Below are 115,343 nucleotides of genomic sequence, written 5' to 3' on the forward strand. Positions count from 1 at the left end.
TCCCGCGCGGTGTGCTTCCCCTTCTGGTGCTGCTGTTCTATCCGCGCTTCCCCGCCGCCAAGGCGGACCTGCTCCCGGATCGTCTTCATATGCTGGATCGCTTCTCGGTTTCCCACTGTCTTCACTCCTTGCCTATCTTCACGGATCTTACATACCTTACTCTTCACGGGAACAGAACTACCGCAAGACCGTTTGCCCGGTTGCCGATAGCCCGGCAGCTCCATCGTTACTGTACTGCTTGATATAAACTGCCACGGTACGCCCTGACTGCGCTCCTGTCAAGCTATGATAGTTCCTGCGATGCTTCCTGTATAATGTATCCTTGGGCCGGCTCCGATTCAACGGCAACGGCCTTTTCCCGATGACTTTTTCCAGTCTTCCGGTATAATACTCCAAAGGTGGGAAAAATGCTCTATCCCGTGCCTCCAGAGGAGGCTCCCCGGGCGGTGCCGGGAGCGCTCGTGCCCGATCATTTTTCCGGCACCATCCGGGGGCGCCATCGGGGCGTGGCGAACATTGAACTCCGGGACCACTGGGGGCCCTATTTCATCTCCCTCGTTGCAGATCCCCGGGATCGAACCGCCTTCGCGGTGCTCCTCCCCGGCGAAGCAACATCCCTGCTGGAGCAACTTCGGCCCGGCGAAGTCCTCTCGGGGTCTCCCCGGGGGCTGACCCCGGAAGGATCCACCTCCACGGCCCTGATTCTGCGCTATCCCTCGATCCAGGACGATTCGCCCCGGTACCAGGGATTTCTGGACCTCTCCGCTGAAGACCGGGCCACCATCACCAGCAGAACAACCCGGGAAAAGCTCCTTGACATTCTCCTGAAGGAACCCCGCTTGCATCGGGGATTCCTGCCGCTTCTCTTTTCTCCCGCTCTCATCCCCCGGGACGATCCATTCCTTCGGCAGGCAGAGCGAACTCTGGCACCCCTTCGCCTCCCGGAACTGCACGGTCTGCCCCGTCTGGTGGGGCTTGGTCCGGGCTTTACTCCAGCGGGTGACGATTTTCTGGCAGGAACACTGATGGCACTGGATATCATTCCCCGGGCGGTCCCGGAACCCCGGGCGGTCCCGGAACCCCGGGCGGTCCCGGAAGCAGATCTCCGGGAGGGTCTCCTTCACGAGATCCGGCAGGCTCTCTCCAGAACCACCACCGGCGGTGCCACCCTGCTCCGGCTCTCTTTGGAAAGCCGCCCCCCCGCCTTTGCCCATGATATCTGCCACAGCCTGGCCGATGACCACAAAGGGCCCCACGAACGGGCCAAAGAGGCTATAGATATCGCTGATAGCCACGGAAATAGCTCGGGATTGGATTTTCTTGCGGGTTTTGTATGGCTCCTTCAAAGGCATCAGGGATTTGACAGGGAGCAGAACTGGGTGTAGCGTTTACATCTTCGAACGGAGGGTATGATACGGAACCAGCAGGGACCCCAATCACACCATACAGATTGAAAGAGAGGCCTGACGTGAAGCGAATCATCCTGCGGAAGGATTCGTACTACGATTCGGTATTTCTGATGCTGATCAGTACGGACGTAAAAAAACTGGACGGAATCACCGATGCGGTGGTCGCCATGGGAACGGAGATGAACCTGGGACTCCTCCAGGACATGGGCATGAGCGGGCCCGAGCTGGCCAAGGCTGGCCCCAACGACTTGATTATATCCCTGGAGGGAAGCTCCGAGGAAGCCGTAGCAGCCGCCGAAAAAGCGGTGGACGGACTCCTTACCAAAAAAGCTTCCTCCGGGGTGGACGCCACCTACCGGCACGCCAGCAGCGACGCTGCCTACGAAGCCGACCCCGACTCGAACCTGGTGATCATCTCCGTGCCCGGAGCCCACGCTCCACGGGAGGTCAGAAAAGCCCTCAAGGCGGGCAAGCACGTAATGCTCTTCTCGGACAACGTCTCCCTGGAGGAGGAGGTCAAACTGAAGACCCTGGCCCGCGAGAAGGGGCTCCTTCTGATGGGTCCTGACTGCGGCACGGCCATCATCAACGGAAAACCCCTCTGCTTTGCCAACGTGGTCGCTCCCGGTCCAATCGGGGTGGTCTCCGCCGCCGGAACGGGCCTTCAGGAGGTAACGACCCTGATCTCCCGCGCCGGAGGAGGCATATCCCAGGCGATCGGTACGGGCGGACGAGATCTGAAAAGCGAAAAGGTGAACGGCTCCACGACGCTCATGGCCATTGAGGCGCTGGCGGAAGACCCCAAAACCAGGGTCATTGTGGTCATCTCCAAGCCCCCGGCCCCAAAGGTAGCCGATCGGGTAATCCAGGCGCTGAAAAAAACGGGAAAACCCGCCGTGATCCATCTGATCGGGCTGCCCGGGGAATCGTCCCAGGACAATCTCCACTACGCGGCAAACCTTGAGGAAACAGCCCGCAAGGCCGTGGCGATCTCCCGGGGAGAATCCTGGTCCCCCTCGGTCTTTGACGAGGACGAGAAGGAGATCGATGCCCTGGTGGAGAGGGAAACCTCGGCCGTTTCCAGCAGTCAACGCTATCTCAGGGGATATTTCACGGGAGGCACCCTCACCGATGAGGCGGTTTTCGGTCTCAACGACACCCTGGGCGGCATCTATTCTTTCGATCCCAGCGATACAGCCTTTGCACTCAAAGATCCCCAGCGTTCGGAGAAACACACCATCGTGGATCTGGGCGAGGATGTCTTCACCGTGGGGCGGCCCCATCCCATGATCGATCCATCCACACGGACCGACCGGATGCTCCGCGAGGCCGAGGACGAGGAGATCGCCCTGGTGCTGGTGGACTGTGTTATCGGTTACGGCAGTCATCCCGATCCGGCAGGGGCTCTGGCCCCGGCGATCGCTGCGATGCGCCAGGCTGCGGCAAAACGGGGCGGCTATCTTCCCGTTATCGCCAGCATCACGGGCACCGAGGAAGATTTCCAGAACATCGAATCCCAAAAGCGGGCCCTTACCGCAGCCGGTGCAGTGGTGATGCCCTCGAACTACCAGGCCGTCGAGCTTGCCCGGCGCATGATGGCCCTTCTGAAGACACGATAGGAGCAGAGGATCATGAGCAAAAACGCTATCACCGCCCTCTTTGGGCAGGACCTGCAGGTGGTAAACCTGGGACTTGAGAGCTTTGGCGATACCCTCTCGCAATTGGGAACGCCCGTTACCTCGGTGGAATGGAAACCGCCCGCCGGAGGCGATCCCGAACTGGCAGTCCTCCTGGACCGGCTGGAAGAGGCCGAAGCGTCGGGAAAACTCAACCGGGCTGCGGCAAATCAGGAGGCGGTCACCCGAATCCTCAAGGGGAAACCCACCCTGGTGGGAATAGGCATCGCCAAAGACACCGTTCCGGGAATGCACAAAAAGCTTATCATGCACGCCGGACCACCCGTGGAATGGGAGGACATGGCAGGCCCCTTGCGGGGCGCCATCATCGGCGGGCTGATCTACGAGGGGCTGGCAAAAACCCCCGAAGAGGCAGAAAAACTGGCCGCCTCGGGAGAGATCACCTTCGATCCCTGCCACCACCACAACGCCGTGGGGCCCATGGCGGGGGTGACCACAGCCAGCATGCCTGTGTGGGTCATGGAGAACAGCACCTTCGGCAACCGCGCCTACTGCACCCTCAACGAGGGACTCGGCAAGGTCCTCCGCTACGGCGCCAACTCCAAGGAAGTAATCGACCGGTTGCGCTGGATGGAACAGGAACTGGCGCCGATCCTCAAAAAAGCCCTGGAACTCCACGGCCCCCTGGACATGAAGAACCTCATTGCCCAGGTTCTTCAGATGGGTGACGAGGGCCACAACCGCAACCGCGCGGGCACAAGCCTCTTCATCCGCGAGATGGCTCCCTACCTGGTGATGCTCGACGAGGAAAAAGAGAAACTGGCCAAGGTCTTCCGGTTCATGCACGAGAACGACCACTTTTTCCTGAACCTCACCATGCCCGCTTCGAAGTGCACCGTCGACGCCGCTGCGGGGATCGAGGGAAGCTCCCTGGTCTACACCATGGCCCGAAACGGGACAGAGTTCGGCATTCGCCTGGCGGGCCTGCCCGACCGCTGGTTCACAGGCCCCGCGTCTGTGGTGGACGGACTCTATCTGCCGGGCTTCTCAGCCGACGATGCCGCCCGGGACGTGGGTGATTCGGTGATCACCGAGACCTGTGGTATCGGAGGGTTCGCCATGGCGGCAGCTCCGGCGATCGTCAAGTTTGTGGGTGGTTCGCCCGCCGATGCGGTGAACTTCACCCGCAAGATGTACGAGATCACCCTGGCCGAGAACGATACCTACCAGATTCCCGCCATGGACTTTCGGGGAACCCCCACAGGAATCGATGTGGTGAAAGTGGTAGAGCACGGTGTCCTGCCGGCGATCAATACCGGTATCGCCCATAAGGACCCGGGCGTGGGAATGGTTGGCGCAGGGCTGGTAAAGCCTCCCGAGAAGGCCTTTCGGGACGCTTTTGCCGCTTTTGCAGAAAAATACACCTGAAAATGTTCCTGAAGGCCCGGGGTGCCCCGGAGCCCGGGCTTCAGGAAAGAGACCGCAGGAACACCAAGACGGAAGGAGAACGGTATGAAGGACATGAAGGTAATTGATCTGAGCATCCCCCTGGGGATTGGAACTCCTCCCTGGCCCACCTATGAGCCCCTGGAGGTGAAATACTTCAAACGCCTTGCCCCCAATGGAGCAAACGGCCAGCTGGTGACCCACTCGAACCACATTGGAACTCACCTGGATGGGGAGATCCACTTCTACACCCCCGGGAAGGATATCGCCAGTCTGGACATGGACTTTCTCGTCCATGAAGGCGTCATCGTGGATCTCTCGGACGTTGCCGGTGAATACGACGTGTATACATCCCAGATGATCGAGGATCGTGTTGAGGTAAAAGAGGGAGACATCCTGATCATCTCCACCGGATACCACCAGTACAGCTGGGATCAGCCCACGGCCGACGAGGTAACCTATATGGTGAAGCACCCCGGGCCGGACCGGGAGTTTGCCGAGTGGGCCAAGAAGAAAAAGCTCCGCTGGATCGGCGTGGACTGCGGAAGCGCCGACCACCCCATGAACACCAAGATCCGCGACTGGATGCCCCGGAACGCCGCCGAGTGCGACGCTCACTTCAAGAAAAAATACGGCAAGGGCCTGACCGAGGTCTTCACCGACGACAAGTATCAGCTGATGCACCTGGAGATGTTCCCCCACGGGATCGTTCACGCCGAGTGCATAGGCGGGGATATCGACCTGCTTCTGAACCAGCGGGTGACGATCGGATGTTTCCCCTGGCGTTTCGTGGACGGCGAGTCCAGCATCGCCCGGATCGTGGCCTTTGTGGACGAAGCGCAGTATGAGGAGCTGATGGAGAAAAAATCACGCTGCGAGCTCACCAAGTTCGGCGATGTGGCGCGTGCAAAAAATCAGTGGCTCCTTGACGAAGCCCGACAGCGGGCCCGCAAAAGCTGATCAGCAGGTTGGCCCGGGGCCAGCCGCAGTACCGGGGGAGCGATCCCCCGGTTTTTTTTTGCCCCCACACAGAAACGGGTGTACACTTGCTCCAGGAGGACCCAACCATGAAAAGCAGCAAACCCTTGGAAGGCCTGAAGGTTCTGGATATGACCAGGGTATTGGCCGGCCCCTACGCCACGATGATCCTCTCCGATCTTGGAGCGGAGGTGCTGAAGGTGGAAATGCCCGGCACAGGCGATGATTCCCGCCATTTCGGGCCTTTCAAAAACGGGAGAAGCCTCTACTTTCTCAGCATCAACCGGGGCAAGCACTCCATGACCCTCAACCTGAAGACCGACGAGGGAAAGGACATCCTGCGCAAACTGGTTGCCCGCTACGACATGGTGGTAGAAAACTTCCGCCCCGGCGTCATGGAAAAACTCGGGTTGGGCTACGAGGAACTGAAAAAGATAAATCCCGGACTGATCTACGCGGCTGCCTCGGGCTACGGCCACTCCGGCCCGGAGAGCAAAAAACCTGCCTACGATATCCTGGCCCAGGCCGAGGGCGGCCTCATGGGGATCACGGGCTGGCCGGGAGAAGCTCCGGTTCGGGTGGGGTGCTCCATCGGCGATATCACGGCGGGTCTCTTTGCCTCGATCGGCATTCTGGCAGCGCTCCACCAGCGGAACGCCACCGGGCTGGGGCAAAAGATCGACGTGGCCATGCTGGATTGCCAGGTGGCGATCCTGGAAAACGCCCTGGCCCGGTATCAGGCCACTGGAGAAAACCCGGAACCCCTGGGAAATCGCCATCCCACAATCACCCCTTTCCAGGCCTACCAGGCAAAAGACGACTGGTTCGTAGTGGCCATGGGGAACGACAACCTCTGGAAGACCTTCTGTACCGCCACAGAACGACCGGACCTGGCCGAAGATCCCCGGTTCGCCACCAATCCGGCCCGAACCGAGAACCTGGAGGCACTGAATGCTCTCATGGACCCCCTCATGGCAGAGCGGACCGTTCAGGAGTGGTCGGAACTCTTCTCCGAGGTGGGCATTCCCCACGCCCGGATCAACAAGGTAGAGCAGATCATGAAGAGCCCCCAGGTGATCGCCCGGAACATGCTCGCCTCCGTGGAGGATTCCCTGGCGGGGACAGTCCAGGTGGCGGGAAACCCCGTCAAAATGAGCGGTTTCGAGGACTCCACCGAGCGGCCGCCCCTCCCCGAACTGGGAGAGCACACCCGGGACGTTCTCACCGGATTGGGCTACAGCCAGGAGGCAATCCAGGCCCTCCAGGACCAGGGGGTTATCTGAATGAAATACGTTGCCCCCCGGGACCCTGCGCGGCTTCTTTCGGTACTCCGCCGGGGCGAACGGCCCCTTTCGGTGGAAATAGAGACAATCCTGGACCGCCTGGACCGCTATGAGGAGACCTTGCAGACCCTCCTGCCCGATGAAAGCCCCCAGCAGCGACGGGATCGCCTTCTGGCCGAGGCCCGGGCACTGGAAGAGCGCTGGCCCCGGGCCGAAGAACGGCCGCCCCTCTTTGGTCTGGTGGTGGGCGTGAAAGATCTCTTCCACGCCCGAGGGTTTCCCACCCGGGCAGGCTCCCGGCTCCCGGCGGATACCTTCCGGGACGAGGAAACCCCCGATGCGGCGAGTCTGCAGCGGCTCCTGGACGCGGGCGCGCTGGTTCTGGGGAAAACGGTCACCACGGAGTTCGCTTATTTCGGGCCCGGACCGACCCGAAACCCCTGGAACCCGGACCACACGCCGGGAGGATCATCAAGCGGTTCTGCCGCTGCCGTGGCAGCCGGATTCTGCCACCTGGCCCTGGGAACTCAAACGATCGGCTCAATCTCTCGCCCTGCGAGTTTCTGCGGGATAGCAGGATACAAGCCAAGCTACGATCGGATCAGCCCCGCCGGGGTGATTCCCTTCTCGCCCAGCGCTGATCACGTGGGTGTCCTGGCTCCCTCGGCACAGGCTTTGCGCCTGATCGCACCGGTTCTTACCCGCCACTGGAACGATCCGGAAGCACAAGCGCCCACAGCCCCTCCAAAGGATACCCTGCGCCACCGGCTGGGAACGGTTCTGGTCCCCGACGACGCCTACCTGGAACAGGCAGCTCCCGAGAGCCTGAAAGCCCTGGAAAGCCTCTGCGAGCGTCTTCAGGGAATCGGCGTTACCCTTCTTCGGGTGAAGGCCTTTCCCGATATCGAGGAGATCAACCGGGCCCACCAGGAAATGATCGCCGCCGAGTTTGCCCAGGTCCATGCCTCGTGGTTTGCCGAGCACCATCAGCTCTACCACCCCCGAAGCAAGGAGCTGGTAGAGCGGGGAATGGCCATACCCCAGGACACCTATGCCCGGGCCTGTGGCGGGCGACAGCAGATACGCGACCGGATACAGGAGACCCTGGACCGTCACGGGGCAACGCTCTGGCTCTCGCCAGCCGCTCCGGGAGAAGCCCCCCGGGGGATCGACTCCACGGGAAGCCCCCTGATGAACCTGCCCTGGACCTATGCGGGAGTTCCCACAGTGGCAATCCCCCTGACCACCCTGCCCCACGGAACGGGGCCGGAGGGACTTCCCCTGGGAGTACAAGCCGCAGGACACTTCGGTGCCGACGAAGTACTCCTGAACCGGGCCGTTCAACTCGAAGAAGCGCTCCAGTAGGAGCGCTTTTTTCTCTGCCGGGGGTCTTCAAGGGTTAATGCGGACCCCCTCCCTGTGGTACCCTCTGGGCGTTTATGAAACCCTTCACACTCCGCCCCCGAAACGTTCTGGTTTTCTTCCTGATCTTTCTCGGCACGGTGGCCCTTGTCGTCACCGCAGGAACCCTGGTGCACCGCACGGCCCGTCTCCAGCAGAAACTCGAGAGCCTGAGCAGCAACCTGAGCGCCGAAGTAGAACGTCAGAACCAGCGGGGGCACCTCCTGGAAAACAACCAGCGCGTGGCCACAACCCATCTCCAGGAAGTTCGCGCCCTGATGAACCTTCCCACAGCGGAATTCCGGTTCTCCCTGGATGATACGGAGCTGGACCCGGGGACGGAAGACGACGAGGACCTTCTCCTGCGCGCCCTCGACAGGATCGCCGTCCACCATGAACGCGAAGCCCTTCAGAAAGAGCTGAACGAGCTCTTCTCGCCGGGAAGCTCCCTGGCAGAAGATCTTCGCCAGAAGAATCTGACCATCGAGCCCGGTGCCCGACGCGGCCTCTGGACCCTCGAAGCCCCCCTCACGGACGATACAGACGATACAGACGATACAGACAACACACACCAGACAGACTCCCTTTCCCCCCTGGCAACAATCAGCATCTCGGGAACCACTCCGCCGGCGCAAGCCGTGATTGAAACTGCCGATGGCGCATCGCGAAGGATCTCCTACACTGGCACCCTGCGGGAACGGCACCAGCAGATATCAACCGCCCTGGAAGAACTCCTGCCCCGGGCCCGGGAACACCAGGCAGCCCTGGCTGCCAAAGAAACCGGGAAAACCGGTCAGGATACCGCCCCGGACGAAGCCCCGGCCAGGGCAGACCTCGCCCCGGACGAAGCCGCCAGGGAATATCTTCAAACCCGGGCCGCCACGCCCCGCGTCCAGGAGCGTCTTGCGGAACATCGCCTCCACCTTGCCCGGGAACCCCGGGAAACTCTGGATTTCTACGTCTTCGATATCACCTCCCTGGAGGGGGATACCCCTGAAGGCTCTTCCCTGGGGTCCCTGGCGGTGCTGAAACACACCGGCGAAATCTACCTGCTGGACCAGGAAGACATAATGATCACCGGTCTCAAAACCCTGGGAAAGGAGATCGAAGCACTCAGCAACCCCCAGGTGAGCTCTCCCGAGGATGCCCAAACCCTGCCGGAGAGTTTCCCCCCGGGCTTTCGGGGCGGCTCTCACCGGGATGGAACAAACATCCTCCTGGTCGGCACCCACGAAACAAAGGCCGACTCGATCATGCTCCTCCACCTCTCGCCAGAGAAGACAATCTCCATCGTGAGCATCCCCCGGGACCTCTACTACCAGGGACGCAAGCTCAGCGATCACTACGAAATCTACGGAGCCCGGACTTTCCTGGCCCGGATATCCGAGATTATCGGCCGCGAGATCGACGCCTACGTCTCCATAGATATGTACGCCTTTATCGAGGTAGTGGATATCCTCGGGGGGATCACTCTCACCCTGGAGGAGCCCCTGCGGGACCCCACCTACCGCGTCCGGGACAACGGAACCTGGAGCACCCTCTCCTTCCCTGCCGGCACTCACACCCTCTCCGGCGTGGAAGCGCTCCGCATCGCCCGATCCCGGGCAACCACCACCGATTTTGGACGCTCCAGCCGCCAGCACGACATCCTCGAGGCTCTGCGGCGGAGGATCAACACCCTCCACGCGGGCAACCTCTCCCAGGTCTACCGGCTGATACAAACCCTGGCCACCTACGTGGAGACCGATCTCACCCCCTGGGAGATTACCCAGTTTTTCCTGGCCTACCGCAATGCCCCCATCACCAACCGCTCGGGCATGACCTATTACAACATTCTCTATTCCACCTACAGCAACGTCCACTACCAGGGGATCACCCTGGCCGAGGCTGAAGCCAGGGAAAACTTCTTTATGGGGCTCTGGATTCTCCTTCCCCGGGGAGGGAACTGGGACGTGATCCGCTGGTTTGTGGACGAGAACACCGGACCTTGAAGAATCCCCGGGATTGCACATCGGAAGCAGTCCTGAAAGCAGCCCCGGGAGCAGCCCCGGGAGCAGCCCCCAAAAAAAGTCGGTCATTTCACTGGCAAAACGGCTTTCCGTCCATCATAATCTGATGAGGAGGACGTTCCTCCCGGCTACCTCACGTCACGTTGTTTGTATCCGGGCAAAGGCAACTACTCCTGCACTAGTAAGGGGGAATCGAATGAAGAATATCAAACTGGGGATCAAACTGGTGGGAGGCTTCTCGCTGGTTGCCGCAATCGTTCTGGTGGTGGGGTTCTTCGGCTGGATGGGGGCCAACCAGATGAATCGCCATGTCGATGAGATCGCGCGGGTACGTCTCCCCAGCGTGGACGCTCTCCTCTCGCTCCGGGGCGAGTCCAACGCCCTGCGTATCGCCTTCCGCTCGCTTTTGAACCCCCGCATGTCCATGGAGGACCGGGAGCGGCAGTACGAGAACATCGAGACCGCGCGCCGGCGAACCTACGAGGACGCGATTGGTATCTACGAACCCCTGCCCCAGACGCCCGAGGAGGCCCGGCTCTGGCAACAGTTTCTCCCGGCCCTGGAGACCTGGGCAGAATACAACAACAACTTCATCACCGAAACCCGCCGCATCGAGGAATCGGAGATCCTGAACCCCGAGGAATACCAGGTAGTCATTCAGGGATTCATCGGCGATCACCAGGAGCTGATCCGGAACGTGGCGGTACTCCTGATCACGGGGAATGATTTCGCCGGCGGTGACGACCACCGGCGATGCGGCTTCGGCCAGTGGCTTGCAGAATACCGCACCCAGAACCCGGTAATTCTCCAGGCGATCCGCGAGATCGGCCCCTACCACGAGGCGTTCCACCGGACGGTCACCGAGATCCGCACCGCCCTGCGTCAGGGGAACCAGGCCCGGGCGGAGGATCTTTTCTCCCAAACCCTCCTGCCCAGCGCCGACCGCACCATCGAGCTCTTTGGCACGATGCTCGCCGAGGCGGACCGGATAGACAATATCTACGACGAGCTGAGCCACCAGGCCCTCACCGAAGGGGTCCGCCATCAGCAGGCAGCCATGGCAATCCTCGATCAAATCATTGACATCAACCGGGCCGTGGCAGCCGAGGCAACAGAGCAAGCCGTCCGCGACGGCGCACGGGTACAGCGGATCGCCCTGACAGGAATCATTCTGGGAGTAACCCTGGCGCTGGTCCTGGGCATGCTCCTTACGCGGGCAATCACCGGGCCCGTCTACAAGGGAGTATCCTTTGCCCAAGAGCTGGCAAAAGGAGACCTCACCACAACCCTCGATATCGACCAAAAGGACGAGATTGGCATCCTGGCCAAGGCCCTCCAGGAGATGAGGGATCAGCTCCTGAGCGTTGTCGCCGATATCCAGTCCGCCTCGGCAAACGTCTCGGCAGGGAGCGAAGAGATGAGCGGCACCGCCCAGCAGCTTTCCCAGGGAGCAACGGAACAGGCCGCCAGCGCCGAGGAAGTCTCCTCTTCCATGGAAGAGATGGGCGCCAACATCCGCCAGAACTCCGACAACGCCATGCAAACCGAGAAGATCTCCCAGAAGGCAGCCCGCAATGCCACAGAAGGAGGCGAAGCGGTTTCGCAAACCGTAACTGCCATGAAAGAGATCTCCGAAAAGATCAATATCATCGACGAGATCGCCCGCAATACCAACCTTCTGGCGCTGAATGCCGCCATTGAGGCCGCCCGGGCCGGAGAACACGGCAAGGGCTTTGCCGTGGTGGCCAGCGAGGTGCGAAAACTGGCCGAACGAAGCCAGAAAGCCGCCGCCGAGATCGCGAATCTCTCCCGCAGCAGCGTGGCCGTAGCCGAACAGGCAGGAACGATGATCAGCGAGATCATACCCGACATCCAGAAGACGGCCGAACTGGTCCAGGAAATCACTGCGGCCAGCCGGGAGCAAAACAGCGGGGCCGATCAGATCAACCAGGCCCTGATGCAGCTCGACCAGGTGGTACAGCAGAATGCCTCGGCATCGGAGGAAATGGCCTCCATGGCCGAAGAACTCAGCAGCCAGGCCGAGCAGCTCCAGAGCACCATGGAATTCTTCCGGGTAAACAATTCCGGTCGGAGCGGGGAGGCGCCACGGGGGGCCGCCCTGTCTCATCAGAAAGGTGCGGCCTCGGGAGGCCGAAGCTCTGGGGCTTCCGGATCCGGCGCGTCCGGAGCCAGAGGAGCCTCATCCAAAGGAACGGGAGGGCCGGGGAAGAGCACTCGGCGACTGGAGCAGCACCAGTCGGGCGCATCGGGATCATCCGAGAGGGGGATCACTCTGGCCGAGAAGGGATCCCAGACAAACTCCCGGATATCGCTGGACCTGAACGAGAACGGCCCCGACGATATCGACGGCGAGTTCGAGAGCTTCTAGCTCCCGACCGGTCAGCCCGGTCATGCAAGAACCCTACACCTTTACCAGCGCGCCCTCCTCGGGGGGCGCGCTGGTCGTTTCGCCCCCCGGGCGTGCTCTGCAAAATCTGTGGTCTTTCAGGAGATGAAGGAGTGGATTTGCAGAAGATCTTGCCCTATCATGGTGTCCATGAAGAGTTGCTACGCCTCGGACATTCTCCCCACGGCAACCCGCTGGCTCCAGGAAGGGCGAAGCGTTGTGGTGGGCACCATTATCCATCAGCAGGGATCTTCCAGCGCCCCCCTGGCGGCCCGCATGATCTGCAACGAACAGGAAGAGGTTGCCGGCGCCGTCAGTGGCGGTTGCGTTGAATCCGATCTCGCCCGCCAGGCCCAGGAGGTGATCAGGACGGGAACACCGCGTCTGGTTCACTACGGCCCCCGGGAGACCACCTCCGAACCGGAGCCGATCCTGGAGGTGGGGCTTGCCTGTGGAGGGGCGATCACGGTCCTCCTTGAACCTCTGGACTCGACCTGGCTCGCTGGGCATCAAGACTCCTTTTGCGGAGTGGTAACGGTCCAGGTGGCAGAAACCCCTCCCTTCAGGGTAACCAGAACCTGGTACCCCCGGGAGATGCCCTTTGGGGCGGGCCTGGTGCGTGACGCCTGGGAGTCGGGTGCAGCCAGAAGCAAACGGGCCGGCAAAATGATCCTTCTGGCGGAACCGGTTATCCCGGCACCAACGGTACTTGTCTTCGGCGCAACCCCCGTAGCAGACGCCCTGGTCCGGCTGGCCCGGGTCATGGGGTACTCCTCGGTGATCAGCGATCCCCGGGAGGCCCGCTTTTCGGGGCCTCGTCCCGTAGCCGACGAGGAACTTCAGGACTGGCCGGACCAGACCCTTCAGGAACTTCTCCGCAGGGGATCCCTGGCCCCGCCCCAAGAGCTCTTTGTGGTCTCCCTGGACCACGAACCCCGCTTTGAAGACGCTCTATGGGAAGCCCTTCTGGAAGAGATGGAAAGAGGCACTATCGCGAAACCCGCCTATACGGGGGCAATCGGGCAAAAAGACCGCGCCCTGGAACGGCAGACGCGCGCCCGGCAAAGGGGCCTGGACCTCTCACCCCTGGAGCCGATTTACACGCCCGTTGGCATGAATCTGGGAGGCAAGGCCCCGGCCGAGGTAGCCCTGAGCATCATCGCCCAGATTGTTGCCTCTCGCCATGGACGACCCGGGGGACACCTGGCCTGAGCCCCTCCAGCCACATCGAGGCTAGCGGAGCAAACTGCGCAGGAAAGCCGGACGTTCGGCATCTCCCCCTTCCCCGACGCCAATCGTCACGGGAGAACACCCCTTCCTCTCCCGGCGAATATAGTTGCACAGAGTTGCCACCAGGGAGGGGCGCACCACCACCACCAGCGGCAGAAGCGGAAGCTCCGCCCCCCTGAGCAGATCGCGCAGAAGAGCCGAGAAGCCTTCTCCCCGATTCAACTCAAGAGGTCCTATCTCGTCCAGAACCGCCAGGCGATGATCTCCCTGAAGAAGTTCCTGCCGCAGGGCATCCCCGGCTGCACCCAGAGCCTGTCGGGAGAAACGATACGGCCCCAGGATCACTCCCTCCGGGGGAACCTCCTCCGGAGGAGCCTCCTCCTGAGGAGCCTCCGCCAACGTGTGGCGAAGACCATCTTCCTCGGACGCCCTCTGGGGCCGATAGTCAGGATCAACCACACGAGCCAGGGCAAAGCGCGCGCCACCGGGCAGAACCACCGAATCTATGCCGAAACGTCTCCCCTCGCCATCCTCACAGGCAGGGGAGATCAAGGCAGCCACCCCGCTGTGACGCGCCGCCAGAACGGAGCAGAATCTGGTTTTTCCCGAGCCCCTCGGCCCCGTCAAAACGGTTACCAGGGGCTCTCTCCCTCTTTGCATGGATCCTCCCGGGGTTCAAGATTACCCTGCTCAATATACTTCCCGAAGCACCTCCAGGGCAAAACCTGGCCGTCCGCGCAGTATACAAACCCTACTAATCCGTGGTACAAGTCCGGGCATCCAACACAAAGGGAGCTCATAGCACAACCATGCACAACACAATGGAAACCTTTTTTGAACTCAAGAAGAACAAAACCGATGTCCGCACAGAGGTAATCGCAGGAATTACCACCTTCCTGACCATGGCCTACATCCTTGTTGTCCAGCCCCTGACCCTGGCCGAGGCTGGAATGGACTTCGGCGCAGTCTTCACCGCTACAGCGATCGCCTCCTTCATAGGGACCATGGTGATGGCCCTGGTAGCAAAGTTGCCCTTCGCGCTGGCTCCCGGTATGGGGCTCAACGCCTTTTTTGCCTTCTCGGTTGTCGTGGGAATGGGCCGAAGCTGGCAGTTTGCCCTGACAGCGGTCTTTCTGGAGGGAATCATCTTCATCATTCTCACGATGCTCAACGTTCGGGAAGCTATCGTGGACAGCATCCCCGAGAACATCAAGAAAGCAATCTCCGTGGGTATCGGCCTCTTTATCGCCTTCGTGGGATTCAAGAACGCCGGGATCATCGTGGCCCACGAACAAACGCTGGTCCAGCTGGGGAGCATGGCTGAACCGGGAGTACTGGTGGCGCTGATCGGCCTGATCGGGACCGGAGCCTTCGTGGCGCTCAAAATGAAAGGCGCCCTCCTGGTGGGAATCCTGGCGGCCACGGTGATCGGTATCCCCTTCGGCATTACCACCGTTCGTGAAGGATTTCAGCTCATCAGCGCTCCCCCTTCAATCGCTCCGGTGTTCATGCAGTTTGAGTGGGGCCAGATTTTCACCTTCGACATGCTCCTGGTGGTCTTCACCTTTCTCTTTGTCGATATGTTCGACACCGTGGGAACCCTGGTGGGGGTCTCCACCAAGGCGGGCCTCATGACAAAAGACGGGAAGATTCCCCGCGTAAAGGGCGCCCTCATGGCCGACGCCATAGGCACAACGGCGGGAGCGATGCTCGGAACCAGCACCGTCACCACCTACATCGAAAGCGCCGCCGGAGTAGAAGAGGGGGGCCGCACGGGTCTCACTGCCCTGGTCACGGCTTGTTTCTTCCTGGTCGCCCTCTTTTTCAGCCAGGTCTTTCTCCTGATACCCGCAGCCGCCACGGCTCCGGCCCTGATCCTGGTAGGTGTCTTCATGGCAAGCCCCGTGAAGGACATCGACTTCACCGACTACACCGAGGCGATTCCGGCCTTTTTGACCCTTATCGTCATGCCCTTGACCTTCAGCATCTCCGAGGGGATCGTCTTCGGCGTTCTCTCCTACGTATTCCTGAAGCTCCTCACGGGGCGACACAAGGAAATAACCCTCCTGACCTACCTGGTGGGAGTCTTCTTCCTGATCAGCCTGGTGGTATAGAAGGATTTCCGGGGACAGGGTCGATACCCTGCCCCCGGGACCACGCCCCTGTCCCTCGGGAGGTCAGAAAGAGGTCCACCGAGGGAGACCCCTCCAAAGAGCTCCATTCGTAGCCTGTTTCACGAAGCCGCGCCTCCAGAGCACCCCGGTCATCAGCCTGAAAGCCAATAAGCACGTTCCCCCTGTCGCTGGCCCGGTTTCGATAGTGAAAGGCGCTGATGTTCCAGCGAGTCCCCAAAGTCCCAAGAAAATCACCCAGCGCGCCGGGACGCTCCGGAAAATGAATCTGATAGAGGTGCTCCGCCTGATCGCCCGGCACGGCACCACCGATCATGTGACGGACGTGTTCCTTGGCGATCTCGTCATCGGAAAGATCTGTGTGGTCGTAGCCCAGGGCCTCCATCCGTGCAAGAAACGTCCCCCGGTCGGCAGAGCTGGAAACGCTGACACCCACCAGCACATGGGCCGTCTCGCCCGGGCGAAAGCGGTAATGAAACTGGGTGATCGCGTGATCACCCACCAGGGCTGCGCAGAACTGCCGGAGAGCACCAGCCCGTTCCGGCATGGCCGTTGCCACCAGCACCTCCCGACCGGAGCCGATCAGGGTGCGCTCGGCCACCTGCTGGAGGCGTTCAAAGGTCATGTTTGCGCCCGAGCAGACCGCCACCGCGTGAGCATCCCGAGGCAGATCGGTCTTCATGATCCCTGCGGCAGCCAGGGCTCCTGCGGGTTCCACAATACTGCGGGTGTCCTCAAAGACCGCCTTGATGGCGGCGCAGATCTCGTCGGTGCTCACGGTGATCACCCTGTCCACGTAGCGGCGTACCGCCTCAAACGTGTGGGCTCCCACTTGTTTGACCGCCACACCGTCGGCAAAAATTCCCACGTGGTCCAGCCGAACCCGCTCTCCCGCCTTCAGGGAGCGCTCCATGGCGTTGCTGTCGGCGGGCTCCACGCCAATAATTTCCACCTGGGGGAGTAGCTGCTTCACATAAAGGGAAATCCCCGCCAGAAGCCCCCCTCCCCCTACAGGAACAAAGATATGAGTGACATCGGGGAGCTGTTCCAGGATCTCCCGGCCAATCGTACCCTGGCCGGCGATAACCAGCGGGTCATCGAAGGGGTGAATGAAGGTGGCCCCGCTCTGGCGGAGCAACTCCCGGGCGCAGGCGTAGGCCTCCTGAAAGGAGTCCCCCTCCAGAACGACCCGGGCCCCATGGCCTCGCACAGCATCAACCTTGATGAGAGGCGTTGTTTTGGGCATCACGATCGTGGCGGGAATGCCCAGCATGGAGGCGCTGAGGGCAACCCCCTGGGCGTGGTTACCCGCGCTTGCCGCGATCACACCACGCTGACGTTCTTCCCCGGTGAGTGCCACGATCCGGTTGTAGGCTCCGCGTATTTTGAAGGAGTGCACGGGCTGGAGATCTTCCCGCTTTAAATACACCCTCGCCCCCCGGAGCGCCGAAAGCTTCGGGGCCGGAGAGAGAGGCGTCTCCTCCGCCGCCTGGTAGACCCGGGCGAGGAGGACCTGTTTGAAGGCATCAGTCATGAGGCCATGGTATCGTCCAGGGGCAGAAGATATCCACCCCCTCCAGCCCCCTCCGTCAGAGAGACCTCTGGAACTAACTGCTCACGCTGCGCAGGGGATACTCTTCGCTGATATAGGCTTCCTCAAATCCCTCAATGGCACGAACCCATTGCAAAAACTGCTCAGCCTCGGCCTTTGACTTGTAAGGACCAACCCGGAGACGATAGAAGATCTGACCGTCCACGTTTCGTGTTGTCACCCGCCCCCCCAGATCACGGCTGGCCAGGGTCTGTTCCGCCTGGGCAACCCTGTCTCGACTGGGCGATGCGATCAACTGTATCCAGTACTCCGTTACGCGGACCTGCCGGGGTTCCGGTGATTCTGCCGGAGCAGGTCTTGCCGGAGCTGGCCGGGGCTCTGCCCTTGGGGCAGGCTCTGCCGGTGCAGACGCTCTTGGGGCAGAGGCTGTTGGGGCAGGCCGGGGATCCGCCGCCGGGGCAGGCGCTGCCGGGGCTGGAGCGGGAGGATCTTCCTCGAGGTGGAGCTCTCCATCTACTGCCGGGGCTTGGGAGAGAGGATCGTGGTCTTCCCTCTCCCCGTACACAATAATCAGGGAGTCCTCTTTTTCCGGAGGCTCCAGGGGAGCCCGCTCCTGACGCCGCACGTACTCAATGGGGTCGAACTCCCTCACCGCGCTGTGTCTCGTGCCCTCCGATTCAGCGCCCCCTCCGGGGTATAACAGAGCTACCCCAACTCCAAAGACCGCGACAAAGAAGATCGCTGCCGAAGCGATGATCATCAGAACTTTGTTCTGCTCCATAGTGCGTTTATTCTCCTGGTTCCTGCCGTAACTGAAGAGCCTCCTCCAGCTGCCGGTACAGCAGCTCCGGCGCGCTCCGGTTATCTACTCTTATTATGTCGGCACATGATCGCCGTGCTTGAATATGGAGCCTGCGTTGTGCCCAGAGGCGGCGAAAAATTGCTCTCCATCCCAGAGCATCGCGCCGCCTGGCCCGGGCAATCCGCACCCCCAGGGGCGCCTCCACAAGAAAAACCGCATCGCAGAGGGTGTGCAACCCCAGCGGCACCAGCAAAGCGGCGTTGATCACCACCGTCGTTACCGGGGAAGAACCCAGAATCGATCGGGTGCGTTCGCTCACCTCCTGCCGTATCCAGGGATGGACCAGCTCCTCCAGCCGGGCCAGAGCCGAAGAGCTGGAAAAGACCAGCCGCCCCAGGCGTGCCCGGTCAATCCGATCACCCCGATCGTTCAGGATGGTCCTTCCAAAACGATGAAGGATCTCTTCCTGCAACTCCTCCAGGGCCTGATGCCCCACGTGATCCACGTTGATCTCCTGCCACCCCCGGTCGGAAAACCACTTCACCACCAAGTCTTTCCCGGCGCAGCATTTTCCTGCCACCCCCACCACTCTCACTGATGCATCGCCCCCCAGCGGTCACCACTCTCCACACTTACCCGGAGAGGAACCGAAAGGGCAACAGCGCCGGACATCTCTTCCAGGAGAATGGTTTTCAATGTCTCCTCCTCATGAGGCGGACATTCAAGAATCAGCTCGTCATGAACCTGAAGAATCATCTGCGCCTGCAGCCCCTCCCGGCCAAGGCGGTGCGAAACAGCCAACATGGCCTTCTTTACGATGTCAGCAGCAGTTCCCTGAATCGGGGTGTTTACCACCACCCGTTCTACCGCCGATTTTACCGTCCTGTTCCGGCTGAGAATATCCGGTACGGGACGGGGGCGACCCAGAAGGGTTCTGACCTCTCCATCCTTCTCGGCCCGGGCCACCGTTTCATCGATAAACGTTCCGATACCCTGGTAGGTACCAAAATAGGTTTTGATGAACTCCTCGGCCTCTTTCCGGGGCAGCCCCAGTTCGTTCGAAAGACGAAAGGCACTCATGCCGTACATCACACCGAAGTTGATCGTCTTGGCGATTCGCCGCTGTTCCGCCGAAACCGCCTCGGGAGAAACCCCGAAAATAAGACCCGCTGTGCGACTGTGAACGTCCTCCCCCGTACGAAACGCCTCCATCAGGGCTTCATCCCGGGAGAGATGGGCCAGGACCACCAGCTCGATCTGGGAATAGTCGGCGCTGACGAAGATCCACCCCTGACGGGGCACAAAGGCATCGCGAATGCGTCGTCCCTGGGTGTCGCGGATGGGGATGTTCTGGAGATTCGGTTCCGCGCTGGAGAGACGGCCCGTGGCAGTTCCCGTCTGGTTCAGGCTGGTGTGGATGCGCCCCGTCCGGGGGTTCACCATTTTCGGCAAGGCATCCACGTAGGTACTGCGCAATTTGGTGAACATCCGGTATTCAAGAACCCGTTCCGGCAAGGGATCTTCCCGCGCCAGCTCCTGAAGCACCGCCGTATCGGTGCTGAACCCCGTTTTTGTCTTCTTGACAGGCTGAAGCTTTCGCTCCTGAAAGAGAACCTCCTGGAGCTGCTTGGTGCTGGCTATATTGAAGGCGTGGCCTGCCAGCTCGTGGATTTCCCGCTCCACCTTCTCGATGATGCTGGAGAGCTCCCCGGAATACTGCTCCAGAGCGAAGACGTCGAGGCCAATTCCGACAGTTTCCATATCTGCCAGAATTGGCACCAGAGGCATCTCCAGGGACTCGAATATGTCCCGGACACCCCGCCTGTCCAGAAGACGGTCCAGCACTGTATAGAGGCGGTACGTCACGTAGGCGTCCTCTCCGGCGTAGCGTGCCGCCTGGTCCAGAGGAACGTCCCCAAAGTTCCTGCCCGCTTTCGAGTTTCCTGACTTCGAGGTATTCCGCCGGCCCTTCCCGCCCGATTCGTTCTCGTCCGACCCGGGGGCACTGGAAAAGAGATCATCGAAGGAAATCGTCTGGTACCCCAGATAATCCAGGGCCAGACGATCCATGCCGTATCCTCCGGCGGAGGTATCCACAAGCCAGGCAGCGATCATGGTATCAAAATAGACCGGACCGGGCCGTATCCCCCAACGGGAAAGGATCTTGTAATCAAACTTGAAGTTTTGCCCCACAATCCGGCAAGCGGGGTCCGTCAGGAGCGACGAAAGCTCCTGCTTCAGGTGAGGTTCGTCAAAAACAGCGCCTTCAGGCCCTCGCAACGGTATGTAGCAGGCTTCGTCGGCACTGCAGGCCAGGGAGAATCCCAGGGGGTTCGCCGTTAGCGCGTCCAGGCTATCGGTTTCCACATCGAAGGCGAAGATCTTTGCCTCCCGGGCCCGGGAGATCCACCGGGCCAGCTGCTCCCGGGTGCGAACCAGTTCGCACGCCCCCTGCTTTGCGAAGGCCTCCCGTTCCTCCCGGGAGAGCACCAGATCGGCCCGCTCCCGGGGAGACCAGGATGGAGAGAGTTCGTCTCCCCTTCGGGTCTCCTCTGGTCCGGCTTCGGTCGGGAGGGCCCTCCCGGGTGCACCCGGAGAACCGCCGGTCTGTTCCACCAGTTTTTTCATTCCCTGGGCGATCATCAGCGGAGCAGCGGCTTCGTAATCGAGATCCTTCAGTTCATAGCGATCCTCTCCCGGAGGAAGGGGCGCGTCGGAGGCCAGAGAGATAAGATCCCTGCTCAGGAACGCCGCCGCCCGCCCTTCCTCGAGCTTGCTGCGCCTGTTGGGGGAAAGCTCCTCCAGATGCCCGTAGAGATTGTCCAGGGTGCCGTAGCGCCCGAGAAGATCGGCGGCAGTCTTTTTCCCAATTCCCTTCACCCCGGGAATGTTGTCCGAAGCATCGCCGATAAGGGCCAGAAAGTCCCGAATCTGCTCGGGCCAGACCTGCCAGTCCCGGTACACCGCATCCCGGTCCATCTCGTCGATACCATCCTTGCCGGGCCGCAAAATCCGCACGGGATCACCCACAAGCTGGAGCAGGTCCTTGTCTCCCGAAATAACCCGGCAGGCCCGGCCCTTTTTCCGGCATCGCTCAGCCAGGGTTGCCATCACATCGTCGGCCTCGTAGCGGTCAACTCTCACGGAGGAGACCCCCAGAGCCTGGAGAATCTCCTCGATCACCGGAATCTGGGCGTGGAGATCATCGGGGGTCTCCTGGCGGTTCGCCTTGTATTCCTCGTATTGTTCATGCCTGAAGGTGGGCACCCGGGAGTCCATGATCACAGCGAAGTTTTGGGGCTGGTAATCCCGAAAGAGCGCGAAGAGGGTGCGAAAAAACCCGAAGACCGCCGAGGAGTTCTCCCCCTGGGGATTTCGGAGAGGATTTCTGAAAAAGGCAAAGTAGGATCGGTAGATAACGCTGTAACCATCCAGCAAATAGAGGGTATCGTCCATATATGCCTTATACCACGGACATTTTCGATTGAACAGGAGCACCCTCACTGTGCTATAGTATAGCCATGGGAAAAAGAGGAAACCGTTCAAAGAACCGGGGCCAGAACAACCCGAATCGCCCCCGGACGCCAAAAAAAAAGAGACCCATTCCCTTTGATCCGGAGAAACACCTTCTTCCCCCGGAGCCGCCGGAGCGGAACTACAGCTCCTGTCCCCTTTCGGGAGAAGAAATAGACGATATCGTGAACGCCATTGCCCACCCCCAGACGGGTGCGCCGGTACGCTTCGACAGCGTCATAAAATCTCTCCGGGAACAGGAGTCGGAGGAGCTCGCCGAGGACGAGCGCCTGGCGTATCTGGGCCGGGGGAACTTTGGCATTGTCAAGATAGAAAAGAAGGGGAAAAACAGACCGGAACTGGTGGTACGAAAATACTTCCACTACGAGGACACCCACGACAAGCAAACCTGGCGGAAGGAACTGTCCCCGGGAATATCCCGCGACTACATCCCCAACCCCCAGCCCCTGGCTGATCTCTACACGTCAGAAGAGCTGGCTGCCTTTCCCCGGTTCGACGCGAGCAGTTCGGCCGTAACACTCCGCTGAAACGCCAGCACCGGCCATGCCAAAACCCTGCTCACACGCCCCCTGGCGGGGGGGCCTCTAGAAGATCTTCCAGCAGGTCTTCTAGCGGGTAAGGTCTATTGACCGCCCGCCATGGGCGGGCGGGGCAAAGACCGACCGCGCCCGGCGCGGGATCCGCAACTCCGTAATCCGCCGACCCAGGTCGTCCCGGCGCTCCCGCAGACATTCTTCGTTTTTCTTCTGTTGCTCCCGAGCCCGGGCCACAAGGGATTCCATCTCTGCTCTCTCGCCAGAGGCGGGCTCCCTCTCCCGGGCCGCAAGAACGCGCTGGACCGATTCAAGCCCGGCCAGGGCGTCACCGCTCTCCAGGACCAGCGCCTCCAGACGATCCGTATCACCCTCGGTGATTGCCTGGTGCTGCCGCTCCAGCAGATCAAGATAGCGCAGGAGATGCTCCTTCGCCTGGCCGCGATAGTCCTCAAGGCGGTCTTTGGTCATCCCGCAGAATTACCCCGCAATGTTCACCCCGCCACCGGAAGGAACACTCCGGGCATCGGGTGACTGGCTCTCTATTTGCTTCCAGGCATCGCGGAGGTTCACGATGAGGCCCCGCACTTCCTGAAGCGGCTCCTGCTCTTTCTTGACGTTCGCCTCCATAAGCCGATCGTTAAAGAAGAGGTAGAGCCTGAGCAGGTTCTGGGCGATCTCGCCCCCCTGCTCCAAATCCAGAGAGACCATTAACTCTGTAATGATGTCCTGAGCCTTCACCAGGGCGTTATTGATCTTGTCGAGCTCCCGGGACCTCCCTGCCAGAAGAGCTTCGGCCACATCGATCTGCCGTAGCGCTTCATCGTAGAGCATCACGATGATGCGCCCCTGCGACGCGGTCTTCACGCTTGTTTGCCGATAGGCACTCACGGAACTCTGTTGGTACGCCATGCTTCCTCCCTGTTACATCGTCATGTGCCGCATAGAACACACTTCACCGCGCATTATCTCGCAAGGTCGACACCGGAACGACCTGGTATCCCCGCTCGATGAGCCCATTCAGGAGCACATCGAGATGGTGGAAAAGATAATCCTCCCGACCTCCATCGGGCCGGTCATCACCAGGACGCCCCACGGTCATGGCGATAATGGACCCGGGCTTCTTCTGCCGCAATACATCCTCAATAATCTGTGCCGAAGGGCTGTAGCGCCGGGATACTCCGCCGGCACCGCGCAGAGACACCCAGTCCAAACTGTCCACATCCCGACCAATGTAAGTGTAATTCATCATACGCGCGGCAGAAAGGATCGTCGAGTCCACGAAATAGTACGGCGCGTGCCAGAGCAAGGTCAACTCCTGTCCGGTGGCGTTGTAGAAAAGATCTTCGTTTCGGGCCAGCCCCTGACGAATAAACTCGGGCGTTATCTGAAAACGGCCGCTCGAAAAATCGAAGTGGGTATAGAAAAGATTTCCTACCTCGTGACCGCTTTCGGCGATTTCCCGGACCGCTCCGGGATGGCGCTGAATGAAATCGCCGTTTACAAAGAAGGTTGCCCGCACCCTGTACTCGGCCAGGGTATTCAGAATCTCGGGAAGACCCGTGACAGAATCGATGGCGTTAAAAACCAGGGATACCTCCCGGCGCCTGATTCTGGAACCGTGCGTAAAATGCCCAAAATCAACGGGATCATCCTCCCGAGGAAACGGTTCGTAGGCCTGGAGGGGTTCCGGAAAGAGCGGTTCCGTGCCGAAACTGGCGATATTCCGGACCATCACCATATTGCGGTAGCTGCCCCTGGAGAGATCCTCCATGTAAACCCTGTTCCGGCCACTCGCCACACGGCGCTCCCTCAGATCCAGGGAACTCACCGAGCTCCATCCCCGGGAATCAAGCTGAAACGCCAGCCCTCCTCCCTGGACCTCCACCCGGCCGTTGCTCCGGTTGAAGCCGTAATCCTGGGGCTGACTAATGGCAAAAACAGTCCTGAACGGCCCGTTCCCGCTGCGCTCCAGATCCACATGCTCGATAAGCTCCCGCCCTGCCAGGAGCAATTCCTTCCGGGAAATCCACCGTGCCTGGAGCAACCCGGGCTGATCAATTCTGACCCGGACCTCACCGGAACGGTGGTCACGGACCTCGGCTCCCTCGTCATCCCAGACCAGAAGGTCCCGACCGTCAGGAGAAAGATCGATTCCCCGGATTCCCTGGTCCCCCGTGTCACGGAACCTGGTTCGCTTCTCCTGGTCCTGGAGATCCAGCCGGTAGAGAGCCGATACAGATTCCCCGGCGCGGATACTTCCCGTCCTGAGGGTGATCAGATCGTCGGAAGACCACATCACCTGACGAACCCGGGTATTCCGGGGAAGATGGAGGAACGGCAACGAGAGGGTCTCGCCGGTGGAGAGAAAATCATCAGCCTCAAGATAAAAGAGGTGGATATTCCGGCCGTCCCTGGAAAGGAGAATTTTCTCCCCGTCGGGAGAAATCCAGTATCGGTCAAAGATGGGGTCGAACCGGTGGGGAAGCTTCCCCACAATCCGGCCGATCTTGAGAAGCTCCTGATAGAGGGATCGGGTAAAGAACTCGACCCCCGGTATGCGGTAGACCACCGAACCCGAGACAAAATTCAGGGTATTCTCACCGGTCCAGACCACACTGTTTATTGTTCCCGGACCGATCCTGCGAAGGCGTTCCGAGAGAACCCGATCTTCCAGATACTGGCGGACAGAAAAATAATAGACGTAACCACCCTTGCTGTAGGCCAGGAAGCGGGAATCCCGGGACCAGCTGTGGGGAAGATTCCTCAAAGCCAGCTCCACCTGGGCCGCCACGGTGATCTCCTGATCCTGTCTGGTATCGTAGAGACGGATCTCTCCATAACCGGGCGATGTGGGAACAAGATAGGAGAGGAAACGACCGTCGGGGCTGGACACCACGCTCAGGACCTTGCCGGTCTGAATCGCATCACCCTGCACGAAGGAGGGAAAGGCTTCCAGAGGAGAAAACCCGCTAAAGCCATCGCTCAGGGTTCCCCGAAAGAGACCAAAGCGGTTCTGGACTTGAAGGATAGACCCCTCGCCCAACACAGAGACCCGTTCCGGGAAGATGGTAAGCTGGGTGCGGGTCCCTCCAGGAATATCCGCAAAAAGAAGGGTATCGTAGGAGCCGAACTCCGGCACCTCCGTTGTAGCCGCAAAGAGAAGTTCTTCCGAGGCGTTGAGATCAAGCCCGCTAAAGCGAACCTGTCCGGCGAGGGAGAGCACGGACACCGCCCCGAGTATGAAAACCAGCGTCAATCGTTTCAAGTTCCTACCTCCCGGCTTCCCCTTCCATAATCGGCACGTCCCGAAAAAAAATGAGCCCGGGAGAGAAAATTACTGCCTGTGAACGTGAGCCTCCAGCATAAAGGACTCGAGTTCGCCGTCCATCTCTTCAAGACGCTGAACCATGCGATCCAGTCGCTCCAGCAGAAACTGTCGTTGCTGTGTTTCGATCCGATCAAAGGGAGCCTCCAGGAACTCCTCAAGCGAGGCAGGCTCCCAGGGCGTCCCCTGGTGATCACCCATCACAGAAGCTCCGCCGCCAGCTCAGCCAGGGGACTGCGCTCGGTTCGCGTCATGAGAACGTGGCCAAAGAGCGACTGACCCTTGAAAGCCTCCACCAGGTAGGTGAGACCGTTGGAGTTCGCATCCAGGTAGGGGCTGTCGATCTGGAAGGGGTCTCCCGTGAGGACCACCTTGGCGTCTGTTCCCGCCCGGGAAACGATGGTTTTCACCTCGTGGGGCGAGAGGTTCTGGGCCTCGTCAATCACGATAAACTGCCCCGGCAGGGAACGCCCCCGGATATAACTGAGGGCCTCCAGCTCTACCAGGCTGCTGCTGATAAGCTGTTCCGGTGTCTTCACGTTGGGCTTGTGGTACACCCCGAGAATGTACTCGAGATTGTCAAAGAGCGGCTGCATCCAGTGGGAGAGCTTCTCGTTTTTTGCCCCCGGTAAATACCCGATGTCTTTCCCCATGGGTATCACGGGACGGCTCACCAGGACCCGCTTGTAGATCTTATCCTCGATGGTCTGCTTGAGTCCCGCCGCGATCGCCAGGAGGGTCTTCCCCGTTCCGGCTTTCCCCACCAGAGTGACCAGTTGCACCTCGGGATCCAGCAGGAGCTCCAGAGCGATCCGCTGCTCCGTGTTCAAGGGCCGTACCCCCGCCACAGCGGGCATCTTGTGATCCACCAGCTCCAGCCGTGGCGATTCGCCCGGGCGGTACCGGCCCAGGAGCTCCTCGGGATGCTCTTTATCACGGAGCACAAAGAACTGGTTGGGCACGGCCTGGTCGTTCCACTCCACGGACCTCTCCTCCTCCAGCTCGCGATATGTTTCGGGACGGGTATCCAGGGAGGTAAAGCCGCTGTAGAGATGGGTTATATCGACCTTCTGCTTTTCGTAATCCACGGCCTTCAGCCCCAGGGAGGCAGCCTTCACCCGGGCATTGATATCCTTGCTCACAAAAAAAACGGTGTTTCCCGCCTCCTGGAGTTGCCAGGCCGTGAGGATAATCTTGTTATCGGCCTTGTCCTGGAGGAAATCGTTGGGTATGTGCCTTGGCTGGGTGGAGACGACCCTCAGGATGGCCCCGTTCTCGATTTTTACCCCCGAAGAGAGGTTTCCCGGGCGGCCCCGCTCATCAAGGAAACGGATCGCTTTCCGGGCGTTCCGGCCCCGTTCGTCGGAGAAGGTCTTGAGCCGGTCCAGCTCCTCCAGAACCCACATGGGAACCACCACCTCCTGATCGCGGAAACTGAGAATCGCGTCGGGACGGTGGATCAGCACGTTGGTATCGATGACAAAGATCTTTTTGGGGATATCACTTTTTTTGGAATCAATTTTTTTGCCAGCGTCACTGTTCTTGCCGGAATCACTGTTTGCCATAACACGCTCCTTGTTGGTCCTGCCGGTTGCAAGCCCGATACCAGACTCCCTAAGTCTAGGATACTGTTATTGTACTGTCGAATCTTTTGCAGGAATAGTGTAAAACAGGAAGAATGCCGCAGCCCCTCATTGTCCAAGGCGATAACTCGATTCTTCTGGATGTTCACGACGACGAGGCTTCTGAAGCCCGCAACAGCATCGCCCCCTTCGCGGAACTGGAAAAGTCGCCAGAACACTTTCATACCTACCGCATATCTCCCCTCTCTCTGTGGAACGCCGCTGCGGCAGGCCTCACCCGGGAGGAGGTTCTGGAACGGCTCCGGCGTTACAGCCGGTTTCCCCTGCCGGGAAACGTCCAGCACTCTATCGGGGAACTGATCGGCCGCTACGGCCGGCTCCGCCTGGAGCCCACCGACGAGGACTATACCCTGCGACTGGTTGTTCCTGATGAGGACATCCGTCAGGAACTGAGGTCCCGCAAAAACCTTGCCCGCTATCTCCGGGAGGAAGAGGACTTTCAAAGCCACCCCGATTCGTTTCTTCTCCCCCTTCTGGACCGGGGAACGGTGAAGCAGGAGCTGATCCGTCTGGGGTATCCCGTGGATGACCGCGTACCCCTGGCACCGGGAGACCCTCTCGAGTTCTCTCTTCAGGAGAAGACCCGCGCCGGAGCACCCTTCCTGCTCAGGGACTACCAGAAGGAGGCGGCCCGGACCTTCCACGGAGGGGGGGATCCGGGCACAGGCTATGGTGTGGTGGTCCTGCCCTGCGGGGCGGGGAAAACCGTGGTGGGGATCGAGACAATGCATCTGCTGCAGACCAACACACTCATCCTCACCACAAACGTGGCAGCCGTCCACCAGTGGATCGATGAACTCCTGGACAAGACGACTCTCGGGGAGGATCAGATCGGCGAATACAGCGGTACCCGCAAGGATGTTCTGCCCGTGACGGTGGCGACCTACCAGATTCTGGTGTGGCGCCGCGACCGGGAGTCTCCCTTTCCTCACTTTGATATTTTTCGCCGCCGCCGGTGGGGGCTCATCATCTACGACGAAGTCCACCTGCTGCCGGCACCAATCTTCCGGGTTACCGCCGAGATCCAGGCCGTCCGGAGGCTGGGCCTGACAGCAACACTCATCAGGGAAGATCAGTGCGAGACCGATGTGTTCTCCCTGGTGGGGCCGAAACGCTACGACGTACCCTGGAAAGAGCTGGAACAGAAGGGCTGGATCGCCGAGGCTACCTGCTACGAGATACGCCTGGACCTTCCCCGGGAACTCAGGACCGAATACGCCGTGGCTGACAAACGGCGAAAATACCGTCTTGCGGCAGAGAATCACCGCAAGATCGAAGCGGCCCGGCAAATCATCGAGAATCACCCGGGTGAGGCAATCCTGGTGATCGGCCAGTACCTGGAGCAGCTGAAAAAACTGGCCCACCACCTGGAAGCCCCACTCATTACCGGCAGCGTTCCCAACCACCGCCGGGAAGAGATCTACCAAGACTTTCGCCAGGGCTCGCTGCCGGTCATCGTGGTGAGCAAGGTGGCCAACTTTGCGATCGATCTTCCCAACGCATCGGTGGCGATCCAGGTCTCGGGGAGCTTCGGTTCCCGCCAGGAGGAGGCCCAGCGCCTGGGCCGCATCCTCCGGCCCTCTCCGGGGGAACACCACAACTCGACCTTCTATACGCTCGTTTCAAACCACACCGTGGAGGAAGAGTTCGCCGCGAACCGTCAGAAATTTCTTGCAGAACAGGGGTATACCTATCATATCGAACACTGGACAGACTGAATCAGCCTTCAGCCGGTATCTGCTCAGCCTTGAGGATGAGTCATTCTTCGCCCTGATCAGAAACTATCTGGGTCCCGTGCGGACGCCCTATAACAAACATGACCTCATAGCAAAACTCGTGGAGTTCCTCTCCCGCGAAGAGACCCGGCGTGCGATCAGGGCACGGATCGACGGAGATGACGAGATCCTCCTGGCAGCCACAGCCCTGCTGGGCCAGCCCGGGGAGGATCAACTCTATCACTTCCTGGAGGACCAGCTTGATTACGGCCGCTTCCGGTGGCTGCTCCTGAACCACCGGGACCGCCTCCTTTTGATCGACGGCTTCCAGGCGGGAACGGTACAGATCAACCCTCTTCTGGCGCAGACAACGCTCCAGGAAGCGATCGACCCGCAAAGACTTATCGAGGGGGAACCCCTGGCCCCCTCCGATGAAGCTGCTTCGGGAGAGTTTCCCTGGCTCTCGGCGGCCTTTGCAACAGCTCTCTACGCCTTCCTGAGGGAAGATCCCGATCTCTATACCCAGGCAGGAAAGCTGCGAAAGCGGTCCATCGCCCGTCTGAACGATCGCTTTGGCACACTCCTGACCGGTGAGGAGGGAGAACAGCGTCTGGCGACAGCCCTGCAGGCCCTGACGACGCTGCAGCTCCTGGTGCACCGCCAGGAGGAGGGGCTCGTCCTCTTCCCCGACGCCTGGGATGAGCTGGCAGATCTCCCGGAAGAATGGATACAGGCCCTGCTTTGGGGGGCTCCGCTGACGCATTCCGTCGAGGAAGCCTTCGATATCGCGGCGCTTCTGATTTCCTTCTCCGCAACGGTCCCCTGCAACAGAAGCTTTACACCTGTCGAGATTCTCCGGATCTTTCGTCTCACCGGGGCCGGAAGCGGCCTGCCCCTTCCCGGCACCGGCGAAACCCCTTCCCTTCTGGCTGCAATGGGGCTGCTTCTGCCCCTGGACGCAGAGGAGCCTTCCCCCGACAACGAAACCGGCACCGGCACCGACCGTCCGGCACGGTTTCGCCTGAACCCTACAGCGGCATCGCTCCTGAAACCCCCGGAAACCTCCCCGGGGGGCGTATCGCTCCAGGCGACAATGGAGATGAACGTCCCTCCGGGAACTCCCTTCCGGGATCGCCTGGATCTTGCCCGGATTGCGGCACTTCGACGCTTCGACGTGATGGTGGTGCTGGAATTATCCCGGGAGAGCCTTTCCTCGGCGCTTCGGGAGGACCAGATCGCCGCCCGCGAGACGATTCTGCGCATCTGCGGAGCCTCCTTGCCCCAGAACGTCGATTTTCTGCTCCGCCGGTGGCAAGACCGCCTTCAGGCAGTGCGGCTTATCCGTGGGGTGGTTCTGGTGGTGGACCAGGAAGCAGAAGAACTTCTGGGAGCCTCGGAGCAGCTCGATCCGTTTATTCAGGAACGGCTTGCTCCGGGGGTGATGATCATCTCCCCCGATGCGGTTCCCCAGGTTGAACAGCACCTTCGAGCCCTGGGATTTCATGGCTCGGTCCGGCTGGAATCGGTATCGGCCGGGGGTGCGCCGCCACCGGAATACCGGCGTTTTCTCCAGCGGCACCGCGGCCCCGCGCTGGCGCCTCCGGTTCCCCGCCACGCCCGCCGGGATGACCTGCCCCGAACCACCGGGTCTGCTCTGCCGGACGGGATGCAAGAGCTCCACGCGACAGAAGAATCCTTGAAGGCGACCCTGGACGCGCAAAACCTGCCCCAGGAAGCTGCCCGGGAGCTGGCTCTCCGTATCGAGGGGAAACTGATCCTCTTTCCGGAGCAAATAAACCCCGACGTGGTCCCCCGCCACGGGATCGAGGCAAAGGGGCTGGACTATCTGGGCAAAGTCCGCCTGGTGGAGCAGGCGATTCAGGAAGGGGAACTGCTGGAAGTCATTATGCGCACCGCCGAGGGAGCCCCCCGGCGGCTCCTTCTTCGGCCCCGGGAGATCGTCCAGAGCGGAGAAGACCTGATGCTGCGGGCCCTGGAACTCCCCCAGGAGAAGCCCCTGCGAGTCAGGATTCGCCGGGCTTCCCTGGTCCGCCGTTTGAGCGGGGCGCTCCTCCGATCAAAGAAAGCTCACCCAGGCGGGCGCTAAACAGGCGAAACTGGGCGGCCGCCTGGCGCTGAAACATCTCCTGGCCGTTTATGACCTTGCAACCGGCAGCCCGGGCCCGCTTGAGCAGGGGCGTTTCGGGCGGGGTATAGATGATATCGTAGACGATTTCCTCGCCCGTAAAGGTATACTGGGGGATCGGATCCAGCGGATCATCCCCCATACCGACCGAGGTGGTCTGCACCAGAATATCAAAGGGCCGTTCTGTCTGGGCCAGATCCTGCAAACCGTGGGCGTGCTCCCCGGCGATACCGCAATCCCGCACCAGCTCCTGGGCCCGGGAGCGGGTGCGGTTAAAGACGTGGACCTCCACCCCCGCAGCAAAAAGCCCGGCCGCTACGGCACGAGCCGCACCACCGGCCCCGATCACCGCCGTCCGAAGCCCCGCCAGATCACCGCGAAGTTCCTGCAGAGGTTCCAGAAACCCCGCCTCGTCGGTGTTATCGGCGTACCACCCGCCGCACTCATCACGGGTGGAACGCACCAGTGTATTGGCCGCCCCGGCCCGAAGCGCCGCCGTTCCACAGGTTCTGGCTCCCACGGCCACAGCCACGGCAAAGGAAAGGGCCGACACCTTGTGGGGCACCGTTACCGACGCACCCTCCAGGGGGATAACCTGGGCGAGCGCCGAGAAATCCGAAAAGGAATCAAGCCGCAGAGGAAGATAGATCGCCTTGATCCCTTCCCGGGCAAAGCGCTCGTTGTGATACCGGGGAGAACGGGAATGAGCCACAGGGGCACCAAGAACAGCAAAGACAGGCCACTCGGACCTGGCCTGATCAACCCGGTAGACCTCGGCCAGCATCCGGGCGTCAACCTGACCCGGAGCAGCTACCGCGTCCGGATCATCCCCGGAAGAATCCGAGGCGTAGGTCCAGAGACTTCGCAACCGGGCCGGAAAGGCCCGCGTGAGAAATCCGTGCTCACCCATGCCAACCCAGATCGCCCGCCTTCCGGGCATCATCTGGCGGAAGGTATCGGCCGCCCGGATCAACTCTACCAGGTCTTTTGCAGAGCGCGTGGCCACAGCCAGCTTGGCCACCTCCTTGGGGTCAGCCGCAAGACGCGCCATGAGCTGCGAGAGATCCTGCGGTGTCTCCCGGGGAACATGGTGAGACCTGATCACCGTACCACCCCGGGAACGGACCAACAGCGCGATCTGGTCCCAGAGGGGGTGGCCCCGCCGGTCCAGTTCGATATCCACATAATCCGGAGAGAGCGCCTCCTGGAGGGCCTCAAAGAGAAAGACACGCTGCGCGTCGTCTCCCTCCCAGCGCCCCAGATCACGAACCCGTCTGATGGTGAGCACAGCGGGGACCCCGGGGTTCGACGCCTCCCACCACCGGCGTATCGCGCCGGGATCGCGTTCGGAAGGCTTCAGCAAGTCCACCCGGAGCTCCACCAGAGATATCCAGGGACGGTTTGTTTCCAGCTGCCGGGTCCACGCTTCGAGCGTATCCCCCGTAAGACACAAGCAGATCATGACCTAACCCTACCGGGAAAGGAGCGTTGTGGGAAGTATTCTTCCACTCCCCTCTGGTTTACCGAGTCCCCTCTGGTTTACCAAAGCGATACACCTTTGAGCGATGAACAATAGTTATAGTGCAAAAAAACAATTGTTCTTGCAATAATCTGAAAGGTTGGTTGCATAATATGAGAAGCCGGAATAGTATTGTGATAGTTTATGTGATTGAAGGCGCAATTTAATGGAAACTAAGATAAATAGAGGGATCGTCCTTCGCCTGGCAAAGTACCTGAGGGTGTTGCACAAGCTGAAGGGCATGGGGTTTGTAAAGGTTTTCTCCAATAACCTGGGCGATGCTATCGGGGTTACCCCGGCGGTGGTGCGCAAGGATTTCTCGATCATCGGAATTCCGGGCAACAAGCGCGGAGGCTACAACATCGATGTCATCATCGAAGAGATCGAGCGGATGCTGGGCAAGGAAGAGCGCCAGCCCATCGTTGTCCTGGGGTGCGGAAAGATCGGCAACGCCCTGATGCACTACACCGAGTTCGAACGGGACGGGATCGAGGTTGTGGCAGGGTTCGAAATAAACCCTGATCTGATCAATCCCAACGCTCATATTCCCATTTATCCGATCGCAAAACTTCCCGAGGTCGCCGTCAGAGAAGCGGTAAAGGTCGCTGTTATTGCTGTCCCCGATGTGGCTGCCACGGAGGTTTTCGAACTGGTAACGGCATCGGGAATTCCGGGAGTCCTCAACTTCACCTCGGTGGATCTCAAGTGCGGACGTTGCGATTTTGACGAGTGCGCCATCCGGTGCATCGTCCAGAACGTAAACATTGGCCTGGAAATAGAGAATCTCTTCTACCTGGTCCGGATGAAAGAGGCTGATATATTGGATCAAAGCCGATCCCGGACAGAAACGCTCACATCTCAAACAGGATAATGCCCATGACTCTTGCAGAATGCCTTGAACACGTACACGGAACCTGGATCATCCCCGGAGACGAGACGGAAGAGTTCTTCGATGTAGTCGTCTCGGACCTTATGAGCGACGTTCTGGTGACGGAACTGGAGGACTTCCTCCTGGTCACCTCCCTTACGTCGGAACAGGTCCTGCGGACGGCCGACATTGTCGATGCCCGGGCGATCCTGATAACCAACGGGAAGCAACCCCAGGAGCGGATGAGAAGCCTGGCACAGCACCAGACCATGCCGATCATGGTAACGCCCCTGACAACCTTCGATACCTGTCGCGCCCTGGCGGAGTGCAAGAAATAACGACAGAATGAACGAGGGGGTCAAGCCATGAACAGCGGCGGCACATCCATTCCTATCGATACCGATCAGGGGTCACCTATCATTCTGGAGCTCATCTACCGGCTCAAGATCCGGGATGTCATGACAGAGCCCACCTTTATCTGCACCACCGACGAGACCATGCGGGACGCCCAGCGGATCATGAAGAGCAACAGTATCAGCGGCGTTCCCGTGATGGAGGGCCGCCGGCTCGTGGGAATCGTCAGCGTTGACGATGTGATCACGGCCCTGGAAAAGGGGTATATCGACGATCCCGTTCAAAATCACATGACCCGTCAGGTGATTGTCCTGGAAGACGACATGCCCCTGAGTTTCGGGATATCCTGGCTCGATAAATACCGCTTTGGCCGCCTGCCGGTGCTGAACGCACGAAAAGAACTCGTGGGAATTGTGACCAGCCGCGACGTGATCGTCGCTCTGCTACTGGAGATCAACAAGGAAATCGAGCGTTTCGAAAAAAACACCAAGCAGAAAGAGTCATCGGGCGAGGGGTTCCGCCTGGAATACACCACCCGCCCCTTCGATTTCGAGATGGCGGGACGCCTCTCGACAGAGACAAAGCAGCAGCTCAAATCGCGGGATCTTCCGCCCAAGCTCATCCGCCGGGTTGCGATCGCTACCTACGAGCTCGAGATGAATCAAGTGGTCCACTCCGAAGGCGGAACCGTACAGGTCTCCTACGAAGCAAAACGACACCGCGTGACCATACGCGCCCGGGACCACGGCCCGGGGATCGAGGACGTGGAATCGGCCCTGGAAGAGGGGGTTTCCACGGCCAACGAATGGGTCCGCTCCCTGGGATTCGGCGCGGGCATGGGCCTGCCCAACACCCGCCGGGTCGCCGATGAGTTCTCCATCTCCTCGTCTCCGGCCGGAACGAACGTTGACGTGGTTATCTATACATCGCAGGAGGGAAAATCATGAATGTTTCTGAATTAGCTGGAGCACTGGATCTCAGACTGGTCCAGGAAACCTACGAAGACGGACCGGTTCAGGGGGCCTATACTTCGGACCTTCTTAGCGATGTCATGGCCAACGCCAACAGCGCCGATGCCCTGATCACGATCCAGGCACACAAGAACACCATCGCCGTGGCAACTTTGGTAGGGGCATCGGCGATCATTATTTGCAACAACCGCCCCGTTCCCCAGGACATGCTCGACGCTGCCGAATCCGAGGGAATCGCGATCTTTGTGAGCGACGAGGACCAGTTCACGCTCTCGGGACGGCTCTACACCATTCTGAAAGGATAAGAGCGGGCCGTGACGGTTGTTGCCGACCTTCACAACCACTCCTGTCTCAGCCCCTGCGGGGATCTGGAGAACAGCCCCGGTGCGCTCTGCCGCCGGGCGGCAGAGCTGGGGATCTCCATGTTGGGCCTCACGGACCACAACAGTGCCCGGAACTGTCCCGCCTTTGAGGAGACCTGCCGCCGCGAGGGGATAATTCCTGTTTTTGGCACCGAGACCACCACCCGCGAGGAGGTCCATATCCTCTCGCTCTTCGGATCGGTCCGGGAAGCCCTCGACTGGGGCGACTGGGTCTACGAACGGTTGCCGGACTTCCGTCACGACCCGGAAAAGTTCGGCGATCAGGCCGTGGTCGATGCCGACGAAAACATTCTCGATTTCGAGGAACGCTACCTGATTCCTGCGATCGACGCTTCGATCGAGGAGATCGCCGAAGAGACCCTTCGCCGGGGAGGGCTCATTATCCCCGCTCACATCGACAGAACCGCCACGAGCATTGCCTCCCAGCTGGGGTTTCTTCCGGACCAGCGCTTCAGCGCCCTCGAGGTGACGCGCCTTCCCCCACCCTTTGACACCCGGGGCCATACCCTGATCTGCGATTCTGACGCTCATTTTCTGGATGACATGGGAAAACGGACCTTCAGCTTCGAGATATCCCCCGGGGACAGCTCCCCCTTCGCAGCCCTGGCCAGAGTGCTTCGGGAGGGAGCAGTGCGGCTTTCCATACCCGCCCCGGCCTGAGCTCCCCGCCCGAGCCGCCTCGAGCCTAGAGGCTTCCTGGGGGGGGCTTCCCGGCTGGTTTGTACCAGACGTTCATGCTCTCCAGGTCCCCGCCAATCTGGGTGTTCCTGATGAGAGTCCCCCCGTAACGATACCTGGCCCTGAAAAAAGTACGGTTCATGGCTGGCTGGGAGAGCCGGGCAATGGTGTAAAAACAGCGGTACTCCTGCCGGAGCAGGGCTTCTTCCATGGCAGACAGCAGGATCCCCGCCAGACCCGCGCCCCGAAAGGCAGGGTCCACGGCAAAATCGGTCATCTCCACGCTTTTTGGAACCGGGTGCTTCTCGGCTGAGGCCGCAGCAGCGATGGGGTGAGCAAAGCCCTCGGGAGCCGGGATCAGGTAGTAGTCCACATCGCTTCCCATGGTTTTGGCCAGATACTCCGGCGAGCCTATGGGAAAGGGATAACTTGCGAAGGTTCGCTCATAGAGCCCCGCCAGGGCGGGAATATCCCCGGGGAGGGCCCGCCGTACCTGCCAGGCAGTTCCTGGCGCCCCCCTTCGGGAAGGTTCGGACCCCTGGGGAGCTCCAGGCTGCTCCCCGATTGACCAGGCAGCGCAGGCTTCAAGGAGCTCGCGATCCTCCCGGGAAAGAATCTCCCGGGAGGGCGAAAAATACCGCACCAGAATTATCGCCGCCTCTTCTCCCTGAAAATATCCCGGGATCATCGCTTCCAGACGGTACCCTCGGGCGAGAAAGAAGGGGGCCTCCCCCTGGGGAAGCAGGAAAAAGTGCTTTCCGTAGTTTTGCTGTTCCTGGAGCTCCTGAATTCGTTGCCAGAGCCTGTCCCGATCGGCACGGTGATATTCCATGAGGTAGATACGGTCGCTCCCCCGTCCGTGATGGAGGAGGGACCGGCCCACCCGTTCCTGGCGGTCTTGTTCCTGGCAATCCATCATTCAGCAATCTCATCCTGACGACGGCAGATGCGCGTGGTGTTCTCGGGAACCAGGGTATAAACATCGTCCTCGTCGGAAAGCAACTGGGTGATTCCCGTGGCGTTATTCTCCCGGGCTTCGTCCAGCTTGAGCTGGAGGTGACACTCATCGCAGTCGCGGTTGCAGTAGGTGTGAGGATATTCCGAGGGCTCCCGGTAGGTGGTGATCACTCCCTCGAAATTACGCAGAACCACCTTGGAAGGAGAGTAGGAGACCAGATAGTTTGGCGCCACCGGTATCTTTCCTCCTCCGCCGGGGGCATCCACCACATAGGTGGGCACAGCCAGCCCGCTGGTGTGACCCCTCAGGCTTTCCATGATCTCGATTCCCTTGCTCACGGGCGTGCGGAAATGGGTGAGGCCTTCGGAGAGGTCACACTGGTACAGATAATAGGGTCTCACACGATTCTGCAGCATCTTTTGAACCAGGGCTTTCTGTATTCTGGGACAGTCGTTGACATCCCGCAGGAGAACCGTCTGGTTACCCAGAGGTATACCCCCATCGGCCAGGCGCGTGAGGGCTGCCCGGGATGAACCGGTCACCTCCCGAGGGTGGTTGAAATGGGTGTTTACGTAGAGGGGGTGGTAACGCTTCAGCATATCCACCAGCTCATCGGTGATCCGATAGGGCAGGACCACGGGCATTCGCGTGCCGATTCGTATAATCTCGATGTGGTCGATCTCCCGAATCTGGCTCAGTATCCACTCCAGGTATGAATCGGAGAGCATCAGCGGGTCTCCCCCCGAAAGAAGAACATCCCGAATCTCCCGATGCTCGCGGAGATACTCGATCCCCTGGGAGAGAATTTCCCTGGTGGGGATGGAATCGCGGTCTCCCACTTTTCGCTTTCGGGTGCAATGGCGGCAGTACATGGAACAGCTGTTACTGATGTGAAAAAGAACCCTGTCGGGGTAGCGATGGGTGATGGCCGGTATGGGACTGTCCGTGTCCTCCGAGAGGGGGTCGGCCATCTCGTAATCCTGGCGGAGGAGTTCCCGCGAATCGGGAAAGGCCTGTTTCATGACGGGATCGTTTTGCCAGTCCGCCACGTCTATCAGAGAGAGGTAATAGGGCGTAATGGAGAGCGGGAAAGTCTCGATCGTCTCCTGGAGAGCCTCCCTCTCCTTTGGAGAAAAGGTTATGCCCGAGACCGTCTCGAAGGAATCAAGGTCGGTAATGGAATGCTTGATATGCCAGCGCCAGTTTGACCAGTTTCCTCCGGTGAAATCCTGCTGGAGTTTTCCTGCGATCTCTCGTTGCTTGCTGGTGAAATGCTTCATGTGCGAAAAATGTATAGTGTTGAAAGTATTTAATCAAGCGAAGCGGGCCCGGAATTACCGGACAGCGGCCATCTCTTCCAGAACCTCACCGATGGATCCCCGAAAAACCCGCCGGGCCCGGTCGTCCCAGGGCGTTTCATCACGATTCACGATAATCAGACAGTCCCCCCTGTAGTGGTGCAGAAGCCCCGCAGCGGGGTGAACGACCAGGGAACTCCCCCCCACGATCAGGATCTCGGCCCGGGAGATCGCCCGACAGGCCTCCTCTACCACGGACTGATCGAGAGACTCTCCGTAGAGAACAACCCGGGGCCGGATTATTCCACCGCAGGTATCACATCGGGGAACGGCGCCGGTACTTTCGACAATTGATTTGAGGCCAAAAGATTTTCCGCAGGCAAGACAGCTGTTGCGGTGGACCGACCCATGGAGCTCCCAGACAGTCTTGCTGCCAGCTTCCTGATGAAGACCATCGATGTTCTGAGTTACCACAGCCTGAAGCTTGCCCTGGTCCTCCCAGGACGCAAGAACCCGGTGAGCCCGATTGGGTTGTGCCCGGGGATGCACCAGGTGCTGCCGATAGTAGGAGAAGAAGATTTCCGGTTTTTCCTGCAGCATGGCCGCACTCAGAAGCTCTTCCGGTGCGTAGCCACGGTAGAACCGATCATGGTTGTCTGCCCGGCTGGAACGGAAGTCGGGGATACCGCTCTCGGTGGAGACGCCGGCACCGCCGAAAAAAACGATCTTCTGTGAGGCCGAGAGGTGTTCCTTCAGTTCTTCCAGTTCCTTCATTTCTTCCAGGTCCATAGACTTCCTTTCCGGTGGCTCTTCCTAATCTGAGGCCAGTTGCAGAAGCCCCCGGGTTCCGCTTGTTCTCCACGAAGGGTCTTCCGCCTGGAGTGCCTGACACCGCTCCCGGGATACACCCGCAAGGCAATCGCTTTTTATGGTCCGGAGAAAGAGCCAGGGAGCCTCGTGTCTGCAACGGATCGCCTCGGCCAGAGGGGTCCCGGGTGGCCATATTGTATCATGCATGGCCCGTCGATAGTTCAGATCTCCCTTGAAGATGACCATACCAGCCCGGTCCAGCGCTCTCGTGATGCGTGGCGGAGCATCGGCAAGAAAAAGGGGCTGGCACCAGAAATCATCCGGGGCAAGTCGTATTGCCCCCTCTTTCAGAGCGGCTCCAAAAGCCGAGGCACGGGACCGAACCTCCTCACGGGGATGGGTAGCTGCAACATCGAGGAACCGGTGCAGATCTGCCACGGTGGTATCGCTCACGTAGGTGGGGTACAGCTTCAGGTGGAGCACCAGAGGGACTTTCAGGAGCCTCCTCAGAGTCAAAGAGAGGGCCACATCAGCCGCCAACTCTGACCCAGTATTATCCAGGACCAGGTGAATCTCCCGCCCCGACGATTCAGCCTCTTCCGAGGCGCCCTGCAGGCCAAGAAGATGATCCAGGGCAGGCTGGTCATCCTGGGCAACGAGGGTCTCCGGGATCTCCCCTGTCGTGTCCAGGGCTGTGCCACCGCTGAAACTCAGATCGGCCCGGTTCCCCCAGAGAGAGAGGAGCAGGGCCTGGAGGAGCTCCTCCTTCAGGGACCGGGGAGTTCCGGGAGCTCCCCCGTTCTTTCGGGTTTCTGCCTCCGCCAGGAGGGGCCAAAAGGCGGTTCCCTGTTCGAGTTCTCTCTCTTTCAGAGGTCCAAAGGGGTCTTTCAGGGTAGAAAAATACTCACAGGCCTCCAGAAGAAGGCGGTAGGCGTAGGTTTCGGCAAAGAACCATTCCGTTTCCTGCCAGCCTTGCCCCTGGCAGGACCGGTAGAGACAATTCCACTGATCCTGATCGAAGGCTGAATCGACCAGCGGCGGGATCTCACCGTTTTCCACCATCTTCCGCGAGAGTTCCTCCAGGCGCTTCTGAACACGGCCGGGATAGGTGGGGTTTGCTTGAAGTATGGAATGTATAATTCGTGGAAATCGCTCAGTCATGGTATTTGAAGCGAACCTGTTGGAAGAATCGGTTTTAATGGGTTGATGCGAAAGGATGTGATTCATACCTAATGTATACCTGCCTTTCCTTCTTGAAACAAGTGGGCCACAGAGAGGTTTTGACCCTGCCCCTGTTCGAATCGGGGAATGCAAAATATCTGCTTTTCGTTTCTTCTTGTACAAATCGATTATGAACCAGTATAATAAGGCAATTCTATAATTGCAGGAGAGAAAAAATGGCCTTTGAACTGAAGAAAGTATCAAAAAGTTCTGTTGTTTCCGTGAAAGAAGGTCCCCAGATGGCAAAAAGAAAGGGAGAACCCGTTTCTAACGAGATCGGAGTAAACTTCACCTTTGATGCAAAAGAGAAACTTCTCTCAGGGAAAATGATGTTTTTCAACGTTAAAACCGATCTTGCCGACGAACGCGAACTCTACGAGGCGATCGAAATGGCGATCAACCAGGTCCTGAAGGCCCGGGTGTAACAAAGGCCCTCCGGCCCGGTGGCGGTGACAAAGCCGCCGGGGCGAGGGAGCCGGGCCGTTTCAGCGGCTACCCTCCCGGAGCATTTTCGGGGTATACTCGGGGTGTGCTTTTTGACGTGCTGAACGAGTCCCTGGTGAAAACCAGGTACGGGGCCGATTCTCTGGAAGAAGTGGTGGAGGAGCTCTTGCGCCTTCTTGATGCTACCGGAAAGATTCTTGATCTGGATCAGGCCCGGCGGGATCTTCGGGAGAATCAGCAGCATCTTGCTGCGGGGATGCAGCATGGCATCGCGATCCCCCATGCCAAGACGGCTGCGGTGCAGGAGCTGGTGGCCGCGGTGGTGGTAACAGAGAAGCCCATCGATTGCCAGAGTGTTGATGGTTCCCCCTCGCAGATTTTTATCATGACCCTTTCCCCTCATGACATGACAGGTCCTCACATCCGGTTTCTGAGCGAGATCGGCCGCTTGCTAAAACACCGCAAGGTTCGTCGGGATCTGCTCAAGACGAAGGATTCCCGGGAGCTTCTGACGGTCCTGCGAGGCGCCTGAGGAAATCTGCCCGGACTTCCCGGAAGGTTCATCGATGAGTCTGCGGTGCGGGCTGTAATCAGAGGGTTGCCACAAGAAACCCCAGCAGAACCACCGTGGCCAGGGCCAGAAGCAACTGAGACTGAGGGCCCCAGCGGTGCCACGCTTTCAAGGCACCCGCCAGCCGGGAGCCCTGCCGGGAAATCTGCTCCGTGGCCAGCCGGAACATGACGCGGGCCGGATCCGGTCCTGCACCGGCAGGCAATGAAACCGGCCTCCCCTGGGCGACAAGCCTGGCTCTGAAACGCACCCACAGCAGGAGCGATCCCCCCAGGGGAAGAAGGGCCGCGCCCAGAGACGGGCCGGAGAAGCCGCTCCAGCTGTCGATCCCGGGCACCAGCGTGGGACGAAGACCGATCAGGACCGTTGCAACAGCAACAAGGAAGGCGGGCACCAGGCAAATCGCCCTCCTTGTCCTTGAGGGGAGCGTAATTGGACTTTTCGCAGGAGCCCAGAAGATCATCCAGAGAAACTTCAAAAAGGAGAGGCCTGTTCCGACCGAGGCCAGTTGCAGCAGAAGCCCCGGTGCGCCTCCGCCCACGGCGTGTTTCAGGAGTTCCTTGCTGGCGTAGCCGCTGGTAAAGGGGACTCCCGAGATCGCTGCAGCACCAATTACACCCAGCACGCAGAGGATCGGCCGCTTTCGGGCCAGACCGCCCATGAGAGGCAGTTCTTCCTGGGGGCCACCTCCGGGAGCGACGAAGGATCGGGCAGCTTCGGCAGCCACCATGAAAAGGAGGGCCTTGTAGAGGGTGTGGGTCACCAGGTGAAAAAGCCCTGCCCGGGTGGCGGTGCCGACCATAGCCGTGTCAACGGTCATCCCGGCCATTCCCACGGCAGCGGTCATGTATCCCACCTGGCTAATCAGGTGGTAGCTCAGGAGTCGACGAACCTGATGCTGCCGAAGCGCCAGCACCACCGCAACCAGCGCAGTGAGCGCTCCGGCCCAGGCAAAAAGCGGTACTCCTCCCGGAGAAAACCGGACCAGCCGGGCTGCCGTAACCACACCCACCTTGGTGGTGAAGGCCGAGAGCAGCGGCGTTATCGGCAGGGCTGCCACCGGATAGGCCCGGACAAGCCAGAAATGGAAGGGAATCCCCGCCGTTTTTATCAGCACAGCCAGGGCCATGAAGGGCTGCGCCGCCGGGACAAGACCCTCGGCAGCAAGCCCCCCGGTACGGAGCGTTCCTGTTTCGTTGAAGTGAAGAAGGGCCGCCACAAAGTAGAGGGCCGCCGCGATGATCTGAACAACAAGATACAGCGACGCAGCCCGGCGGGCCTCGCCTGTTCGGCTCTGTAACAGGAGAAAGAAGGCCGAGAAGGTAAGAATCTCCCAGGCCACCAGAAGCGTTATCAGATCTGCGCTCAGCGCGGCCAGGATGCCCCCTGCCACGTGGATCAGCCCCGGCAAGATCGCCCGGTGATGTCTCTGGACAAGCAGAAGCAGCATGCTGACGGCACCGGCAAAACAGAAGAGCAGGAGCACTGCTGCGTCCATGCCGTCCGGCAACACCCAGGTCCAGGAGAAGATCGGCTTCACGGGAGACTCCTTTCTGCTGTGCTCCGGGTTGCATCCAGGGCTGCTTCCAGGGCGGCCTCAAGCTCTGGAGCGGTGGAAAGGAAAGCCTGACTCGCCTCTTCCAGGAAGGGGATCATCCATCGCTCCAGGATTCCCGTGGACAGGGCACCTCCTGCGAGAAGCAGCACCAGGACCGCCGCTACGGTTGTCCCGGGAGCACGGGTTCCGGGAGCTCCGGTTTCAGGAGCACCGATACCCTGACCTGAAGAATCGGCCCTCCCCTGTTCCGGAAGGGTTGTATCTTCCAGAGGCCCCGCGAGCGTCCCGGGGCCTGCCAGGATCAAGGCCGTTCGGGCGTAGTAGACCAGGGAGATGACCGTCCCCAGAGCGATCACCAGAAGCGGCAGCACACCAGGCTGAACTATCGCGATCTGCCATTTCGAGGCGAAGCCACCCGTGGGGGGCAACCCGATCAGGGCCGCCGCTGCCCCCAGAAATGCTGCGAAAGCAAGGGGGGACGCAGCTGCCCGGCCGGAAAGACTGGCGATCCGCGACGTGCCGGCGGTGACGATAAAGCTGCGGCAGGACCAGAAGAGAGCGCTCTTCATGGCGCTATGGTTCACCGCGTGATACAGCGCCGCCGCCAGGGCAGCCCCGGCGGCACTCGTCGTTGCAAGAGCAGCATCCCCGAGAGAGACTCCGGCCATCCCGGCGGCCCCCAGGCCAAGACAGATATACCCCGCGTGGGCCACGCTGGAAAAAGCGATAAGGCGCTTCAAATCCCCCTCGAAGAGGGCCAGCAGGTGCCCCAGAACGATGTTGATCATCCCCGCCCAGAGGAGGACGGGAAAGAGCGCCGGCACCAGGAGAGGAGCTTGCAGAAGCCCCCAGAGGAGCCGGATCAGGGCACCCAGGTAGACCTTCATGCCAACGGCCGAAAGAAACCCCGCTGCGGTGCTTCCCGCGGCGCGATAGGCCGGAGCCTGCCACAGGTGCAGCGGCACCAACCCGATCTTGATCCCCAGGGAAACCACAAGAGACACCGCCAAAACGGCCCGGGTTCGTCCAGCCAGGGACGGAATAACCCGGGCAGCCAGGGGAATCGAGAGAGTTCCCGTGGTCCGATAGATCACAATAACGGCCAGGAGAAAGAGAACGCCGCTGAAAGAGGCCAGAATCAGATACGTCAGGGCTGCAGCGGCGTTCCTGCCGCGCCCCTTCATCCCGATCAGCCCGATCGTGGAAACCGTGGCCAGCTCCAGGAAGACGAAGAGGTTAAAAAGATCGGCCGCTACAACAATGCCGTTGAGAGCGCTCGTGTAGAGGCAAAGCAGGGGGAAGAACTTTCCTGTCAGGGCACCCAGCTCCCGGGAACCCAGGGAGAAGATCGTCACCGCGATAAACCCCGCAAGGACGATCCCCGCGAGCAAGACCGTTCCCGCATCGGCCGCCAGGAGAATGCCCCAGGGGGGAAGCCACCCCCCCGGAACGTAAATCACCAGGCCCTGTCGGGCGACGGCCCGGCCCAGCAGGCAGACCGCAGCTGTCTGCAGGCCAAGACCGGTTACGAGAATCCACACTTTGCTCCGGGGATATGCCAGATCACCCAGGGCGATCATAAAGGCCGTTCCCAGGGGTATTATCACGATCAGCAGGGGCAGGTGTTCCATCGGCTACCCCTCCTGCCGGTGAAGCTCCCGAAAGATCCGGGAGAGATCGGTGGTGCCAAACCGCTGATAGAGCACAACCGAGAGAGCCAGGGCGACAGCCAGCAGGCCGGCTCCAATTACGATCGCTGTCAGCGCCAGGGCATGGGGCAAGGGATCCACAAAAGCCTCGGCCGGAAGATCAACAAAGGGGCCGTCCATGATGGGGGCAGCCCCCCCGGGAACCCAGGCCAGGGCAGCAAGAACGATAACCAGCGATGATTCCATGACGCTCATGGAAATGCAGATGTTGATCATGTCCCGGTGGGTGAGAAGGCCGAAGAGCCCCACGGCAAAAATTATTCCTGCGGCGATACAGGTCACGAGCTGTACATTCGGGACCACTAGTCTCCACCCCCTGCCAGATGGCAATAAATCGAGCTTAATCCGGCAGCCACCTTGCAACCCACAATGATATTGAGAACCGGGATGATTCCCCCACTGAGCAGCGCTCCCGGAGTTCCCCGGGGAACTCCCGCAACGACATTGGCAAGAAAGGAGGACCCCAGGAGAATCCCCAGAATTCCCGTAGCCAGAAAAGCCAGGGCCCCCAGGTATTCCACAAACCCCAGGAACCTCAGAGAAACCCGCTGGAGGGCGAAGCGGTTGCCAAAAGCAACATGGAGCAGGATCACCAGGACAGCGATGCTGACACCGCCCTGAAACCCTCCTCCGGGAGATCGATGACCGTTGGTGATCACATAGGAGGGAAAGATCAGGAAGAGCGGCAACAGATACACCAGAGCCCTCCGCGAGAGAAGCCCCAGGGGCTGGTCCTCTCTGGCAAAGCGGGGTGTCCCCAGAATGGCGGCGATTACTACAGCGGAACCAAAAATCACCGAAGCCTCACCCAGAGTGTCAAAGGCGCGATAGTCCATGAGGATCGCCGTGGGGATGTTGACACTTCCCGTGGCGTGCGCCCCATCCTGAAGAAACCCCGGAAAAGGCGATGCGCTTTCTTCCAGCAGAAGCGTCACCAGGGCGGCCGCCGCAGCGATCACCGAAAGGAGCGCTGCAACAACAGTACGGAACCGATCCCCGACGTTCATCACCGGATGCCCCCGGTGCGGTTCAGGGCCGTCACAAAAAGAGCCGTCATGAGCCCCGCGCCGATTACTGCCTCGGCCATGGCCACGTCTACGGCCTGCAACAGGGCAAAGAGAATCGTGGAAAAAACACTGAACACCGAAAGAAGAATAATCGATGCCAAAGGCCCCTTCAGGAGCACCGCAGCGGTTGCACTCACAACAACACCCGCCAGAATCAGGTAGTAAGCCGTTTCAAGGAGCAGGCTGGTCATGGTTGTGCTCCAGGGAATCGCGCAGTTCCTGATACTCGTCCAGGACGAGATGCCGCCTGGAACGATCAATACGATAATTGGCCCGGGCGATCGCCTGAGTTGCTATGGGGTTGGTGATCATGAGAAAGAGAAAGATCACAGCGATTCGCAGACCAAAGAGTAGCGAGGGTGCTGCCAGGGCAGCCCCCAGGACGATAAGCCCCGCCCCGATGGTGAGCCCCTTGGTTCCTGCGTGGAGGCGGGTAAAGGCGTCGGGGAAGCGCCACATCCCCAGGGTCATGGCGAATACAAAGAACGACCCCGCTCCCAGAGCGAGGACACTCAGGATACGCAGAAACTGAGTCAGAATCACCGGTTGCATCCCTCCCCCGGGGGGGGCTCCCCGGGCAGAGCCGGATCTTTCTCCTCGAGAGAACGGGAAATGACCAGCAGATCAGCGAAGAGCAGCAGCCCGTAAACCAGGGCGATATCCAGAAAAACCGCCCGCTCCATGAGAAGAGCCAGCAACACCAGAACCACCACGAGCATCACCCCTATGGCATCACCCGCAGCGATTCTGTCGAGTAACGTAGGCCCCCGGAGAACCCGGCCCAGACAGGCAAGACTGCAGAGGCACAGGAGAACCAGCACAAGAGGAATCATTCCAGAATCCTCTTCACCCAGGGGCGGAGCCCTCCGGTCACCTGTTGATCCAGGGTGGCCGCGTCGTACTCCGATACGTCGATCCAGTGGATAAAGAGAGCATCCCCGTCGGCCACGTAATCAAGGGAGAGCGTTCCCGGCGTGAGGGTGATCGTATTGGCCAGGGCCGTCACGCCGGTCATTCCCGAGAGGCCGGTACGAACGCGAACGATCCCCGGCCAGAAGGTGATCGAGGGCTGAAGAGCCATGAAGGTAATCTGGAGACCCGAGAGAAAAATCTTTCCGGCGAAGACAGGCAGAAAGAGGGCTCCCGCCAGGAGCCCCTTCAGGAGAGCTCCAGCGCCGCGGGGGCTCCCGCTGGAAGGACCTCGATCAGGCCCCTGACGGGAATCGGGAAACCAGAGGGCACTCCGACTGCGACGGAAGAGAAACAGACTTGTCAGGACGATTACCCCCCCCGCGATACCGTCGGCCACGGTAACGGCTCCCACAAAAAGGAACCAGAGCAAGAAGAGCGAGACCGCCGCCAGAATCGAAACCATGGGAAGGAGGATACGGCAGAACGATTCCCTGTATCAAGAAGGATTTTCCCGGCTCTCCTGGTTTCGGCAGGGAACCACCAGTGACAGCGCTCCCCGATGGACCTGCACCTCCAGAGGCGTCCTGGTGAAGACCTCGCCGTCTCCCTGAACGGGCTCGGGTTTCCGTTCAGCCTCCAGAAAGAGCCGGTTCCCCACCCGATAGTGGGTAAACCGTCCCTCTTTTGCCTTTTGGCGAAAGAGAATCCTCAGGCAGATCTCGCCGTAGTCCATCAGGGATCGCCCGTTCACCACATAGACATCCAGCAGGCCATCGCAGAAGGTCTCGGCGGGGCCCAAAACATTGGGAAGATGATCCAGAAGGGTGCCGCTGGAGACGATCAGCTCCGTGGCCTCCACCCGGCGGGAATAGTCGTCCAGGATCAGGTGATAGCGGGTGGAACGGCCTCCCGGAAGATGCCCGACGATCCGCCAGAGATAGGCCAGGAGGCCGAAGCGCTTCTTGTCCCGGGGCGGGGTCTCGTCCATCGACCGCGCACTGATACCAACGCTCAGATTGAGCACGAAGTGTCGCCCTTCTACCGAAAAGGTATCGACAGCTCGCGTTGCAGCTGTGGGAGCGGCCCCGGCAGCTGCCGCCAGAAGCGCCACAGCAGCCTCGGGACGAAGGGGGATTCCAAAGGCCCGGGCCAGGCCGTTTCCCGTTCCGGCAGGCAGTATCCCCAGGACCGCACCGGTTCCGACCAGACCGTTGACAACACTCCCCACGGTACCGTCTCCTCCACAGGCAACCACCAGAGAGACCCCGTCGTCGCAGGCAGCCCGCACGAGACCAGCCACATCGTCCGATACCGAGGTTTCGTGAATGGCCACGCTTCGGCCGGGACCTTCCAGCCCTTTTGCCAGAAGATCTTTCATTTTTTCCACGTCACCAGAGCTTCCCGCAACAGGGTTCACAACGGCCAGTATGTTCTGATACAGCACGGTATCAACGATAGTACCTGGAGGCTCATTTTTCCAGCGCCCCCTTGAACCCCCTGGCCTTCGTATCCCCTGGAGGAACGGAAATGCCCCGCTCCCGGAACGTCTCCGGAGCCGGGCGTTGCCGGGAACGTCTCTTTCCGGCATACTCCAGGAACATGAATATAGGAATCGTCGGTCTTCCCAAGGCAGGAAAGACCACAATCTTTAACGCCCTTACAGGACAGGAAGCTGAGGTGGCCGAGTACGCCTCCAGCAAAGTGGAACCCAACGTGGCTGTGGTGGATGTGGGCGACCCCCGGGTGGAAAAACTCTCGGCACTCTATCAACCCAAAAAGACCATCTTCGCCACCACAGAGTTTATCGATTTTGTCAGCGGGGCTCAGGGAACGGACACGGCGGGAATCTTTTCCGGCGAGGGCATGACCATGGTAAAAAACGCCGACGCCCTGCTTTTGGTGCTCCGTAATTTTGCCAACGCTACCCTGGACGAGACCTGGGGAGCCGCCAACCCTCTGGGGGATCTCGAAACAATCGAGGCGGAACTGATCCTCTCGGACCAGGTGATCGCCGAACGGCGGCTGGAGCGGATCGAGGCGGACCACAAGCGAGGGCGCAAGACACCCCGCTCCCAGGCCGAGGAAAAGGTCATGCACCGCCTGGTGGCACAGCTTGATCAGGGCGGCGCGGTGCGAACCATGGAGTTCACCCCCGACGAACTCCAGATCATCAGCGGGTTCCGCTTCCTCACAGCCAAGCAGGTGCTTCTGGTGCTGAACTCCGATGAGGACCGGTACGGACAGCACCAGCCCCTGGTTGAGAAACTTCAGGAGCGCTATCCCGTGATTGAGTTTGCCGGAAACTTCGAGATGGAGCTCTCCCGCATGGACGCCGACGATGCCCGGGCCTTCATGGAAGATATCGGGATATCCGAGTCTGCCCGAAACCGCCTCACCGCCTTTGCCTACCGCATGCTTGGCTACATCAGCTTTTTCACCGTAGGGGAAGACGAGGTCCGGGCCTGGACGATCCGCCACGGCCAAAACGCCCAGGAAGCGGCAGGAACGATCCACTCCGATCTTGCCAAGGGCTTCATCCGGGCAGAATGCTTCAACTACACCGACCTCCTGGAAAGCGGCTCCGAGCAAGCCGTAAAGCAGAAGGGCCTCTTCCGCCTGGAGGGCAAGGAGTACCCCGTAGAGGACGGGGATATCCTGAACATTCGCTTCAACATCTAGGGGCCGCCAGGGGCCGCCCTTTCCGAGAAGTGGCGTCAGGAACCAGGGGGCCCCGAGGGGCCCTCCTGGCAAAAAAGCCGCTCGTCCCCTATACTTCATCCTGATACTGTGTCCTGCCGGATACGGGTAAAGGAAGGCAGACCATGCGGATACGGACAAATCGACTCGGCAAAAAACTGATGCTCCCCCTCCTGGCGGCGCTTCTGGTGTTTATGGCGGTAAGCTTCTACACCGGTGACGTTCTTCTGGGCCGGCGCGTCCTGAACCAGCGCCGGGAATACTACCAGGAACAGACCAGCGCCTACGCGCAACAGATGGACCACGCCGTAGGCCTGATCCAGGCCGTGGGGCAATCCATCGCCGCAGCAGCTCCCGTTCTTGCCGCTACTGCTCAGGCCGAAGCAACCGAGGCACTCACCGAGCACATTGGATCGTATCTTGCCGGAGCCGTTCGTTCCTCGGAGCGTGTCTTCGGATACGGAATCTGGTTTGAACCGGAGGTGATTCCCGGAGAGACCTGGTTCGGCCCCTACAGCTACCGTGATGGCGACGCCGTAGAAATTACCTGGGAATACTCCACCCCGGACTACGACTATCACAGTCACAACTGGTACCTCCAGGCGACACCAGGCGAAAATCCCGAGGGGCTCCTCAGCATGACCGACCCCTACTACGATGAGACCTCGGGCCAGACCTTCATTACCATTGCCGCTCCAATCTACGGGGAAGACCAAACCTTCCTGGGGGCTGTCTCCATCGACTGGACCCTGGATTTTCTCCCGGAATTGCTGGCCGATATCCGCACCACGGAAAACTCCTTTCCCTTTCTTCTGGATCTGCAGAACGAGAACGTCCTCTACCACCCCGACCCCCAGGTTGTGCAGGCCCCTTTCGCAGATGTCCCGGAACTTCTTCAGGCCCAGTCGCGCTACCTGGCTGTCTTCTCCCGGGATCTTGAACTGGTCCCCTACCGCTTCGGGATCGCCGTTCCCCTGGAGGAGGCCTACGGGGACATTCGCACAATCCGGTTCATGAGCGCCCTCTTGCTGCTGGTCACGCTGGCCCTCATCACCATCATGGTAATGACCGTGAGCAACCGGGTGGTGGTGGCTCCCATCACGGAGGTAGCCAGCCAGCTCACCCGCATCGCCGGGAAGGAGGCTGATCTGAGCTCGCGCATCCGTCTGCGGAGTCGCGACGAGGTTGGCGATCTTGCAAAAGCCTTCAACCGGTTTGTGACGAAGCTGCAGCAGACCATCGAGGGAATCAGCGCAGCCATGGGCAAAACCGACCACGACATGAGCCGTGTTGCCACCAACTCCACCCAGACCACAGCGGCGGTTCAGCAAATACGGGCAAATATCTCCTCCGTGGGTCAGGGGATCTCCCATCTTCACCAGAACATCGAAGCAAGCGTCGCGGCGGTCCAGACCATGAAGGAGGCCGCCAACCGGATGAGAGATCAGGTAGACAGTCAGGTGGCCGCAATAGAGGAAACCTCCACCGCCACAGAAGAGATCAACGCCCAGACCACATCCATTCGGGACACGGCAGAAAAAAAGCTGGAGGGAATGAAAGAATTATCGACCCTGGTCGAACAGAGCCACCAGGATTTTGCGGGAATAGATACCCAGGTGACATCACTTATTACGATGACCACCGACATGATGGCCGCCTCGAGCATGATCAACACCATCGCGTCCCAGACAAACCTCCTGAGTATGAACGCCGCTATTGAAGCGGCTCACGCCGGAGAATACGGCAAGGGCTTCTCCGTGGTCGCCGAAGAAATCAGGAAGCTGGCCGAAACGGCCTCGCAAAACTCCAAGACCATCAGCCGATCCCTCCGGGAAAGCGTATCCTCGGTGAACGCCCTCTCGGAGGTGGTAGGGAAAGCCCGAGGTGTTTTTGACCAGGTCCAGGAATCATCCCGGGATGTATCGGGCTCCTTTGAGGAAATCGTCCACACCATCGATGAACTCTCGGGAGGCATCTCCGAAATAACCGGGGCTTTTCTCTCCATCCGCGATGCAATCGAAACGATCAAGGATCAGTCGAGTCTTATCCAGGACGAAAGCGGCCAGATTTCCCAGCTGGATCAGAAAAATGCGGAAATCGGCACGTCCGTGAAGGGGGCTGTGGAAGAAATATCCCTGGGATCGGAAGAAATCAGCAACAGCATGGTCGATCTGGACGAGGGTATCCGGGATCTGGCGGAGCAGCTTGGCAAGATTCGGGAGCAGGCCGGACAGTTTTCTTCCCGGGAATAGCCGTTCCCGCCGGAGACACACCGCTGGCTCTGTACCGCTCTGTGAATTCCATGGTACACTTCGCCCCATACGCTAACCACACGCGAAGAAACAACACACGAATGGGGTACACATGCTGACAAATCCGGTCTTTCTGTCCGTCCTGGTTATGGTTGCGCTCTGTCTACTGAAGCTCAATGTTCTGCTCTCTCTGATTGTTGCCGCCCTGGCGGGGGGAGTCCTGGCGGGAATGTCCCTTACAGATACAATGGGGGCTCTCATCGGCGGCATGGGCGGGAACTCAAGCACCGCCTTAAGCTACATCCTTCTGGGCGCCCTCGCCGCCAGTCTTCACAAGACCGGCATCGCCATCGTGCTCACGCGGAAGATTGTTCAGCTCGTTCGGGGCAAGGCAGTCGTGATGCTCCTGATCATCGCCGGTGTGGCCTCGCTGTCCCAGAACGCAATCCCTGTACACATCGCCTTTATTCCCATCCTGGTTCCGCCCCTTCTGGCGGTGATGAACAAGCTCTCCATCGACCGGCGGGCCGTAGCCGCAGCCCTCACCTTCGGGTTGAAGGCTCCCTACGTGGCCCTTCCCGTGGGATACGGATGGATCTTTCACGGCATCATCAGCGACCAGATGGCAGAAAACGGTTTGGCCGTGGAGCAAGGCCAGATCTGGCACGTCCTCTGGATTGCCGGAGCAGCCATGGCTGCAGGTCTTCTTGTTGCGATCTTTGTGACCTACCGCGCCCCCCGGGACTACCAGCTGACAGCCGAGGATGAAGCCCGGCCCTCCCCGGCCGATGCTGATTCCGCGCCCCTGACCGCCCTGACCCGGCGTCACTGGGTTGCTCTGGCAGGAGCCCTCTCGGCCCTGGCCGTTCAGGTGAGCCCCCTGGGATCACTCCATATCGGAGCTCTCGTGGGACTGGCGATCATGCTTCTGGGTGGGGCTATCCAGTGGCAGGATATCGACGAGATGATCCACAGCGGTATCGGCATGATGGGCTTCATCGCCTTCGTGATGCTCGTTGCAGCGGGATACGGCGCGGTTATCCGCGAGACCGGGGCCGTGGAGCCCCTGGTGGAGAGTGCCCGGGTGCTTCTGGGCGGAAGCCGTTTCATGGGTGCCACCGTGATGATCCTGATCGGACTCTTCATCACCATGGGGCTGGGCACATCCTTTGGCACCATTCCCATTATCGCTGCCATCTATGTTCCCATGGCACTCTCTCTGGGCTTCAGCACACCCGCTACAATCCTTCTCATCGGTGTCGCCGGTGCCCTGGGAGACGCAGGCTCTCCCGCCTCGGACAGCACCCTGGGGCCCACGGCGGGACTGAACGTGGACGGCCAGCACGACCACATCTGGGACACCTGTGTTCCTACCTTCCTGCATTACAACATTCCCCTGATGCTGGCAGGAATTATCGGAGCGATGATCCTCTAGCGCTCGCTCCAGACGCTCCCCGGGGGGTTCTTCCCGGGGAGGTTCCGGCTCCTGCTCTATCGCAACTCCACCGTCGGGGTTCCTGGAAGCCATCTCCCTCCCTTGCCCGATCGGGCTTTATTGGGTAGGGTTGATCCATGATTACAGAAATATGTCTCGTCCGTCACGGAGAAACCGACTGGAACGCCCGTGCCCTGATCCAGGGCAGTACCGATATCCCCTTGAATGAAACCGGCCGAAACCAGGCACGAGCAGCCGCCGGGATGCTCCAACAGGAGCAATGGGACGCCCTCTACGCCAGCACCATGATCCGCGCCATCGAAACCGCAGAGATCATCGGGGAGGTCCTCTCGCTTGGGCCAGTTACAACGGACCATAACCTGCGGGAACGGGAGTACGGCATCGCCGAGGGAATGGATATTGCAGAACGGTACCGCCGCTTTGGCGAGGGGCCTATTCCGGGCGCTGAAGAGTGGGATCAGGTGCGACAGCGCGGGCTGGCTGCCCTGGATTCGATACGGGAGAAAAATCCGGGGCAACGGATTCTTGCCGTTGCCCACGGAGGGCTTATCAATGCACTTCTGGGAGTTATCAGCGCCGGAGAAATCGGTTCGGGGAAGACGGTTCTGAAAAACGCCTCCACGAACCTGCTTGTCTGGGACGGTGCCTGGAAGGTCCGGTGGTACAACCGCACTGCCGAAGCAGCCTGAACGGCGACGCCCTGACTACCCCCGACAGGTCCGTGTATCCCCACTGGGGCACCCCTCACTGGGGGCACTGGGGGCACTGGGGGCACCCCCCGCTGGAGAAATCCCTCACTGAGGGATTTCGGGAGTGTTAATCCGTGCCACGGCCTGGTTGATCTCCTCCTGGGAGAGTTCGAACCGCTCCAGACCACCCTGGAAGTACGCCTCGTAGGACGCCATGTCGAAGTTGCCGTGACCCGAGAGGTTCATCAGGATCGTTTTGGCAGTTCCTTCCTCACGGGCCCTCAGAGCCTCCCGGACCGCCACGGCGATCCCGTGGTTTGCCTCGGGAGCGGGAATAATTCCTTCAGTCCTGGCAAAGGAAACACCGGCCTCAAAGCTTTCTACCTGATCAACGGCTTGCGCTTCAATGAGTTTGTCTTTTAGAAGCTGACTGACCACCACACCTGCCCCGTGGTACCGGAGCCCGCCGGCATGAATCGCGGGAGGGATAAAATCGTGACCCAGGGTATACATGGGAAGAAGCGGTGTCATCCCCACGGTATCGCCGAAATCGTAGCGAAAGACCCCCCGGGAGAGTTTGGGACATGCCGCAGGCTCGGCAGCGATAGCCCGGAGGGTTTGCTTTCCTTCCAGATGGTGCTTCAGGAAGGGAAAGGCGAGACCCGCAAAATTGGAACCTCCGCCAAAGGGACCGATCACGATATCAGGAAAGTGACCGGCCATTTCCATCTGCACCAGCGCTTCCTGACCAATAACCGTCTGGTGAAGCAGCACATGGTTCAGAACGCTGCCCAGGGAATAGCGTACATCCTCGTGTTTGGCGGCCATCTCGACGGCCTCGGAGATGGCGATACCCAGACTGCCAGGAGAATCGGGATTCTCGGCGAGAATCTTGCGCCCCGCCTCGGTTCGTTCCGACGGAGAAGGATAGACCTGGGCGTTCCAGGTGTTCATCATGAGCTTCCGGTAAGGTTTCTGGTTATAGCTGGTACGGACCATGTAGACCTCGCACTGGATGCCAAAGAGCTCGCAGGCAAAGGAGAGAGCACTGCCCCACTGGCCGGCTCCGGTCTCGGTAGTGATCCGCTTTACGCCATCCTGAAGATTGTACCAGGCTTGGGGGACAGCCGTGTTCGGTTTGTGAGACCCGGCGGGACTCACTCCTTCGTACTTGTAGTAGATTCGTGCGGGGGTATCGAGCAGTTTTTCCAGACGGTGAGCCCGAAAGAGCGGTGTGGGCCGCCAGAGAGCATAGATGTCACGCACCTCCGGGGGGATCTCGATCCACCGTTCCTGGCTCATCTCCTGTTCGATCAGGCCCGAAGGGAAAAGCGGCGCCAGAGCGTCCGCTGTCAGGGGCTCTCCCGTGGCGGGGTGCAGGGGAGGAAGCGGTTTATTGGGCATGTCTGCCACAATGTTATACCAGTAGCGGGGAATCTCCCGTTCCGACAAAAGAATCTTGGTCTCACTCATGAGGAACAATTCTACGGGCAGGAGCGTCAGTGTCAATAAGCAGAGCCCCTGAAAGACCCTTCCTTGACCGATGAGAGGGTATTCTTCTAGTATCTGTCACCAACTATGAACCTCTTCGAATCCCAGACAATCTCCCAAGTCGCCAGCGACTATTTTTACTGGATCTTTATCGGGCTCCTTCTGGTGAACCTTTCCCAGCGGCGTCACGGCATGAAAGCTCACAAAAAACGGCTTGCCACGTTCTTCTATGCCCTTACGGCCATGGTCCTCTATTTTGGCGGGGTTACAATCATTCGGTACGGAGGAAACGACACCTGGTTTATCGCCCTTCTCCTGACGGCCCTGCTGCTCCTGGGAACCTTCCGCACCCACACCATGCCCTTTGCCGTTCGGTGCGCAAAGACGGGCAAACGCCTGGATACGCAGACCTTCCTGTATCGCGACTCCAACACCTTGCCCGAGGCGGAGCCCCGTCCTGAAGCCGCCGACGAGCCGCAGGACACTCCCGAGGCCTGAAGCAACGAGAAGAAGAAGGATCCTCCGGAAGAATTACCCCGAGGAGGACATAACCTCCCGGGGTTTGCTTCCGTTCTGGGGCCCCACGAGGCCCATACGCTCCATCTCTTCCACCATTCGGGCTGCCCGGTTGTATCCGACCTTGAGCCGCCGCTGGAGATAGCTCGCCGAAGCCTTCCTTGAAGTCGTGACCACCTCGATCGCCCGCTCCATGAGCGGATCCTCCAGGACATCGGCTTCCAGCTCGTCGTCATCTTCGTCGATAAAAATCTCGTCGTCGATGTAATCGGGCTCGCCAAACTCCTTTACCTCGGCCACGACCCGCTCAACCTCATCCTCCGAGAGAAAAGCTCCCTGCATTCGCACAGGAAAGGGATCAGCCGCCGAGGTGTAGAGCATATCTCCCCGACCAAGGAGCTTCTCTGCCCCCATTGAGTCCAGGATGATTCGGGAATCCACCTTGCTGGCTACCATGAAGGCGATCCGGGCGGGAATGTTTGCCTTGATCAACCCGGTAATCACGTCCGTGGAAGGCCGCTGGGTGGCAAGGACAAGGTGGATTCCCACGGCCCGGGACATGGCCGTCAGACGAGCCACGGTACTTTCAAGTTCCTTGCCACTGGTAGACATGAGATCGGCAAACTCATCGATGATCACCACAATATAGGGCAACTCCTCGGTGGCGATGTTCTTGCGCTTGATCTTGCTGTTATAGCCCCCGATATCGCGGGCCCCCATGCTATCCAGGAGAGAATAGCGGCGCTCCATCTCGTAGATCAGGTATTGCAACGCCTGGAAGGCTCGTTTGGGGTCCGTAATCACCGGCGTGAGCAGGTGGGGGATATCGTTGTAGAACTTTAACTCCACGATCTTGGGATCGATCAGGATGAGCTTCACCTCCGAGGGAGGCCGGCGATACAAAACCGAGCAGATGATGGAGTTCACACAGACCGACTTCCCGCTTCCGGTAGCGCCAGCGATGAGAAGATGAGGGGTTTTTGCCAGGTCCACAATCTGGGCCTCGCCGGAAATGTCTTTGCCCAGGGCGATGGGAATGGTCATGGCATCACCAAAAAACTCATCGTCCAGGAGCAACTCGGCAAAGGAGACGATGTGCCGCTGACGGTTGGGAATCTCGATGCCCACGGCGTGCTTCCCCGGAATGGGCGCAACAATGCGAACACTGGACGCAGCGAGGCGCAAGGCGATGTTGTCCGAGAGGTTGGTAATCTTGGCGAGCTTCACCCCCGGCGCAGGAAGTATCTCGAACATGGTGATCACCGGCCCCTTGCGAATACCCGTCACCTCGGCGCGGATTCCAAACTCCTCCAGGGTTACCCGCAGAACCTCGGCGGCATCGCGGGTGTTGTCGTCAATCTCCCAGTAGCGACCTTCGCCGTACTGCTGAAGCACTCCCTCCACGGGGAGAGCGTAGCGCCGCCGCATGGAGGAGGACACCGGAGAAACCCGGAGATCCCCAGCCCCGGAAACGTCGGGGAAGATATCTTCGTCATCATCGGGGTCGTCGGGGTCATCGGGGTACACCTGAAAAGAGTTTTCCAGGTGTATCTCTTTTTCATCGTCCTGGAAGGGCTCCCCGATTTCATCGTCCCGGGATGCTTCGTATATCGCGTCGGACCGATCATCTTCGGGGTAGCCCCCCTCGGGGTAGTTCTCTTCAGGATAGTGCTCTTCGGGGTAGTACTCTTCGTCGTAGTTATCTTCACTGTACCCGGCGTCGGCGTAGTCTTCGCTGTAGTCCTCTTCAGCGTGCCCCACATCCTGAAGTGCCACCTCGCCATGGAAGGACTCCCGGGACGGCTGGGGGAAGGCAGCCTGGCGGTCGCTCCTGCCGGAGCTTTCCGAGACGGCAGCGGAAAAGAAGCGTCGGCGGTTTCTGAGGAACAGCGGAAGCGGCGAGGTGTCATCGGAAGGCTCCTCTGCCGGAAGAGCGTCCTCGGCCGGACCATCTTCTGCTGCCGGAAGAGCCTCCTCGGCCGGACCATTCTCGTGAGGAACATCCTCTTCGGGCGAGACCCAGCGTCGGAGTTCGCCCAGGGCCCTGGAAAAGTCTTCCTCGTCACCGGCAACAACGGGAGGTGCCGCCAGAAGAATCTGGTCCTCCCGGGGCTCATCGCTATCCGGGGAATCATCACGGTCCTGCCAGGATTCGGCCGAAGCCCTATCCTTCTCGCGCCAGGGAGCCTTGGGGGGAGGAAGAACCGGTATCACCCTGGCCGTTTCCTCGCGGCGAGATTGTTTCCTGGCTTCTGCCAGGCGCCAGATATGGATATACGCAACTCCCTGAATCATCAGAAGCAAACTCGTGACAAGAAGCGCGCCGCGAAGCGAAAACCCTGCCACCAGGAAATCAATCAACACACCTCCGCTGGCGCCATCATGGGAAAGAAGCCGTACCATGGTCGCTGCCGTAAGCACCGGGAAATGCAGCAAACTTACCAGAAGAATGCCCCACCAGGTCAGTTCTTTTTCGGAGAACGACAATCCCGCCAGAATCAGGATGTACAAGGGAACCCACCAGGCCAGGAGATGGAAGGACCGAAAGAGAAAGCGCCCCGGAAGGGCAAAGATTCCCGCTATCGCGCCAGCGGGATCGACTATCGTTATCACCAGCAAGAGCGCTATCAGCGCAGCCGAGACTCCGAAAAAGAGACCTGTTGCTGTTCTTATGCTATTGGATCTGCCTTTCACGCATAGCCCTCCGCCTTCATGTATCGGCAAAAACCCCGGCGGGCTTAGGGGATCTCCAGGAAGGACTTCATCGCCCTACTGCAGCAGAGGCATTTCGGCCGGGTCAGTTCCATCCAGCAGATGCTGATACCAGGCCGAGGAAACAGCGATTCGACGAAGGTACCAGCGAGTCTCCACAAAGGGAACAGCTTCCACAAGGAGTTCCGGGGGGAGATCGCCGAAAAGAGCCTGCCATCCCCGGCCCCGACCGGGGCCGGCGTTATATGAGGCCACCTGCAATATAAGGTTTTCGGGAACCATTGTCCGAAGGAGGCTCAAATAATACGATCCCATCCGGAGATTCGTTGAAACCCTCTCCAGATTGATCGGTTGCGTCCACCCCAGGCGCCGGGCAATATCCTCTCCCGAAGCAGGCATGATCTGGGAAAGCCCCTGGGCCCCAACGTGCGACCGGGCCAGGGGATTGAAATGGCTCTCTTCCCGGACCAGGCCATAAAAAATAGCAACGGGAACCTCTTCCTGCGCTGCGGCCGTCTCGATCTCCACCGAAAAGGGCCTCGGATAGAGAATCGCTATATCGCCTTCGCTTACATCCAGATTTCCCCGGGCCACAGCCCTTCGGGCGAGGCCCAAGGCGGCCGACGCGTGACCCAGGCGGGAAAACCGATAGGCTAAAGCCATGGCCGGGACCGCTTCGCGGGGGTCCAGGGCGATCCTCATGGCCCAGGAGCTCGCCAGTTCAGGCTGCCCCGAGGCAAGAACTGCCGCTACGTGCGCCATCTCCCCCGAGAGGGGCTCCTGATCCCGGCTCCCGGAAGCAGAAACACCCCCGGTGCGACCGGAAAGTCGCCTGGCCAGAAGACCGTAATAGTCCAGAGGCGACAACTGGAGCGGAATATCGAGACGATCCTCACCATCTTCTCCCAGTTCCAGAAACCCCTGGCGAGCGGCCAGAACCGTTACAACCGCCAGATGGGCCCGGGCATGAAGAGCCTCGGAGGGAAGGGCCTGATAGAGGTCTTCCAGCTCGTCCCACCGGCGGGAGCGGATAATCTCGGGAGTCAATCTGTCCAGGGCCGTACGAAACACCTGGGCCTCCGCCCCCCACCCGTTCAGAGCCTCCACCACCTCGGGGAGCCGCGCCCCCTCACCGATTGCCCGGGTAAGCCATGCTTCGATCATGGCCTGATCGGCCCCGTCCATGAGCGCCGCCATATCCTCCCGAGAGCCCGCAAAACGCCCCCGCACCCGGGCCAGCTCCCGGAAGACCTCCTCCTCTGAAGCCTCTCCATGAGAGAGGCCCCGGGATTCCAGTTCCCGGGCAAGGCTCTTCAGCCATCTCCTCGTGGCCTCGGCCCCCTCGCCCGAAGAAGTCTGCCCCAGGGAAGGCAACAGTCCGGGAGCGTCCCTCAGGCGCCCCGCAAGCCAGGCCGGATCGATTCGGCGGAAGAGTCGCTGCGCCTCGTCGTACTCCTCTTGACTGGTCCGATACACCGCATCCAGGACCGTTCGTTCGTCCCGAGAAAACCCGCTGAACCGGGAATCCCGGTAGTAGCGAAAGAGATACAGCCGGGAGTGGATCGGGTGGGCCGGAACCTTCAAAAAAGCCTGAAGAAAGAGATCATTCTGATCCTGCTCCAGATGGTGAGCAGCCACGGCCCTCCAGAGAAAACGCTCCGCACTCAGATCGTCGGGGCTGTACTGTTCTCCCTGGGAGGCTCCCTCCCCGGAGGGCAGGAAAAGCATCGGGGGAATCGCTTCGGTAAAAGCAAGAAGTTCCTGGTACTTGTCTTGACGGTAGAGGGCCTCGCCGAACCGGAACCAGAGGTCCCGGTTCTCGGGCAAGAGTTCCAACCCCCTGGCGGCGTAGCCCTCCGATGCAAGCCAGCGGCGCTGGGAGGCGGCAATGCGGGCCAGACGGAGAGCGCTGCGACCCGCCCAGGAGGAGGCCCCCTGGTCGAGCTCGAACCGGTAGACCCGCCGGGCACTTTCCACCAGACCCCGTGCTTCATACCCCCGCCCCAGGGCGTAGGGGAAGGAAGGATCAGCGTTGCGAAGGTTTTCCACCAGCCCTTCAGCGGGAACCAGCGTATCAAGAACCTGGCCGTCGCCATAGGCGAGACGTTCCATAAGAACCGCTGCCGATAGTTCCCGGGGAGTCTGTCCTGCCCCGGCTCCCGCAAGATGCCCCTGGGCCCCGCAGGATGAAAAGAGAACCGCCACCGGCAGGAACGCCCGAAGAACAGGCAGGAGTCGCCGGATAAGAGAAGAAGGCTGAAGAAGGTTCGTCATGCCCCGAGACTACCGGAAAAGCCGGCTCCACCGGAAGCGGATTCCGGCGGGAAGAACCACCACCGCCGAGGCAGCACGCAGGTCGGGAACAATCCTGGCCCCCAGAAAGGTCATGAACCCGTAGGCTCCAAGAGCAAGAAGGCTCAAACTGATCAGGAGAATCGCCACCAGCACCGTCCAATGGAAGGGACGAGGGTGATGAGAGTCTTCCTCAACATCCTCAGGAGAAAGCGGAGGCTGAAACCGGGGAGATTTTTTTTTGTCTCTCCCTGACTTGTCTCTTCCGGGTTTATCGCTCTCCGGTTTCTCTCTTGCCGAAGGAAATCCCTCGGGCTCCTCCGTATCCAGGGAGCATTCCATCGTCTGCAAGCGACCAGGACCTCCATCAAGGCGGGCTGTGAGCAACCCCTCCTGGTCTACTCCCACAAAAAGCTCCAGGGGAGCATCATCCTCGGAAAGCGGGGCCTCAAGGACCAGCTCTCCGAGAATCCGTTGAGCCTCCCCCTGACGGCGAATGATGGCAACCCGTGCCCCTGGCTGGCCAGACTCGGCCGGGGAAAGAATCAACCGTTTTCGCGTGCGTTCCCGATCGGAGAGAATCGGGAAGAAAGAACCGTCGGCAAGTTGAATTCCTATCTCGGCCACGATGAATACTCCTCGTTTTACGCTATGTCTTTCTTCGAGGTTTGTCAATCTTTGGAGATCTCCATCGGGCTTCGGAGATCTCCATCGGACTTTGCCATCGGGCTGTATCACTCCTGCGGTGGGCACTTCTCCGGGTTCGTGCCCAGGCCTGGTCGCCGTATCACTCCCAATCTCGCCACGAGTGACCGCACCAAACCGGAACCGGTCGTTGACAGCGGGGGGACCCCTCACTGATAATGGGAAAATGCCCTTGCCGGTTTTGATCGTCCTAATGATTCTGGGTGTGCTCGGTCTCGTCCTTCTCTACTGGTACGCCTTCGGGCGATCGGATGTCGAGAAAAAACAGAGAAATCAGCCAAAGAGAGACCGCTCAACCCTCCTGAAGCAGGCCAACAAGCAACTCGCGGCAAATCCGCGGGATCACAAGGCGCTCCTTACCCTGGCGGATATTTACTTTTCCGACCAGGCCTGGGAGAAGGCCATGAAAACCTACGGGATTCTGGTGGGGCTCTGCGCCACCAACCAGGACATCGAGGAGTGGTTTGTCACGGCTCGTTACGCCCTGGCAGCGCTCCAGCTCAAAATGCCCGAGGAGGCCTACAAATCCCTCATGGTGGCCCGCACCCTCAAGGCCGATTCCTTCGAGATCAACACCAACCTGGGGTATCTGGAACACCGGAGGGGCAATCAGGAACGGGCTGCCCAGCTTCTGAATCAGGCCCACCAGGATTCCCCTGACCACATTCCGACACGGCGCCATCTGGGGCGGGCTCTCTTCAAGCTCCACCGATACCAGGAAGCAGGGCGCCATCTGAAAACTGTCATAGACCAGGACCCGAGCGACAAGGAATCCCTGTTCTATCTGGGGCAGATCTATTCGGAGCTGGGGCGAAGCGATCAGGCCCTGATCATCTTCACGCACCTGCGGCCGGACCCGGTACTGGGTCCCAACTCGGCCCTCTATGCGGGGACGATCCGCCTGGCCAAACGGGAAGAGGAAAAGGCCGCCCTGGACTTTGAGCTGGGACTGCGCCACGAGAACATTCCCGAGCAGGTAGAGCTGGAACTGCGCTACCGCCTGGCCCAGGTCTATACCAGCCAGCAGGAGCTGGGTCGGGCCCTGACTCAGCTGACAGAGATAAACAAGAAAAATCCGGGCTATAAGGACGTGGCAAGCCAGATCGCCCGCAGCAAGGAGTTGCACAGCAACAAGAACCTCCAGACCTACCTGATATCGTCCACCAGCGAGTTTTCTGCCCTTTGCCGGAGGATGGTGAACACCTTCTTCAAGAACGCCACCATCAAGATCACCGACATCGCCATGCACAAGAACGACTACGCCGATATTCTGGCCGAGGTTGAAACTGCCCGCTGGGAGGATATTATCCTCTTCCGGTTTATCCGGGGCTCCGGTCAGGTGGGGGAGCTGGTGGTGAGGGATCTCAACGCCCGCCTCAAAGAGACTCACTCCGGGCGGGGGTTCTGCATAACAGCGGGAACCTATTCGGAATCGGCGGTACACTTCGTCGAGGCCCGCCTCATCGATCTCCTTGACAAGGATCAGCTTCTGGAAATATTCAATCGCCTGGAGTAGGAGCAGAACCCGGGGAGTCGGGATCGATCCTGAAGACCAGAAGCGAGCGCTCCCGCTCAAGAAAGGGCACATCCACGGCCAGGACCTCCTCCAGAACTGTGCCCGGGAACGCTTCTATCACCCGGGCATCCTGGTGCGCTGACTCAAGGCGCCCCTTCCAGGCTACCACGGTTGTGCCCGCCGGGAAGACCTTTGCCAGCCCCTTGAGCGTTCCCGGCGTGGTTTGCTGATACGCCCGAAAGACCACCACCGGCGGAGGATCGCTCTGAAAGAGCGCGCGGGCCTCTCCGCAGGGACGCTCGGCGTCGGTCTGCAGCACCTCCAGCGACGAGACTCCCAGAGGTGCAAGGGCACCCTGAAGAAACCGGACCCGCCGCTCCCGCCGCTCCACCAGACAACACCGGTCGAGATACCCCTCCAGCAAAATTGCCAGGGGTATCCCCGGAAGACCGGCGCCGGAACCCAGATCACAGACAACCCGGGACCCCGTCCGCTCCAGTATTCTCCAGACCCGGGGGACACCGGCGGCACTATCCAGCAGGTGCCGCGTTGCCAGCACCAGTGTATCCGCGGCATCCTCCTGAGAGATGAGCCCGAAGACGGGGTTCGATCGGTAGAGATCCTCCAGATAGCGGGAAAGCTGCACCAGAGACCTCCCGGGATCATCCTGCGGAGGCAACGCCGGAATCGCGGCAAGCCCCTGGGCCAGACGTTCTTCACTGGGCGACATCATGCTGCAGAGTTCCGTTTTCGCCTAGGGTCAAGCATGACCATCAAGACCGTGACATCGGAGTTGCGAACGCCGGGGATTCTCGAGGCCTGCCCCACGGACAGGGGCCGCACGGAGCGAAATTTTTCCCGCGCCTCGTTGGAGATCCCCTTTACCTGGGAGTAATCATAGTCGGGGGGAATTCTGAGAGACTCCAGGCGGCGGAAACGGTGAACCATTTTCTCTTCCCGCGCCACGTACCCCTCGTACTTTACGTCCAGCTCGACCTGACGCAGCCACTCCGGGGGAATATCCCCGGGGAGATCTTCCAGAAAGGGGAGAAGCATCTCCAGGGATACCCGGGGGTTTTTGAGGATTTGGTGAAGACTTTTGCCCTGTTGGCCCTGGAGCACCTCCAGCGAGGGCTCGTCCCGATCACGGAGAAAGCGTTGCTGCAATGCTCCGGTAATCGTCGCCAGGGTCTTGCGCTTTTCCTGAAATCGCGCCCAGGCCCGATCGTCGTGCATTCCCAGATTGTAGGCCAGCTCAAAAAGCCGCATATCGCTGGAATCATGGCGCAGATTCATCCGGTGTTCCGCCCGGGAGGTGAACATCCGGTAGGGCTCCTTCGTTCCCAGAGTCACCAGATCGTCGATCATGACCCCGATATAGGCTTGGGAGCGGTCCAGAAGAAGGGGTGCCTCTCCCGCCAGAGCCCGGGCGGCGTTGATTCCTGCCACAAGGCCCTGACCGGCGGCCTCCTCGTACCCGCTGGTCCCGTTGGTCTGGCCCGCCAGATAGAGGCCGGGAAGGACCTTGGCCTCCAGAGTCGGGTAGAGCTGGGAGGGATCGATATGGTCGTATTCCACGGCGTAGCCGGGCCGAACCACCTGAGCCTTCTCGAGGCCCGGAATGGTATGGATAAAGTCCCGCTGAACCTCTTCAGGAAGAGAGCTGCTGATCCCGTTCAGGTAGAGCTCGCCCGTGGAACGCCCTTCGGGCTCCAAAAAAATCTGATGCCGGTCACGATCGGGAAACTTTACCACTTTGTCTTCAATGGAAGGACAATAACGAGGCCCCGATCCCACGATATCCCCCGAAAAGAGAGGAGAGCGATCGAGATTGTCCGAGATCACCCGGTGGGTTTCGGCGGTGGTATAGGTGATGTAGCACTGAACCTGGTCCCGGATAATGCGACCTCCCCCATAGGAGAAGGGAATGATCTCGTCATCGCCGAACTGGGGCTCCACTTTGGAGTAGTCCACGGAATCGGCCATGATCCGGGCAGGCGTTCCCGTTTTCATGCGGCCCAGCCGAAATCCCACCGATTCCAGGGCCCTGTCAAGGCCATAACTGGCGGGCTCGCCCAGGCGCCCTCCTTCGGCCTGATAGGAACCGACAAAGATCCTGCCCTTGAGAAAGGTCCCTGTGGTGACCACTACCACCCTGGCTTCTATCCGGTTTCCCCGCTCGGTTATCACCCCGGCAAGCCGGCTCCCCCGGGGCGTGTAGAGAAGATCCACCACGGTGTCCTGCAAAAGCGAAACTCCCGGTTCCACCTCGAGGGCCCGTTTTGCCGCGATCTGGTAGGCCTGTTTGTCGGCCTGTGCCCGGGGCGCCTGCACAGCCGGCCCCCTGCTTCGGTTCAAAACACGGAACTGGATCATGGTTTCATCGATGAGCTGAGCCATTCGGCCACCAAGCGCATCGATCTCGCGAACCATATTTCCCTTTGCGAGGCCCCCTATGGCGGGATTGCAACTGAGTTTGCCTATGGTATCGAGGTTTTGGGTAATCATGACCACGGAGAAGCCCAGGCGGGCGATCGCCAGGGCCGCCTCAATTCCGGCGTGGCCTCCCCCGACAACAACGGCGTCCATTTTCATAGGCGTGAAATCTACCATTCATGGGTGTTTTGGTCTACTTTCCTACGCAGAACTGCTGAAAAACCGCATCAAGAATATCCGCCGAGGTTACCTCTCCGGTAATTTCTCCCAGAGCGTGGATCGCTTCCTGGACATCCAGGCTTATGGCATCCACAGGCATCTCCTCCTGAATCCCCCGATCAACTTCCTGCAACGCCGCAGCGGCCCGCTCCAGGAGGTCCCGCTGGCGAAGCGAATCGATCACGGGGCTCTCCTCCTGGCACCGGTGCTCCGGGGTCACCCGTCGCACCACCTCTTCCAGGAGCGGTTCCATTCCCTGAAGCGTGCGGGCGCTCACCGGAAAAAATCCTTCGGGAGGGGGAAGACAGGCCCGATCGTCGGCCTTGTTCCAGACTGGAATGAACGGGGGGGATCCGCTTGCCTTGGCCCGATCCAGGCGATCCTCTTCTTCTTCGGCGAGTCCCCGGACACCATCTACCAGGTAGAGGACCAGGTCTGCCGCCTCCAGAACCTGGCCGGTGCGGCGAATCCCTTCACCTTCAAGAATCTCCCCGGTCTCCCGCAGACCCGCGGTATCAAAAATTCGTACCGGGATGCCCCCGAAATCGAGAGAACTCTCGATGTAATCCCGGGTTGTCCCGGGAATGTCGCTCACGATTGCCCGGTCCTCTTTCAGCAAGGCGTTGAAGAGGGAGGATTTTCCTGCGTTCGTTCTCCCTGCCAGAGCAATGACGACCCCCTCCTGGTAGAGTTTTCCCGCGCTATACGAGGCAGCCAGTTGCAGAAGCCCCTCCCGGATATGACGAAGAGCCTGCCGATCCAGGGGGATCTGGCCCGTCTCTTCCTCGGGATAATCCAGCTGCAGGGCGATCCCTGCCATGATCTGCACCAGCTCGTCCTTGAAGCGGTTCACCTCAGCCTCCACGCTCCCCCCCAGGCGCCCCAGGGCAAGACCGTGACCTCGGGCAGTGCGGGCCGAGACGATCTCCTGAACTGCCTCGGCCCGGGTGAGGTCGACCTTTCCAGCCAGAAAGGCCCTCAGGGTGAACTCCCCCGGTTCTGCCCGGCGGAATCCGCTGCGGAAGAGCAAAGCCAGAATTTCCTGAACCCCCGGAACGCTGCCGTGACAGAACAGTTCCACCGCATCTTCTCCGGTATAACTGCGGGGGGCACGGAAGACTCCCACCATAAGATCATCAAGAACCCGACCGGTTTCGGGATCACGCAACTGAGCCCGGCGAAGGCGCCCCCCGGGGCAACGGGCCAGCGACGCGGGCCTGTCCGTGAGCGCGGCCACAGCCTCAATACAGCCGGGACCCGAGGTTCGGATCACCGCCAGGGCCGAGGAGCCCAGGGGCGTAGCCAAGGCGGCGATCAGATCGTTTTCCTGAGAGATAATGTTGCTGTTCACGGAGCTATTCTCTCCCAGACGGGGAGATTACGGAAGCCCCGCCGGGGTGTACCCGATCAGGGCAGGCGCGGAGCCAACTGCCGCGCGGCGCGCCTGCCGGCGGAGAGAAAGGCCGACCGAAGGGTGTTCCTGGCGTCGCGTCCCGAAACACGCTCTTCCAGATGTATCCTGGCCAGTTCCTGATCTCTGCGCAGATCAAAGGCCGCAGCCTCCAGGGAGATAACCACCGTGACTCCCTCGCTCTCGTCGAATCGAAGAATGGACGCTGTTCCAAGAACGATCCGCTCCGCCGAGGATAGAAGTTCGAAGGGGAGAAGGTCATAGAGGTCGGCGATGGTAACCCGGGACAGATCCGAGAGCGCCCGAACTGTGGCTGGCGAAATATCGGCCGGAACAAGGGTAAACCCCTCTTCCTGGAAATGTTGAATCGCTCCCCGGGTTGATTCACGGGAGGGGATCGGCAGACCCGCGATATCACGGTCTATCATGATCACCGCCGTGGGTATTTCGGCGGCACCGGAATCAATCCGGAGCCGAACCTCGGCGGAAAGCCGCTCCTCCAGAGCCTGGAGAAGGATCAGTTCGGGGCGATCTTCCCCAGGGAGCTCCTCTTCTTCCAGCGCCTCCCGCCAGCGTTCAAGGGCGATTCCCGCCTCTTCGGGGCGAAATACTATCCGGGACAACCCTGCCAGGGAGGGCTCGGGTATTCTGAAAGACCCCACACCGGAACTCCCGGTGGTCACCGAAGCCCGATGCCTGGCCTGGCGCCCCTCCAGGGGAGGGTCCTGGAGGACCACCGCCAGAGGAACCCCGGGAAGATCTTTCTGCGCGCCTTGATCGGAGAGGCGAACCAGCAAAGGCTGCTCCAGGGGTTGACCCAGGGCAGTACGAACCTCTCCAGGCGTGGCGGTCAACGTCAGCCGGGCCGCTGCCGAGAGCGCCTCCTCGAGGCGGCCTACCCGTTCCTCCCGGGACGAAGGGATTGGTCCCTTCAGAAGGGCCTCCACCGCTTCCAGAGCGCCCGTCTCCCGGGAGGGCTCTTCCTCCCGGGCACCCTGCTGGTCCTTGTCTTGCCTCGGGGCCGAGACGGCCGCCGTCGCCTCGGCAAGAACGGCATCGATGCGATCGAGATCCGAGGCGATATCATCTTTCTCATAGAGAAGGAGCAGGAACCGTTCGTGACTTCCATCGGAACGGAGCGCGCGAAACGAGTCCTGCCGAAGCAGATGATGACGCCGCTCCTGCGAGACCAGGAGGAGCGCCTCTCCCTGCTGATCGGTCAGACCCCGGGCCAGGGGGTCAAAACGTGCAATAAGAATCTGGAGAATCTGATCTTCGATATCCCGGTACGCCGCCTGGGTTGCGGCCCCGCGGGTTTCCCCCACACCGTAGCCCACAAGAAGGACCTCTTCTGTATCGGACGGGGGGATCATCTGCGCCCAGGGTGGCAAATCGGAAGGGTCCTGGACCGTGGTAGCACACCCCCAGAAGAATCCCGCCAGCACCAGACCCAGGACAAATCGAACATCTTGTTTCCGCATCATCGCTCCATTCTCTCGCTGCACACTGTATCCATTCCTGCGCCCCAGGACCTTTCCAGTGTACCACTCCGGGGCAAGAGAATCAGCTTTTTTCGGGAACCTCGTCCTTCCAGAGCCGAACCAGATGAAGAATCGTCTCGGTAGCCCTTCTCATGGCCGAGACGGGAATCCACTCGTAGCGTCCGTGGAAGTTGAAGCCTCCGGCAAAGATATTGGGCGTGGGGATTCCCATCTCGGTGAGGCGGGACCCATCGGTGCCGCCCCGAATCGGCTCAAGGACCGGCTCAAGGCCTGCTGCGCGGACGGCCTTTTCCAGGACATCCATCACAAAGGGATGGCGCGAGATGGTATCGTACATATTCAGGTATTGCTGTCTGGCCCGAACCTCGATCCGGGAGCGGGGATAGGCCAGCTCCAGCGTTTTTCCCAGCTCTTTCAGGTATGCCACGCGGCGATCCACCTGGGCCTGATCAAAGTCGCGAACGATCAACTCTATCTCGGCCCGGCCGTAGTCCCCCCGGACCTCCACGGGGCAGTAAAAGCCGTCGCGACCCTCCGTTGCCTCGGGGCTTTCGGCCTGGGGAATCGCCGCCAGATAGCGGCCCGCCAGAGCCACGGCGTTCACCAGTTTGTTTTTGGCGCTCCCCGGGTGAATCACGTACCCTTCGATCTCCACCTGAACCTGCCAGGCCGAGAAACACTCCGCCTCGATGCTTCCCTGGCGGCCCCCGTCCAGAGTAAAGGCGAATTGTGCCGTGATCCACTCCAGAGGAATTTTATCGACACCCCGGCCGATCTCTTCATCGGGCGTAAAGATCACCTCGATCAAGCCATGTTCAACCTCAGGATGATCCTGAAGAAAACGCAGGGCGCTCATGATTTCAGCCACACCCGCCTTGTCGTCGGCCCCCAAAAGAGTGGAGCCGTCGGTGGTTATCACCGTATCGCCAATATAATCGAGCAAATCCGGATATTCCGCCGGGTCCAGGCGATATCCGTGACCCAGCTCCAGGGGAGAACCGTCGTAGGATTCCCAGAGCCGGGGAGACACACCCTCACCCGAGAGATCGGGCGCCGTATCAAGGTGAGCCAGCAGAAGCAGGGGCGGAGCCGTTACCCCCGGAGAGGCGGGGAGCCGGGCCGTTACGTAACAATGGTCAGTGACAGATACCTGGGAAACTCCCATTTCCTTCAGTTCCCGGGCCAGCAAATGAGCCAGATCGAACTGCCTTTTTGTGGAGGGAGTCTCTTCGCAATGGCGGTCACTGGTGGTATGAACCCGAACGTACCGGAGAAACCGTTCCTGTACATCGTCGGTGAGCAGGGCATGATATTGTGTAAGATCCATGCCTCATGATAGACGGGTTTGATACTCTCCGGCAAGTTTCCGTATATTGTAGATATGACGATTCCCCGATATCCCGATGTTGCTCCCCTCAGCTTTAGCCAGCGGGACGCCTTGCACCCACGACTGGCCCTTCTGCCCGAGGGAATATCGGAGTTTACCTTCGCCGGTCTCTACCTTTTTCGGGACACCTACGCCTATCGTGTCTCATCCCTGCCCGGAGATCACCTGGTAGTGGCGGGTGAGCGAGAGGGCAGCCCCTTTTGCATGCTTCCCTGCGGCCTTCCCCAGGATCCGGACCTTCTCGGGGATCTCCTGGGGCGCTTCGGATATATCAAGGGCCTGGGAGAACCCCAGGCCGATGAATCCTGGGTGTGGCTGGAACAGCAGGGGTATACCATACAGGAGGATCGGGATAACTTCGATTATCTCTACCTCAGGACGGACCTGGCTGAGCTTGCAGGCAAGCGGTACCACAAAAAGAGAAACCACGTGAACGCCTTCATCAACAATTACCTCTACGACGAGCGGCCCCTGACACCGGAGAACCGGGAAGACGCCTTGTCCATTCTGGAACGCTGGCAGGCATCCCGGGAGGACCGGAACGATTACATCGCAGCCCGGGAAGCGCTGGAACGGTTTCAGGAACTCGACCTTCGGGGGTACCTGGTCTATGTGGACAACGAACCGGCAGCTTACACCCTGGGGGAACCCCTCATGAAGGGGAGGAGTTTTGTGGTGCACTTCGAGAAAGCTCTGGACCACTACCGGGGAATCTACCAGTTCATCAACAAGGCCTTCGCCACGATCCTTCCGCGCCACTATACCTGGATTAACCGGGAGCAGGACCTGGGCGACCCGGGGCTGCGGCAGGCCAAGATGACCTACCGGCCCTGGGGGTTTGTCAAAAAATACCGGGTAACCGGCACCACAGCGGGAAATCATGGCTAAAGAAACAATCACCCTCTCCGATCTGGTACAGCCCTACCAGGGCTCCCCCGATCAGGAGCACCACAACCAGAAGAGCGCCGATCTCTACGGCTTCACCCTGCACCTGAAGGACGCACCGGGGCTCTTCAGCTACATCAGCGGTATCCTGGGAGCCCGGGGGTTCAACATCCTGGAAGGTGAGATCACCACCGCCGGGGGGGACGCCCGGGACACCTTTCGGGGACAGATCTCTCCGACCCTGCTGGAAGAAGCCGGCGGGTTTCCCCACTGGCTGGAGAAAACCCGCCAGGACCTGCAACAGATTCTGGCCCCCCTCTACCAGGCAACGCCCGATCCGTCGGCGGTACGGGACGCCGTGGCCGAACGGGTTGCCCTGGCCCACGGAGAAAACCGGGAAGACCCTTCGGGGGAACAGGATCGGGGGGAACCCCTGCTCCCCATAGAAATAGAGATCACCGGCGAGGATGAAACCACCCGCATCCGCGTTCAATCCCAGGACACCTCCTTCTTTCTCTATTCTCTGGCCAGCGCCCTGGCCTTGCAGGATCTCTTGATTCGCAACGTCCAGATCGAGACCCGGGACGAACTGATCCAGGATGTCTTCTGGGTTACCACCCGCTCGGGAAAACCCGTAACGCGCCCGGAGGACCTCCGGCGGTTGCGCCTCTCGATCCTGGTGACAAAACAGTTTTCCCACGCCCTTCACAGCGCAGCCGATCCCCAGGAGGCGTTCCTTCGCTTCGAGGAGCTGGTCCGACAGGTCGCTCTGGAGGATGAAGGCGACCGGTTCCGGGATCTCCTGGCAAATCCCGGGGCTCAGCGAAAGCTCGCCCGCCTTTTGGGAGCCAGCGATTTTCTCTGGGAAGACTTCATCCGCCTGCAGTACGAGAATATTCTTCCCCTCCTCCAGGTCTCCCAGGGGAACCGCCTCCTGAGCACTCCCGGCGAGAACCTGGCTCCGGCTCTGGAAGCCGCCCTGGAGGGGGCACCATCGGCCCGGGAGGAGAAGCGCATCCTGAACCGCTTCAAGGATCAGGAGGCTTTTCTGATCGATGCCGATCACATCCTCCAGAAAAACACCGATTTTTTCTTTCTGAGTCATCGCCTCACCAAGCTGGCCGAGGTGGTGGTGGACCAGGCCTACCGGCTGAGCTGGAAATATCTGACTGACCGCTACGGAATCCCCCGGACTGCGGCGGGCCTGCCCGCTCACTACGCCGTCTTCGGACTGGGAAAAATGGGAGGAAGCGCCCTGGGCTACGCCTCGGACATCGAACTGATGACCCTCTACAGCGACCGGGGCGAGACCGACGGCCCCGAAGGGATCAGCAATACCGAGTTTTTCGAGAACCTCGTACAGGGGGCTCTGGGACTTATCGAGGCGAAACGGGAGGGGATCTTCCGGATCGATCTTCGGCTGCGTCCCTACGGGGAGGATGGCCCCCGGGCGGTCCATATCGAGACCTTTATCGAGTATTTTGGCCCTGCGGGGAAGGCCCATAGCGCCGAGCGGCTTGCCCTGATCAGGCTTCGGCCCGTAGCGGGAGATCCCGAGCTGGGGCGTCGCGTCATAGCGATACGGGACCAACTGGTCTACGAGACCGATTCGATCTCCACCTCGGAGATTCGGGAGCTTCGCCTTCGTCAGGCGCGGGAGAAGGCCGGCGACGGCCGGTTGAACGCCAAGCTCAGCCCCGGGGCGTTGGTAGACCTGGAGTATAATGTACAGCTCCTGCAGGTCTCCCGAGGCAGGACCAACCGGGCCTTGCGCAACCCCGGAATCCACGCCACCCTGCGGGGGCTCTCCCAGGAGGGAACCCTGGACACGGAAGAGACCGAAGCGATGATCCGCTCCTACCGCTTCTTCCGCACCCTGATCAACGGCTTGCGAATGCTTCGGGGAAACGCCCGGGACCTCTTTCTTCCCCGCTATAATACCCCGGAGTTCATCCATCTGGCCCGCAGGATGGGCTACAGCGACACTGAGGATATCGGAAGCGCCGATCAGCTCCGGATCGATTTCCAGGTAGAAACCGCAGCAATCCGCAGCTTCGTCGAGCGCCACCTGGGCGAAGAGGCCCTCCCCGAGGCACCCCGGGGAAATCCTGCCGACCTGGTCCTCTCCGAGGCCGTGAGCGAGGAGAGAAGCTCCGAACTCCTGGCCGAGGCAGGATTCCGGAACCCCGCCCGGGCAATCGCCAACATACGCCGGATCGCCCGGTCGCCGGCAGAGCGGAACACCTTCGCCCGATTGCTGGTCCTGGCCTGGGATTACCTCTCCGGCTCCAGCGATCCCGACATGGCCCTGAACAACTGGGAACGTTTCACCGAGGAGGTAGGTGACCGCCCGAAGTTTTTCTCCCAGCTTCTCTCCCAACCCCGACGCATGGAAATCATGCTTCGTATCTTTGCAGGAAGCCAGTTCCTCTCGGACACGCTCATTCGAAACCCCCTCTTCCTGGAGTGGATCAGCGATCCCCGGATCGTCACCTCTCCCCGCAATCAGGCGCAGATGGAGCAGGAACTTCTCCAGGACCTCGCCGGAGAGAGCGACCGGCTCAGCCGGCTTGGAACGCTGCGGCGCTTTCGGAAGCGGGAAATCCTGCGAATCGGGACCCGGGACATCTGCCTGGCCGGAGACTTCGAGGATATCATCCGGGAGCTAAGCGACCTGGCCCGGGCAGTTGTGGAGGCGACTCTTCAGGAGGTTCTGCGTCATCATCCCCAGCCAGAAAGCCCTCCGGGCCGCTTCGCCATTCTGGCCTTCGGGAAACTGGGAGGCGGAGAGCTCAACTACAGCTCCGACATCGATTTGCTGGCAATCTACGATCTTCCCCGGGACCCTCCGGGCCAGGCCCGGACCGCGTCGGCTCAACCTCACGGAACGCCCCGGACACCCCGGGAAAACCTTGACCGGGAAGGGCCGGAACGGTTCTGGAGCGGCGTGTTCCGACAGGTTGTGCGGGACATCTCGGACTTCACCGTGGACGGCCAGGCCTATCGGGTGGATCTGCGGCTTCGGCCCTGGGGGCAGGAAGGACCCCTGGTCTCAAGCCTGGACCAGATCCTGGAATACTACAAGACCGGGGCTGACCTCTGGGAACTTCAGGCGGCGATCAAGCTTGCCCCCATCGCGGGAGACCTTGACTTGGGAGCAGCCTTTCTGGAACACCTTCGTCCTGTCTTTACCCGTCGGCTCCAGCAGGCTGGCGGGGATAGAATCCTGGCAACGGTGCGAACCTTGCGAAAACGGGCCGTCAGTCAGTACGCCACCGATCCATCCTCACGGGATGTAAAAAACGGCGAGGGGGGAATCAGGGACATCGAGTTTTTGCTGCAGGCACTCCAAATGCTCCACCACTCCCTGTACCCCAATCTGATAACAGGCAACACCCTGGAGGGGCTCACCTGCCTGGAGGAAGCAGGCCTTCTGGAGCCGGATCAGGCGGCCAGGCTCAGGGAGGACTACCGGTTTCTGCGTCGGATCGAGCATTTTCTCCAGGCCTACGAGGATCGGCAGCTTCACACGCTGCCGGCGGAGCCCCGGGCCCGGGAGAAGCTCGCCCGGATCGTCCTGGGCGCTCCTCCGGCAGGGCAGCCCTCCCCGGACTTGCCTGGGGAGCTCCCCACGTCGGAGTTGCTCTCGGCACGGCTCCAGGAGACCCTCCAGCGGGTCCGGGGTGAATACGACCGGGTTGTTACCGAATCTGCCCGGTCAGGTTGACCATCTCGATCAGCCCCAGAGCTGCGTCCCAGCCCTTGTTTCCGGCCTTTGTCCCGGCCCGCTCCACGGCCTGCTCAACCGTGTCGGTGGTGAGAACCCCAAAGGTGATGGGGACCCCCGTGGCAAGGCTCACCGAGGCGATCCCCTTGCTCACTTCGGCCGAAACATAGTCGAAGTGGGGAGTGGACCCGCGGATAACCGCTCCCAGGCAAATGAGACCGTCGTAGGCTCCGCTTTGAGCCATTTTTTGGGCCACCAGGGGTATTTCCCAGGCTCCCGGAACCTTTGCCAGCGTAATCGAGCCGGTATCCGCACCGTGACGGGTGAGGCAATCCAGAGCGCCCTCGACAAGACGGTCCGTGATAAAGGAGTTGAACCGGGCAGAGACCATTCCCACACGCAGACCCTCGGCAGAGAGCCTTCCTTCCAGCACACGATAATCCATTAGTCATCCTTTCCCAGGTGCCCCATCTCTTCGAACTTTGTCCTCAGATAGGCCTGGTTGTGTTTTGTTTGCCCCGTCAGGAGGGGAATCCGTTCAGTAACCTCGATTCCACCGGCCCCCAGGGCCGCCTGTTTTTCGGGATTGTTCGTCAGAAGCCGCACCCGCCGGTATCCTCCCTGGCGAAGAACCGCTGCGGCAGCACCAAATCGTCGAAGATCGGCCTGATGGCCCAGAGCAAGATTCGCCTCGATCGTGTCCAGGCCCTGATCCTGAAGGGTATAGGCCCGAATCTTCTCAAACAGACCGATTCCCCGCCCTTCCTGCCGAAGGTAGACCAGGGCGCCCCCCTGACGGGCGATCTCCCCCAGGGCGTGGTGGAGCTGGGGGCCGCAGTCGCAGCGCTGGCTGTGGAGGGCCTCTCCCGTGAGACACTCCGAATGGACTCTCACCAGGGGATCCTTGCCCGAAGGCCGCTCTCCCCGGTGCTCCATCAGGAGAACCTCCGGGGTAGACGGGTCAGCCGTTCTGAAGGCCCGGACCTGGAACTCGCCAAAATCGGTGGGAAGGAGCGCCTGGGAGGAGGACTCCAGGGCTATATCCCCCAGGGCATCGCGGTACACGATCAGGTCAGCCACGGAAATCAGGGGAAGGTCAAAACGCCGGGAGAGATCCTCCAGGTCCGGGCCCCTGGCCATGGTGCCGTCGTCGTTGAGGACCTCGCAGATAACCCCACTGGGGATAAGTCCTGCCAGCCTCGCCAGATCGACCGCTGCCTCGGTATGGCCCGGCCGGACCAGAACGCCGCCCTCCCGGGCCACCAGGGGAAAGACGTGACCGGGCCGCCGCAGATCCTCGGGAGCTGTCCCGGGATCTATCACGGCAGCGATCGTCCTGGCCCGGTCCGCCGCGGAGATCCCCGTTGTGACGCCCTCCCGGGCATCGACACTGACCGTGAAGGCCGTGGAAAGTCCTTCGGTATTCACCGGGGCCATAGGTCCCAGGTTCAGCCTGCGGGCAATTGATTCCGGCAGAGGCTGGCAGATCAGGCCCCTGCCCTGGACCGCCATGAAGGCGATCGTCTCCTCCGTGGCGTGTTCGGCCGCGCAGACCAGATCACCCTCGTTCTCGCGACTCTCATCGTCCCGGACAAGAATCATCCCTCCCGATCGAATAACATCAATCGCCCGGGCCACCCTGTCCAGGGTTGCCGAGGACCTTCGTCGTCTTTCTGTGATCCCGGTTTTTTCTGTAGCCCCGGTTTTTTCTGTAGCCCCGGTTTTTTCTGTGGTTTTATTCTTTTCTGCGGTCACCAGATCCTCTCCTTGTCTCATGTTCCGTATCCCCAGGCCGCAAGACGCTCCTGCGAGAGCCCCCCTTCGGGGGAGAGCCCCAGCAGGCGCTCCACATAGCGGCCGATAATGTCCACTTCGATATTTACCGAATCTCCCGCCCGACGATCCCGGAGAACCGTAGCGTCCCAGGTGAGGGGAATCACGTTCACCGTGATCCCCTCCGAATCCAGCCCGGCAATGGTAAGACTCACTCCGTCTATGGTGATTGACCCTTCCCGGACGCAATACCGCAACAGCTCCGGAGAGAGGGCGACCCCGAGAAACCCGTTGGGGCCAATACGGCGGGACTCCCTGATACGGGCGGTTCCGTCCACGTGTCCCTGGACAAAATGCCCGCCCAGCCGAGACGAGGGGGTAAGAGCACGCTCAAGGTTCACCCGGTGGCCCGGCCTGAGCGTTCCCAGGGTTGTCTTCTCCAGAGAGACCGCCAGGGTCTCCACAGTGAAAGACTGTGGGCCAATATCGGTGACTGTCTGACAGACTCCGTTCACGGCGACAGAATCGCCCGGGGCCATCCCCTGGATCACAGCTGAAGCCCGAATCTGAAGGCTCTGATAGTCCCCCCGGCGGGCAACCTGCCCCACCTGGCCGATTTCCTCGACGAGTCCTGTAAACATCAGACGACTCCTTCCTGCGCTACGGCCACAATCTCTCCGGCCCAGCCCCGGCGGTAGCCGTCAAAGCACTGCTGGTTTCCTATGCGGTCCCACCTCACCTCCTCAAAGGCCACGGCCTGATCAATTCGGTGAATTCCCAGATCTCCCACAGCCTCCCGACCGGCTCCCAGAACCAGGGGAGCCACGTAGGCCGTAAGCCGGTCAAAAAGGCCGGCCCGGAGAAAAGCGGTAATGACCAGACCGCCCCCCTCAACCAGGATGGAACGAACTCCCTGGTCCTTCAGGCTGCGAAGAACATCCTTCAGATCAAGACCCTGCCGGGGGTCTTCCCTGCAGGGAAGGACTGTGACCCCCTTCTCCTGCAGGGCCAGGACATCATCCCGGGGAGCTCCTTCGGAAACGCAGAGCAGAAGCTCCCCGGCGCGGTGCCTCACGAGAGAACTCTCCCGGGAAAGGCGGGCCTGGCTGTCCAGCACGATTGCCCGGGGCTGCCCCCGGGCCGGCAGCGGTGCATCCCGGACGGTCAGAAGGGGGTCGTCTGTTTCGGCAGTGTTTCTGCCTACCAGGACGGCATCGCAGGCACCCCTCAAGCGGTGAACCCCGGCGCGGGCTTTCTCATCGGTGATCCACCGGGAGTCACCCCGGGCGGTGGCCAGGCGGCCGTCCAGCGAGATGGCGCATTTGAGATGAACAAAGGGACGCCCCAGGGCCATGGTGGTGTTAAAGGCTCTGTTATGTCGAATGAAGGGAGCCGGATCGTCGGCACAATCCACGATGATACCGGCCTCACGAAGACGCCTCAGGCCTCGGCCCCGCACGGCCGGGTTCGGGTCCTGCTGCCCCACCACAACACGGGATATTCCGGCAGCGATAATCGCATCTACGCAGGGGGGCTGGTGTTTTCCGGGGCCTCTGTGCGAACAGGGCTCCAGATTGCAATAGAGAACTCCTCCGCGTGCACTGGAACCGGCCCTGGCTAGGGCCTCGGCTTCAGCATGGGCCTCGCCGTACCGGCGGTGGAAGCCTGTCGCGATGACTTCTCCAGCCTGAACAATCACAGCGCCGACCTGGGGGTTTGGTTCAACCCGGCCAGCGCCGCCTTGTGCGAGCTCGAGAGTCTGGACAAGCCTCCGATCATCTTGATCGTCAAGCATGGTCACCTCCCGGCTCGGGGCGCACGTATGAAAGCCGCACAAAAAAACCCCGGAGATCCACTGGGGACCACCGGGGCGCATTGAACGACGGGAGACGGCTCTCTCCGCACCTTCGAGCACAGAATCGGGCTCGCGAAGACGCAAACAGAACACGCGGTTTTCTCCCTTCCGGACTGTACCGTCGGTACCGGAATTTCACCGGTTCAGCGCAGCCGGGAAAACCCGGAAAGCACTCGCGGACTATAACCGCCGGTCGGGAATTGTCAGCACAAGCCGACGCACCCTGCCCCGAAAACCACGCAAAAGGTACAACGGGAAGAACCTCCCGGTCAAGTCATATGACCGTCTCCGGGAGACTCCCGAGGATCAACCCCCGCCGCTGCTCAATCGTAGAGCAATCCTTTAATCTCGGAATCGTTCATGTTCTCATGAGTGTAGAACCGGGCTCCCGTATCGACATCGGAAACACTCATTCCCTTGTACGCTGCATGAGCGAGGGTCACCGCCTGATAGCCAATGGAGAAAGGGTCTTGCGTGACAGATCCCAGGAAATACTGGTTTGCCACGGCATCCTTCTGGGCACGGCCGGCATCAAAGCCGATTGCCACCAGACCGGGGTACACCACGGGCAGATCGGCCCCGTCATCGGTAGCCGAGAGCAATCCCCGGACCGTCCCCTCGTTACTCATGAAGATACCCCGAATGTTCTGATCACTGACCCGGTTCAGCACCGCCTGGGCAGCCGACGTGGTATCCTGGGCGGAACCCGATGCGGGGACCACCATCTCGATGATCAGCTTCTCGCCCGTGGTGGGGTTATGGCTGTCCACAAAGGCAGGGTTTCCCGTAACGCGAATGTCAGACTTGGCCAGGGGAGAACGGCTCGCTACAACGTCTACCAGGGTATCCCGGAATCCCCGGCCCCGGCTCAGAAGCGATTCGCCACGGGCATCCTGGTTGAGCACCACGATCCTCACGGGCCGGGCCGCTGTGGCTGCATCGATCTCGGCGGCCAGAGCCTCATACATTTTTGCCGCAGCCAGACCGGCAGCGGCAAAGTTATCGGTAGAGGCGTTGGCATGAATAACTCCCGCCGGCGCCTCGGGTACACCCGAGTCAAAACCGATCACAGGAATATTCTGGGCTCCCAGCGATTCCAGCTGGTCCAGTACCGAGGCCGTATCGAGGGCAGCCAAAGCTACCGCCACGGGGCCTCGTGCGATTGCACTGTTCAGCATCTCCACCTGAATCTGCACATCACTCTCCGAAGGAGGCCCTTCGAAGGTCATCTCTACTCCCAACTCCTCGGCGGCCGTGGCCGCACCCAAGCGAACCTGCTGCCAGAAATCGTGCTGCTCCCCCTTGGACACCACAGCAATGTACGGCACCTGATCCCGTTCCCGTCCGCCCCCTGCAAAGGCGGGCAGAACCGTCACGAACGCCAGCACCAGGGCAATCGCTGCACAATACCCTTTTGAACCCTTCATACACCAACCTCCTATGCATCTTTCTCCGGGTACCCCGCGGCCCCGGTTTTTTTCTGTTTCACCGCCGGGACTAGTCTTTCTCTTTTTTGAGCATCGCCCGAAACTCCCGCTCTGCTGCCTTTTCTTCAGCCTCAACCCGGGCCGCCTCAGCTTTCTCCTCGCGGCGCATGCGCCGGTAGGTCTCTTTCATTTCCTGCTGGAGCGCCTGTATCTGCTCCCGCCCTGCCGGGATGTCCTCGGAAGAGCCCCCCCCGGTGGACGAGAGCCCCCCCCGAATCTGGTCGATCTTCCGCTGCATATCGCTTCGATAGAGATCGGCCGGCGTGAGAACCCTCACCTCCGAGGTCTTTTTGGTTCGGTAGATATCCAGAAGAACCGCCGCGATCACCACAATCCCCGTGAAAAAGGTCTGGTAGTGAGCCTGAAGATTCATGGCGGGCAACCCGCTGCGAAGCACGGCCATGATAAACACCCCGATCAGCGTGCCGAAGACCGATCCCACTCCTCCCGAAAGGGATGTTCCGCCGATAACTGCTCCGGCGATAGCAAAGAGCTCAAACCCCTGGCCCTGGGCAGGCATCACCGTGGTATAGACGGCGGCAAAGGAGATACCGCTGATACCAGCGGCAATACCACTCACGATGTAGGCTGACATCTCCCAGCGTTCGACCTTCACCCCAGACAAACGGGCCGCTTCCTTGTTGCTCCCGATGGCAAAAATGTAGCGACCCATTTTGGTTCGGGTCAGAATGATGTGAAAGATAATTGTCACCCCGAAGAGCACCAGAGCTCCCGTGGGGATCGCCACGCGATCGGGAGAGATGTACTTGAAGATATTTCGGAACCACCCCGAGGGATCAGACCTCGGAGGAAAGGCGGCGCTCCGCACGTTGGAGACGATCGAACCGATCCCCATGGAAACCATCATCATTCCCAGGGTTGCAATGAAAGGAGGAAGCTTCAGCTTTGCCACCATCAACCCGTTGATCAGCCCGAAGAAGGTGGCCACCGCCATGATCAGCACCAGGGAAGGCCCCATGGACCACCCCCAGGTGCGGAACGCCGTGCCACCAACAATGGCCGCGCACATGGCAACGGTCCCCACGGAGAGATCGATCCCCCCGGTGATAATCACAAAGGTGACCCCCAGGGCGAGAAACCCTATGTAATAGGAGGCGTCAAGAATATTGACCAGCGTATTGTAGGAAAAAAAATTCCGCCCGAAGAAGCCGAAGAAGAGGTAAATCAATACCAGCGCCAGGGGCGCCAGCAACTTCTGGAGCCCCTTGTCACGAAGCGTACGCCACTGTTTTCCGTTCATCCCTGTTCCTGCCATCCTGTCTACTCCTGGTTTCTCATGGTAGCGAGTTTCATGATCGATTCCTGGCTGGCTTCGGAAATATCCAGCTCTCCCGTGATCCGCCCTTCGCACATCACCACAACACGATCGCTCATGCGCAGCACCTCGGGAAGCTCCGACGAGATCATGATGATCGATTTACCCTGCTCAGCAAGCTCGGTCATAAGCGCGTAGATCTCGCTCTTGGCCCCCACATCGATCCCCCGGGTGGGTTCATCAAAGATGAGGATATCACTGTTCCGGATCAGCCATTTGGCAATAACAACTTTCTGCTGGTTCCCCCCGGAGAGGTTCCGGATGATCTGATCGATCGAGGGCGTTTTGACCCGGAGCTTTTCGATGTACGCCTCGGTCTCGGCGGCGACTTTTCGGAACTGAATGAACCAGTTCTTCTCGAACCGCTCCAGGGCGGCCATAACAGCGTTCTCCCGGATACTCAGGTTCAGCGCCAGGCCGTAGCGCTTTCGATCTTCCGAGAGATACCCTAACCCGTGGGCTACCGCGTCGGCGGGGGTCTTGATCCAGACCGGGCGTCCCTTGATCTCTATCATGCCTCTCTGGACAGGATCGGCCCCGAAGATCGCCCGGGCGGTCTCGGTGCGCCCCGCCCCCATCAGGCCGGCAAAACCGAGGATTTCTCCCTGACGGAGGGAAAAGCTCACATCCTTCACCATCCTGCCCGCCTTGAGGTGATCCACCTTGAGCACCACCGGCGCATCATCGGGAACGGCGCTTTTTTCCTTGGGTGTCTCGAAAATGACTCGCCCCACCATCATGTTGATAATCTCGTCCCTGGAAACATCCCGGGTAACACGGGTTCCCACGTACTCGCCATCGCGCATCACCGTAACCCGATGGGTAATCTCGCCAATCTCGTCCATGCGATGGGAAATATAGATCATCCCCACGCCCTGGTCGGAGAGACCTCTCATAATGGTAAAAAGTTCTGCAATCTCGTTATTTGTGAGGGCTGCTGTTGGTTCATCGAGGATCAGAACCCGCAGATCGTGGGAGACAGCTTTGGCGATTTCCACCATCTGCTGCTTTCCCACGGTGAGCGTTCCCAGGAGAGCCGTGGGATCGATATCCATGTTCAGGCGGTCAAAGAGACGCGCAGCCCGTCTGTTTTGCTCGCCCTCGTCCAGCAAAAGCCCCCCCGGACGGGTAGACTCCCGACCTATAAAAATATTCTGGGCCACCGTGAGGTGATCCATCATGTTCAACTCCTGGTGAATGATCCCGATGCCCATCTCCAGGGCGTATTTTGGATGGCGAGGATTGAAGAACCTCCCCAAATACGAGATCTCACCAGCGTCTTTTTTTACGATACCCGTGAGAGTTTTCACCAGGGTTGATTTCCCGGCACCGTTCTCTCCGACCAGCGCGTGAACTTCCCCCCGGAGCAGGGAGAAATCTACGCCCTTCAGGGCCCGAACCCCCGTAAAGGTCTTCTCGATTCCCTTGAGGGAGAGTATCTCTTCGGTCTCTGCTCTTTCTTCCATGCACCGCCCTCTTCTTCGCTTCCTCTGCTCCAGCTCGGGATATCTCTTGAGATTGTGTACCCGGAAATCCGCCAGCACAATGCGCAATATGCGCAGTTTCTATTCTGTTTTGCGAAACCCTGGAACGGTCCCTGATATAACCGATTCCAGCCAGCAAGGATCACCAGCGGGATCTCTCTGTATAGAGTACCACGGGAAGCCAATCTGTCAATCAATTGTTTTACATATTTACCAGAGAACACTTTTGGCATATACCAAAAAGAAACACCCACTTATCGCAGAAGATATATTGTTTTGCGCCCCTTCAGTACGCTTCGTGATATAGTTCATTCCAATGAAGAAAATCGCCCTGGGCCTGGCACTTTCAGACTATTACGATCACGGGATTGCCCGAGGAATCGTCCGCTATGCCCGAATGAAACCGGGCTGGCAGCTTTTTGGTCACGGCTGGATGTTCTCGCCCCTGGAGGATCTCACAAGCTGGCGAGGCGACGGGGTGATCACCCGGATCGAGTCCCCCCGGGAGATCGGGGTCATGAAGGATCTGCCCTGTCCGGTGATCGATGTCGCCAACGGCTCCCGGACCGAGGGAATCCACCGCGTTTACAACAACGACATCGCCACCGGAACAATCGCGGGAAAGCACTTTATCGAAAACGGCTTCCGTTCCTTTGCCTACTGCGGAATCAGCGATGGTCAGTGGTCCCAGGAACGACGGCAGGGATTTCTGAAGGCCATTTCTGCCGTTGCCGAGCCCCGGGAAACGCCGATTTTTGAACGACCACTGGAATGGTGGCTGAAAGAACCCTACAGTTTCGAACTGGCTCTCTTTCTGGCACGATTGCCCAAACCCACGGGGCTCTTTGCCTGCAACGACAAGGCGGGACTCCGCGTGAGCATCACCTGCGCGTCCCAGGGGATCGCCGTACCCGAGGATATCGCGATTCTGGGCGTGGATAACGAGGAGATTCCCTGCGAGCTGGCAAACCCCTCCATGTCATCGATAGAGTTGCAGCTTGAGCGGATCGGGTACTCGGCGGCACGGGTTCTGGACAATCTGATCTCCGCAAAAGCCTCCTCCGGCCCGGAGCCCCGCCCCGCCCCGGGAGCGGACACGGATATCACGATTGATCCCTTTCAGGTGATCGAGCGGCGCTCCACAGCGATCTACGCCAGCGAAGATCCCCTGGTGGGGGACGTCTTCCGTGTTATCCGCTCCGAAGAGGGCCACACACGGTCGGTTTCAGAGATCGCCAGCGAACTTGCCGTGGGCCGACGAACCATGGAGAAGCATTTTCGCGAGGAAACAGGCCGAACCGTCCACGGAGCGATTGTGGAACAGCGTGTCAGGGTGGCAGCGCATCTGCTGAAAACAACCCAGCTCAAGACCGAGGCCGTGGCGAGGGAAGCGGGCTTTGGCTCCATGCAACGGTTTTTTGCCCACTTCCGGCAGCACCTGGGGGTCACGCCTCACCAGTACCGGTCCCGGTAACGCCGCACTACCGGGCCCCGGCGCCACCCCGGGCCTCACCCGGATCGCCCGTGACAAAGCCCTCTCTCTGAGTGGTCCAGGCTGTAATGCGCCCCCCCCGCAGGTATACCCGAGGAAGGCGGACAGAGAGTCCGCAGGTAATCTCATAGGGGATCGTTCCCGTCAACCGGGCCAGCTCTCCCGCTCCGATGCCATCTCCCAAAAGCACTACCTCGTCACCCCGACGCACCCGCGACGCGATTGATGTGAGATCCAGGGTGATTGCATCCATGGAGACCCGTCCCATGACAGGCACACGCCTTCCGTGAATCAGGACCTCCCCCCGGTTCGAGAGCGCCCGGGGGTACCCGTCACCATAGCCGATCGGAACCACTCCCACGGTCGTTCCTGCCTTGACTCGCCAGGTTCTGCCGTAGCCCACTGTCCAGGAGCGGTCATAGGAGGTGATTTTGACCAGCCGGCTTACCACCCGCAGAGCAGGCCGAAGAGGCATCTCCTGACTGACCTGGTCGCTTGGGTGAATCCCGTAGACGGCGATTCCCGGGCGAACCAGATCATACGAGGACCGCGAAGGAAAATCGATCAAAGCACCGCTGTTCGCGATATGGCGATACCGGATTGGGACCTTTGCCCGATCGGCTCCCTGGAGAAGGTCCTGAAAGCGATGTAATTGCTCTTGCGAAAACGAAAGATCTCCCTCGTCGGAGGAAGCAAAGTGTGAGAAAAGACCTTCCAGGTGGAGCGCCGGCAAGGCGGCTATATCGAGCAAATCCTGAAGGGGATCAGCCGAGAAGAGTCCCAGACGGCCCATTCCTGTATCCACGTTCAGGTGAACCCGGGCAGTGACGCCCAATCGAAGGGCACAGTCGCTCAAGAAGCGAGCGTACTCCCTGGATCCTGCGGCGAAGCGAGCCCCCTGCTGCAGAGCCTCCCGAGCCTCCTCGGGAAAAAGCTCTCCCAGAATCAGAACAGGCACGGTCAGCCCCTGGTCCCGGAGAATGAGAAACTCCTCGGCCGTTGCCACGGCGAGCATCTCCACGCCGAAGCGTTCTGCCGTCTGAGCCACCGGGACCAGACCGTGCCCGTAGGCATCGGACTTTACGGCGGGCATGAGCTTTACCCCCGGAACACGGGTCGAGAGAATGTTCAGATTGTGATCGATAGCGTCCAGATCAATGCAGGCACGGGTGTGCCGGAGGGGGCCTTGAGCTGCTTGGTCCATGGGATAGAGCCTATCCCGAAAACCTCACCTTATTCGAGCCGTATTTTCTCGGAACGGCCAAGGCCTGCAGTCAATACCTCCTCCGGCATCGGTCCTGATCCGCCTCCGGCAGAAAATCAAGAAACAGCGGTGAACTCACAGGTAGCGGGAGAACCACCGGGCCAGGCCTTTTCCGTACTGGGCGGAGAAATCCCGGGCAGCTTCATCAGCCGTTACGGCGGGGTTGCTCTGCTGCAGGTAGTACCAGTGGGTGGAGATCGCCAGATAGAGCTGTCCCCGTGTTCTTTCAGGAAAGGCACTGCGAACTTCCCAGTGATCAATAGCCCTGTTGAGGGGCGTGTAGACGTTCTCGTACCAGGAGAAGATCGCATCGTCCCAGGTTATGGTCCAGGGAATGCTCCGGTTGATCAAAAACTTGTGAACCTCCACGTGTTCCGCCAGGGCGGCCCAATCCTCTTCTCTATGGATCTGAAGGTTCTCATCCTGCAGAAGCAGCTGCAAGTCTTTCGTCTGGTTCCGCGTCGTGGCGCCTTTTGCTCGTGTAGTTGTCTGTGTCATCGGTATTACCTCCATGCAATCGTTTACTCCGATGAACACAATATACCTCGCAAAGAAAAAATGTTCAACATTTTTGCTTGACAAATTTTTATTTTGACCCTTCCGCTCAATTCTCCTTCCCCGAGCCCTTTGACGACCAAGCCGAACCTGGACTAGTCTGAGGAATGGCCCATATTGATTACCACGCTGTTCTGGAGGCCCTTCAGAACCACCAGGACCGATGCCCGCTGTGCTGTTTTCTGGAAAAGGCCGAGGACTCCTATTTTGATTCTCTTCTCTATAGCTGGGTTGGAACCGAAGGGTTCCAGGACCGGTTCCTGGCAGCAAACGGATTCTGCCCGGCCCACGCCCACCATCTGAGAGAGCAGAACGACGGCGTCGCTGTGGCGATGCTCTACGCACCTTTGCTCAAGCACCGCCTGCGGTGGCAGCAGAACCGGCACAGACTGCCTCGACTGTTTCGGCCCCTGGGCCGCCTGAAGCTTCGCCGGAATCAGGGCCCCGCAGCCCGGGGATCCCGGGCATCCCTGAGAGACTGTCCGCTCTGCGAACAGATTGCCCTCTGGGAAACCCACTTTCTGCACAACCTCTTCCGCCACCAGAAGGAGCTCCCCCTGCAAGAAGCCTTTCGCTCCGGAACAGGCCTGTGTCTCCCGCACTTTGAACGCCTCCTCTGGGGTGTCGGGAAAGCACCGGCCTGGCTCTCCCACCATCAGGACGAGCGGGTCCGGACACTCCAGGAATCGGTGGAAGAATACGCCTCGGGCAGCCAGGGGCGAAACTCCACGGTCTGGAGGGAACTCCTTGAATACATGGAGGGCCCCGCCCGGGCCGTCCGCCACACAGGGCACCGAAGGAGGTTTCGATCATGACGAACCGCACCGGTCTCTTTCCCCCCTCCAGGAAGACGTTCTCCGGGAGAAGTTCTCCGCGTCGCGATCATTTCCTTCCAGGACTGGTTTTGTCGCTGCTTCTGCTCAGCCTCTCTCCCCTTGTGGCTTCGGGCGAGACCCCCGGCCAGTATCTCCCTGAACTGGCCCTCGCCCGGGAGGGGAGCTATTTGCTTCTGCTTCTTGCGGAGGATCAAAACGATGATCGCCTCTTTGAGGTCCACCTGGCCCTATCCAATCGATGGGATGCCCTGACGAGACGAAAGATTCAGCCCCTGGATATTCTCCCCCGTCGCCACGATGTGACCGCCCTGGCCCGGCTTCTGGGTGTCCAGGGGAGCGATTTTGCACTCGTCCTCCTGAATCACCAGGGGGATGTGCTCTTCAGGAGCACCGACCCCGCCCGGGCGCTGGAGGCCCTCCCCGCTGTAGATGCAGATCGTCGCAGGGAATAACCTCCTCGTCCCGGGCAGGGTGGGAGGGCTCAGTTGGAACGCGGCGGCTCCGAGCGGCGGCGATGCTCCTCGAAGGCTCGTTGCTGCTGTTCCTGCCATATTCTGAAATCACCCTCCACAATACCATCCCAGGTTTCCCAGGGAGAGTCCCTCTCGCGGATATAGGTGCTGCGCGCGGCAGCCCGGGGCGTTGCTGCAGGAGCTGACTCCTGGGTGGTTCGTACCAGCTCCCCCGATTCCCAGCGTCCTTCCAGAATATCCCCCGAGGCGGCGACAAAACGACCCTGGCCGTGCATTTCTCCCGACCGGAAGCCGCCCCGATAGCGGTCTCCGTTGGCCCAGGTGTAGGTGCCCGTTCCCTCGAAAAAGCCCTGCCGGAACTCGCCCTCGTAGTGATCGCCGTTGTTCATATCCATGGCCCCCCTGCCGTGGGGCTCTCCATTATCGAGATCACCCGTATACGTGCCCTGGGAGAAACGAATCGCTTCGTTCTCGGCCATCCGCGCCACCGCAGCCGGCTCGGGCAAGACCCGGGAAGCACTATAGTACCGGGTTGCCCAATAGCGTGCGCTCAAAGGGGTGATAGTAACGCCCCGGTTGGGTCCGTTTGAGATAGCGTGGATGATCGAATCCTGCCCCATATAAATGGCCACGTGGGTCACCACATCGGAGCGCCCGCCGGTGGCAAAAAAAACCAGATCTCCGGGCCGAAGAGATTCCCGGGGAACTCGCTGACCCACCTGAGCCATGTCCCGCGATACCCGGGGGAGGTCCGGGACATGATTGCGATACACCCGCAAGACAAAACCGCTACAGTCAAAGCACGGCGGAGAGACCCCGCCAAGACAATACTCCGCTCCCGAGTAGGCCTGGGCCGGACGCAGAATATCGCGTTGCACATCCACCGCCGCCAGCGGTACCGCCAGAGTCACCGCCAGAGCAGTAACGGTCCAACAAAACCCAATCGTTCCGAGCATCCCCGGTTTCATACGCAGCCCTCCTTTTCGCAACTCCCGGAACAGTCTGTTCCCGGGTGGAAGATCGATTTTCCTGAAAGATCCCACTCTAATCATATCCTCCTGGAGAAAGTTGTCCAGCTTTGTCGGCTCATTGCCAGGAAATACCAGAACCGATCTCCCCGCGTGCCCCCAGGGCGCCTCCCGGTTGTGAAAGACCCTGCTCCGTATTACAATCCTTCAATGCAACAGTCCGAACGACCAGCCCGCCCCGGGGGGCGCCGTGTCCTCTTTGTGGATCCACCAAGCGTTATCAGGGAACATATGGTTCGATTCCTTGTCACAGCCCAGTACGAGACAGCGATTGTCAAGGACTACCGATCCATCCAGGCCGTGCTCCACAAGTTCCCCGGCTCCGTGGTCTATTTCAACGCCGACTCCCGCATGCCTGCAGGAACCCTGGACCAGGTGGTGAAATCGGTTCTTTCGGGCAAGGAAAAACACGGCGCCGATGTGGGGTTGCTCTCCTACAACAACGATCCCGACCAGGCCCGCCGCTATCTGCTGGATATCGGAATCACCTGTGGCTACATCACCCTGAATATCGGCTTCGAGAAAAGCGCGCGGATTATCATAAAAGCCCTCGAGGCTGCCGAAGCGCGGGGCGACCGCCGTTTCGTCCGGGTCAGGGTCCCCCGGGGAAAGGCCTCCCTGAACATTATCACCAATGCCGACGGGCGCCCCCTGTCAGGCACCATCCTGGATATCAGCGAAGTGGGCATGGCCTGCATCCTCGACACCGATTACTCCGTGGGAACGGTCTTTCCCGATATACAGCTTCGCCTGTGGGGAACACTGTGCAACGCCTCCGCCACCATAGCAGGGAAGAGGGAAACTCCCCAGGGAAAAGTCAGTGTCCTCCTCTTTGAGAAGTTCACCGACGGAGGCGTGCGGGGCAAGGTATACTCCTTCCTGCAACGGGTCATGCAACACGAGGTGGATTCTCTTCTGTGATCGTTCACCTGGCCATGCTCACCACCATGATCCTCTGGGGGGTCTCCTTTGTCGCCTCCAAGCTCGTCCTGGAGGAAATATCCCCCCTGACCTACATGGGGATACGTTTCCTCCTGGCATCGCTCCTTCTGGCTGGAGTCATGATCCTGCGGGGACGGCCCCGCTTTTCCCGGAAAACCCACGGCCTGATCGCCCTGACGGCCCTGGCAGAACCGGTGGCCTACTTTCTTTTCGAGACCTTCGGCCTCAACCTGCTCTCCCCCTCAATCGCTTCCCTCATTATCGCCACAACGCCCCTGGCGGTCATGGTCCTGGCCGCAGCTTTTCTGCAGGAGCCTCTCTCGACGAGGGGAATCACGGCGGTCTTTCTTTCCATCGGCGGGATAGCCTTGCTGGTTCTGGGCAACGGAAACTCGGGCGCCCTGGGCACCCCCGATCCCCGGCAGCTTTTGGGGATCGCCCTGATCTTCGGAGCGGTCATTTCGGCGGCCTGTTATATCACCCTGGCACGAAACCTGACTCAACGTCACGATCCCGTTAATCTCACGGTGATCCAAACCTGGTGGGGCGCAGGGGTCTTTTTCCTGCTTTGGCGCCTTCAGCCGCCTTTGCTGCGAACCCTCTCCTTGAGCCCCCTCGGGTGGGGCGCGGTCATCTTTCTTGCTGCAGGGGCCACGGTTCTGGCCTTCCTGTTGTACAACTGGGCGCTCCGCTACGAGACAGCCGGGCGGGCGGCGCTCTACATCAACGCTATCCCCGTAATAACAGCCATAACAAGCTGGTTTGTTCTGGGAGAGCGATTATCCCCGATCCAGGGAGCGGGAGCTGTCCTGGTGCTCCTGGCTGTCCGCTTCTCTTCTCATCGCAAGGAGGTCCTGATTGTCCCACCAGAAGGCTAGTCATTCCACACATTATTTCGAGACATCTCCCCGCCCGCCCCTGCATCACTGCCCCCACTGTGGCAGGGAAGGGTTCTCCTTCGACGGAAGAAACCGTTTCTCCTGCGAAACCTGCGGGTTTGTCTATTTTCACAACACCGCAGCTGCCTGCGGAGCGATCCTCACCATATCTCAGGGCCCTCAAAAGGGGCGCATCCTTCTCCTCCGCCGGGGCCAGGAGCCCCGGGCAGGGATGCTCGACTTTCCCGGCGGGTTCATCGACCCCGGCGAATCAGCCGAAGAGGCCCTGTTGCGGGAAATCCGGGAGGAAGTTAACCTGACAGCCCGGGATCTGCGGTATTTTTTCTCCGCCTCAAACCGCTATCTCTACCGGGATGTTCCCTACACCACCTGTGATCTCATCTTTACCGGAACACTTTCGGGGCCGCCCGAATCTTTCCAGAAATCGGAGATCAGCGGGTTTACCCTGCTCCTGCCGGAAGAAATATCCCTGGACGAGATCGCCTTCCCCTCTCTCCGGGCGGCCATGGCGAGATTCCTCCAGGCTCCGCCCGGCCCTGACGGAGAACCAGCCCGAGGCTGAACCGGATACGCCCGCACCCTGGAGATATATTGAGAAGCAAAGGAGCCCTATGCAACCTTTCGATCTAAGTACCATTGAAGGCCCCCATGCAGGACAGCCTGTGATTACAGAAGGACCAGGCCCCGGAAAGGCAGCGGCAGCACTGATCCTTCTTCACGGCCGAGGATCCGGAGCCCAGCAGATCCTGGGGCTGGGAAGAACCATCGTCCATTCCCTGGGCCGACGAGACCTTCTTCTCCTGGCGCCCCACGCCATGCGCTCAACCTGGTATCTCCCCCGCTTCGCCGAACTGAAGGACCCTCTGGACCCCTGGCTCGTCTCGGCACGCCAGGCCGTGGACGCCCTCATAACAAAGATGACCGCCGGCGGCATCGCCCGGGAAAAAATCTTTCTTTTGGGCTTCAGCCAGGGAGCCTGCCTTGTGGCCGATAGAGCCTTGCGGATTCCCCAGCGCTACGGAGGCCTCTTCATCCTGAGCGGAGCTTCGCTCCCCCCTGCGAACCGGGAAGAAGATGAACCGGAAAATCCCGCCGCCAACATGGAAGGAACCCCCGTCTGCATAGGTTGCAGCCAGGAGGACCCCCACATTCCCCTGGCCCGCCTCCGGGCAACAGAAGAGGCGCTGCGAAAGGCTTCAGCCTCAGTGGAGACTCTGGTATACCCCGGCGCGGGTCACACCGTGACACCGGAAGAGATGTCCCTGGTCCAGGAGATTCTCACCCGGGGGATCGTTTCCTGAACCCCCTGATCAGGATCAGCCAGCCCTCGGAGAGGGCCAGGGAAAGCATTACCGTTACCGTCACGGCCAGCAGGAACTTGCCCTCCGGAGGAACCCGGGGAACACCACGAAGCAGAAAAACCACAGGAGCCAGTACCAGCGGGTGCAGGCAATAGATGCCCAGGGCGTTCCGGGCCCCCCGGCGCCAGATCCGCCCCCGGCGTTCCAGGCCGCACCTGGCAAGAGCAAGCGCTACCATGAGCCAGGAAAGCGTCATGCCCGCCATGAGGAGAGCCGTAGCAGCCTGCACGACCAGATCCTCCCGCTGTTCCGGGAGCACCCCCAGGCGATTGGCCCCGTAGCCCACCAGAAAAACAAGCCCCAGGGGAAGCCACAAAGAGAGGCGGGGCCAGGCCTTCTCGCCACGAAGCCATTCACGATGAAGAAAGAGGCCGCGACCAGCCACCAGACCGTAGAGGAAATACCCTCCGTAGAGAGGTATTCTCAGGGGCTGCTCCATAAAGAGGTAGTTCCAGTGGCCCCACCCGTCCAGAGGAACTCGGCGGTGAACCAGAAACACCCCCAGCGACGTGAGACAATAAAGGAGCAGGACTCCCCGCCAGCGCTCGCGGCGGCACCGCTCGCAATTTTCAGGAGGTTCCTGATCGAGCCAGCGGGCAAACGCGGGAATCCGGGAAGCCACCGCCAGAATCAGGAAAAAAACCAGAAGCAGGCCCAGAAATCCGTACACCGACTGGTGGTAAAGGGATGTAAAAAACCGGGGCCACCAGGACCGGAGACCTTCCCACCGCTCACCCCGGGCAAGGAGCCCCAAATGCACCGGGAGGGGCGCCGCCACAAGAACCCCTGCGATCCAGAGAGGGGCCAGGCACCGCACCTTCTGAACCATGAAGGCCCCTGCCCCCCGACGACTCACGGAAAAAACGGCAAAATACCCCGCAATAAAACAGAGAATTGGCAACAGGGGCAACTCCAGAAGCACCCCGAGAAGCCCCACCCAGGGTGAACCGGAAGTATCCCTCACGACCCACCAGGCCGAACCGGGAACACCGTAGCTCAGAGCCCCCTGGGTAGCTACCACGAGCAGAACCAGAACAAACCGCAGGTTATCGATCCCCTCCAGGTGGGGCGCTGTCTCTCTCATACCTCTGATTGTAGCCGAGGAGGATCGGCCAGTTCCACCTCCGAATCTCCAAAGGAGAAACCTCGCCACGCATCGGGGTTGCGCTGCAGGGAGACACGAAGGCGCCAGATCGTCCGCCTGCGCCAGGAGGAACTCTTGCGCCAGTCCCGAAACATATCGCTGGACACAATCAGAGCCGGTCCTGCCTCGGCCCGTTCCAGAATGCGCAGATCCGCCGGGGTTCCCGAGGGAACCACCTCCACCTCCTGCACACGATCTGCCAGGGAGGCCAACTCCTCCCGGGAAATGAGCCCGTAGATGGTTGCATCGGCCACAAGAGCCAGGTTGTGCACACCAAAAGCCTGAAGCGTTTCAAGAACTCTCAACAGAGTGGCATAATCCAGGGTCCAGAGGAGGTTATTCAGATCCACCACGGCCCCACGCCGCTCCCGGGGGGAGAAGCGCCGCCGCAAGCAAAGCTCTTGCCGGGGCAGGCCCGGCAGAACACCCGTACAGGCCAGGCGCGAAAGTCCGGGAGAATCCTTCACGGCCCGCACCAGGGCTCCGGGAGTCCTGAGAATATCCCGGACTTTGCCGCAGGAGATCCGATTCTGCAAGAGCCTCGAGGTACGGACCCGCTGACCCGGCTGAACCGTCTCGATCAGACGAAATAATTCCTGCTCTGTTTCGTTTCGGAGGTTTTCCTGAAGGTTCCGGTTCTCCTGAAGGGTGTCGTCCTGAAAAAAATCGTTCACCACCCCCAGTGTACCACCGCCCTTGGTGATGGAGAAGCCGCCTCGGCCAGAGAAGACAATCCCGACAGAGAAGACTCCCGGAAACGGCGGGCTCCCGCAGTGGAGCGCTGTACCCCCGGAGTAAATCAGAGTAGGATTGATCCATGGCATTACCAGTCGCGACAGCTCACAAAGAGACGGCTCTCTTCAGCCTTCTTCTCTGGTTTTTCTGGGCAGGAATCGTCAGTGTCGAGGGATTTCTCCTCCCCTACCTCACCGAGCAGGGCTTTCCTCCGAGCCAGGCAGGACTGGTCATGTCGGCACTCTTCCTCTGCGCGATCCCGGGGCAACCCTTCTGGGGGCATGTTTGCGACCGCCTGGGCACACACCGGCCGATCTTTCTGGGGGTCATTCTCACCGGGGCGGCGGCACTCCTCTTCATCCCCCTGGCGATTCCCCGACTCCCCCTGGTAATCGGAATAACCATGATCTACTCCGTCACGGTGAACTCCATGCCGGGCAATCTGGACGGCTGGATCATGGCGCGCCGAAGACTGGTCCCCAAGATCGAGTACGGCATGGCCCGGGCCATGGGGTCCTTCGGCTTCGCCCTCTGGGCAATCCTCCTGGGGACGCTCTATGACCGCTGGGGGCTGCACTTGATCTTCCCCGTCTTTGGCCTCTTCGCCCTCCTGGCTGCGGGGGTAGCCCTCTTCACCCCCGATAGCGGGAGCCTGGGCATCACCCCCCCTTGGGCATCATCCCCCATGGACTGTGGCAGCGCCGCCTCGGGAATTTCCCTCCGGGACAGCACGAGTTCCGCCGTCCCGGCTTCTTCCTCGCCATCGTCCTTCACCCAGGTGGTTCGCCTGGTTTGGGATCACCGGCCGTACCGGATATTTGTGCTCTCTTCGATCCTGCTCTTCACGGCCTTCCGCGCCACCTACACCTTTCTGCCATTGCTCATTGCCGAGGTGGGCGGAGGGAACCGTCATATCGGCTGGGCCCATTCCGTGGGGGCCGCCACAGAAATCCCGGTCATGATCATGGCGGGGTTTCTGCTCCGCAAGATTCGCCCGGAAAAGACGATACTCGCGGCCATGATCATCATGACCATCAGAATGTCCTTCTACGCTTTTGTCAGAAGCCCCGGTGCGATCATCGCCCTCCAGGGTCTCCACGGCCTCTCCTTCGGACTGTTTCTGGCCTCCTCGGTCTATTACATCGAGGACATAGCCCCGGCCGGGTCAAAATCGCTCTTTCAGGCTCTGGCCCCTTCGATGTACTTCGGTCTGGGCAGTGTTCTGGGAAGTTCCCTTGGCGGGGTGGTGGTGGATACCCTGGGGCTTCGGGTCCTCTTTGGACTGGCTCCCCTGGGAATGGCCGGGGCAGCGCTTATCTTCTACAGCAAATCCCGTACAACAAATCCCGGCAAGAACCGGCTCAACCCAGGGGGTGATCGATCCCCATGACCGCATCGCCGCGGCTCACTGGATCGGAGGAACTCACTGGATCGGTGGAACTCACTGGATCGGTGCAAACAGATAGGACACCCGCGACGCCAGGCGGAGCCGGAGGGGCATTTTGCTCACGTCCTCGGGGATCATCTCGCGAGATCGGGAAAAATCAGCCAGAAGCATCCCCCGGACCCGGCCGGCAAAACGCTTGCCCAGCACAATGGCGGTAATCTCGAAGTTCAACCGGAAGGACCGGTTATCGAGATTCACCGTGCCGATTCCCACCACCTGATCGTCCACGAGAAAGACCTTCTGGTGAAGAAACCCCGGCAGGTAGCGGTAGACCCGAACACCCGCCTCGAGCATGGGCCCCAGAAAAGCAAAGGCCGAAAAAAATACCAGCATATGATCGGGGCGGTCAGGAATAAGAATCCGGACATCCACGCCCCGCAACACAGCCAGCTTCAGCGCATCCTGGACGCCCTCGTCGGGAACAAAGTAGGGGCTGGCGATCCAGAGCACCCGCTGAGCCGAGTGGATTGCGTGCTGCACCATGAGCCCCGCCGTGGGAAACTCGTCGGCCGGGCCCGAGGGGACCACCAGGACGTTGTGTCCCTGGGGATAGGTACGCTCCATCACCGTCCCCCACTCCAGCTCCAGATGCTCTCCCGTAGCCCAGTGCCAGTCCTCGACAAAGGGTAGCTGCAGCCCTACCACGGCCGGTCCGGCGATCTCCAGGTGTGTATCCCTCCAGGGACCAAACCGGGGGTCCCTGCCGAGGTATTCGTCGCCTACGTTGAGACCGCCCACATACCCCACATGGCCGTCCACCACCAAAACCTTCCGGTGATTCCGGAAGTTGATCTGGAAGCGGTTTCTTTTGCCCCGGGTAGAGGAGAAGGTTGTTACCCGAACGCCTCCTTCCCGGAGATCCCGCAGATACCGGCCCGGCAGTTTGTAGGAACCGATCTCGTCGTAGAGAAAAAAGACCTTGACTCCGGCAGCGGCACGATCAAGCAGAAGGTTCTTCAACTCCTGCCCGATCCTGTCGGCCCGGACGATATAAAACTGCACCAGCACGTAACGTTCGGCCCGGCGAATAGCCTCAAACATTCGGCAGAATCCTTCCTCACCGTTCTCAAGCAGCTCCACGGCATTACCACCCGTAAAGGGGAGTTCAGCAATTCTCTCAACTGCCAGGATTCTTCCTCCCAGGGTATCGTGCTGGTAGCGCCGGGACTTGAGCAGGGTCAGGAGTGCCATAAGACGATCCTGATGGTCGCGAAACTGGTGATCCACCGCCTTTCGGGAATCCACATACCCCTTGAAGCGGGAGCGTCCGAAAATCCAGTAGAGGGGAACCGCCAGATAGGGAAAGGTGTTTAACGAGACGATCCAGGCGATTGCTCCCTGGGAGGTGCGCGCCGTAAGAAGGGCCGAGATTGAAGAGAGAACGCCCAGAATCTGGGCAAGAGCCACAACCAGAGCAAGAATCATGGCTCTATGGTGACGCCACAGCCCCCTCCGGTCAAGCCGATAAGGAGGCCCCCGTCAGAAATTTGAGAGGCCTTCACTCTTTAGTCGAATCCATACTATCCTTGAGACCTTTTCAAGGGGGACCTGTGAAAGAAAAGCCCCAGCCTGCACCCTGCAGATCACCTCTCTCGCTCCGCCCTCCGGGGCGTCTTGCGGGAGCGGTTTTTCTTCTGGGTGGCACCGCCCTTCTTGCGGCAGCCACCCTTCTTGCGGCAGCCACCGCCGTGTACGGCAACGCTTCTTTCACCCGGAGTTGCTGGGGCCTCCTGCTCCTGAGTGCTCCGCTCCTGGCCGGGTTTCATCACCTCCTGCTCTTTCAGCTCCGCCAGGACAAACAGGAGCACCTCCTCTTCGCCTCGTTTGCCCTGACAATCCTGCTACACCTTCTGGCCCCGGTCTCGGGAGAACCCCCTCTCCTCCCGACAGCGCTGAGACTGGCCCTTGTGGCCGGGTTCTACGGAAGCGCCCTGGCGAGTATCCTGGGGGGGGCATGGTTCCTGGTCCGCCGCCTCCAGTGGGGCGATACCGACAAGAGCACCTGGATAACAGCACTTGCCCTGGGAAGCCTCGTTCTGATTCTGGGAGGCGGCCCCGCCTTCACCGGAGCCGATCCTGGCGTGCTCTCCCTGGCGGGGATGACAGGGTTCCTGGCGAGTCACGGCCTTTCATCGGCCTTGGCGGTCAGAGGCATCCAGAGAGACCTGGGAAAGCTCCGCCGAGGGCTCGAGTCCCAGGCCCGGGAAAAGGATCATCTCTTTGTTCTGGCCGGACGAGACGAGCTGACAGAACTGCATAACCGCCGTCGGGGGAACGAGGCGCTGACCCACGAGATACACCGTTACCTCCGCTATCAGACATCCCTGGCGATCGTTGTGATCGATCTGGATCACTTCAAGCGGATCAATGACACCTGGGGTCACCAGGTAGGGGACGAGGTTCTTTGCGGCTTTGCCGACGTTCTTCGTGCCAATACCCGCCGATCGGATATCCTCTGCCGCTGGGGCGGTGAGGAGTTTCTCATCCTCCTCCCTGATACCCCTCCTGCAGCAGCCGTGAACCTGGCGGAAAAACTTCGGGCCGCCACAGCCGAGACACCCCTGGAGACCCGTGCAGGCTCCCTCAAGATCACCCTTAGCGCAGGCGTGGCGGGGCTCCTGGCTCAACCCCGTTCGGGAACCACGGAGATGCCCCTTCGTCCCGGCGACGCGGCGCTCATTGCCGATGCACTTCTGCGCGACGCCGATGGAGCCCTCTACCTGGCAAAGGAAGAGGGCCGAAACCGGGTCTGCCTCCCCCGGACTTCTCCCCAGGGGGCTGTTTTATCGCCCCTGTAATGTACCCTCTGGTACTGGCCCTGGCCTTTGGCCCCCTTCTCGGGGGGGCCGAGCTGGTCGTGCGCGGCGCCGAGGGGATCGCCCGGGGGCTGGGGATACCGCCCCTGGTGGTGGGCCTCACAATTCTTGCCTTTGGAACGTCGGCACCGGAACTGGTGATAAACCTCTCGGCCGCCCTCACGGGAAGCTCCCAAATCGCCCTGGGGAATATCCTGGGGAGCAATATCTTCAATATTGCCGGCCTCCTGGGCGTGCTCGCTCTCTGCCGGAATCTTCCCGTAGGGCGATCCACCACCTGGGCCGAGATCCCCCTGGCGATCGTCTCGGCCTTATTGCTCCTGATCGTCACCGCCGACGGCATCATTCGCCGTGGCGAGGGGGTGGTCTTGCTGCTGCTCTTCGGGGGGTTTCTTGTCTACGTGGGGATTCTTTCCCGGCGATCCCGGGAACCTCTTCTGGAGGGGCAACACTCCATCTCTGATCCGGAGAGCTCCTGCCCCCGAGAGAAAACCTCCTGGCTGGGGGCCACCCTGATTCTGGCGGGGGGGTTGACTCTTCTGACAGTCGGTGGCCGGGGAGTGGTCCTGGGAGCAACCGGGACAGCCCGCCTGATGGGTCTCCCCGAATACATCATCGCTGCCTCGATTGTAGCAATCGGCACCTCTCTGCCCGAACTTGCCACGGGAATAGCAGCTCTTCGCCGAGGGGTCCCAGATTTGGCGATCGGCAACGCCGTGGGATCCAATATCTTCAACGTCCTTCTGGTAATCGGCGCCACCGCTCTGGTGACACCCGTTGAAGCGGTACCTCGTCCCCTGGACCACGGGGTCCATCTTCTCTCGACGGGCCTGCTTTTCCTGTTCGTCTTTACGGGAAGGAAAAGCACCGGCCACAGCGGCGCCAGCCCCGGAAAAGGGGCTCTCGGCCAGATAGAGCGCCCGGAAGGGGCGATCCTCCTGGGGCTCTACCTGATCTACGGAATCGCCTTATTTCTCACGGCCTGAATCGCGCAAAAACCCCACCACATCCTTGTCGGCAAGGAACGCACTATACAGCTTGTCGCACTTTTTGATGTGGTTTGTGATCCAGTCCCGCAGGAACTCCATCACCTCGACCGCCACCAGGGGTTTCCCCTTCTCGAGATCAGCCCGGAGCTCTTTTACCCGAGACACCAGGAGGGCATGCTCTTCCTTGTGCTTCGCACACTGCGGGTATGCGAAGTGCTCCAGAGCTGCCTCTTCGGCGGAAAAATGATACCCCGCGTACTCAATCAGTTCATCAAAAACAGCGCGGAGCACCGTCTCGCCGGCTCCGTCTTGGAGGGCCTTATAGAGCTTGTTAATCAGGGAAAAAAGCTTTTTATGATGGTTGTCAAAGGTTTGCACCTGGACAGCCACGGCGGGAGTCCACTCTACCGCTGAGGACGTATAGGTCGAAGTGAGAATCTCCGTTATCACGTGGGAAGCAGCCAGAAGCTCCTGAAAGGAAGCTTCCCGTTCCGACGGATCGAGGGAATCATCGGGGCGCACCAGCTCGGCCACGAGTCCGTGCAACCGGCGATGGGTCTCATCGAGGCGCTGAAACGTTTTGGGAGAAGTAATTGCTGTTTTGCCGTCCCGGGCCAGCCACTTGCCAAGCTCGCAGGCGGTGTGATCGCGCAACTCCTCAGGGGCAATCGAGATACGCCCGTCCAGAACCATCCTGACCCGGGCAACCCAGGACATATGCTTCAGCATGATCGACGCCATCTGCAAACGCTTGCGTGCTTCAGCCTCAACCTGATCAGCCCCCGTTTGATATCCCTGAAGCACCTGAATCAGGTTGTCGATCTGGCTGTTGTTATCCATGCTGAGAGCAGAGATTCGTTCCGTCGATTCCGTAACATCCGTGGAGGCCTCCCCCACTTCGTTGATCATCACCACCGTATCCTGGGCGGCCGACCGGGTATCGGTGATCACCCGGGTAACCTCCCGGGCGCCCACACGCATTTCCTCGGCGCTCGAAGATATTTCCCGGGAAATCGTCTGGAGAGATTCTGCCGCCGAGATAACCTCCCTGGTCCCTGTGGACAGCTCCGCAGTAGCCGCTCCGATCTCCCGGAAAGCCAGGGAGACCTCCCGGGCCTCGCTGTCGATCCGTCCGAAGGAGCTGTCGATCGCTGTCCCGGCACTCTGGGCGTCTTCTATTTTTTTTCCCAGGGTCGCCAGATTATCCGAGATGTGACGGGCGTTTGCAGCAGTCCCCTCGGCGAGTTTGCGGATCTCTGCTGCAACAACGGCAAAACCCCGGCCCGAGGAACCGGCGTGGGCAGCCTCAATGGCGGCGTTCATGGCAAGGAGGTTTGTCCTGGCAGCGATATCGTTGATCACGTCGATCATCTGGTGGACCGCCCCCACCCGCTCCACCACCTCGCCGATGATCGTTCCCGTGGTCGTCACAGCCCGGCGCCCCTCCTCGGTGGTATCCAGGAGCTGGTCGGCGGCTTCCCGTTTTTTTTCAGCCACCTGGGCCACGCTTTCGATCGAGGAAGACATCTCGGTCACAGCCGAGACGCTCTGCTCCACGGCAGCGCGCTGATCTCCGATTCGCCGGGCAAGGCTCTCCACAGAGGCCTGGATCTCCTCAACTGCCGCAGCACCCTCCTCAACTTGCCGGGACAGGCGAAGGACCCGGGCCTTTCCATCGGAACTGCGGGAGGATATCCGCGCCGTGGCAGCCAGGGTGTCTCCCACCTGGAACGCCAGTTTCCGCCCTGCGCCCTCGCTGGCCAGGGCAGATTCAGCAACCCGGGAAACTACATCGGCAAGCTCCCCCTGCCCGCCCTGATCAACGGCCTGGCCAAGACTCACCATAAGCTGCCTGAAGCGGAACGCCCAGCCGCCCAGCACGATCACCCCCAGGGGGAAGACGCTTCGGCGAAGGAACAAACCAGCCCCCGAAAGATCGGAGAGCAGCACCAGAAGCAACAGCACCAGAACCGCTGCAGAACCAGCCATGTGCAAACGGCCTGCGGCACGAACCGCTCCGTTTCCTGCATTACTTTTCATACCAAACTCCCTTGTTGACTGTTCTTTGTTTACTGTTCCAGGTTTACTGTTCCAGAAGCGTCGCCCAGCCCGCCGCATCCAGTCCTATCAGACCGGTGACAGCAAGCCGTCCTGCCAGCTCAATCCAGCGGGGATCATCCCGCCCCAAATCCTGCAAGGCCCTGCGCCCGGCCGGGATATCACCCGCTGCGGCCCTGCTCAAGGCCTCCCAGAATTGCAGCTCCCGGTTATCCGGGGCTTTTCGTCGAGCCTCTGCGTAGGCTGTTTCGGCACCGGCCATATCTCCCCGGGCCAGGGCATCATCACCCTTTTCGGCGGCAGCGTAGGCCCCGTGGAGGCTAATCAGCCGATTCAGCTCCTCCAGAGGCTCCCGGGAATCCTCCACGCGAAGATCCAGGATCGTTCCCTCCCGAACCGAAGCAACCCGATCCAGGGAAACGACCACCATCGCTGCCGACTGGCGTCCTCGCAGGTCTCCTCCTGCAAGCTCCGCCGCCTGAAGGGCCGCAAACATCCGTTCTGCCAGGGCACCCCGGGACTCCCTGTAGGCCCGGGCCATCGCCTCGGGCACCCCGGGCCGGTCCATCATATTCGCCTGAACCGAGAGGAAGGGCTCCCGCAGGTGCCCCGCCCGGGCGATACAACACTCTCCGGTGTGGGAAGCGCTTTCTCCCGAAGGAGAAATCACCGCCACCTGACGCACCTGGGGGTGCTCGTCGCCCACCAGGAGCATGGCCAACACCGCCGGAGGAGCAAGCCCCCGCTCAAGCAGGGCCAGCCCCAGAGGGCCAAAATCAGCATTTACCACGGACTGGGTGACCACCACCCCCACTCCGGGCCGTGCCCAGGGAACCACGGAACCCACAGAAAAATAGTGGGACTGAACGGCGGCCCCCATGGTTCGCGTTTCCCGATCGACCGCTACAATCGAGTAGGTAGCTGCAAGTTTCTTCGTGTAAGCCATCAGAAGGAGAGTATCACCCGCAACCCCCACCACAGGCAAGGTCTTTCGTGTTCAAACCACGAACCATCCCTCGGGACGGGCAATCGGGAAGGCTGGAACGGCAATCCAGAAGAAAGAGAAACTCCTTGACCCTGCCTGGTCGGCTGCGAAGATTGCGGCTTCCCCGAAAGACCGCATAGGGCGTCTCGAAGAGGTCCACCGATCCCAGTTCCTGAAGCACCCCGAGAATATCCTCTCGCGAAAGAAAGCCCTCGCTATTGAAAGAGACCAGGATAAAGCGTGTTCTCAGAGACCGGAGAAGTTCCTCGAAAGCCCCGGCAACCCTGCGCCGGCTATTGTAGTCCGAACGGTTCCAGTCGGGAGGTATCCCCGAGACGGGACTCACCTCCCGGGGCTCCTGGTACCGGGCAATCAGATTCAGCATGAAATAGTTCGAACCATAGGGATGCTGATTGTAGGGAGGGTCCAGATAGACCAGATCAAGAACATCCTCCTGCGCCAGACGTGGAGCAAGGTCGTTTGCATCTTCACGAAACACACTCCAGGATCCTTCCCAGGGAGAAAAGCAGGGATACCGCAGCTGAATATCCCCCCGGATTCGCGTCAAGGCGTCCTCGCCTGCTCCCCCGAACCGCCCCAGGCCGGTTCGTTTGTCCTTGTAGAAGCCCTTGAAGACTCCGGCTGTATTTGCGTGAACCGAGGCGGCCGCCAGGAGGGGGCCCAGGAAAAAGGGCTGGAGCTCTTTCTCGAGGCCCTCAATGTAATACCGGGCCGTATCGAGAAAACAGGCGTTGCGGCGCGTGTAAAACACCCGCTCACCGGCCCGAATATTCTCGTCGTCCGCAGGAGCGTAGTTCCGGGCGATGAACCCTTCCCTCAGCAAGCCCCTTCGCTCGTCTGCCGCGAGCTGGCTCGTCAGCTCGCGATACCGTTCGTTCAGGAGGCTCTCGTCGAGATCGCTCCTGTTCGTCAGGTAGCACCGGTTGATGACTTCGCTGTAATGCTCCAGATCGTTGGCGATCAGACGATGACAGACCTTCTTGAGATACCGGGCCACGATCCCCGACCCGGAAAAAAGATCAGCTCCGGCCAGAGAGGGGCGGCCAAGGCGGCAGAGGATCTCCTGTACCGCTTGATCTATGAGGGGAAGCAAGGCCCGTTTGTTGCCGATGCAGGTTATCACTTGATCCCGTAGAAACGGTTCATCCCGCAGAAACGGTTGGGACACCATAGCGATCCAGCCTATACTACGGCGATGGACCATGACAACGCACTGCGATCAACCCTGAAAATCCTCTGGCCCTTTCTCCGTCCCTACCGGGCCCACCTGGCGGCGGCCTTCGGAGCGATGATTCTGGTGGACGGCTTTGCCTATATCGTGCCCGCAATCATCGCCTATGCCACAGATCATATCTATCCTTCCCTGCAGGAGCCGGGAATGCTCCGACGCCTGACAGCGCTCTCGGGAGGCCTCCTTGCTATCGCCATCCTGCGGGGAATAGCGGTTCATCTGATGATCCGAACCTTCTGGTTCACCGCCGAGGCGGTGGTGCGGGATCTGCGAAACAGCCTCTACGAAAAGCTCCAGCACCTGGAAACAGCCTTCTACGATCAGGCCCGAACAGGCGACCTCATGTCTCGGGCAACCTGGGACATTCAGCTTATCCGGAACTTCATCGCCTTCGGCCTCGAGCATCGCCTGCGCATAACTCTGATCTCGGCAACAATCTTCGCTCTCATGCTTCTGCAGGACTGGCGCCTTGCCCTGGCGGTCTACACGGCGATTCCTCTTTTCATCGCGGCGATCATTCACTACAGCCGAAAGATGCGCTCCGCCGGAGCAGCCCAGCAACGCGAGATGGGACGCCTGAACACACACATTCAGGAAAACATCACAGGAATACGGATCGTAAAGGCCTTTGCCCTGGAAGAAGAGGAAATAAAACGCTTTGACCGGCAAAACAAGCGAATGCTCCAACGGGATCTGGAGGCTTCCCTTCTCCAGGCGTACCTGAACCCGATCCTCCTGATCACCGACGGCGCGGGAGCCCTGATCGTGCTGGCCCTGGGAGGGTTCCGGGTCATCTCCGGCGATATGTCCCTGGGAACACTTCTGGCCTTTATTACCTATCTCTCGGTCATGGCCTTTCCCTTGCGGATTCTGGCCTTCAACACCGCTCTGGTAAATCAGGCCGCCAGCGCGGCCCACCGGGTCCGGCAAATCCTGACAAGCCCCGACCAGCACCAGCGGAACACCGGGCAATGCCGCACTCCCATCAGGGGAGCCATATCGTTCCAGGGCGTGGGATTTCACTACCATCCCGATACGCCCGTGCTCAAGGATGTCTCTTTCGAGATCGATCCGGGGGAACGAGTGGCCCTCTTCGGCCTCACCGGAGCAGGGAAAAGCACGCTTATATCCCTGATTCCCCGGTTCTACCCACCCACGGCAGGATCGATCCTGATCGACGGGGAGAACATCGAGAACTGGGATCTCCCCTACCTGCGGTCCCGGATCGGAACGGTCCTGCAGGAAACCTTTCTCTTCTCCGCCACCATACGGGACAATATCGCCTTTGCCCGCCCCGATGCATCGGATCAGGAGATTCAGCAAGTGGCCCGCTACGCCCAGATCCATGATTTTATCATGACTCTTCCCCAGGGATACCACACCACCGTGGGAGAGTACGGAACGGGGCTCTCGGGCGGACAGCGGCAGCGGATCGCCATCGCCCGGACGCTCCTCCAGGATCCCCAGATCCTCATCCTGGATGATTCCACCTCCAGCCTTGATGCGGTCACAGAACGACGTATCCAGCAACAGCTTCACACCCTCATGGCAGGGCGCACCACAATCATTATTGCCCAACGGGTTAGTTCCCTGGCCCTGGCAGACCGAATCATCGTGCTGGACAAGGGAACAGTTCAGGCCATGGACTCCCACGAGGTTTTGCTGGAGCAGAACAGCCTCTACCGGACAATCTACGAGAAACAGGAGGTCTGAGACATGCTGAACAAAGGGAGCACCCGCCAGATCCCGTTGCCCCGGGAGGAAGTTTCCCGGGGTTTTGACTGGACCATCCTGAGACGTCTCCTGGGATACCTGAGAGGCTATACCCGCAGCCTGGTGCTGATGTACACCCTGGCGATCATCGCCGTGGGATGCACCGTGACGATCCCTCTTCTCCTGCAAATCGGTATCGACCGTTATATTGTCCCGGGAGACCTCCGGGGCCTGGCAAAACTTCTGACTTTTCTGGCAGCACTTCTGGCGGTTCTCTACTGGAGCAACCGCTACCAGGGAATACTCATGATGAAAATCGGCTACGGCCTGCTTTCATCGCTCAGAAAAGATCTGGTTACAGGCCTCCAGTATCTCTCCTTCCGCTTTTACGACACCCACCAGGCAGGACAGATCATGAGCCGCGTCACCAACGATATCCAGGTCCTGGAAGAGCTCCTCCGGGCCGGCCTCGATACGGTGGTGGTTGATGTCCTCACCCTGGTCGGTTTGATCGCCGCCATGATGATCCTCGATCTTCGGCTGAGCCTGGTTCTGGTGATCACCCTTCCCCTGTTCTGCCTTCTGGTCTTTGGCCTTCAGGAGCAACTGATCAAACGGGGACGCCGAATCCAGCACACTCTCTCGGTCGTGAACGCCTTCCTGAACGAATCCATCTCGGGAATCAAGGTCATCCGCACCTTTGCCAGGGAAGACGAGAACATCAGAAACTTTGCCCGGATCAATCAGGAATATTACGAAGAAGCACGAACCTTCTACCCCCTGAACGCCCTCTTCTGGCAGAGCGTGGTCACCCTGGGCCTCACCGGAACAGCGCTGGTTCTTCTGGGCGGGGGAATACTTCTTCACCGCGAGGCAATCTCTCTGGGCGTAATTGCAGCTTTTCTGGTCTACATTAACCGGTTCTTCCAGCCACTCCAGAAAATCAGCAATATGCTGAACCAGATGAGCCGGGCCATGGCATCGGCCGAGCGAATCTTTTCGCTTATGGACGAGACCCTCCAGGTCTCAGACGAGGATCTTTCCGAAGATTTTTCCCCCTCCCGTTCCATCCGGGGCGAGGTATCTTTCCGGAATGTCTGGTTTGCCTACGAGGGGGAAGACTACGTTGTCCAGGATATCTCCTTTACCGCCCGGCCCGGAGAGACCCTGGCCGTGGTGGGTGCCACCGGTGCGGGGAAAAGCACCATCATGAACCTCCTGTGCCGCTTCTACGATCCGCTTCGGGGAAGCGTTCTGGTGGATCACCAGGATCTGAGAACCCTTCCCCAGCAGTGGTTCCGCTCCCGAATAGCTCTGGTCATGCAAGACGCCGGAATTTTTTCGGGGACCATCGCCGAAAACGTTCGGTTCGGAGAACCCCGTGCCCCGGAAGAGCGAATCCATCAGGTTTTTCAGGATATGGGAGTCCAGGAGATGATCCAGTCTTTACCCGAGGGAATCCACACCCAGGTGGGAGAACGGGGAAACAACCTCTCCATCGGCCAGCGTCAGATTGTTGCCTTTGCAAGGGCCCTTATCAGGGACCCCACGGTGCTGATTCTGGACGAGGCCGGCGCCTACCTGGATATCCGAACCGAACAACTTGTCCACAAAGCCCTGGAACGGCTCCGCCGGGGCAGGACCACCTTTGTCATAGCCCACCGCCTGGCGACGATCCGCACAGCCGATCGGATTCTGGTGATGCATCAGGGAAAGATCGTCGAGGAAGGCACCCACCAAGAGCTTGCAGCACAAAACGGACGCTACGCCTGCCTCCTGCGGCACCAGAGGTAACGTCCGGCAAATATCCTCAGGACGATGTCTCTTCCGATAGCGGGGGAGCAGACCGATCCCGATTGGCAGACCGATCAGGAGTGAAGGACAGATCCAGCGCAGGAGCCTGGCCAGGCCGCCGGAGCAGCTGACCAGGTTCGGGGCAGAGGATCTCCGGCCGGGCGTAATGGAACCCCTGGGCGATGGTACAAAAGGTCTCCTTCAGCTTGTCCGCCTGCTCCTGCGTCTCCACGCCTTCGGCCACGATGGTAAGGCCATAGAGGGTCGCCACGGAACAAATCAGATGGAAAAGCTTGAAGCTTTTCTCGTCGTTGCAGATATGCTCCACAAAGGAGCGGTCAATCTTCAGCTCGGTGAACGCCAGGGAATGGATACAGTAGAGCGAGGAGAAGCCCGTCCCGAAATCGTCAAGGGAGACTCCCACACCAAAACGGGTAAGTTCGCCCAGCACCTGCTGCATCAAGGGCATATCCTCGATGAGCACATCCTCGGTGATCTCGAAGATAATCTGCGACGGGTCCACACCAGCGCGCCTTATGGCATCGATCACGTACTCGCTGAACCCGGCCATTCCAAAGAAGTGTGCCGAGGCGTTGATTGCCACGGGCGTTTTTGGGCCGTAGTGTTTTTCGATCTCGGGCATCTGATCGAGAATCATCCTGAAAATCAGGCGGCTGAAGGGTATGGTCAGGTGAGCCCTGAGGATAGCCGGAATAAAGATGTTCGGAGAAACCGATCCCAACTCGGGAGAATCCCACCGGGCCAGGGCCTCCACGCCCAGGATTTTTCCGGAGTGGACATCCACCTTGGGCTGGTAGGCGATGCGAAACTCCTCCTGCTGGATCGCCCGCTCCAGCAAGTTCTGAAGGCGCAGCGTCTCGTCGGCCCCGGCGAGCATCTCGGGAGCAAAAAAGACGAGCCCCTCCCGCAGGTGCTCCTTCGCCCAGCGCAGGGCGATGCTTGCACGGCGCCAGCAGACCTCAAGACTGTCACCGTCCCCGGGATAGGAGGAAACACCGCAGTAGTAGGCGATGCGGTGCCCGTGACGGGCCGCTGGAAAGGCCCGATCGGTGGCGGCACAAAAGCGGCTGAACTCCCGTTGCAGATCCTCCTCGTCGGCCCCCTCGATCCAGAGGGCAAACTCATCCCCTCCAATCCGTGCGTAGTACTGGGGATAGGTCTCCTCCTTTTGAAGGAGTTCTGCCACGGTGCGCAGCACCTGATCCCCCCGATCGTTTCCGAACATGGCGTTGATCACCCGGAAGGCCTTGATATCAAGCAGCACCACGAACCCCTGCACCCCTGGCCCGGAGAGCCGCTCCTGGAGATATTCCTCGAAGCGATGCCGGTTGGGCAAACCCGTGAGGGAATCGTAGAAGGCAAGACGCTCGATACGCCCCTTGGACCGGTCCAGTTCATGGATGTGCCGGAGCAATCCCGACCTGAAGGTGTTCACCGTGATCCCGCTGACGCAGGCAAAGCCGGTCATGATGATCCCGTGGAAGATCCAGGTCAGGGGGCTGTTCACCCTCATGGCGGCCTGGGGAGTGTAGGAGACAACCCCCAGAAAAACGAGGAGGGCCAGAAGGGGAAAGACCAGAAGCATTCCTCCCACGGCAACCAGGGCTGCCCGGGGCCGCACAGTGACCACCACAATCATGATCACCGAGCAGAGCAAAATGGTGCCGCTTCCCAGGAGCCCGTTAAACACAAAGGAAAGCGTGGCGATGGGAGTAACTACCAGAATGATCAGGGCAAGCTTCAGCAGGGTTCCCAGGACCTTCCGGAAGGTTAGCCCCCCGGCAAGGAGCAGAACAGCCAGGAGATCGGCCCACAACATGACAAAAGTTTGCCGATCGAGGCCGTGCAGAAAGGCCGCCAGGGCGTGGAGAATTCCCGCCAGGAGAAGAAATACAACGCCCAGGAGGAGATACAGGTTCAGGAGGGCATCAATTTGTTGTTGTATTGAGGCAGCCGGAAAATCCTGCGCCCCCCCCTTGCGGGGTTCTTTCGATAACCACGTCACAACGCCTCCGGTATCAGACTCGGATATCTTACACTATAGCGCAAGACCGACTGTTTTTCGAACATCTGCGCTTGGCTCGGGCGACTCGGTTGCCCCGGTCGACCGTTCAGTCGATCCCGGAATCGATGAAACGGGCCTGGCCGGTCCTGAGATACCCCAGGGGATGTAACGAGAGGCCCCGGATCTCCGAGCGAACCGCCTTGATCTGCCCCTGGTGGTAGAGAACAATCCAGGGTGCGTCGTCCCGGATCTCCTGGATAACCTCGGCGTAGATCTCGCGCCGGGCCAGCGGGTCCACCTCTGCCCGGCCCCGGGAAAGGAGGTCGTCCACCACAGGATTGGAGTAGAAGCCCCGATTATCCCCCCCCGGGGGGGCCTGTTCACTATGGAACTGCCGAAAAAGCCCCCAGTCTCCATCGAGGGTAATAACGTCCTGCCCCATCAGATAGGCGTCGTATCCCGCCTGGTCGGCCGGGAGCGCCGTGAGATCCAGAAGTCGGGGCCAGGGGTGGCTTTCAAGACGAAGCCGAACACCCACATCAAGGAGCATGTCCTGCACCGCTTCGGCCACCGCAACGTCCCGAGGGTATCGGCCCCGGGGATGGTAGAGCACCATATCGAACCCTTCGGGAAAGCCTGCCCGGGCCAGTAGCTGCCGGGCCCGGGACGGATCGTAGTCGTACGAGGCCACCGGAGCGTAGCCAAAGACGGCCGGAGCCAGGGGCCCGTCGGCGACGATAGCCTCCCCCTGAAGAAGCTCCAGGATACGATCCCTGTGAATGGCATGGTTCAAAGCCTGCCGAACCAGGGGTCGGTCGAGAGGGCCGCGGCGCGTGTTCAGGCCGATATAGATGGTACGGACCGTGCTCTGACGCACCACAGTGATCCCGGAGAGTGTCTCGAGGGTTTCCGCAGCCCCGGGAGGAATTTCCAGGGCCACATCAATATCGCCGTTTTCAAGAGCAGCTATTCGCGCCGAAGCCTGGGGCAGAAAGGTAAAAACGAGACGGGAAATCAGGGGAGACGGCCCCCGGTACCTTGGGTTTATCGCCAGGGTGATCTGCTCGCCCCTGGCCCAGTGGTCCACCACGTAGGGTCCGGTTCCTGCGGGCAGGGAAAGGCTCTCTCCGGGAGCCAGCTGCCGAAATTGGGAAGGGCTTACAATTCCCAGGGAAGGGTGGGCCAGGTGGGCGGGAAAGGGGGCGCAGGGACGCGCAAGCCTTATCCGCACCGTATGAGAACCGACCACCTCGATCGACTCCAGGTCTTCCAGGAGGGTCGCTCCCGCTGCACCAGTCCGGGCATCCCGGGAGCGCTCCAGATTTGCCTGAACCGCCCGGGCATCAAGGGGGGTTCCGTCGTGAAAGGTGACACCCCGGCGAATATGAAAGGTCCAGACAGTGGAATCCCGGTTACTCTCCCAGCGCTCGGCAAGACCTGGCACCAGGGACGGGGCCGTGCCTGGAAGCCCCTCCTCCAGGACAACCAGACCCTCCACCAGATGCTCCACCACAGAGATCGCCGAGGATGAGCTGGCCTTCACCGGGTCCAGCGATTCCGGCTCAGCCCTGACGGCGATCGCCAGAACATCCCGGCCGGGAACGGCCTCGGGAGCCCCGGCCCCGAAGGCGGCGGTGGCCATAGCGGCCATCACCCCCACCAGGAACACCCGCAGAAGAAGGGACCCGCCGATCACCTTCCGCGCTGCCACCCTCTTCCACACCGCCACGGCTGTACGCTCACTGATACATGTAGCGCTTGATCTTGAAGGTCGGGGTCTTTTCAAAGGGCTCCCGCTGCTCGATCATCTCGGTGAGACGGGAAAACGAGCTGAGTCGGGCGTTTACCTGACGGCGGATATCCTCCAGGTAGGCCGAGGTGTTCTCGGCGTGGCCCTTCATCTGTTCCGACATTTGCTCCGTTAGTTGTTCGTAATCCAGAAGGACCCGGGCGATAAGACGCCCGCTTCGTTCGACCACCAAAGACTCCATTACACCCTTAAACTGATTGATCAGGGATTCAATCGCTTCGGGATAAATATTTTCACCGCTGGCACCGACGATAACGGATTTTTTTCGGCCCTGAACGTAAAGCCGTCCCTGAGCGTCAAAGGTTCCCAGATCGCCCGTGCGAAACCAGCCGTCTTCGGTAAAGACCTGGGCGGTCTGTTCGGGATCGCGATAATACCCCTTCATCACGTTGGGACCGCGAACCTGGATTTCCCCATCCTGGATGCGAATTTCGACACCGGGAACATTCACGCCCGTGGAGCGGCGGGTGTTCGCGCCGGGGCTGGTTCCAGCCAGAAGCGGCGCTGTCTCGGTGAGACCGTAGCCGATCGCGTAGGGAAACCCCATGCGAAAGAGCACGTCCTCCACGTCGGCCGTCAGAGGAGCCCCTCCGATCCCGAAGAAACGAAGCTCTCCGCCAAAAGCGGCCAGAAGTTTCTTTCCTGCGGCGCGGTAGATGATCCGGTTCACACCGGGAACCATCCGGATAGCCCGTACCAGGGGCTTGTTGAGCTTGGGCATGATCCGGGCCCGGACCATCTTCTCGATGAGCAGGGGCACGGCCAGCATCAGATCGGGCCGAACTTCCTTGAGAGCGCTCATGAGAACCGTGGGAGAAGCGGGCCGATCCAGGTAGGTCACCACGCCGCCCATGGTGAAGGGCAGGATCATTCCCAGGGTGCACTCGTAGGTATGGGCCAGGGGAAGCAACGAGAGCATGCGGTCGCCGGGTTTTATCCCCCCTGCGGCAAAGCCGTTGGAACCAAAAACGTTGGAACAAATGTTGCGATGCGAGAGTTCGACACCCTTGGAGTGGCCCGTTGTCCCCGAAGTATAGATGATCGCCGCTGTGTCGGTAGCATCCAACTCCTGAGGGTACTGGTCGGGAATCGTCGCATCTCCTGCAAGAACCTGATCCATCAGGTCTTCCAGAATCAGCACTGTCAGGCCCAAGGCATCAAGGTTATCCCCGCACCGTTCCTGGTGCCGTCTGGAAATAATCAGGATGCGGCTGCCCGAGTGTTCCAGGATTCCCTGCACATCCTCCACGGTGAACTCCGTGAGAATGGGCACCACCACGGCAGCCCAGGAGGTAATCCCGAGATACGCTGCCGGCCACCCCACCTGGCTCTCGCTCAGCAGGGCAACCCTGTCCCCTTTGGCCACCCCCAGGCGGGCCAGCTCCTGCTGAACCCCGGCGATAGCTCTTCCCATCTCCCGGTAGGTGTGACCGGTGGTCCCGGTCATCCGGAAAGCCACCAGATCTGCGTGTTGCTCCACAGACTGAGCAACAATGGCACGAATAGTTTCTGGTTGATTCATACATACAGGCTACACCCGAGACCTCGCTTTGGCAAGAAAGCAAAATTTGGGTTATGATAAAGGTATGATACATTCTGGAATTATCGGTCCGGGGCTGATATGGGAGAAGACCCACCGCAGGATACTCTCGGAACTGCACGACGAGATTCACGTTGCAGCCGTGGCAGCCCGCTCCAGGGAAAACCAGAAACGGGCCCGCCAGGCCTACCCCGATGCAACAATCTACAGCGATGCCCGGGAGCTGATCGGGGACCCCGAGGTGGAGGCGGTTATCATCCTCACTCCGATCAGTCTGAACGCCGCCTTTGCACAGGCGGCCCTGGAGGCAGGAAAACAGGTCATCGTGGAAAAACCTCTCGCACGGTCCCTGGCCGAAGCGCAGAATCTCTACCGTATCGAGGAAGAGATGCATCTCAGGGAAGGGAGCGCCGCCACGCTGATCGTCCTGGAGCAGTACCTCTATAAGGCCCTTATTCCGGAAGTCAAAACTCTTCTGAAAGAAGGCGAGATCGGCACCCCCGTCAGTTTTGAGCGGGTTCTCCACGGCAGGATTGCCGCCGACGAGGACCTGACCGGCGGCTACGGAAGCACATCCTGGCGCCAGACCCCTGATTTTCCCCTGGGCAACTTCTTTGACGGCGGCATCCACGAAGTAGCCCTCTTCCAGGAACTGTTCGGTCCTCCCCGGGAGGTCTTCGCCCGGGGACGCTCGCTCCGGCCGGATTTCGGCGAGATCGACCTGCTCACCTTTTCGGCGATCTACCCCGGGGATATCCAGGGGACCATGATCCACTCCAGTTGCCTCGGAAAACTGGGTGATCACTTCGTGATTCACGGCACCAAGGGAGCCCTGGTAGTGCGCGATAAGGAACTCCATATCCGATCCCCCCAGGACGGAACGGAATCGCTCCTTCCCTTCTCGTGGCAGTGCGAGAGCACGACCATGTGGCAGGAGATCCTCCGGAATCTCCGGGAAGGAACACCTCCCCGTTACAGTCGCCAGAAGGTCCTCAACGACCTTGCCTTTATGGAGGCCCTTGGCCGAAGTCTCTCCTCGGGTGCATCGGAGCCTCTGGCATGAATTTCTGCCTGGAGGAGCTCCTGGAGAGCCTGCAGGTGGACCGGCTCTCCGCCTACTTTCAACCGGTCGTTAACCTCCGCACCGCCCGGATCGTGGGGTGCGAGGCACTTCTGCGGCCCGTCACACGCGACGGAGCGCTTCTGGCTCCAGGAATCGTCTTTGAGAGAGCCCGCCAGATGGGCTGCCTCCTGGAACTTGAGAATTCTGCTCACAGGGTCTCCATCAAGGCCTTCGTGGAAGAAGCCTCTTCGACCAGAGAGGACCTTCTTCTTTTCCTGAACTTCTCGGCCCATCTTCTGAACCGGGGAGATATGGACCCCGAGGCGATTCTCTCCACCGTCAAAAGGGCGGGCCTTGATCCCCGCAACGTGGCCCTGGATATCGTGGAATCGTCGGTGGACACGCCAAAAGAACTGCTTGACTTTGTTACCCGCAACCGCCAGGAAGGATTCCTGATCACCCTGGACGATTTCGGGACAAAGAACTCCAACCTCGAACGGGTCGCCCTGGTGCAACCCCAGATCATCAAGATCGACCGCTCCATCGTCAAGGGCGTTCATCAGGATCCGCTAAAGCAGGCAATCCTCCGCTCTGTGGGGTATCTGGCCCAGACTATGGGGGCTCTCAGCCTTGCCGAGGGGATCGAGACGATCCAGGACCTGGCCTTCTGCGCCCGGGAGGGCGTGCAACTCGCCCAGGGGTTTCTTCTGGGGCGCCCCCGGCCGGGCATCGCCGCGCTGATCGCCCAGGGATCGGAGAAACTCCCGCCTCTGTTGGCACAGCTTCAGGAGACCCTGGCCGCAGACCTCCGGAAAGCCCGTCAGTCCGACCTGGCTATCTCGGGAGAGATAGATCACCTCCTGGAAAACCTGAAAAAAATCGGTGCGTCGCGCATGGAGCCGTATCTTGAAAAGTGGGCTCGCGCGCGGGAAACGATCGATGCCGTCTACATCACCACCGACACGGGAATCCAGATCACCGAGATGGTGACTCCCGGCAACGAAGCTGCCGAACCAGATATCACGAAGGGGAAACGCGACGGACACTCAGGAGCTTGCGCAAACGCGCCATCAAACCTCGCATCAAAACAGGGCAATCCCCTCTTCTCCCTCTGCGAGAAAGGAACCGACCACAGCAACAAGGAGTATGTCTTTGGCCTCCACGCCCTGGACCAGGACCGGTACGTGACAAAACCCTATATATCCCTGGCCACAGGAAACCTCTGCAGGACCATCACCCAGAAGTTTCGCTCCGCCCAGGGTCAGCACTGCCTGCTCTGCGTAGACCTGCGCGGCACCTGAAACACCTCAGAGGACGGCACCGTTTATTCCGAAACCCGGGGAAAAAGGCTATACTCCCCCCATGGAATGGAAAGCAAGTCATATTCTGGTAAAAGAGAAAGCTCTGGCAGAACAAATCCTGAAACGGATCAAGAGCGGAGCCCGCTTCGAGGCCCTGGCAAAGGAGCATTCAACCTGCCCCAGTAAATCAAAGGGTGGAGATCTGGGATGGTTCGGCCCGGGGAAGATGGTAAAGCCCTTCGAGGAGGCGGTGATCAAATTGCGCACCGGGAAGATCTCCGGCGTAGTACGGACGCAATTCGGCTATCACCTCATCAAAAAGACCGGCGAACGATAGCAAGACCCCGATGAAAGGCCGAAACCCCGGCCGATCGTTGCGCAGAAGCCGCTACGATCGGCCCGACGGGCTTCGAACCCTTGCAGAAGAGTTCCCGGGGAATCCCGGGAACCGAAGACACAGGGGCAGGAACTTTAGGAATTGAAAACCTTGATATAGTCCTGCAGAGTCCCGTCATTCATACAGACATCGATGATCTTTCGTCCCAGGGGATCAAGATCGTCCGTGAGGAACTGCGAGACTTCTTTCTTGAAGAAATCCGCAAGGATCTTCTGACCGGCGTCGTATCCCTTGATTCCCACCTCGGGCTGCTCGTGAACGTGGAGCAATCCTGCAGGCATGAGCTGTCCGGCAACCTTGAGCCGTTCCATGCTGTATCCCAGAAGAGGACAGCGGGACTCGATAAGCTGCTCGGGCCGGAACTTCACCGATCCCCGGCGAGCCATGTACTCCCGCAAAATCCACTCGGGCTGGAAGCCCACCTTGTAGGCACCGATATACTGGTTCGGGATAAGCACATAGGGGGTACCGGGCGTTTCCTGCGTCACTTTGAGCAGGAGATTTGCCTGGGTCACCTTTTTCCCCGTGGCAAAGGGCCAGTAGGATCCTACACCTTCGCTGGTGAGCCCCTCGGTGGTAACGATACTGGGGTTGGCGTGTCCCCGGGGAGCCACCAGGCGCCAGAGCCATGCCAGGGCCGGCGGCAGGATATGCATCATGCCGATGATACCGTAGTTGGGGTTCTTCTTGGTTGAGGGAGGCGTCCGAACACCGAAACTCCTCACGTCCACGGCAACCGGATCGTCCACCACTTTGTCGATAAAGTGACGGGGCATGATCACCCGCGGGTTGGGACAGGGCTTTCCGGGTTCGTCCTGGATATGCTCCCAAGGCAGAATGGTGGAACCGGGCTTTCCCTCGAGGTTCAGGAAGATCAGGGGCTCCGGCGGATTAATACAGAGCTTCTCAATGGCCGGCTCTTTGCCGTACTCATTGAGGTGATCCACCCGGAGAAACCACCCTGCCTCGGCATCCTCAATCATGAGGCGTCCCGTGGTGCTGGTCTGGATCGAGGGATGGGCCAGGGCCATATCATCAGTGACAGGCTCCAGCTCACACGGATCAAGGAGCTCGAAGTAGATATCATCG

The 115,343-nt window shown here is 60.2% G+C and carries 96 protein-coding genes and 1 riboswitch (1 of these 97 running past the window's edge); of the genes, 43 read left to right on the top strand and 53 right to left on the bottom strand.

Features of this window, described 5'->3' with window-relative positions:
- The first annotated feature begins 407 nt into the window (after nt 1-407).
- The 9 genes from BW950_RS08410 (at nt 408) to BW950_RS08450 (ending at nt 13,782) form a co-directional block, all read left to right on the top strand.
- On the top strand, nt 408-1,385 hold the full coding sequence (locus BW950_RS08410; RefSeq protein ID WP_076488859.1) for an oxamate carbamoyltransferase subunit AllH family protein: 978 nt from the start codon (nt 408-410) through the stop codon (nt 1,383-1,385).
- An 83-nt stretch (nt 1,386-1,468) separates the two neighbouring features.
- On the top strand, nt 1,469-3,028 hold the full coding sequence (gene fdrA / locus BW950_RS15365) for an acyl-CoA synthetase FdrA (protein WP_076488860.1): 1,560 nt from the start codon (nt 1,469-1,471) through the stop codon (nt 3,026-3,028).
- A gap of 12 nt (nt 3,029-3,040) precedes the next feature.
- Nucleotides 3,041-4,474: a YlbE family protein gene (locus BW950_RS15370; protein ID WP_076488861.1), complete on the top strand. Its 1,434-nt coding sequence runs from the start codon at nt 3,041-3,043 to the stop codon at nt 4,472-4,474.
- 84 nt (nt 4,475-4,558) lie between these two features.
- Complete coding sequence (locus tag BW950_RS08425) at nt 4,559-5,452, top strand: cyclase family protein (RefSeq protein ID WP_083943863.1); 894 nt, start codon at nt 4,559-4,561, stop codon at nt 5,450-5,452.
- Nucleotides 5,453-5,559: 107 nt separating this feature from the next.
- Nucleotides 5,560-6,753 (top strand): CaiB/BaiF CoA transferase family protein, encoded by a 1,194-nt coding sequence (locus BW950_RS08430; protein WP_076488862.1) that lies wholly within the window; start codon nt 5,560-5,562, stop codon nt 6,751-6,753.
- Nucleotides 6,754-8,118 (top strand): amidase, encoded by a 1,365-nt coding sequence (locus BW950_RS08435; protein WP_076488863.1) that lies wholly within the window; start codon nt 6,754-6,756, stop codon nt 8,116-8,118. It begins immediately after the preceding gene.
- A gap of 74 nt (nt 8,119-8,192) precedes the next feature.
- On the top strand, nt 8,193-10,145 hold the full coding sequence (locus BW950_RS08440) for an LCP family glycopolymer transferase (RefSeq protein ID WP_076488864.1): 1,953 nt from the start codon (nt 8,193-8,195) through the stop codon (nt 10,143-10,145).
- A 214-nt stretch (nt 10,146-10,359) separates the two neighbouring features.
- Entirely contained in the window at nt 10,360-12,552 is a 2,193-nt protein-coding gene (locus BW950_RS08445) for a methyl-accepting chemotaxis protein (RefSeq protein ID WP_076488865.1), read from the top strand.
- A 159-nt stretch (nt 12,553-12,711) separates the two neighbouring features.
- Nucleotides 12,712-13,782 (top strand): XdhC family protein, encoded by a 1,071-nt coding sequence (locus tag BW950_RS08450; protein WP_076488866.1) that lies wholly within the window; start codon nt 12,712-12,714, stop codon nt 13,780-13,782.
- A 21-nt stretch (nt 13,783-13,803) separates the two neighbouring features.
- On the opposite strand, the gene BW950_RS08455 is transcribed toward BW950_RS08450, so the two are convergent.
- Entirely contained in the window at nt 13,804-14,460 is a 657-nt protein-coding gene (locus tag BW950_RS08455; protein ID WP_076488867.1) for an AAA family ATPase, read from the bottom strand.
- 149 nt (nt 14,461-14,609) lie between these two features.
- Here BW950_RS08455 and BW950_RS08460 point away from each other — a divergent pair, with 149 nt between their 5' ends.
- Nucleotides 14,610-15,914, top strand: a complete 1,305-nt coding sequence (locus BW950_RS08460) for an NCS2 family permease (RefSeq protein ID WP_499697535.1) — start codon at nt 14,610-14,612, stop codon at nt 15,912-15,914.
- On the opposite strand, the gene ilvA is transcribed toward BW950_RS08460, so the two are convergent.
- The 4 genes from ilvA to polA all read right to left on the bottom strand — a co-directional run bounded on the left by ilvA (nt 15,898) and on the right by polA (nt 21,742).
- Nucleotides 15,898-17,466, bottom strand: a complete 1,569-nt coding sequence (gene ilvA / locus BW950_RS08465) for a threonine ammonia-lyase, biosynthetic (RefSeq protein ID WP_234969064.1) — start codon at nt 17,464-17,466, stop codon at nt 15,898-15,900. The genes BW950_RS08460 and ilvA overlap by 17 nt on opposite strands.
- A 73-nt stretch (nt 17,467-17,539) precedes the next feature.
- On the bottom strand, nt 17,540-18,265 hold the full coding sequence (locus BW950_RS08470; RefSeq protein ID WP_076488868.1) for an SPOR domain-containing protein: 726 nt from the start codon (nt 18,263-18,265) through the stop codon (nt 17,540-17,542).
- Between the two features lie 7 nt (nt 18,266-18,272).
- The gene (gene coaE / locus BW950_RS08475) at nt 18,273-18,881 is read right to left on the bottom strand and encodes a dephospho-CoA kinase (RefSeq protein ID WP_159438762.1); all 609 of its coding nucleotides are present in this window, start codon (nt 18,879-18,881) and stop codon (nt 18,273-18,275) included.
- On the bottom strand, nt 18,878-21,742 hold the full coding sequence (gene polA / locus BW950_RS08480; protein WP_076488870.1) for a DNA polymerase I: 2,865 nt from the start codon (nt 21,740-21,742) through the stop codon (nt 18,878-18,880). Before polA ends, coaE begins: the two co-directional genes overlap by 4 nt.
- A 65-nt stretch (nt 21,743-21,807) precedes the next feature.
- Here polA and BW950_RS08485 point away from each other — a divergent pair, with 65 nt between their 5' ends.
- Nucleotides 21,808-22,347: a hypothetical protein gene (locus BW950_RS08485; RefSeq protein ID WP_076488871.1), complete on the top strand. Its 540-nt coding sequence runs from the start codon at nt 21,808-21,810 to the stop codon at nt 22,345-22,347.
- An 81-nt stretch (nt 22,348-22,428) separates the two neighbouring features.
- Here BW950_RS08485 and BW950_RS08490 read toward each other — a convergent pair whose 3' ends face one another.
- The 5 genes from BW950_RS08490 to BW950_RS08510 all read right to left on the bottom strand — a co-directional run bounded on the left by BW950_RS08490 (nt 22,429) and on the right by BW950_RS08510 (nt 27,246).
- On the bottom strand, nt 22,429-22,824 hold the full coding sequence (locus tag BW950_RS08490) for a hypothetical protein (protein WP_076488872.1): 396 nt from the start codon (nt 22,822-22,824) through the stop codon (nt 22,429-22,431).
- A 9-nt stretch (nt 22,825-22,833) separates the two neighbouring features.
- Nucleotides 22,834-23,265, bottom strand: a complete 432-nt coding sequence (gene fliS, locus BW950_RS08495; RefSeq protein ID WP_076488873.1) for a flagellar export chaperone FliS — start codon at nt 23,263-23,265, stop codon at nt 22,834-22,836.
- 43 nt (nt 23,266-23,308) lie between these two features.
- Nucleotides 23,309-25,621, bottom strand: a complete 2,313-nt coding sequence (locus BW950_RS08500) for a polysaccharide deacetylase family protein (RefSeq protein WP_076488874.1) — start codon at nt 25,619-25,621, stop codon at nt 23,309-23,311.
- A gap of 69 nt (nt 25,622-25,690) precedes the next feature.
- Complete coding sequence (locus BW950_RS08505; protein WP_076488875.1) at nt 25,691-25,882, bottom strand: hypothetical protein; 192 nt, start codon at nt 25,880-25,882, stop codon at nt 25,691-25,693.
- Entirely contained in the window at nt 25,882-27,246 is a 1,365-nt protein-coding gene (locus BW950_RS08510) for a PhoH family protein (protein WP_083943867.1), read from the bottom strand. Before BW950_RS08510 ends, BW950_RS08505 begins: the two co-directional genes overlap by 1 nt.
- Before the next feature lie 113 nt (nt 27,247-27,359).
- On the opposite strand from BW950_RS08510, the gene BW950_RS08515 reads away from it, so the two are divergent.
- Both BW950_RS08515 and BW950_RS08520 read left to right on the top strand, forming a co-directional pair.
- Complete coding sequence (locus BW950_RS08515; protein WP_076488876.1) at nt 27,360-29,042, top strand: DNA repair helicase XPB; 1,683 nt, start codon at nt 27,360-27,362, stop codon at nt 29,040-29,042.
- Nucleotides 28,996-31,146, top strand: coding sequence for a hypothetical protein (locus BW950_RS08520; protein ID WP_076488877.1), 2,151 nt, complete (start codon nt 28,996-28,998; stop codon nt 31,144-31,146). The genes BW950_RS08515 and BW950_RS08520 overlap by 47 nt, the downstream gene beginning before the upstream one ends.
- On the opposite strand, the gene BW950_RS08525 is transcribed toward BW950_RS08520, so the two are convergent.
- Nucleotides 31,064-32,647: a type I 3-dehydroquinate dehydratase gene (locus BW950_RS08525; protein ID WP_076488878.1), complete on the bottom strand. Its 1,584-nt coding sequence runs from the start codon at nt 32,645-32,647 to the stop codon at nt 31,064-31,066. The two genes, BW950_RS08520 and BW950_RS08525, sit on opposite strands and share 83 nt — an antisense overlap.
- Nucleotides 32,648-32,870: 223 nt before the next feature.
- Here BW950_RS08525 and BW950_RS08530 point away from each other — a divergent pair, with 223 nt between their 5' ends.
- The 5 genes from BW950_RS08530 to BW950_RS08550 are packed head-to-tail and all read left to right on the top strand — an operon-like array spanning nt 32,871 to nt 35,940.
- Entirely contained in the window at nt 32,871-33,575 is a 705-nt protein-coding gene (locus BW950_RS08530; protein ID WP_200796809.1) for a redox-sensing transcriptional repressor Rex, read from the top strand.
- Between the two features lie 5 nt (nt 33,576-33,580).
- Nucleotides 33,581-33,910 carry a DRTGG domain-containing protein gene (locus BW950_RS08535; RefSeq protein ID WP_076488879.1) on the top strand — a complete coding sequence of 110 codons (330 nt, stop codon included), beginning with the start codon at nt 33,581-33,583 and terminating at the stop codon, nt 33,908-33,910.
- Between the two features lie 27 nt (nt 33,911-33,937).
- Complete coding sequence (locus BW950_RS08540) at nt 33,938-34,873, top strand: CBS domain-containing protein (protein WP_076488880.1); 936 nt, start codon at nt 33,938-33,940, stop codon at nt 34,871-34,873.
- Nucleotides 34,870-35,202: a hypothetical protein gene (locus tag BW950_RS08545; RefSeq protein WP_076488881.1), complete on the top strand. Its 333-nt coding sequence runs from the start codon at nt 34,870-34,872 to the stop codon at nt 35,200-35,202. The genes BW950_RS08540 and BW950_RS08545 overlap by 4 nt, the downstream gene beginning before the upstream one ends.
- Before the next feature lie 9 nt (nt 35,203-35,211).
- Nucleotides 35,212-35,940 carry a PHP domain-containing protein gene (locus tag BW950_RS08550; RefSeq protein ID WP_076488882.1) on the top strand — a complete coding sequence of 243 codons (729 nt, stop codon included), beginning with the start codon at nt 35,212-35,214 and terminating at the stop codon, nt 35,938-35,940.
- Between the two features lie 25 nt (nt 35,941-35,965).
- On the opposite strand, the gene ablB is transcribed toward BW950_RS08550, so the two are convergent.
- Genes ablB through BW950_RS08570 form a run of 4 tightly spaced genes read right to left on the bottom strand, consistent with a single transcriptional unit; the run spans nt 35,966 to nt 40,185 of the window.
- Nucleotides 35,966-36,877, bottom strand: a complete 912-nt coding sequence (gene ablB / locus BW950_RS08555) for a putative beta-lysine N-acetyltransferase (RefSeq protein WP_083943869.1) — start codon at nt 36,875-36,877, stop codon at nt 35,966-35,968.
- On the bottom strand, nt 36,874-38,196 hold the full coding sequence (gene kamA, locus BW950_RS08560; protein WP_076488883.1) for a lysine 2,3-aminomutase: 1,323 nt from the start codon (nt 38,194-38,196) through the stop codon (nt 36,874-36,876). The genes ablB and kamA overlap by 4 nt, the downstream gene beginning before the upstream one ends.
- A 54-nt stretch (nt 38,197-38,250) precedes the next feature.
- Entirely contained in the window at nt 38,251-39,003 is a 753-nt protein-coding gene (locus BW950_RS08565) for an NAD-dependent protein deacylase (protein WP_234969065.1), read from the bottom strand.
- A 24-nt stretch (nt 39,004-39,027) separates the two neighbouring features.
- The gene (locus tag BW950_RS08570) at nt 39,028-40,185 is read right to left on the bottom strand and encodes an ARMT1-like domain-containing protein (RefSeq protein ID WP_159438763.1); all 1,158 of its coding nucleotides are present in this window, start codon (nt 40,183-40,185) and stop codon (nt 39,028-39,030) included.
- Between the two features lie 299 nt (nt 40,186-40,484).
- Here BW950_RS08570 and BW950_RS08575 point away from each other — a divergent pair, with 299 nt between their 5' ends.
- On the top strand, nt 40,485-40,670 hold the full coding sequence (locus BW950_RS08575) for a hypothetical protein (protein WP_143559180.1): 186 nt from the start codon (nt 40,485-40,487) through the stop codon (nt 40,668-40,670).
- A 104-nt stretch (nt 40,671-40,774) separates the two neighbouring features.
- Complete coding sequence (locus tag BW950_RS08580; RefSeq protein ID WP_076488886.1) at nt 40,775-41,221, top strand: PTS sugar transporter subunit IIA; 447 nt, start codon at nt 40,775-40,777, stop codon at nt 41,219-41,221.
- Between the two features lie 58 nt (nt 41,222-41,279).
- Here BW950_RS08580 and BW950_RS08585 read toward each other — a convergent pair whose 3' ends face one another.
- From BW950_RS08585 to BW950_RS08625, 9 genes are read right to left on the bottom strand one after another with little or no spacing between them, the layout of a single operon-like run.
- Nucleotides 41,280-42,800: a proton-conducting transporter transmembrane domain-containing protein gene (locus BW950_RS08585; RefSeq protein WP_076488887.1), complete on the bottom strand. Its 1,521-nt coding sequence runs from the start codon at nt 42,798-42,800 to the stop codon at nt 41,280-41,282.
- Nucleotides 42,797-44,449: a complex I subunit 5 family protein gene (locus BW950_RS08590; protein ID WP_076488888.1), complete on the bottom strand. Its 1,653-nt coding sequence runs from the start codon at nt 44,447-44,449 to the stop codon at nt 42,797-42,799. The genes BW950_RS08585 and BW950_RS08590 overlap by 4 nt, the downstream gene beginning before the upstream one ends.
- A 3-nt stretch (nt 44,450-44,452) precedes the next feature.
- A complete protein-coding gene (locus BW950_RS08595; RefSeq protein WP_076488889.1) occupies nt 44,453-44,830 on the bottom strand; it encodes a sodium:proton antiporter in 378 nt (125 codons plus the stop codon).
- Nucleotides 44,830-45,534: a hydrogen gas-evolving membrane-bound hydrogenase subunit E gene (gene mbhE / locus BW950_RS08600; RefSeq protein WP_076488890.1), complete on the bottom strand. Its 705-nt coding sequence runs from the start codon at nt 45,532-45,534 to the stop codon at nt 44,830-44,832. Before mbhE ends, BW950_RS08595 begins: the two co-directional genes overlap by 1 nt.
- The gene (locus BW950_RS08605) at nt 45,534-45,785 is read right to left on the bottom strand and encodes a hydrogenase subunit MbhD domain-containing protein (RefSeq protein ID WP_076488891.1); all 252 of its coding nucleotides are present in this window, start codon (nt 45,783-45,785) and stop codon (nt 45,534-45,536) included. Before BW950_RS08605 ends, mbhE begins: the two co-directional genes overlap by 1 nt.
- Entirely contained in the window at nt 45,766-46,137 is a 372-nt protein-coding gene (mnhG, locus tag BW950_RS08610) for a monovalent cation/H(+) antiporter subunit G (RefSeq protein WP_234969066.1), read from the bottom strand. The genes BW950_RS08605 and mnhG overlap by 20 nt, the downstream gene beginning before the upstream one ends.
- Nucleotides 46,134-46,427 carry a monovalent cation/H+ antiporter complex subunit F gene (locus tag BW950_RS08615; protein ID WP_076488893.1) on the bottom strand — a complete coding sequence of 98 codons (294 nt, stop codon included), beginning with the start codon at nt 46,425-46,427 and terminating at the stop codon, nt 46,134-46,136. Before BW950_RS08615 ends, mnhG begins: the two co-directional genes overlap by 4 nt.
- On the bottom strand, nt 46,424-46,969 hold the full coding sequence (locus tag BW950_RS08620) for a Na+/H+ antiporter subunit E (RefSeq protein WP_076488894.1): 546 nt from the start codon (nt 46,967-46,969) through the stop codon (nt 46,424-46,426). Before BW950_RS08620 ends, BW950_RS08615 begins: the two co-directional genes overlap by 4 nt.
- Before the next feature lie 33 nt (nt 46,970-47,002).
- Nucleotides 47,003-48,094: a diacylglycerol/lipid kinase family protein gene (locus BW950_RS08625; protein ID WP_083943870.1), complete on the bottom strand. Its 1,092-nt coding sequence runs from the start codon at nt 48,092-48,094 to the stop codon at nt 47,003-47,005.
- Between BW950_RS08625 and ychF the strand changes: the two genes are divergently transcribed.
- The 4 genes from ychF to BW950_RS08645 all read left to right on the top strand — a co-directional run bounded on the left by ychF (nt 48,034) and on the right by BW950_RS08645 (nt 53,600).
- Nucleotides 48,034-49,185 carry a redox-regulated ATPase YchF gene (ychF, locus tag BW950_RS08630; protein ID WP_200796810.1) on the top strand — a complete coding sequence of 384 codons (1,152 nt, stop codon included), beginning with the start codon at nt 48,034-48,036 and terminating at the stop codon, nt 49,183-49,185. The genes BW950_RS08625 and ychF overlap by 61 nt on opposite strands.
- Before the next feature lie 143 nt (nt 49,186-49,328).
- Entirely contained in the window at nt 49,329-51,455 is a 2,127-nt protein-coding gene (locus BW950_RS08635; RefSeq protein ID WP_076488896.1) for a methyl-accepting chemotaxis protein, read from the top strand.
- 112 nt (nt 51,456-51,567) lie between these two features.
- Nucleotides 51,568-52,890, top strand: coding sequence for a Na+/H+ antiporter family protein (locus BW950_RS08640; protein ID WP_076488897.1), 1,323 nt, complete (start codon nt 51,568-51,570; stop codon nt 52,888-52,890).
- A 137-nt stretch (nt 52,891-53,027) separates the two neighbouring features.
- Nucleotides 53,028-53,600, top strand: coding sequence for a histidine phosphatase family protein (locus tag BW950_RS08645; RefSeq protein WP_083943871.1), 573 nt, complete (start codon nt 53,028-53,030; stop codon nt 53,598-53,600).
- Between the two features lie 105 nt (nt 53,601-53,705).
- Here BW950_RS08645 and BW950_RS08650 read toward each other — a convergent pair whose 3' ends face one another.
- Nucleotides 53,706-55,073 (bottom strand): TrpB-like pyridoxal phosphate-dependent enzyme, encoded by a 1,368-nt coding sequence (locus tag BW950_RS08650; protein WP_076488965.1) that lies wholly within the window; start codon nt 55,071-55,073, stop codon nt 53,706-53,708.
- A gap of 105 nt (nt 55,074-55,178) precedes the next feature.
- Here BW950_RS08650 and BW950_RS08655 point away from each other — a divergent pair, with 105 nt between their 5' ends.
- The gene (locus BW950_RS08655) at nt 55,179-55,589 is read left to right on the top strand and encodes a hypothetical protein (RefSeq protein WP_076488898.1); all 411 of its coding nucleotides are present in this window, start codon (nt 55,179-55,181) and stop codon (nt 55,587-55,589) included.
- Between the two features lie 33 nt (nt 55,590-55,622).
- Here BW950_RS08655 and BW950_RS15375 read toward each other — a convergent pair whose 3' ends face one another.
- From BW950_RS15375 to BW950_RS08670, 3 genes are all read right to left on the bottom strand, one after another.
- Nucleotides 55,623-58,301, bottom strand: coding sequence for an FtsK/SpoIIIE family DNA translocase (locus tag BW950_RS15375; RefSeq protein ID WP_234969067.1), 2,679 nt, complete (start codon nt 58,299-58,301; stop codon nt 55,623-55,625).
- 75 nt (nt 58,302-58,376) lie between these two features.
- A complete protein-coding gene (locus tag BW950_RS08665; protein WP_076488899.1) occupies nt 58,377-60,593 on the bottom strand; it encodes a flagellar assembly lytic transglycosylase in 2,217 nt (738 codons plus the stop codon).
- 9 nt (nt 60,594-60,602) lie between these two features.
- Complete coding sequence (locus tag BW950_RS08670) at nt 60,603-61,238, bottom strand: hypothetical protein (RefSeq protein ID WP_076488900.1); 636 nt, start codon at nt 61,236-61,238, stop codon at nt 60,603-60,605.
- A 271-nt stretch (nt 61,239-61,509) separates the two neighbouring features.
- On the opposite strand from BW950_RS08670, the gene BW950_RS08675 reads away from it, so the two are divergent.
- The gene (locus BW950_RS08675; protein ID WP_234969068.1) at nt 61,510-62,832 is read left to right on the top strand and encodes a tetratricopeptide repeat protein; all 1,323 of its coding nucleotides are present in this window, start codon (nt 61,510-61,512) and stop codon (nt 62,830-62,832) included.
- Here the strand turns inward: BW950_RS08675 and BW950_RS08680 are convergent.
- From BW950_RS08680 to pepT, 5 genes are all read right to left on the bottom strand, one after another.
- On the bottom strand, nt 62,816-63,565 hold the full coding sequence (locus BW950_RS08680; RefSeq protein WP_083943872.1) for a 16S rRNA (guanine(527)-N(7))-methyltransferase RsmG: 750 nt from the start codon (nt 63,563-63,565) through the stop codon (nt 62,816-62,818). The two genes, BW950_RS08675 and BW950_RS08680, sit on opposite strands and share 17 nt — an antisense overlap.
- Nucleotides 63,562-65,427 (bottom strand): tRNA uridine-5-carboxymethylaminomethyl(34) synthesis enzyme MnmG, encoded by a 1,866-nt coding sequence (gene mnmG / locus BW950_RS08685; protein WP_076488903.1) that lies wholly within the window; start codon nt 65,425-65,427, stop codon nt 63,562-63,564. The genes BW950_RS08680 and mnmG overlap by 4 nt, the downstream gene beginning before the upstream one ends.
- Nucleotides 65,428-65,461: 34 nt before the next feature.
- Entirely contained in the window at nt 65,462-66,838 is a 1,377-nt protein-coding gene (mnmE, locus tag BW950_RS08690; RefSeq protein ID WP_200796811.1) for a tRNA uridine-5-carboxymethylaminomethyl(34) synthesis GTPase MnmE, read from the bottom strand.
- A 56-nt stretch (nt 66,839-66,894) separates the two neighbouring features.
- Nucleotides 66,895-68,382, bottom strand: a complete 1,488-nt coding sequence (locus BW950_RS08695) for a hypothetical protein (protein WP_076488904.1) — start codon at nt 68,380-68,382, stop codon at nt 66,895-66,897.
- A gap of 79 nt (nt 68,383-68,461) precedes the next feature.
- Nucleotides 68,462-69,727: a peptidase T gene (pepT, locus tag BW950_RS08700; protein ID WP_076488905.1), complete on the bottom strand. Its 1,266-nt coding sequence runs from the start codon at nt 69,725-69,727 to the stop codon at nt 68,462-68,464.
- A 54-nt stretch (nt 69,728-69,781) separates the two neighbouring features.
- On the opposite strand from pepT, the gene BW950_RS08705 reads away from it, so the two are divergent.
- Nucleotides 69,782-70,675 carry a DUF2156 domain-containing protein gene (locus tag BW950_RS08705; RefSeq protein WP_076488968.1) on the top strand — a complete coding sequence of 298 codons (894 nt, stop codon included), beginning with the start codon at nt 69,782-69,784 and terminating at the stop codon, nt 70,673-70,675.
- Nucleotides 70,668-74,399: a [protein-PII] uridylyltransferase family protein gene (locus BW950_RS08710; protein WP_076488906.1), complete on the top strand. Its 3,732-nt coding sequence runs from the start codon at nt 70,668-70,670 to the stop codon at nt 74,397-74,399. The genes BW950_RS08705 and BW950_RS08710 overlap by 8 nt, the downstream gene beginning before the upstream one ends.
- Here BW950_RS08710 and ribH read toward each other — a convergent pair.
- From ribH to BW950_RS08745, 7 genes are all read right to left on the bottom strand, one after another.
- Nucleotides 74,374-74,844 (bottom strand): 6,7-dimethyl-8-ribityllumazine synthase, encoded by a 471-nt coding sequence (gene ribH / locus BW950_RS08715; RefSeq protein ID WP_076488907.1) that lies wholly within the window; start codon nt 74,842-74,844, stop codon nt 74,374-74,376. The two genes, BW950_RS08710 and ribH, sit on opposite strands and share 26 nt — an antisense overlap.
- Entirely contained in the window at nt 74,844-76,175 is a 1,332-nt protein-coding gene (ribB, locus tag BW950_RS08720) for a 3,4-dihydroxy-2-butanone-4-phosphate synthase (protein ID WP_234969069.1), read from the bottom strand. The genes ribH and ribB overlap by 1 nt, the downstream gene beginning before the upstream one ends.
- The gene (locus BW950_RS08725) at nt 76,172-76,813 is read right to left on the bottom strand and encodes a riboflavin synthase (protein ID WP_076488908.1); all 642 of its coding nucleotides are present in this window, start codon (nt 76,811-76,813) and stop codon (nt 76,172-76,174) included. The genes ribB and BW950_RS08725 overlap by 4 nt, the downstream gene beginning before the upstream one ends.
- Nucleotides 76,813-77,967 carry a bifunctional diaminohydroxyphosphoribosylaminopyrimidine deaminase/5-amino-6-(5-phosphoribosylamino)uracil reductase RibD gene (ribD, locus tag BW950_RS08730; protein ID WP_076488909.1) on the bottom strand — a complete coding sequence of 385 codons (1,155 nt, stop codon included), beginning with the start codon at nt 77,965-77,967 and terminating at the stop codon, nt 76,813-76,815. The genes BW950_RS08725 and ribD overlap by 1 nt, the downstream gene beginning before the upstream one ends.
- Nucleotides 77,968-78,119: 152 nt before the next feature.
- A riboswitch (FMN riboswitch) is annotated at nt 78,120-78,267 on the bottom strand.
- Between the two features lie 83 nt (nt 78,268-78,350).
- Complete coding sequence (locus BW950_RS08735) at nt 78,351-79,454, bottom strand: substrate-binding domain-containing protein (RefSeq protein WP_076488910.1); 1,104 nt, start codon at nt 79,452-79,454, stop codon at nt 78,351-78,353.
- A gap of 70 nt (nt 79,455-79,524) precedes the next feature.
- Entirely contained in the window at nt 79,525-80,790 is a 1,266-nt protein-coding gene (locus tag BW950_RS08740; RefSeq protein WP_234969070.1) for an ABC transporter permease, read from the bottom strand.
- 5 nt (nt 80,791-80,795) lie between these two features.
- Nucleotides 80,796-82,316, bottom strand: a complete 1,521-nt coding sequence (locus tag BW950_RS08745) for a sugar ABC transporter ATP-binding protein (RefSeq protein WP_076488911.1) — start codon at nt 82,314-82,316, stop codon at nt 80,796-80,798.
- A gap of 334 nt (nt 82,317-82,650) precedes the next feature.
- Between BW950_RS08745 and BW950_RS08750 the strand changes: the two genes are divergently transcribed.
- Entirely contained in the window at nt 82,651-83,808 is a 1,158-nt protein-coding gene (locus BW950_RS08750) for an AraC family transcriptional regulator (RefSeq protein WP_076488912.1), read from the top strand.
- Nucleotides 83,809-83,815: 7 nt separating this feature from the next.
- Here the strand turns inward: BW950_RS08750 and alr are convergent, their stop codons facing one another.
- Nucleotides 83,816-85,030 carry an alanine racemase gene (gene alr / locus BW950_RS08755; RefSeq protein ID WP_076488913.1) on the bottom strand — a complete coding sequence of 405 codons (1,215 nt, stop codon included), beginning with the start codon at nt 85,028-85,030 and terminating at the stop codon, nt 83,816-83,818.
- A gap of 135 nt (nt 85,031-85,165) precedes the next feature.
- A complete protein-coding gene (locus BW950_RS08760; RefSeq protein ID WP_143559182.1) occupies nt 85,166-85,588 on the bottom strand; it encodes a hypothetical protein in 423 nt (140 codons plus the stop codon).
- A 164-nt stretch (nt 85,589-85,752) separates the two neighbouring features.
- Between BW950_RS08760 and BW950_RS08765 the strand changes: the two genes are divergently transcribed.
- Together BW950_RS08765 and BW950_RS08770 are read left to right on the top strand one after the other, a co-directional pair.
- Entirely contained in the window at nt 85,753-86,460 is a 708-nt protein-coding gene (locus BW950_RS08765) for a DUF6062 family protein (protein WP_076488915.1), read from the top strand.
- The gene (locus BW950_RS08770) at nt 86,457-86,933 is read left to right on the top strand and encodes a hypothetical protein (protein ID WP_076488916.1); all 477 of its coding nucleotides are present in this window, start codon (nt 86,457-86,459) and stop codon (nt 86,931-86,933) included. The genes BW950_RS08765 and BW950_RS08770 overlap by 4 nt, the downstream gene beginning before the upstream one ends.
- 29 nt (nt 86,934-86,962) lie before the next feature.
- On the opposite strand, the gene BW950_RS08775 is transcribed toward BW950_RS08770, so the two are convergent.
- Nucleotides 86,963-87,922 carry an NlpC/P60 family protein gene (locus BW950_RS08775; protein ID WP_159438765.1) on the bottom strand — a complete coding sequence of 320 codons (960 nt, stop codon included), beginning with the start codon at nt 87,920-87,922 and terminating at the stop codon, nt 86,963-86,965.
- A gap of 291 nt (nt 87,923-88,213) precedes the next feature.
- Between BW950_RS08775 and BW950_RS08780 the strand changes: the two genes are divergently transcribed.
- The 4 genes from BW950_RS08780 to BW950_RS08795 all read left to right on the top strand — a co-directional run bounded on the left by BW950_RS08780 (nt 88,214) and on the right by BW950_RS08795 (nt 91,124).
- Entirely contained in the window at nt 88,214-88,903 is a 690-nt protein-coding gene (locus BW950_RS08780) for a hypothetical protein (protein WP_076488918.1), read from the top strand.
- Entirely contained in the window at nt 88,900-89,802 is a 903-nt protein-coding gene (locus BW950_RS08785) for a DMT family transporter (protein WP_076488919.1), read from the top strand. The genes BW950_RS08780 and BW950_RS08785 overlap by 4 nt, the downstream gene beginning before the upstream one ends.
- Nucleotides 89,783-90,385 (top strand): NUDIX hydrolase, encoded by a 603-nt coding sequence (locus BW950_RS15475; protein ID WP_076488920.1) that lies wholly within the window; start codon nt 89,783-89,785, stop codon nt 90,383-90,385. The genes BW950_RS08785 and BW950_RS15475 overlap by 20 nt, the downstream gene beginning before the upstream one ends.
- Before the next feature lie 100 nt (nt 90,386-90,485).
- A complete protein-coding gene (locus tag BW950_RS08795) occupies nt 90,486-91,124 on the top strand; it encodes an alpha/beta hydrolase (RefSeq protein ID WP_159438766.1) in 639 nt (212 codons plus the stop codon).
- Here BW950_RS08795 and BW950_RS08800 read toward each other — a convergent pair.
- Nucleotides 91,102-92,268, bottom strand: coding sequence for an acyltransferase family protein (locus BW950_RS08800; protein WP_076488922.1), 1,167 nt, complete (start codon nt 92,266-92,268; stop codon nt 91,102-91,104). The two genes, BW950_RS08795 and BW950_RS08800, sit on opposite strands and share 23 nt — an antisense overlap.
- Nucleotides 92,265-93,002 carry a hypothetical protein gene (locus BW950_RS08805; RefSeq protein ID WP_143559183.1) on the bottom strand — a complete coding sequence of 246 codons (738 nt, stop codon included), beginning with the start codon at nt 93,000-93,002 and terminating at the stop codon, nt 92,265-92,267. The genes BW950_RS08800 and BW950_RS08805 overlap by 4 nt, the downstream gene beginning before the upstream one ends.
- Nucleotides 93,003-93,145: 143 nt before the next feature.
- Here BW950_RS08805 and BW950_RS08810 point away from each other — a divergent pair, with 143 nt between their 5' ends.
- A complete protein-coding gene (locus tag BW950_RS08810; protein ID WP_076488924.1) occupies nt 93,146-94,453 on the top strand; it encodes an MFS transporter in 1,308 nt (435 codons plus the stop codon).
- A gap of 51 nt (nt 94,454-94,504) precedes the next feature.
- Here the strand turns inward: BW950_RS08810 and cls are convergent, their stop codons facing one another.
- Nucleotides 94,505-95,935, bottom strand: coding sequence for a cardiolipin synthase (cls, locus tag BW950_RS08815; protein ID WP_076488925.1), 1,431 nt, complete (start codon nt 95,933-95,935; stop codon nt 94,505-94,507).
- Between the two features lie 125 nt (nt 95,936-96,060).
- On the opposite strand from cls, the gene BW950_RS08820 reads away from it, so the two are divergent.
- Nucleotides 96,061-97,308: a GGDEF domain-containing protein gene (locus tag BW950_RS08820; RefSeq protein WP_076488926.1), complete on the top strand. Its 1,248-nt coding sequence runs from the start codon at nt 96,061-96,063 to the stop codon at nt 97,306-97,308.
- Nucleotides 97,308-98,312, top strand: a complete 1,005-nt coding sequence (locus BW950_RS08825; protein WP_076488927.1) for a calcium/sodium antiporter — start codon at nt 97,308-97,310, stop codon at nt 98,310-98,312. The genes BW950_RS08820 and BW950_RS08825 overlap by 1 nt, the downstream gene beginning before the upstream one ends.
- Here BW950_RS08825 and BW950_RS08830 read toward each other — a convergent pair.
- Genes BW950_RS08830 through BW950_RS08840 form a run of 3 tightly spaced genes read right to left on the bottom strand, consistent with a single transcriptional unit; the run spans nt 98,295 to nt 102,550 of the window.
- Entirely contained in the window at nt 98,295-100,355 is a 2,061-nt protein-coding gene (locus tag BW950_RS08830; protein WP_159438767.1) for a bacteriohemerythrin, read from the bottom strand. The two genes, BW950_RS08825 and BW950_RS08830, sit on opposite strands and share 18 nt — an antisense overlap.
- Nucleotides 100,356-100,398: 43 nt before the next feature.
- Nucleotides 100,399-101,319 (bottom strand): DUF1028 domain-containing protein, encoded by a 921-nt coding sequence (locus BW950_RS08835; protein WP_076488971.1) that lies wholly within the window; start codon nt 101,317-101,319, stop codon nt 100,399-100,401.
- Between the two features lie 13 nt (nt 101,320-101,332).
- Nucleotides 101,333-102,550, bottom strand: coding sequence for a DNA adenine methylase (locus BW950_RS08840; RefSeq protein WP_234969071.1), 1,218 nt, complete (start codon nt 102,548-102,550; stop codon nt 101,333-101,335).
- Between BW950_RS08840 and BW950_RS08845 the strand changes: the two genes are divergently transcribed.
- Nucleotides 102,539-104,323, top strand: coding sequence for an ABC transporter ATP-binding protein (locus tag BW950_RS08845; protein ID WP_143559184.1), 1,785 nt, complete (start codon nt 102,539-102,541; stop codon nt 104,321-104,323). The two genes, BW950_RS08840 and BW950_RS08845, sit on opposite strands and share 12 nt — an antisense overlap.
- 3 nt (nt 104,324-104,326) lie before the next feature.
- On the top strand, nt 104,327-106,117 hold the full coding sequence (locus BW950_RS08850) for an ABC transporter ATP-binding protein (RefSeq protein ID WP_076488929.1): 1,791 nt from the start codon (nt 104,327-104,329) through the stop codon (nt 106,115-106,117).
- Between the two features lie 16 nt (nt 106,118-106,133).
- On the opposite strand, the gene BW950_RS08855 is transcribed toward BW950_RS08850, so the two are convergent.
- The 3 genes from BW950_RS08855 to BW950_RS08865 form a co-directional block, all read right to left on the bottom strand.
- Nucleotides 106,134-108,143: a putative bifunctional diguanylate cyclase/phosphodiesterase gene (locus BW950_RS08855; protein ID WP_076488930.1), complete on the bottom strand. Its 2,010-nt coding sequence runs from the start codon at nt 108,141-108,143 to the stop codon at nt 106,134-106,136.
- 106 nt (nt 108,144-108,249) lie between these two features.
- Nucleotides 108,250-109,872, bottom strand: a complete 1,623-nt coding sequence (locus BW950_RS08860; protein ID WP_143559185.1) for an ABC transporter substrate-binding protein — start codon at nt 109,870-109,872, stop codon at nt 108,250-108,252.
- Between the two features lie 10 nt (nt 109,873-109,882).
- Complete coding sequence (locus BW950_RS08865) at nt 109,883-111,475, bottom strand: AMP-binding protein (protein ID WP_076488931.1); 1,593 nt, start codon at nt 111,473-111,475, stop codon at nt 109,883-109,885.
- Nucleotides 111,476-111,539: 64 nt separating this feature from the next.
- On the opposite strand from BW950_RS08865, the gene BW950_RS08870 reads away from it, so the two are divergent.
- The 3 genes from BW950_RS08870 to BW950_RS08880 all read left to right on the top strand — a co-directional run bounded on the left by BW950_RS08870 (nt 111,540) and on the right by BW950_RS08880 (nt 114,194).
- Nucleotides 111,540-112,556: a Gfo/Idh/MocA family protein gene (locus BW950_RS08870; RefSeq protein ID WP_076488932.1), complete on the top strand. Its 1,017-nt coding sequence runs from the start codon at nt 111,540-111,542 to the stop codon at nt 112,554-112,556.
- Nucleotides 112,553-113,857 (top strand): EAL domain-containing protein, encoded by a 1,305-nt coding sequence (locus BW950_RS08875; protein ID WP_076488933.1) that lies wholly within the window; start codon nt 112,553-112,555, stop codon nt 113,855-113,857. The genes BW950_RS08870 and BW950_RS08875 overlap by 4 nt, the downstream gene beginning before the upstream one ends.
- 61 nt (nt 113,858-113,918) lie before the next feature.
- Entirely contained in the window at nt 113,919-114,194 is a 276-nt protein-coding gene (locus BW950_RS08880) for a peptidylprolyl isomerase (protein ID WP_076488934.1), read from the top strand.
- A 134-nt stretch (nt 114,195-114,328) separates the two neighbouring features.
- On the opposite strand, the gene BW950_RS08885 is transcribed toward BW950_RS08880, so the two are convergent.
- Nucleotides 114,329-115,343 carry the 3' portion of a DUF4914 family protein gene (locus BW950_RS08885; protein ID WP_076488935.1) on the bottom strand. The gene runs 866 nt beyond the window's last position, so only the last 1,015 of its 1,881 coding nucleotides appear in the window; its start codon lies beyond the right edge, outside the window; the stop codon is at nt 114,329-114,331.

This window comes from Alkalispirochaeta americana (assembly GCF_900156105.1).
Taxonomy (GTDB): Bacteria; Spirochaetota; Spirochaetia; order DSM-27196; family Alkalispirochaetaceae; genus Alkalispirochaeta; species Alkalispirochaeta americana.

Bases quoted from the DNA above. Each gene is read 5' to 3' on its own strand.
- BW950_RS08865 (WP_076488931.1), bottom strand. From the start codon at position 111,475: ATGAATCAACCAGAAACTATTCGTGCCATTGTTGCTCAGTCTGTGGAG.
- BW950_RS08770 (WP_076488916.1), top strand. From the start codon at position 86,457: ATGACGAACCGCACCGGTCTCTTTCCCCCCTCCAGGAAGACGTTCTCC.
- BW950_RS08440 (WP_076488864.1), top strand. From the start codon at position 8,193: ATGAAACCCTTCACACTCCGCCCCCGAAACGTTCTGGTTTTCTTCCTG.
- BW950_RS08570 (WP_159438763.1), bottom strand. From the start codon at position 40,185: ATGACTGAGCGATTTCCACGAATTATACATTCCATACTTCAAGCAAAC.
- BW950_RS08530 (WP_200796809.1), top strand. From the start codon at position 32,871: ATGGAAACTAAGATAAATAGAGGGATCGTCCTTCGCCTGGCAAAGTAC.
- ychF (WP_200796810.1), top strand. From the start codon at position 48,034: ATGCCCCGCTCCCGGAACGTCTCCGGAGCCGGGCGTTGCCGGGAACGT.
- BW950_RS08460 (WP_499697535.1), top strand. From the start codon at position 14,610: ATGCACAACACAATGGAAACCTTTTTTGAACTCAAGAAGAACAAAACC.
- BW950_RS08695 (WP_076488904.1), bottom strand. From the start codon at position 68,382: ATGATGCGGAAACAAGATGTTCGATTTGTCCTGGGTCTGGTGCTGGCG.
- BW950_RS08810 (WP_076488924.1), top strand. From the start codon at position 93,146: ATGGCATTACCAGTCGCGACAGCTCACAAAGAGACGGCTCTCTTCAGC.
- BW950_RS08470 (WP_076488868.1), bottom strand. From the start codon at position 18,265: ATGGAGCAGAACAAAGTTCTGATGATCATCGCTTCGGCAGCGATCTTC.
- BW950_RS08425 (WP_083943863.1), top strand. From the start codon at position 4,559: ATGAAGGACATGAAGGTAATTGATCTGAGCATCCCCCTGGGGATTGGA.
- BW950_RS08835 (WP_076488971.1), bottom strand. From the start codon at position 101,319: ATGGCTTACACGAAGAAACTTGCAGCTACCTACTCGATTGTAGCGGTC.
- BW950_RS08725 (WP_076488908.1), bottom strand. From the start codon at position 76,813: ATGTTTACAGGACTCGTCGAGGAAATCGGCCAGGTGGGGCAGGTTGCC.
- BW950_RS08825 (WP_076488927.1), top strand. From the start codon at position 97,308: ATGTACCCTCTGGTACTGGCCCTGGCCTTTGGCCCCCTTCTCGGGGGG.
- ribB (WP_234969069.1), bottom strand. From the start codon at position 76,175: ATGAGACAAGGAGAGGATCTGGTGACCGCAGAAAAGAATAAAACCACA.
- BW950_RS08540 (WP_076488880.1), top strand. From the start codon at position 33,938: ATGAACAGCGGCGGCACATCCATTCCTATCGATACCGATCAGGGGTCA.
- BW950_RS08590 (WP_076488888.1), bottom strand. From the start codon at position 44,449: ATGGAACACCTGCCCCTGCTGATCGTGATAATACCCCTGGGAACGGCC.
- ablB (WP_083943869.1), bottom strand. From the start codon at position 36,877: ATGATGGATTGCCAGGAACAAGACCGCCAGGAACGGGTGGGCCGGTCC.
- BW950_RS08640 (WP_076488897.1), top strand. From the start codon at position 51,568: ATGCTGACAAATCCGGTCTTTCTGTCCGTCCTGGTTATGGTTGCGCTC.
- ilvA (WP_234969064.1), bottom strand. From the start codon at position 17,466: ATGACTGATGCCTTCAAACAGGTCCTCCTCGCCCGGGTCTACCAGGCG.
- BW950_RS08455 (WP_076488867.1), bottom strand. From the start codon at position 14,460: ATGCAAAGAGGGAGAGAGCCCCTGGTAACCGTTTTGACGGGGCCGAGG.
- BW950_RS08510 (WP_083943867.1), bottom strand. From the start codon at position 27,246: ATGGCAAACAGTGATTCCGGCAAGAACAGTGACGCTGGCAAAAAAATT.
- alr (WP_076488913.1), bottom strand. From the start codon at position 85,030: ATGGACCAAGCAGCTCAAGGCCCCCTCCGGCACACCCGTGCCTGCATT.
- BW950_RS08830 (WP_159438767.1), bottom strand. From the start codon at position 100,355: ATGAAAAGTAATGCAGGAAACGGAGCGGTTCGTGCCGCAGGCCGTTTG.
- BW950_RS08780 (WP_076488918.1), top strand. From the start codon at position 88,214: ATGGTTCGATTCCTTGTCACAGCCCAGTACGAGACAGCGATTGTCAAG.
- BW950_RS08620 (WP_076488894.1), bottom strand. From the start codon at position 46,969: ATGGTTTCGATTCTGGCGGCGGTCTCGCTCTTCTTGCTCTGGTTCCTT.
- BW950_RS08735 (WP_076488910.1), bottom strand. From the start codon at position 79,454: ATGAAGGGTTCAAAAGGGTATTGTGCAGCGATTGCCCTGGTGCTGGCG.
- BW950_RS15370 (WP_076488861.1), top strand. From the start codon at position 3,041: ATGAGCAAAAACGCTATCACCGCCCTCTTTGGGCAGGACCTGCAGGTG.
- BW950_RS08765 (WP_076488915.1), top strand. From the start codon at position 85,753: ATGGCCCATATTGATTACCACGCTGTTCTGGAGGCCCTTCAGAACCAC.
- BW950_RS08880 (WP_076488934.1), top strand. From the start codon at position 113,919: ATGGAATGGAAAGCAAGTCATATTCTGGTAAAAGAGAAAGCTCTGGCA.
- BW950_RS08445 (WP_076488865.1), top strand. From the start codon at position 10,360: ATGAAGAATATCAAACTGGGGATCAAACTGGTGGGAGGCTTCTCGCTG.
- BW950_RS08665 (WP_076488899.1), bottom strand. From the start codon at position 60,593: ATGACGAACCTTCTTCAGCCTTCTTCTCTTATCCGGCGACTCCTGCCT.
- BW950_RS08575 (WP_143559180.1), top strand. From the start codon at position 40,485: ATGGCAAAAAGAAAGGGAGAACCCGTTTCTAACGAGATCGGAGTAAAC.
- BW950_RS08625 (WP_083943870.1), bottom strand. From the start codon at position 48,094: ATGCCGGAAAGAGACGTTCCCGGCAACGCCCGGCTCCGGAGACGTTCC.
- BW950_RS08775 (WP_159438765.1), bottom strand. From the start codon at position 87,922: ATGAAACCGGGGATGCTCGGAACGATTGGGTTTTGTTGGACCGTTACT.
- BW950_RS08650 (WP_076488965.1), bottom strand. From the start codon at position 55,073: ATGAGTGAGACCAAGATTCTTTTGTCGGAACGGGAGATTCCCCGCTAC.
- pepT (WP_076488905.1), bottom strand. From the start codon at position 69,727: ATGGATCTTACACAATATCATGCCCTGCTCACCGACGATGTACAGGAA.
- BW950_RS08565 (WP_234969065.1), bottom strand. From the start codon at position 39,003: ATGGACCTGGAAGAAATGAAGGAACTGGAAGAACTGAAGGAACACCTC.
- BW950_RS08525 (WP_076488878.1), bottom strand. From the start codon at position 32,647: ATGATCTGCTTGTGTCTTACGGGGGATACGCTCGAAGCGTGGACCCGG.
- BW950_RS08760 (WP_143559182.1), bottom strand. From the start codon at position 85,588: ATGACACAGACAACTACACGAGCAAAAGGCGCCACGACGCGGAACCAG.
- BW950_RS08515 (WP_076488876.1), top strand. From the start codon at position 27,360: ATGCCGCAGCCCCTCATTGTCCAAGGCGATAACTCGATTCTTCTGGAT.
- ribD (WP_076488909.1), bottom strand. From the start codon at position 77,967: ATGCTTGACGATCAAGATGATCGGAGGCTTGTCCAGACTCTCGAGCTC.
- BW950_RS08680 (WP_083943872.1), bottom strand. From the start codon at position 63,565: ATGATGTCGCCCAGTGAAGAACGTCTGGCCCAGGGGCTTGCCGCGATT.
- BW950_RS08645 (WP_083943871.1), top strand. From the start codon at position 53,028: ATGATTACAGAAATATGTCTCGTCCGTCACGGAGAAACCGACTGGAAC.
- fliS (WP_076488873.1), bottom strand. From the start codon at position 23,265: ATGGCGTACCAACAGAGTTCCGTGAGTGCCTATCGGCAAACAAGCGTG.
- BW950_RS08505 (WP_076488875.1), bottom strand. From the start codon at position 25,882: ATGGGTGATCACCAGGGGACGCCCTGGGAGCCTGCCTCGCTTGAGGAG.
- BW950_RS08485 (WP_076488871.1), top strand. From the start codon at position 21,808: ATGGGAAAAAGAGGAAACCGTTCAAAGAACCGGGGCCAGAACAACCCG.
- BW950_RS08750 (WP_076488912.1), top strand. From the start codon at position 82,651: ATGAAGAAAATCGCCCTGGGCCTGGCACTTTCAGACTATTACGATCAC.
- BW950_RS08840 (WP_234969071.1), bottom strand. From the start codon at position 102,550: ATGGTGTCCCAACCGTTTCTGCGGGATGAACCGTTTCTACGGGATCAA.
- BW950_RS08490 (WP_076488872.1), bottom strand. From the start codon at position 22,824: ATGACCAAAGACCGCCTTGAGGACTATCGCGGCCAGGCGAAGGAGCAT.
- BW950_RS08870 (WP_076488932.1), top strand. From the start codon at position 111,540: ATGATACATTCTGGAATTATCGGTCCGGGGCTGATATGGGAGAAGACC.
- BW950_RS08410 (WP_076488859.1), top strand. From the start codon at position 408: ATGCTCTATCCCGTGCCTCCAGAGGAGGCTCCCCGGGCGGTGCCGGGA.
- BW950_RS08675 (WP_234969068.1), top strand. From the start codon at position 61,510: ATGATTCTGGGTGTGCTCGGTCTCGTCCTTCTCTACTGGTACGCCTTC.
- BW950_RS08875 (WP_076488933.1), top strand. From the start codon at position 112,553: ATGAATTTCTGCCTGGAGGAGCTCCTGGAGAGCCTGCAGGTGGACCGG.
- cls (WP_076488925.1), bottom strand. From the start codon at position 95,935: ATGATTCTTGCTCTGGTTGTGGCTCTTGCCCAGATTCTGGGCGTTCTC.
- mnmG (WP_076488903.1), bottom strand. From the start codon at position 65,427: ATGAAAATGGACGCCGTTGTTGTCGGGGGAGGCCACGCCGGAATTGAG.
- polA (WP_076488870.1), bottom strand. From the start codon at position 21,742: ATGGACGATACCCTCTATTTGCTGGATGGTTACAGCGTTATCTACCGA.
- BW950_RS08800 (WP_076488922.1), bottom strand. From the start codon at position 92,268: ATGAGAGAGACAGCGCCCCACCTGGAGGGGATCGATAACCTGCGGTTT.
- BW950_RS08710 (WP_076488906.1), top strand. From the start codon at position 70,668: ATGGCTAAAGAAACAATCACCCTCTCCGATCTGGTACAGCCCTACCAG.
- ribH (WP_076488907.1), bottom strand. From the start codon at position 74,844: ATGGATTATCGTGTGCTGGAAGGAAGGCTCTCTGCCGAGGGTCTGCGT.
- BW950_RS08655 (WP_076488898.1), top strand. From the start codon at position 55,179: ATGAACCTCTTCGAATCCCAGACAATCTCCCAAGTCGCCAGCGACTAT.
- BW950_RS08535 (WP_076488879.1), top strand. From the start codon at position 33,581: ATGACTCTTGCAGAATGCCTTGAACACGTACACGGAACCTGGATCATC.
- BW950_RS08435 (WP_076488863.1), top strand. From the start codon at position 6,754: ATGAAATACGTTGCCCCCCGGGACCCTGCGCGGCTTCTTTCGGTACTC.
- BW950_RS08745 (WP_076488911.1), bottom strand. From the start codon at position 82,316: ATGGAAGAAAGAGCAGAGACCGAAGAGATACTCTCCCTCAAGGGAATC.
- BW950_RS08615 (WP_076488893.1), bottom strand. From the start codon at position 46,427: ATGATTCCTCTTGTGCTGGTTCTCCTGTGCCTCTGCAGTCTTGCCTGT.
- kamA (WP_076488883.1), bottom strand. From the start codon at position 38,196: ATGAAGCATTTCACCAGCAAGCAACGAGAGATCGCAGGAAAACTCCAG.
- BW950_RS08450 (WP_076488866.1), top strand. From the start codon at position 12,712: ATGGTGTCCATGAAGAGTTGCTACGCCTCGGACATTCTCCCCACGGCA.
- BW950_RS08740 (WP_234969070.1), bottom strand. From the start codon at position 80,790: ATGGCAGGAACAGGGATGAACGGAAAACAGTGGCGTACGCTTCGTGAC.
- BW950_RS08605 (WP_076488891.1), bottom strand. From the start codon at position 45,785: ATGACCAGCCTGCTCCTTGAAACGGCTTACTACCTGATTCTGGCGGGT.
- BW950_RS08635 (WP_076488896.1), top strand. From the start codon at position 49,329: ATGCGGATACGGACAAATCGACTCGGCAAAAAACTGATGCTCCCCCTC.
- mbhE (WP_076488890.1), bottom strand. From the start codon at position 45,534: ATGAACGTCGGGGATCGGTTCCGTACTGTTGTTGCAGCGCTCCTTTCG.
- BW950_RS08545 (WP_076488881.1), top strand. From the start codon at position 34,870: ATGAATGTTTCTGAATTAGCTGGAGCACTGGATCTCAGACTGGTCCAG.
- BW950_RS08705 (WP_076488968.1), top strand. From the start codon at position 69,782: ATGACGATTCCCCGATATCCCGATGTTGCTCCCCTCAGCTTTAGCCAG.
- BW950_RS08430 (WP_076488862.1), top strand. From the start codon at position 5,560: ATGAAAAGCAGCAAACCCTTGGAAGGCCTGAAGGTTCTGGATATGACC.
- BW950_RS08850 (WP_076488929.1), top strand. From the start codon at position 104,327: ATGCTGAACAAAGGGAGCACCCGCCAGATCCCGTTGCCCCGGGAGGAA.